Genomic DNA, 115,343 nt, shown 5'->3' with positions numbered 1-115,343 from the left:
CAATTCGTCGTTACCCAGATACAATCGTTCATAGATTAATTCGTGAATACATTATTAATGGTAAAGTCGACAATGAAACGCAAGCAAAATGGCGTGAAAAATTACCTGAGATTGCAGAGCACTCTTCTAATATGGAACGCCGTGCTGTTGAAGCAGAGCGTGAAACAGATGAGATGAAAAAAGCAGAGTATATGGTTGATAAGATCGGTGAAGAGTATGACGGTATGATTAGCTCTGTAACAAACTTCGGTTTATTCGTAGAGCTTCCAAATACAATTGAAGGTCTTGTACACGTTAGTTATTTAACGGATGATTACTACCGTTATGACGAGCAACATTTCGCTATGATCGGAGAACGTACAGGAAACGTATTCCGCATCGGTGATGAAATTACAATTCGCGTTATTAACGTAAACAAAGACGAGCGTGCAATCGACTTTGAAATCGTTGGCATGAAAGGTACGCCTCGTCGTAAGTTCAAAGATCGTCCAGTCGTTATCGAGCAGCCAAGAACAGGCAGAAAGAAACGCGGTGGACGTAGCGAGCGCAGTAATGAGCGCGGCGGTGAACGTGGCACAGGTAGAAAGTTTGACCGTGGTGGCAAAGGTAAAAGCACAGGAAGAGGATCCGCATCAGCAACAGCATCCACGTCTGCTAGTCAGCCAGGGAAAAAAGATGGTAATGGCAAGAAGAAAAAAGGATTCTTCGAAAACGTACCAGGATTCAAGAAGAAAAAGAAAAAGCGTAAGTAAGAAAAGGATGGCTTCGCTTTGATGAAAAGCGAGGCCGTTTTTCTTTTTGTTGGAATCTAGCTACAGTGGCTAGAATGTTCGGCGGCTTCACTTCTTCCCGAGAGGCAAAGAGCGCCTCAAGGTCAGAAGCTCCATCCGTCTCACATTCTGAACGAGCCACTTTCGCTTTTTATTAACATTTGTTACAATAGTAAAAATAGAGGAGGGACGTTATATGCCAAAGGGTACAGGTAAGGTTATTGCACAAAATAAAAAAGCATTTCATGATTATTTCATCGAAGAAACATACGAGGCAGGGCTTGTCCTTCAAGGAACGGAAATTAAGTCGATTCGCGCTGGTCGCGTGAACTTGAAAGATGCGTTTGCACGTATACATAACGGTGAAGTATGGGTTCATAATATGCACATTAATACATACGAACAAGGGAATCGTTTCAACCATGATCCACTTCGTACGAGAAAATTACTTCTTCATAAAAAAGAAATTGATAAGCTAGCGGGCGCTGCAAAAGAAACAGGTTACGCATTAGTTCCACTTAGAATCTATTTGAAAAATGGATTTGCAAAAATGGCACTTGGTTTAGCAAAAGGTAAGAAACAATATGATAAACGTCACGATTTAAAAGAGAAAGAAGCGAAACGTGAAATTGCACGCGTGTTCCGTGATCGCCAAAAGATGTAATACAGATATTTACATTTGTAAAACGGCGCGCGTATGATATAATAACTTATGTAAGGTTGTTGCACATTGAAAAACAGCTCTTAGTAGCTATCACGATATTTTCTTCGTATGCTCCATTTTTATCATGGGGACGTTACGGATTCGACAGGGATAGTTCGAGCTTAGGTTGCGAGTCGAGGGGATCGGCCTCGTTAAAACGTCAAAGCCTATAATTGGCAAACAAAACAATCTTTCTTTAGCTGCTTAATTGCACTAAAGGTTCCTCCCTCCATCGTCCATGTGGTAGGGTAAGGGACTCAAACTAAGTGGACTACGCCGGAGTTCGCCGTCTGAGGGCGAAGGAAGAGAACAATCAGACTAGCAACTTGGAAGCCTGTCGATAGGCCGAAGAGTTCGCGAAATGCTAATATATCGACTACACTCGTAGAAGCTTAAGTGCCGATATTTTTGGACGTGGGTTCGACTCCCACCGTCTCCACCAATACATATTTGGTGGTTTTTTTATTTTGTATGATATGAACCATAACTTTGCCAGGTTGGCGAGGTTATGGTTTTTTTGTTTGTGGTTTTATAGAATGCTGAAGTTGATGGGACGGTATCCTTGAAACAGAGAATAAAAAAATGGTTATTGATGATAAGTAGGGAGGTACTATAGCTGCTAGTAAACGCCCAACTGGTGAGTTTGTATTAAAATTTTAATTTATTACAATCTTCATATGTTTTGTGTTTTTAACCATACCTATTGTAAGATTATATAGAGTTCTCCTAATAAGCTGTTTTAATGGATTATTTAGGAATCTTAAATTTATAAATCTTAAATTGTTTTTTCGGGATAATTTTTTATCTAAATAAGTTATATTGAAGTAGAGGTGAACCATCGGTGAGGCAGGTGTTAGTAATTAAGAATGAAAGGTCTTTAGCGAAGAAAATCGTAAGCGGTCTAACGCAAGAAGGCTATTTCATTTTAAAACTTCACAATGAAAACGAAGGTTTAAATATAATATATGAACAAGATTGGGATATTATCGTATTGGATTGGGATTCATTAAGTATATCGGGACCGGAAATTTGCAGACAAATACGACTTGTTAAAACGACACCGATAATTATTGTGACCGACAATATTTCTAGCGAGGATTGCGTGGCAGGGCTACAAGCAGGTGCAGATGATTATATAAGAAAACCATTTGTGAAAGAAGAATTAGTAGCAAGGGTTCAAGCTATTTTAAGGAGAAGTGATTGTAACCAGCAAAATGAGACGAATTTTTTTCAGTTTAAAGATCTCTTTGTTGATGCATCTAGTAATATTGTGAAAAAAGGTGGCGAAAACCTCTCGCTTACTAAGCGCGAGTACGACTTACTTGTATTTTTAATCAAGAATAAAAACACAATATTAAGCCGTGAAATGCTTTTGAATCAAGTTTGGGGATATAACGTAGTAGTAAATCCAAATGTAGTAGATTTATATATTGGGTATGTAAGAAAAAAGTTAAAGTGCGAGAAGAAAGACAGATATATTCAAACGATACATGGTAGAGGTTATTCAATGATTGAATGATAAAATAAGGTAATAGAAAAAAGAGTAAAACNNGTTTTACTCTTTTTTCTATTGAATCTAATAATCAAATAGTTTCTTAGAAGTATTAAAAGACGTAAAAAAATGGATTATAAAAATATTAGCTATTAATGAGCGTGTTTTGTAGAGGAAATCATGATTAATCAACACGCCTGACTTCACATATTACTTTTGGTGCCTGATTTTATGAATTCACACCATTCACAAGATTTTCACAGAATTAATGACTATACTAATTAACAGGATGTTCAAATGAAAATGATTATCAATAGCGATTCAATTGAATAAAAATTAATTTCTAATTCAATCTATGGATGTCATCATTTTCGAAATAAATTACACTATAAGGAGTATACATATGAAAAAATCTATGCTTTTAAAATTAGTGAGTATTCTAGCAATTTTTACTTTAATGTTAGTAGCTTGCTCAAATCCAAGTAATGATACTAAAGAGTCAAAAGCTAATAAAGATAATGGTAGTGATAAGACAAAAACGGTTGAAATCACTGATGCTCATGGAACTGTTAAAGTCCCTGTAAACCCAAAGAATGTAGTTGCTTTGGATAACAGAACTTTTGAAACTTTATCTGATTGGGGAATTAAATTAGCGGCTGCTCCAAAGGATATCATGCCTGCAGATTCAGCATATAAAAAGGATGATTCAGTTCAAAACATTGGAAATCACCGTGAACCAAATCTTGAAATTATTGCAGCTGCAAATCCTGAACTTGTAATCGTTGGTCAAAGATTTGCTGGTCATTACGAAGAAATCAAAAAATTAGTACCAAATGCAGCTGTTATTGATCTTAATGTTGATGTATCTGAGAAGGCTACTAAGCCTGGCGAAAACTTAGTAAAAGGACTTAAAGATTCTACAGTTACTTTAGGGAAAATCTTTGATAAAGATAAAGAAGCTAAAAAATTAGTAGCTGATTTTGATAAATCTATTGAAAACGCAAAATCTGCTTATAACGGAAAAGATAAAGTTATGAGTGTTATCGTTACTGGTGGGAATATCGGTTTTGCTGCGCCGCACTCTGGTCGTGTTTGGGGACCAATGTATGAAATTTTCGGTTGGACTCCAGCATTAGAAGTTTCAAATTCTACTGCAGGTCATAAAGGTGACGACGTTTCTGTTGAAGCTATTGCACAAACAAATCCTGATTGGATTTTCGTATTAGATCGTGATGCTGCAACATCTGATGCAGCCACTTCAGCTCCAGCTAAGGATGTTATTTCTAAATCACCTGCTCTTCAAAACACAACTGCTGTTTCTAAAAACCAGGTTATTTATGCACCAGAAGATACTTACACAAATGAATCAATTCAAACTTATATAGAGTTATTTGGAAATATTTCAAAAACTTTAGCTAAGTAGTGTAAAGGAGTACGAAGCAGTGTCAAAAAATATAATTTCTAGGGTTGAGAATATTTCTCAACCCCAGTTTTATAATCACAATAAATTATGGACAAAACCTTTTATAATAGCGATTATAGTTGTTCTAATTTTAGGGATTATATCACTGTTTACTGGAGTTTATGATATACGTGGACAAGAGGACGGAATGGAGATGTTTTTCATCACTCGTGTTCCAAGAACAGTTGCATTAATGCTTACTGGAGCTGCAATGGCGATGGCAGGGCTCGTAATGCAACTCATTACACAGAATCGCTTTGTTGAACCTACTACAACAGGGACTATTGAATGGTCAGGCTTAGGCCTGCTTTTTGTGTATTTACTATTTCCTGCCCCAACTTTAGTTCAAAGAATGACTGGTGCAATCATTTTTTCTTTTATAGGAACTATGATTTTTTTTCTATTTTTAAGAAGAGTTAAGCTTCGTTCGTCTTTAATTGTCCCGATTATTGGATTGATGCTTGGAGCAGTTATTTCTGCAGTGTCTACTTTTTTGGGACTCCTTTTTCAAAAGACGCAAAGTATTGAAACTTGGTTCGTAGGTTCATTTGCGAACGTTCAGGTAGGAAGATATGAATATTTATGGCTGATTGTTATCATTACTTTTCTTATTTTTATGTATGCTAATAGATTGACTTTAGCTGGACTAGGAGAAGATGTCGCAACAAGCCTTGGAGTTAATTACAATAGAATTGTTCTTTTTGGGACTGCTCTTATATCTGTTGCAGTTGGAATTGTTGCAGCTGTTATTGGACACTTACCTTTCTTAGGATTAATTGTGCCAAATATCGTTTCAATGTTTAGAGGTGATGATCTTAGGAGTAATTTACCTTGGGTTTGTGTGATCGGAATGGGGTCAATAACTGCCTGTGACATCATTTCTCGAACAATTATACAGCCTTTTGAATTACCTGTTTCTTTAATACTTGCAACAGTGGGAGCAGTCGTGTTTATTACTATTTTATTGAGACAAAGAAAACCAAGGAGGCTACGATGATCAAATTAGAATATAGAAAAAAAGAAAATGTCGAAATCGATTCTAGCCTTCATAATGAAAGTAGATCAGCTAGCGCTTTTCGGTCTAAGAAGGAAGCAAGACGTTATTGGATTTTACTGATTACATTGATTGCTTTAGGTCTCCTTTCTTCATATGGACTTTTAGTTTATAACAATCCAGTTCCGATAGATTCACCTTCTTTTATCCCAGTCGTTAAGAGAAGGATAGTAGCTATTGTTGCAATGATTATCGCTGCAGTTTGCCATAGCTTGTCGACAGTTGCTTTCCAATCTATTACGAATAATAAAATTATTACTCCATCGCTTTTAGGTTTCGAATCACTTTATTCAGCAATTCAAACGAGTACAATATTCTTCTTTGGTGCTAGTGCATTAATAAATTTTAATGGAATTGGATCATTTTTATTCCAAGTTGTTGTTATGGTCTTCATGAGTTTGATACTTTATGGATGGTTACTTTCCGGTAAATACGGGAATTTACAACTTATGCTTTTAGTTGGAATTATTATTGGTACCGGGCTAAATTCAGTGTCAACTTTCATGAGAAAACTACTTGCGCCTTCAGAATTTGATATTTTACAAGCAAGATTATTTGGTTCTGTTAATCATGCAGATCCTGCATATTTTCCTATTGTAATTCCTATGATCATAATTGTAGCAGTATTAATTTTGGCTCATTCTAAGAATTTGAATGTTTTGTCACTAGGAAAAGATGTTGCTACTTCTTTTGGTGTTAAATATCAACCTAGTGTAATTTATACGCTTGTATTAGTAGCTATTTTGATGTCCATTTCAACAGCTCTAATTGGACCACTTACTTTCTACGGCTTTTTAGTAGCAACTTTGAGTTATCAGGCAGCGTCAACTTATGATCATAGATACATTTTTCCGATGGCTTTTGCTATAGGATTTTTAATAATGACGAGTGCATACTTTTTAATGTATCATGTATTCCATGCTCAAGGTGTAGTTTCAGTTATTATTGAATTATTTGGTGGAATCATATTCTTAACTATAGTTTTAAGGAAGAGGGCTTTATGATAAAAATTGATAATGTTAAAAAGTTCTATACTGATAAGGTGAAGATAGGACCTTTGGATATTGAAATACCAAAAGCAGGCTTTACTTCTTTAATTGGACCAAATGGCGCTGGAAAGTCTACGACACTTTTGATGATTGGAAGACTTTTAGATATGGATGAAGGTCAAATTCAGGTAGCAAATATGGATGTTTCTGAATCCAAATCAAAAGACTTAGCAAAAATTTTGACTATATTGCGACAAGAAAATCATTTTGTAACTAGGCTTACTGTTAGACAATTAGTTGGATTTGGGCGCTTTCCTTATTCAAAGGGAAGATTGACTAAAGAAGATGAGGTTATCATTTCTAAATATATCGATTTCTTAGATTTAACTAGTTTAGAGAATAGATATTTAGATGAGCTTTCTGGTGGTCAAAGACAAAGGGCATATGTAGCGATGGTATTGTGCCAAGAGACGGAATATGTACTTTTGGACGAACCTTTGAACAACCTTGATGTTGCTCGTTCTGTTCAAATGATGGAGCATTTGAGACGTGCAGCTAATGAATTTGGACGAACAATTTTGACTGTCATGCATGACATAAATTTTGCGGCTAAATACTCTGATAAAATTTGTGCTATGAAAGATGGACAAATTGCTGCTTTCGGAACAGTAGAAGAGGTTATGGACCCAACACTTTTGACAGATATTTTTGAAACAAAAATAGAGATTATTAATGGTCCTTATGGGCCAATCGCAGTTTATTAGTTATAAAATGTCTTGCGTAGATTATGCAAGACACTCTAGTTGAAGTTGCTGTCTATATTTTATAGGTAGCAGCTTTTTTTATGTGACTACTCATAAAATGCAAAAGAATGCTTCACCTGTTCAAGTATGTACCAAACGAAAAAATATCTCTGTATAACTTTTTAAAAGAATTCAGTTTGTTTTTGATATGTAATATTGCATATCAGAGTGTATTGATAAAAGTGTAAGGTGTCACTATAATGAGGGCATAAAGATAAACCACATTATCGTAGCAAGAAAAAGGAGGAAATAATATGGAAATCGCAATGGCAGTTTTAAAATTTGTAGGTGGCGTAATCCCGTTAATTCAAGAACTTTTAAAAGCATTTATGTAAGTTTATTAATTAGCTATCATTTATCAATCATTATCATATTTTACTAAAAAAAGAACGGGGTGATTTTTCTGAATATTAAGAAAAACACTAAAAGAAGAAAGTTCCTTGCATGTTTATTAGTTAGTTTATGCACTATTAATTATTCATCTATTTCCTTCGCAGAAACACAAGCAAGCAATGTAACTGATGTAACCAAAAATGCTAGTGGCATTGATACTGGTATAGCAAATCTTAAATATAATAATCAAGAGGTTTTAGCCGTAAATGGTGATAAAGTAGAGAGTTTTGTTCCGAAAGAAAGTATCAATTCAAATGGTAAATTTGTAGTAGTGGAACGCGAGAAAAAATCACTTACAACGTCACCGGTCGATATTTCAATTATTGATTCTGTAGTGAATCGCACGTATCCAGGAGCTGTACAACTTGCAAATAAAGCTTTTGCAGACAATCAACCGAGTTTATTAGTGGCTAAGAGAAAGCCTTTGAATATTAGTATAGACTTACCTGGCATGAGAAAAGAAAATACAATCACTGTTCAAAATCCGACATATGGTAATGTAGCTGGAGCAGTAGACGATTTAGTATCTACTTGGAATGAAAAGTATTCTACAACACATACGTTACCTGCAAGAATGCAGTATACAGAATCTATGGTTTATAGTAAATCACAAATCGCAAGTGCTCTTAATGTTAACGCTAAATATCTTGATAACAGTCTAAACATTGATTTTAATGCGGTTGCAAATGGAGAGAAGAAAGTGATGGTAGCGGCATATAAGCAAATATTTTATACGGTAAGTGCTGAACTACCTAACAATCCATCCGATCTTTTTGATAATAGTGTTACTTTTGACGAGTTAACTCGTAAAGGTGTAAGTAATTCGGCTCCACCTGTTATGGTTTCAAATGTAGCTTATGGTAGAACCGTTTATGTAAAATTAGAAACAACATCTAAGAGTAAAGATGTACAAGCTGCTTTTAAAGCCTTACTTAAGAATAACAGCGTCGAAACGAGTGGACAGTATAAAGATATTTTTGAAGAAAGTACCTTTACTGCTGTAGTATTAGGCGGAGATGCGAAAGAGCATAACAAGGTTGTTACTAAAGATTTCAATGAAATCCGAAATATCATTAAAGATAATGCTGAATTAAGTCTTAAAAATCCAGCATATCCAATTTCATATACAAGCACTTTCTTAAAAGATAATGCAACTGCTGCTGTTCATAACAATACAGATTATATTGAGACGACAACTACAGAATATTCAAGTGCTAAAATGACACTTGATCATTACGGTGCTTACGTTGCTCAATTTGATGTATCTTGGGATGAATTCACATTTGATCAAAATGGGAAAGAAGTACTAACACATAAAACATGGGATGGTAGCGGAAAAGACAAAACGGCTCATTACTCTACAGTTATCCCTCTTCCACCAAATTCAAAAAATATAAAAATCGTAGCTAGAGAATGTACTGGTCTTGCATGGGAATGGTGGAGAACAATTATTAATGAACAAAATGTTCCATTAACAAATGAAATAAAAGTTTCAATTGGAGGAACAACATTATACCCAACAGCTAGTATTAGTCATTAGTTATAAAAAAAGCGCCCTATAAGTAGGGCGCTTTTTACTCTTTCCAAAATTGTTCTAATAGAATGACAAGCATGGTACCCACAAGTAAGCCATTACTTAAAACATATTGTAAGGAAGAAGGAACTCCGCTAAATGCACTTTCTGGAAGAAACAATATTCCCAAACTGATTAATAATGAAATTCCTAATATAGTTAATCGGCGTTGATTTAATTCTTCACGTAAAATGGATTGAAATGAAATGCCTATTACTTGGACAAATGTAGCTAAAAGTGCAGCATTAGCAATAGGTCCTGGTAGCAAGGATATAAAGTTTACAATTGAGGGAATAAAAGAAATTCCTGCTAATATAAGACTTGCTATAAGGAACGACTTCACTTTTCTTTGTCCTGTTAGTTGGATAAATCCTGCTGATGCAGGTAATGGTACAATTCCAATTGTAGAGAACAACGACGAGATAATATGTGATATACCTCCGACCCATACACCACGGTTCAGTGTTTGCTTTTCATTTTCTTTAGATAATGGAGCCACTTGTTTTACAGCCGAAATAGCAGCGATTGTATTTGCAACTAAAAGAAATGTAAATAAAGTTGCAGTTAGAGTCATTCCAATATCGAATCTAGGTGTGCCCCAAGCAAATATCTCTGGTAACTTAACTAGCGTTGTATGCGAAGGGATATGAGATGATTTTCCTAATACTGCATACAAAAGCCAACCACATGAAATTCCAAGTAACACAGCGTAACTTTTCATCCATCCTTTCCCTTTAATTGATAAGAAAGTAATAAGGGCAAAAACAAAGAGAGCAATAGTAGCTGTTGTATAGTCAGGATGGGTTGCAGATCCTTGTAATCCTATCATTCCTTTTAGTAACACACCACTAAGCTGAAGAGATAATATTAAAAGAAAGGTTCCTGTAACCAAGGGTGTAAATAAGCGTAAGATTCGATGAACAAGCCCTGTTATACCAAGAAAGAAGAGTAATATACCTGCAATAATTAATCCGCCTTCTAAAAGTTGCAATACGTCTTTTGCACTTTGTCCCTGATGCATAGCGACTTGTCCCAATATGACAAATATACTTACCCATGAACCGGCTGGCCCGTCCGCAATGGGGTAACGATGCCCAAACCACGCTTGTAGAAACGAACTTACTCCCACGACTAAAAAAGTTCGCTGCATTAATGTTGAGACATCCTCTATTGGTAAATGGAATATGCCACCAATAATGATAGGTAACGCAATTGCATTTGCTAATAGAAACACAAACCATTGTAGAATACTAAAACTCGTATCAAAGTGTTTTTTATTCATATTATTCTCCTTTGCCGAAAAAGAATCTCATAGTAAAAATCCATCCTTTCTACACAGTTAGATTAAAAAGGATGGATTTATTAAATCTATAAAATTATTTTAATTATATAGATAGATTTTTAATTAATTACCATGTACGGAATGGTAAGAATTTCCCATTAAGTGTAATCACGATACGAGGATCGCCACCTTTTGGATCTTCTTGTGTATCCACACCTAGGTTGAAGTTAATCGCACTCATTACACCTTCGCCCGCTTTTTCTAAGATTAACTCTCTAATAGTTGGTGCATATTGTAACATCATTTCATATAAACGATATGCAATCGGGTCCGTAGGAGGCATTTCCATTACTTGGCCGCGAAGTGGAACTACTGTCAATGCTTGAACTACTTCTTCATCTAATTTTAATAGTTTACCAATTTTTTCTGCTTCTGGACGTGTCATTGTAGCTTGTCCTAATAACGCTGTTACAACCCAAGTCTCAGAGTGTTCACTTACTTTTGCAATTTCTTCCCAAGTTAACCCTTTTTCAATTTTTGCCGCTAAAATTTTTTGCGTAGCTTCTTGTCTATTCATATCTAATACTTGTTTTTTCATATCTCATAACTTCCCTTCATATACGTGATAATTATTATTTTGTTTTACTATTTAACGCTTTATATCCATCAACCACTACATCTAATTTACCTGTGTGAGGGTCAATAACTAAACCATGTACAGGAACATCTTTTGGGATAAGTGGATGATTTCTTACTAAATCAACATTAGCTTGCGTTGAGTCGCAAACATCATCGAATCCGAATAACCATTTTTCAAGGTCAATACCAGCATATTCAATCGCTGATAAAATTTCTGATGAAGCTACTCCGCGATCTAATATTTTTTGAAGTGTTCCTTTTGGATTCGTTTGGCTCGCGCCACATCTATGGTGTCCAATAAGGAAGATTTCATCTGCATTTAAATCGTATACTGATGCTACAACACTTTGCATAACACTATCGAAAGCAGAAGCAATTTTACCACCTGCATTTCTGATAACCTTTGCATCACCATCGTGTATATCTAATGCTTTTGGAAGTAGCTCAATTAAACGAGCATCCATGCAAGAAACAACAACCATACGTTTTTTAGGCATTTTTGTCGCTTCACGAGGAGCGTATTCCTTATTTTCTACAAAATGTTCATTGAACGATAGAATTTCTTGTAATAACATATTTGTAACCTCCTTTAAATCTAGATGTATTTTTTTGTTGTGTCCTCTGTGTTATAAGTAAATATAGCTGATAAATAATGTGATGTAAGAGGATAAACTAAGTATAGTGAATTGTATCGATAAGCAGAATAAGTTGGCGAAACACTTTCGGGCTTTCTACTTTCACGGTGAAAGGATTGGTTTATATCATTGATCAAACAGATTTTGAGATACTGAAATTATTAGGAGAAAACTCAAGAATACAATGGAAAGAACTTGGCCAAAAAATACATATGACGGGGCAAGCTGTAGGAAATCGAATTCGAAGATTAGAGGATTTAGGGATTATTGAACAGTATACAATTGCAATAAACCGAATCAAATTAGGACAAGTAGTGACTGCATTTGTTACTTTGTTCGTAACAACAGCTAATCACCAAGAGTTTATGAATTTCTTTCAAGGAGAAGAAGGGATTTCTGAAGTACACCGTATAAGTGGTGAGGGGTGTTATTTATTAAAAACACATTTTGCTTCCAACGAAGACTTAGATAACTTTCTAGGACGACTATTAAAATACGGGAACTATCGTGTTAACTTATCAATAGGAAAGTTGAAATAAGGTTTCTTTTCTTTGGAGGAGATAGTAACGTTATTTGCTAAACTTTATTTGTATAGAGATAATGAAGTCGTTTAATGTTTCTCTTAAATAGTCAGAGCCTTACTACAATTTATGTGTAGTAAGGCTTTTTAAAGTTGTTATATTCAACAATTAAGCTGAAGTGTTGAGGGGGGATATGAGACGATTTCTTTCAAGAGAATCATAAATGATTTTGTCTTAAGGAAGATCTTGCAACTCAGTACAGGATCTTTAATTAAACGTTTTTAAAAGCTAAATTGTGGTTTCATATCCCCTTTATAAGGTTCATGTTCAACGAATATAGTTATATCCTTACCAGCTTGGTCTTTACCAGTTCTTTTATACGTAAATTTATTCTTATTTAGTTCAGTAAGTTCAAGAGCAGCACCATATTTATTATTTCCAATTGAAACATGGGCTCTTATTTTATTTTCATGTACAACATCGAAGTAGCCATAATCACCGCGGCTTTGACCTGTTTCGCTATTGAAGAACTCATATTTATTAGATTTGTCATCAAATTTTGCTAGACTTATAAAATTCGAATTAAATTGTGTTACATCGTTACCAGCTTCGTCTAATACCTTTGTTCCGTGCCAAAGGGTACCGCCTAAAATTTTATCTCCATCAACATTTTTAACAATATCTCCTGTAGTCGTGTTCAGCTGCTTGTCCGGATCAGTGAAAGAAAGTTCTTTTTCTTTATATGGAACATGTTCAACGAAAACTTCTACATCTTTACCGTTAGCGTCTTTCCCCATTCGTTTATAAGTAAATACATTTTTATTTAGTTTTGTCATGTCAACGACAGCTTGATACTTCATTGATTCTGAAATTAATATTCTCTTCTTCCCATCATTTGTGACAAAGAAAGTTCCTTTATCGCCACGACTTGCACCTGTTTTAGCATCAAAAAATTCATATCTGCCTGACTTCGCATCATATTTTGCAAGACCAATGAAGTTTGCATTCTCTTTTGTTAAGTCATTCTTATCTTTGTCATACACTCGTGTACCTTGCCAATTTGTCTTGCTAAGAATATTAGCCATTTTTTGCCCTTTAGTTAATTTATTTTCCTTTTTTGTTTCTTTAGCAACTTGTTCTTGTTTTTGTTTACTATGATTTTCTTCAGCTTTAGTACCAGCACACCCTGTTAATGCTAATGTGAATCCGAGCAGTACGGATGATAATGCTTTTGTTTTTTTGTTCATGTTTTATCGTCTCCTTATTTTAGTACGGTTTGCGATTATAGTAGCAGTGCGTCATATATGAACTTAGTTGCTACGTTTCTTATGTTAATACCCGACTATAAACTGCCTCTAAATAAAACATTAAAAAAAGATAAACTAATTCCTAAAAAATGTTCATATTTATAAAAAATCGCTAGCTTGTTGTAGTGCCTACGAGTAATCCAACAAATACATTGTAATGAAGAAGGAAAGTCGCTAACAATAATGTAATTCCTAATGGAGCCAATCGATTGTATTGCAAAATTTTCGAGCTAAACTGTAGGGGAAATGAAGATTTTATAGAATTCGTTTCGTATAGGAAGGGGATGTCCATGTTTGATTCAACAGATTTTAAGATTATACAATTACTACAAGAAAACGCTAGAATGAACTGGAAGGAAATTGGGGAGATAGTACATTTGACTGGTCAGGCTGTCGGGAAACGAATTCATAAATTAGAAGAGGCAGGTGTCATTCAAAAATATACGATAAATATCAACAGGGCTAAGCTAGAAGGATCTATTATGACCTTTGTTACACTATTTTTGCATGCACCGCACTATTATAATCAAATTCAAAAATTTTTTGAAAAAACGGACGTAATTACTGAAATGTATCGTATAAGCGGCGATGGGTGCTATGTCATGACTCTTCACACATCTTCGCATCAGCAATTAGAAGAGACTCTTGCAGATGTTTTACATTATGGTGATTATCGTATAAATACTGTCATTAAGACAATGGAAAAAAAGAAAGAATAAGATACTTATCCTTTCTTTTTTTTTGAACTGTAATTTTTTATTTGCTCTTGTTTATAAAACAGTTTGCTGACATGACTGTTGCATAAATATCACCAAACTCTAATGCACTCATGAACGATTGATGAGCGTGTACTGCGGGGATTAGATTTCCTTGAAATTCTAAATCTTTTGTTGTACAAGCATCTTCAATTACAATACATTGAAATCCGAAGTCACTGGCAGCGCGTACTGTTGCATCAATACATACATGAGTCATCATACCGCAAATGACTAGTTGATCTATTTTCTCTGTCTTTAATGTTTCTAATAAATTTGTTCTTAAAAAACTGTTAGGGTGATGTTTTTGAATGACTCTTTCGTTAGCAATTGGTTGTACATCATCATAAATTTGAACACCTATTGTATCGGGTAAGAAGAAAGTAGCCCCTTCATTGTTCGCAATATGTTGTACGTGAATAACTGTTTTATGTTTTTCGCGAAATACTTTCAAAACTTCTTTCGCTTTTTGTGCGGCTTTTTCAGGTTGATGTAATTCCATATTGCCACCTTCAAAGTAATCATTTTGTATGTCGACTAATAGTAACGCTTCGTTCATAGTTAATCCCCCCACATATATTTGTACAGTACGTTGTTTGTACTGTACCGTTATTATATAAAGTGTAGGTATGCGGAAGTAATAGCGTTATGAAACGATTTTAACGTATATAGTTTCATTGTGAAAAAGGTGAAAGTTGGTATAGGCACAAATGGATTTTGTGGAATTCACGGCAAAGTTATAGGTAGAGTGGCGTTGTAGGGTTAAAACCATAACTTTGCTGGAGGATCGGGTTATGGTTTTTTTATGAGGAAATGCGATTTTAAGTTTTTGCTGAAGATGTTTTTCTAGGATATGCTGTGAGTGATTGAAGTGAGGTAGTGTCGGATATTGTCGACCGATCGATATATTAGAAAAATCGTTGATATATTGTGAGTTATGATAGATATATTGGAAAAATCGTTGATATATTGCTAGTTGTGATAGATATATTGAAAAAATCGTTGATATATTTGTAAAGGGGTGTTTGAGGTGATTGTGAAAGAAAGAAAAATACCGATTTATATAAGACAGTTAGAAGCGCTTCTTAGAAGGTTACCTGTATATCATCCGAAACGAAATATAATTGGAGAAAACTTGGCAAAACACATGGCGGGGTATAAAGGGGAGCAAGCGATTGATTATCCACTTAGTTTTATTTCTGAGAAAGAGTACAGTGTTTTACATGATGTTCGCTTATCTAATCATGATCAATACTTTCAAATTGATACTATTATCATTTCCACAAAGTTTCTTCTGTTTCTTGAGATAAAAAATATAGCAGGTACATTAATATTTGATACAAAGTTTAATCAACTTATCCGAATAACAGAAGGAAATTCAGAGGGATTTCCAGACCCTGTTTTACAAATAAAAAGGCAGGAAATACAACTTAAAAAATGGTTAAGCTTACATGGATTTTCTTCTAGTCTTCCAATCGAGTCCCTCGTTGTTATTAGCTCGCCTCGTACCATTATAAAATCTTCAGATGACAATCTTCTTCATACAATTATTCATAGTGCAAATCTACCTCATAAAATAAAGTGGTTTGAAAGTAAATATAAGAAAAAAGTTATAGATAATGTAGATAGGCTCATTCATCAAATAATAGCGGAGCATTCTCCACTTCAACAAAATATACTTGAGCAATATAAAATAGAAAAAGAGGAGTTGCTAAATGGAGTACAATGTGAGAAATGCTTAGTTATTCCAATGGTTAAAGTTAAGAAGGGGTGGCGTTGTACAAGTTGTAAAGATTTTTCAAAAGTGGCACATGAGGGTGCTATACGAGATTATGCATTGCTCATTAGTACGACATGTACGAACGGTAATTTGAAAGAGTTTCTCCATGTTTCGTCAGGTATGGTTGTAAACAGAATTCTCCACACACTAAATCTGGCCTATACTGGCAACAACAAAGGACGAATATATGATTTAACTTCTTTCCAATCGTAATTTTGCTATAATAAATAAGTACTTATACGAAGGGGAGTTTAAAGATAAAATGAAGTCGTTTAATATCGATCATGTTATAGCTAGTATTTTGCAATGGATATTAAATATAGCTTTAATTATATTATCCATTGTGTTATCGATTTTCTTAGTGAATGAGACGATCACGTTTGTGCAGTATATTTTTTCGTCAAAAGAGTATACGTCTTATAAATTGGTTGAAAGTATCATCGTCTATTTCTTATACTTCGAGTTCATTGCATTAATTATTAAGTATTTTAAATCGAATTATCATTTCCCGTTACGTTATTTTATTTATATCGGAATTACGGCTTTAATTCGGTTGATTATTGTGTCTCATGAGGAACCGATGGAGACGTTATTATACGCAGGAGCAATTCTTGTTTTAGTTATTGCTTTATACATATCGAATATGAGAGATTTGAGAAAAGAGTAGTAGTGCAGACGTAAGTTTGCACTACTTTTTTATGTGGAATTTTCCACCCTATGATTTTGGGGCTGTAATCAAATGAACAGTGTCAGGACATTCTAATTTATAAGTTACTTTGTTGCCTTCAATATCTTTCTTTATCTTTTGACATGTAGTATTCGAATATTGTATCTCTTGGTTTTCATTATGTTTCTCATTTGTTTTTGTGTAGTCGACATCATAATAGACGGAGGTAGATTCCTTTTCTTTTTTTACAGTTAAATCAATAATAATAGGCTCGTTCTTGTTATTAAATTTAGTAATTCTAACTGAATCGTCTTTATTTGAATTATAGTTTTTTACGAAAGTATCTAATTTCTCTATGTTATAAACTTCATCGTTTTTCTCAATAATATCACCACGTTTTTTGGAAGCCTCAAAAGTATATGTCTCGTTTTTATCGTTTTTTTGCTCATTATTAGTACAACCAATAAGAGTAAATAAGGCTAATGAAATTACAGATAACGCATATTTTCTATAGTGTATTCTCATAGATTCAGCTCCTTTTCTTAATTTTTAACGATGATATATTTATAATTTTATTTTATCTTAATGAGCTTTTTGGAAAGCAAAAAGACTGTTCTTTTTTCGTTAAGTTACTGTAAATACCTACATTCTTTATTAATTAGTTATAAATTTCGGCATAATATTTTTACATTAGTTTTTACATCTTGACCTTCAAGTTGCTTGAAAGTTTACAATGAAATTAGGGCGTTTGAAATCGAAAAAAATTGAGAAATTAAGTGAAGAGGTTTCTTTTACTTGGAGGTTATAGGAATGAATCAGGAATTGAAGTTACGTCCATTAGAACGAGAAGATTTAAAGTTTGTACACGAACTGAATAATAATGCCCATATTATGTCGTATTGGTTTGAAGAGCCGTATGAGGCATTTGTGGAGCTGCAAGACTTATACGATAAACATATACATGATCAAAGCGAACGCCGATTTATCGTTGAGAAAGACAATGAGATGGTTGGATTAGTTGAGTTAGTAGAAATCGATTATATTCATCGTAGAACAGAATTCCAAATTATTATTGATCCAAATTATCAAGGATATGGTTATGCAGCAGAGGCGACGCGTTTAGCGATGGATTATGCTTTCGCTGTATTAAATATGCATAAGATATATTTAGTTGTGGATAAGGAAAATGAAAAAGCAGTACATGTTTATAAAAAAGTTGGATTTATGGTAGAAGGTGAGCTTATCGATGAGTTTTTCGTTGATGGTAACTATCATAATGCGATAAGAATGTGTATGTTTCAGAAGCAATATTTTGAAAGCAAGTAGTTGAAAGATTCGGAAGTAATGTTGACGCTTCGTAAAACTGTATGCTAAAATCCCTTTTAAGTATTAAGGAAGGTGCAGAACATGCTTTATATAAAATTTGTAAAACTCATTAGAAAACTTTGCTCCGCACAAATGTATACGGTGAAGCGTTGTACGGAGCTTAATCAAGGGGCATAAATCCCTATATTCATCGACTGAATAACTTTTCTAAAAAAGTATAGTTTATCTATGCTTATTTGGTTATGGTTTTTCAGTTGATGTATAAAATAGATTAAGGGGCCATAGACAATGCTTTGTCTATGGCCCTTTGTGTATATTATTCCGATGAGTATTTACTGTAAATTGGAGTAGTATAGGAAAAACCACGAAGCAGAGGGCTAGTGTCGAATGACGCTATCTCTCTGCTTTTTTTAATTTCAGGAAAAGAGGAATAAAAATGAGTTTACTTAAAGTTGAAAGTTTATCACATAGTTTTATTGATAAAGTATTATACGAAAATGCTTCTTTTGATTTGCATAAAGGCGAGCATATGGGAATTGTTGGACAGAATGGTGCAGGGAAAAGCACATTAATGAAAATATTGGTGGGGGAAATTATTTCTGATAAGGGGAGCATTAAGTGGCAACCTAATATTCAAATTGGACATCTTGATCAATATGCAGAAATTGATGGGAGCTATACTATTTCACAATATGCAAAGCGAGCCTTTTATGATTTGTTTGAAATGGAAAAGAGAATGAATAAGTTATATGAAGAAAGTGCGATGACTGGAGATGAGAATCAACTATTGAAAGCAGCTGAAATACAAGAACAGCTTGAGGCTCGTGATTTTTATTCAGTAGACAGCGTAATAAATAAGGTGGCAGCCGGTTTAGGTATTGATGCGATTGGGATGGATCGTGTTATTGGTGAATTAAGCGGAGGGCAGCGTGCAAAGGTAATTTTAGCAAAGCTTTTATTAGAAGAGCCTACTATTTTATTACTAGATGAACCGACGAATTTTCTCGATAAGGAGCATGTGGAGTGGCTTGCTAATTATTTAATGAATTTTGAAGGAGCGTTTATTGTCGTATCACATGATTTTGATTTTCTGGAAAAGGTAACTTCTTGCATATGTGATGTAGAGTTCGGAACGGTTAAGAAGTATTACGGAAAATACTCAGATTTTGTAAGACAAAAGGAGCATTTGCGAAAAGATTATATTCGCCAATATTATGCACAGCGAAAGAAAATTGAAAAAACGGAAGAGTATATTCGTAGAAATATTGCTGGGGTGAATTCAAAAATAGCGCAAGGTCGTAGAAAACAATTGGAGCGTATGGAAAGAATTGCGCCACCAAGTTTTACTCATAAACCGTCTATTCATTTTCAGGAACTTCCCATTTCAGTTCAGACAGTTCTTGAAGTAAATAATCTTGAAGTGGGTTACGATTTTGCTCTCTTACCAAAATTGAATTTTTCAGTGATGGGTGGGCAAAAACTTGTTATTACAGGGTTCAATGGAGTAGGGAAATCTACTTTATTAAAAACAGTCGTTGGAAATATTGCTAGCATTTCTGGAGAGTTTCACTTTTCAGAGCAAATAAACATTGGATATTATGAGCAAGATTTAAATTGGAGCAATGATTCTTTAACGCCGCTTCAAATTATTTCAGAACAGTTTCCTAAACTGAATATGAAGGAAATACGCCATCATTTAGCTGCGTGTGGTGTGAAGGATACGCACGTTTCGCAAGAAATTCGTACGTTAAGTGGTGGTGAACAATCGAAGGTGAAACTGTACGGATTATTACTATCACCTTGTAACTTCTTAATTTTAGATGAGCCGACAAATCATTTAGATGCAGAAGCGAAGGAAGCTTTGCAAAAGGCGCTAATTCAGTTTAAGGGCAGCATTATACTCGTATCTCACGAAGCAAGTTTTTATCTTGATTGGGCAGATAGCATCTTTGATATAGAGACAGGATTAGTTAAGGGGGTGTGAAACATATGAGTGAAAACAATTGGAAAACGAAAATTATATTATTTTTGACCGCTCAAACTATTTCGTTGTTCGGTTCCTCTCTCGTGCAATACGCGATTATATGGTATATCACCCTTACAACATCATCAGGAGTGATGTTGACTATTTCAACTGTTTGCGGTTTTCTACCACAAATTGCGATATCTTTGTTTGCAGGTGTTTGGGTTGATCGTTATGACCGTAAAAAGATGATTATGTTATCGGACGGGATTATAGCGATTGCGACGTTAGTTTTAGCAAGTTTATTTTTAACAGGATATAAAAGTATTTGGTTACTTTTTATTGTGTTACTCATTCGTTCAGCTGGAACAGGAGTACAAACGCCAGCTGTGAATGCATTAATTCCGCAAATCGTTCCGAAAGAGTATCTGATGAAAGTAAATGGAATAAATAGCAGTATTACATCTTTAATTATGTTTCTTTCTCCAGCAGCAAGTGCGGCGATTCTTTCTATTGCCAGCATTGAAATAACATTTTTTATTGATGTTATTACAGCCATGTTTGGAATTAGTATTATGTTTGTTATTCAGGTCGAAGGACATGTGAATGTAGAGAGTAAGCAAAAATCTAATCTACAAGGAATTAAAGAAGGGTTCTCTTATTTAAAAGAAAATGTATTTATTAAAAGGCTAATCCTTTTATTGATTATCTTCATGATTTTAATAAGTCCAGCTGCTTTTTTAACGCCTTTAATGGTAACTCGTTCTTTCGGGGCCGAAATGTGGAGACTTACTGCGAGTGAGATGACCTTTAGTGCGGGTGCGGCAGCTGGTGGCGTATTGATTGCGGCGTGGGGTGGTTTTCGTAATCGTATGCATACAACAGCGCTAGCTTGTGCATTATATGGACTGCTTATGATTGGACTCGGAATAGCACCGATATTTACTATGTATTTAGTATTTAATTTTTTAATTGGTATAACAATGCCGTGCTTCAATACACCAGTTACTGTGTTATTGCAGGAGAAAGTAGAACCATCGATGCACGGGCGGATGTTTAGCCTTGTACAAATTGCGAATTCATGCGCGCTTCCTTTAGGAATAATAATATTTGGTCCATTGTCGGATATGTTTAGTGTAGAGATTTTATTAATTTATGCTGGGATATTCGTGCTATTTTGCGCAATGTATGTTGTATTAAGCAAGAGGTTTGAAGTGTAAATATTTATGATTTAGAAGGTTTGCGAAGTGATTTAAGATGCTTCGTAAACCTTTTTGTTATTAGTTTAGCCAATAATTATTTATTGTTAAACGATAAATAATTATTGACTGTTAATGTTTTTTTAGATAATATGATGTTAACGATCTAAGGAGAATTACATGAGTAGAGGAGAATGTGAAATGAAAAATAAATACGTAGTAGCTATTTCTTTAATGATTTTAGCGATTATTTCTTTAACTATACATGCTTCAAACAGTAAAATAGGAGCGGATGGATTCCTTAAAGAACCTTTCTTTTTCCTAGTACCGATAAGTTATGTATTGTTCCTTAGTGGTATTGGTGTATTACTATTTGGATTTATTACTTCAAAGCTGAAAAAGGGCAATAGATAGGAGCTACCAATAGGGACAAAACACTCACTATGAAATAGAAACATACCATATGGAAGAAAAAGAATAAGTGAGATGAATCATGATGAATCATTATTTTTATAATGGTAGACAAGTAGGAGCAGCTATTACGCTGGCTGGGGCACAAGGGACAATTCATGCTGTGAATCAGGCTATTCAAATGCAACAACAAGCATATTTTGCACAAATGATGCAAAGTCAGTATATGCCGTATTCACAACTTCCGATGCAAATTGTACATTACGATGTACATCCAGCTGGTTTATTTTCCATTCCATATGGCGGGACATACTTCTTATGAAAGAAAGCGACTGGTTAGAGTCGCTTTTTTTATATTCCGCCTAGCTTCATTCCAAGGAAGGCAAAGGCGATACCAATTATGTAAGTAGCACTTAAATATAAAAGGAAGATGTACAGTTTTTTACGATTGAGAAGCTGAACAGATTCTAATTTAAGCGTAGAAAATGTAGTGAATGCGCCCATAAATCCAGTACCTAATAATAGTTGCCAGCCTGTAGTGACTCCGTTGCCAATTATATATCCAAGTAAAAATGCCCCTGTTATATTAATAAGGAATGTAGCAATTGGAAATTGTGTTTTATTTCTTTTCTTAAACCAATTGCTAATTGCAAATCGTGTAATCGCGCCGAAAAATCCACCTGTTGCCACTAATAAAGCTTCTATCATAAGTGATCACCTTCCGTAAGATGTTTCTTAATTAAGAAATCACCTAGTGTATAGCCAAGACCAGACATAATGAGACCACCAAGTATGCTGCATGATACATATAAGAAAGCCGTATCCCATTCAGAATGATTGATTAGTTGCACAGTTTCTACACTAAATGTTGAAAACGTCGTAAAGGAACCGATGAATCCAGTCCCAATGCCTGTGATAATTTCTAATGGTAAGATGTTTCGCCGAGCGATATAGGTAGTTAGCCACGCTAATAGGAAGCAGCCGAGTAAGTTGATGAGCAATGTAGCTAGCGGAAATGAATGATTCCATGAAGTATGAATAGTAAGACCTAAATAATAGCGAGAAAGGGCTCCTAATATACCGGCTATGCCAACGATAATATAAATCAATTTCTTCACCTCTTTAAATAGCTTGCTCAAAAAAATGACTCCTACCAGTAGTTATACTGGTAGGAGTCATTAGCTAAGCAGCAGTTATGGCGAACTCCATCGCCTCTGATTATTACATATAGTGTACTAAATATACCGTCTAATTTCTAGTGAGGAGGTGGGTGTAACTTTTCTTTTTTTGATGTCTGAAGGTTTTTTAGTAATTAAAATGAGATCGATTACTTATCAACTAAATATAGTGATATACAGTTTTAATTATGATAAAATGTTTCTTATGTGTGTCGTTTTATTTTATTTGACTGAAAATAAAGAAAAATAAATTCGCGTGAAAAGGAGTCATTTATTTGAAGAAATTTTTAAAAATCGTATTTATATGTGTTTTAGTATTAGCGGGCATTGTAGGAGGATTTCTAGCGTATATGACACTTACTAAAGAACAGCCTGCTGATGTTATAAGCTTGAAGGTGGAGAATAATAAGGAGCGCGTATTAGCGACTGGAAATGAATTTAAAGTTACAACATTTAATATTGGATATGCTGGGTTAGATAAGGATCAAGATTTCTTTATGGATGGTGGAAAGGGATCTGGTTCAAGTAGTAAAGAGCAAACGGAAATTAATTTAAAGAATATGCTTTCGTTTTTACAAAATGAGAATAGTGATTTTGCGCTATTACAAGAAGTTGATATAAAGTCACTTCGTTCATTTGATGTAAATGGACATGAATTTTTGAAAAAAGGATTACCTGATTATGTTTCGTCATTTGGCAAGAACTACGATACGAAATGGGTTCCAGTGCCAATAACAAATCCAATGGGATATGCGGAGGCTGGATTAAGTACGTTTTCTAAATACACTGTTCAAGAAGCGAAGAGGTTCCAGCTGCCTGGAATGGAGCCTTGGCCAAAGCGTTTGTTTGATTTAGATCGAGCAATTGTGGAATATAAAATTCCTGTTAATAATGGGAAACATGTTAGACTCGTAAATCTACATTTGTCTGCTTATGATGAAGGCGGGAAAATTAGAAAACAGCAAGTAGAGTATTTAAAAGAATATATGAACAAGCATTATGAAAATGGTGATTACGTAATAATGGGCGGAGATTGGAATCAATTAGTTTCGAACGCTCAATTAAGTGATCCGAAGTTTGTGAAAGAGCGTCCTGAGTGGTTAGTAGAGTTACCGAAGGATTTTACGGACGGTGGCTTTAAGTGGGCTGTAGATCCGTCTGTTATGACTGTGAGAGATGATGTAAAGAAATATGTAGAAGGTGAAAATTTCGTCACTATTATTGATGGCTTTATCGTTTCACCGAATGTAGAGATTGTAAATGTACAAGGGAAAGATTTAAAGTTTGAAAATAGCGATCATAACCCAGTGAGTGCGGTATTTAAACTGAAGTAATTGATATGTATAAGTAGAAGGTGGGGCTTCATATGGAGTGGTTAAAGAGGACTTGTTTTTCTAACCTTGAGAAAGAATCACAGAAAAATCATTTATTACTGTTTATAACGATTTGTAGTTTCTGCCTTGGGATAATCGCGATTGGGTATTATGGATATATTTTTACAGAGAGAGCAATAGCGTTTTGGATTTGTGGTATTTCTGTCGTTGCATTTGGAACGCTTTTTACTTTTATAAAAAGTATGGAATCAGCGTATAAATATATCATGACATTTATGTTGCTTACCATGTCTTACATCATGGTACAAGCTTTTAATGAAAGCCCGGCTGTATTTCAAATGGTTTATTTTACATTAGCTGTTTCACTTATTTACTTAAGTGAGCGCCTCATTTTAATTCTTGGCGGGGTAGCTGTTGTAATCACATTTATTCTTTGTAGCTATTGGCCGAAGCAATTTTTTGCTTATACAGCCTCGTCTGAAGCTGCTAATTTTGCAAGTTTGTTAGCGATTGTAACAATTGCTATGTGGGGCGTCACGAAAATCGGTTCTAATCTGCTCCTTCGTTTAAGTGATGAGAAGCAAGAAGTAATGAGAAAAGCTCAGGAGCTAGAAGAGACGCAAAGGCTTATTGAAGAAACAGTTGTGAAACTAGATAGTAATTTCAATCATTTAAGGCAAAATATGAACACGTCGATGGAATCGATGAGTGAAATTAATTTTGCCTTTGAAGAGGTAGCAGTTGGTACGCAATCACAATCAGAGATGATGTACCGTTCGGTAGAGGTATTGAATGATATGGAGGGAAATATTGAACAAATCATCTCTCAAGTAAGAACTGCATCGGCTCGTGTGGATGAAAGTTTAGACATTTCAAAAGGTAGTGTACATACTTTAAGAAATTTTGAAGCTAACATGAGAAGTTTAAATGATGTTGTTTCACAGTCTGGAATTATATTTAGAGATTTAATGATGCAATCGAAACAAATTAATGAAATTGTAGATGTAATAACGAATATTTCAAGTCAGACGAGTTTGCTAGCTTTAAATGCAAATATTGAAGCTGCGAGGGCAGGTGAGCATGGAAAAGGTTTTGCTATTGTAGCGAGTGAAGTGTTAAAGCTTGCTGAAGAATCAAATCATTCTGCGGGAAGAATTCAAGGGATTTTGAAGGAGTTTAGTAATCAAGCAAGTAAGGTAGAAGTGCAGGTAGAGAAGTCAGAAAGAGTACAAGAAGAGTGTAACGAAATGTTAGCAAGCGTTTTAACAAACGTAACTGATTTAGGGAAGTTTATTGATGCGATTAATAAAGTAATGCGAGAGGTTGTTATTCATCAAGAAAGTTTCCAAGTTAAAACGACGAATATTGTAAAGGATGTTACGCATGCTTCTAACGTAATTCAGCAAACTTCTACAGCTACAGAAGAAGTGCTAGCGAGTGTGGAAGAAGAAAAACATCGAAATGATATATCGGTGAAGACGTTACATACTGTTAGCGAGCAAGTGAAGTTACTAGAAGATATTCTAGAAAAGTAATATTTCTTGAAAAGGGCACACCATGTGTGCTCTTTTTTCATTTAAATGAATACTTGATAGTAATTTAATTGCTTTTCTGCGCGTTTTCTGCCAAGCTTAAGGAGATAAAGTGAGACTAATACCTACTGATTATTAGTTGAACCTCGCAAATAGCGGGATAAAATACTTCAAAGAAAGAATTATATAGGTGACGAATATGATTGAAGTTAAGACTTCTGAACTTAGTGATGGAGAATTTAATAGAGGTGTATTTGCAACTCGTGATATTAAAAAGGGTGAGTTGATTCACTCAGCACCAGTTATCTCTTATCCGAATGAACAGCATGAACACATTGAAAAAACGTTACTTGCTGACTACGCATTTGAGTATGGGGTAAATCATACGGCATTCCTGTTAGGATACGGCATGTTATTTAATCATGCATATAATCCGAATGCAACGTATGAAATTGTCTTCGAGAATCATACTTTTAACTTCTTCGCGTATAAGGATATAAAAGCGGGAGAAGAAATTTTAATCAATTATAATGGTGAAGTGGATGACGATGAGCTATTATGGTTTGATAAGGAAAAAGAAGAGAACGAAAAATAATTTAATGAGTATAGAAAGAGCACATTCTGTGGAATGTGCTCTTTTTTCATTGATGTAAATAAAGTAAAAAGTACAAAAAAATACCACTTTCTTTTTGTATGGTATAGTAAGATACTGAGGGATAGTGTTTTGAAAAAGTCACATATTTTACAAATTGTTGTCTTTCTGATGACATGTCAAGTTTAGTAGTCCATTTGGGTTGCTTTATTATGCAATATATATTTTAATATGAGTGGCACCTCTTATAAATTAAGAGGTTTATAGGTGTCTCGAATTGATTTTGGATACACTGTATCCACCACTTTAGGTTCTTTCATGTACGTGGGGATATTATGGGCCCGTATAACGGGATAAAATGAATATAGAAATAGAGGAATCGTAAAATGAATATGCAAGAGGTTTATAAATATTTAAGTACGGTATTGCCTGAAGGACATGTTAAACAAGATGAAATGTTAAAGAATCATACGCATATTAAAGTTGGCGGAAAAGCAGATGTTTTCGTTGCGCCTACAAATTATGATGAAATTCAAGAAGTTATCAAATATGCGAACGAATATAATATTCCAGTTACGTTTTTAGGAAATGGATCGAATGTCATTATTAAAGATGGTGGAATTCGCGGGATTACAGTAAGTTTAATTCATATTACAGGTGTTACTGTAACAGGAACGACGATTGTAGCACAGTGTGGCGCAGCAATTATTGATGTATCACGCATTGCATTAGATCATAATTTAACGGGTCTTGAGTTTGCTTGTGGTATTCCAGGTTCAGTTGGCGGAGCATTATATATGAATGCTGGTGCATACGGCGGTGAAATTTCGTTTGTATTAACAGAAGCTGTCGTAATGACAGGTGATGGAGAGCTACGTACTTTGACGAAAGAAGCATTTGAATTTGGATATCGTAAGAGTGTATTTGCGAACAACCATTACATTATTCTTGAAGCGAGATTTGAACTTGAAGAAGGTGTACGTGAAGAAATTAAAGCAAAAATGGATGATTTAACGTTTAAGCGTGAGTCAAAACAGCCTCTAGAATACCCTTCTTGTGGTAGCGTATTTAAGCGCCCACCAAATAACTTTGCTGGTAAGTTGATTCAAGACTCAGGACTACAAGGTAAGCGAATTGGTGGAGTAGAAGTTTCTTTAAAACATGCTGGATTTATGGTGAATGTTGATAACGGAACAGCACAAGATTACATCGATTTAATTCACTTCGTACAAAAGACAGTTGAAGAGAAATTTGGCGTGAAGTTAGAGCGAGAAGTAAGGATTATTGGAGAAGATAAGGAATAACGAAATACGTATGAAGATATGAATTATTTTAAAATAATATTTGGGTATTGTTGACAATTTGTTTTCAATTCAATATAATGGCTAATAATTTAACAAATAACATACGTTGAAAGAGCCCAGTAGCAGTTTGTCACTGTTAACGAGAGAGCTAGGGGTTGCTGGAACCTAGCACAAACAAACTTGCGAATTACACTCTGGAGTATCTTAGGTAATGCTAAGCGGACTAGCAATCGATATTATTGCTAAGAGTGGTATGAGTAGCTATGCTATTTATGCAAACTGGGTGGTAACACGGTGAATAATCGTCCCTATGTCTATCGTAGACATAGGGGCTTTTTTGTTTTTAAAAAATAAAGGGGATGACAAAAGATGAATATTATTGATGAATTAGAATGGCGCGGCGCCGTTAATCAGCAGACTGACGAAGAAGGCTTACGTAAGCTAGTAGAAGAGAAAAAGATTTCACTATACTGCGGAGTTGATCCAACTGGTGATAGTATGCATATCGGACATTTGATTCCGTTTATGATGATGAAGAGATTCCAATTAGCTGGCCATCATCCTGTTATTTTAATTGGCGGGGCAACAGGAACAATTGGTGATCCGAGTGGACGACAATCAGAGCGTCAACTTCAAACGTTAGAAGTGGTTCAGCATAATGTAGATGCGTTAACAGCACAAATGAAAAAGCTATTTGATTTTGGTGGAAATAGCGAAGTGAAGATGGTAAATAACTATGATTGGACACATGAAATAAATATTATTGAGTTTTTACGTGATTACGGGAAAAACTTTAGCATCAATAGCATGTTAGCGAAGGATATTGTAGCAAGCCGCTTAGATACAGGTATTTCTTTCACAGAATTCACATATCAAATTTTGCAAGCGATGGATTTTCACCATTTATACACGAAAGAGGATGTTCAACTTCAAATTGGTGGTAGTGACCAATGGGGAAATATTACGAGTGGTTTAGATTTAATTCGTAAGTTAGAAGGCCATGAGGCTAAAGTATTCGGATTAACGATTCCGTTATTATTAAAATCGGACGGTACGAAGTTTGGTAAATCAGCAGGTGGTGCAGTTTGGCTTGATCCTGAAAAAACGACACCGTTTGAATTTTACCAGTTCTGGGTAAATACAGATGACCGTGACGTAATTAAATACTTGAAATACTTTACGTTCTTAAAGAAAGAGCGTATTGATGAATTAGCAGCGAAGGTAGAAGTCGAGCCTCATAAACGTGAAGCGCAAAAAGTGCTAGCGGAAGAAATGACGAAATTCGTTCATGGAGAAGAGGCGTTATTACAAGCTGAGAAAATTACAGCAGCGTTATTTAGCGGAGATATTAAATCGTTAACAGCTGATGAAATTGAACAAGGTTTTAAAGAAATGCCAACATTCCATTCTTCAAAAGAGACAAAAAATATTGTAGAGTGGCTAGTTGATTTAGGAATTGAACCATCCAGACGACAAGCACGCGAGGACATTAATAATGGTGCGATTTCTATGAATGGTGAGAAAGTAACAGATGTGGGTACGGATGTTACTGTAGAAAATTCATTTGATGGAAGATTTATTATTATTCGTAAAGGGAAGAAGAACTACAGCCTTGTGAAATTAGGAGAATAGTTTGTGTGAAAGGGGTGGGAGTAGGAAGAATACTTCCACCCCTTTCATATACACAATTTAGACATAAAATAATCAGTAAATTTAGATAATTAAAAGGGTTATATTATTCTTCTGCCGAATATATAAGTTAGAGAAAATTACGGATAAAGTGAAACTTTAATCAGTGGGGGGGTTGTTCCTCCCCACTGATTATTAGTTGAACCAATCGGGCTTTTACGGGCAGTTAATCTTCCGACTTCATCCCTGCATTCACTGGATTTTAAGGTGGAGGTTTTACTGCCCGTTAATGCGGGATAAAAATAGCCCGAACCATGCAGGGCATGATTCGGGCTTATATTCAGCTTAGTAAGCTAAGCTGAATAGACCTTTAATATGTGATAAGTAACGAACGTTACTTGCTTCTTTCATTAATGATGCTGGTAAGCCTTTAAGTGGAGTATTGCTTGCTCCAATTGTAGCAACCGCATCTTTACGTCCTAGACTAGCAAGTGTTCCAGAGTTTACAGGTGCGAACTCTTCGAATGCTTTGCCTTCTAGTGCTGCGTATAAGTTGTATCCAATTAACTCACCCATTTGCCAAGCGATTTGTGCAGTTGGTGGGTATGGACGACCGTCTGGAGAGAAGACAACAGCGCTGTCTCCAGCAACGAATACGTCTTTGTGAGAAGTAGATTGTAGGTATGCATCAACTGTTGCACGACCACGGTTAACTTCAAGACCTGATTCACCGATTAATGGGTTACCTTGTACGCCACCTGTCCAAACGAATGTGTTAGCAACAAGTTTTTGACCGTCTTTTAAGTCGATCTCATTGCCAGCAACGTTTGTTACAGGAAGACCTGTTAAGAATGTAACACCGCGTGCTTCTAGGCTAGTAGTTGCACGTTCGATTAAGTGGTCTGGTAATACTGGAAGGATTTTTGGACCTGCTTCAACAAGAAGAAGTTTAACTTCTTTTGGATTTACGCCGTGGCTTTTTGCAAGTTTAGGCATAATGTCAGCAAGCTCACCAACTAGCTCAACGCCAGTTAATCCGCCACCACCGATTACGATTGTAGCATCAGCTTCGTTTTTCGTTTTCGCGTATTCACGAATACGGTCTTCAACGTGTTTGTAGATTTTGTTTGCATCAGCAGCAGATTTTAATACCATGCTGTTTTCTTCTAGTCCTGGAATACCGAAGTAAGCAGTTTTACTTCCTAAAGCAACTACAAGTGCATCGTAAGATAAAGTAGTGCCGCCAGCTAGTTTGATTTCTTTGCTATCAACAGAGAATGACTCAACTGTTGCGATTTTAAGATCGATATCTTTGCCTTTGAAAAGCTTTGTAAGTGGCATTGCAATTGCTTGCTCAGCAACGTTACCAGCTGCAAGGCGGTGTAGTTCAGTGATGATTTGGTGTGTTGGGTATTGGTTAATCACTGTAACTTGTGCTTCTGATTTGCTGTAATATTTACGTACGTTTAAAGCGGCAAGAAGACCGCCATAACCAGCGCCTAAGATGACAATTTGTTTTGACATAGTATGATATCCCCCGTCTTTACTAATTGTTGTTATAAGTTAAATTATTTATTGTTACGTTCTGCACTAATTTGAAGATATGCGTTCACAAAGCGGAACATTTTTTGTGCTTGTGGATCTTTTAGTAATTTTAATAGACCGAATAGGCCGATAACTTCAGTACTTTCGTCAGCACGATCTTTCGCTTCGATTGCAGTTGCAGCCATGCTTTTCACTGTATCTTTTACAGGTTCTACAAGCTCTGTAATTGCACCAACAGTGTCGCTTTTTAATACTTCATCAGTAGCAACAGTTTGAGCGAAGTCATAAGACTTAGTTAAAATGTTAACAAGCTCAGTTAATTTTGGAAGCTGTTCTACTAGTGTTGTTAATGATTCTTGTACCTCAGGTTTTAACAACTGATCAAGTACATCAAGTTGTCCTTGGCTAGCAGAAATTTGTACAGTTTCTTGTTCTGGCTTTGTTTGAGTCATAGTTTCTGGCATCTCCAATTCTCCTTTACGATAGCAATACTCTTATTTTTTATAAGTAAGATAGTAAACGTTTACGAAACTTTATGCAAAGTTTCACAAAACACAATAAAATGCCTTTAAATATATGGCAGCAAACAAGCTGACATAGATCTAAAACCACATTTTCTTACCTATTGTTTATGAACTGTCCGATACATGGCTTGTCCGCATAATGGAAAAGCTCCGCTACCGGAAAGTGTATATAATATATATCCTATATTATATACTATATGCACCTATGTTAACATAAAAATGATTCCTAATTATTTGATATTGAGTGTATAACCTAGTGCTGACAAGGTATGAAAGCGTATAAAATATTTTGTTTTAGTTAGAAATGTACATATATATATAGAAAAAAAGGAAAAAACGAACAAATTCATGTTCGTTTTTTCCTTTTTCCTATTATTCACCTTCTGCAATTAGCATCGATGTATTACCTTCTTTTTCAAGATGACATTCGCCCCAAGTACAAAGAGAGTCAAGAATTGATTCTAAAGACCAACCGTAATCAGTAAGGGAGTATTCTACTTTTGGCGGGACTTGGTTGTAGACTTTTCTTTGAATGACCCCGTCGTCCTCTAATTCGCGTAATTGCTGAGTTAACATTTTTTGTGTAATACCAGGCATTAAACGTTTTAGTTCACTCGTTCTTTTTGTGCCTTTCGTTAGATGACAAAGGATAACAACCTTCCATTTTCCACCGATAACCTCTAAAGTCGCCTCTACAGGAATATTGTATTTTTTCATATGAAACCCTCCTTTTATGAGTAAAGTAAGCTTAATAATACAAATGTTACTTTTTAGTACCTATAGCACTTTAAAGTACGTACTTTTTATCATGTTAAATATGTTTCATAATAGCACATGTGAGAAGCAAGTGAGTAGTACGGTACCAAAAAGTGACTATGTTACTTTTTAGTGCCTATCGTACTTTAAAGTGCGTTCTTCAAAAAAGGAGTGAAACCATTCATAATAGCATTTGTAAGTATAAAATATATTTTTTAGAAGATAAAAGGGCCTTTTTATCATACTATTATGATTGGATTTCTTGCAATAAGGAGGAATTCAATTGAGTTCATATACAGTACCATCTTCAGAAGTTCAGACGAATCGAAGAAGTATGTTTGCTTTATTAGCACTAGCAATTAGTGCATTTGGGATTGGTACGACCGAGTTTATTAGTGTCGGTTTACTACCATCTATTTCGAAAGATTTAAATGTTTCGGTTACAACAGCTGGTTTAACCGTTTCTTTATATGCATTAGGAGTAGCGTTTGGTGCTCCAGTATTGACGTCATTAACAGCTAGTATGTCGCGAAAGACGTTGTTAATGTGGATTATGATTATTTTCATTATTGGCAATGGTATTGCGGCAGTAGCAACAAGTTTTACTGTGCTACTGATCGCGAGGGTTGTATCTGCGTTTGCGCATGGGGTTTTTATGTCAATTGGATCTACAATTGCGGCTGCGCTTGTACCTGAGAATAAACGTGCAAGTGCAATAGCATTTATGTTTACTGGTTTAACTGTTGCGACTATTACAGGTGTACCAATTGGAACATTTATCGGTCAACAATTTGGCTGGAGAGCATCGTTTATGATTATTGTGGCAATTGGAGTCGTTGCTTTAATCGCCAACAGTATGCTAATTCCTTCTAACTTAAAAAAGGGTACGTCTGTATCATTTCACGATCAATTTAAGTTGATTACGAACGGAAGACTATTACTTGTATTTATCATTACTGCATTAGGATACGGGGGAACATTCGTAACATTTACGTATTTATCTCCGTTATTACAAGAAGTAACAGGATTTAAAGCAAGTACCGTTACAATTATTTTGTTAGTATACGGAATTGCAATTGCGATTGGGAATATGGTCGGCGGAAAATTATCAAATTATAATCCGATTCGAGCGTTATTTTACATGTTCTTTATTCAAGCGATTGTATTATTTGTTTTAACATTTACAGCGCCATTTAAAGTTGCTGGATTCATTACAATTATTTTTATGGGACTATTTGCGTTTATGAATGTCCCAGGGCTACAAGTGTATGTCGTTATCTTGGCTGAGAGGTTTGTACCTAGCGCTGTTGATGTAGCATCAGCGATTAACATTGCAGCATTTAACGCAGGAATTGCTCTTGGTGCTTACTTGGGCGGTATTGTAACGAACTCGTTAGGATTAATTCATACGGCTTGGGTAGGCGGAATTATGGTAGTAGGTGCTGTGATTTTAACAGCGTGGAGCATGACATTAGAAAAAAGAGATCAAGTAAAATAAAAGGAGAGAAAATAAAATGAAAAACTTACAAAGTAAAACAGTATTAAATAATGGTGTAGAAATGCCTTGGTTCGGTTTAGGTGTATTTAAAGTAGAAGAAGGACCAGAACTTGTAGAAGCTGTAAAATCAGCGATTAAAGCAGGATACCGTAGCATCGATACAGCTGCAATTTACGGAAATGAAAAAGCTGTAGGTGAAGGAATCCGTGCCGGTATTGAAGCGACTGGTATTTCAAGAGAAGAATTATTTATCACTTCAAAAGTATGGAACGCAGATCAAGGATACGAAGAAACAATTGCTGCATACGAAGAGAGCTTAAAGAAATTAGAACTAGATTATTTAGACCTATATCTTGTTCACTGGCCTGTAGAAGGAAAATATAAAGATACGTGGAGAGCGCTAGAAACACTTTATAAAGAAGATCACGTACGTGCAATTGGCGTAAGTAACTTCCAAATTCACCACTTACAAGATGTAATGAAAGATGCAGAAATTAAGCCAATGATTAACCAAGTAGAATACCACCCTCGTTTAACACAAAAAGAATTACAAGCTTTCTGTAAAGAACAAGGTATTCAAATGGAAGCATGGTCACCACTTATGCAAGGTCAATTATTAGATAACGAAACATTACAAGCAATTGCTGAGAAACACGGTAAAACAACAGCACAAGTGATTTTACGTTGGGATCTTCAAAACGGAATAATCACAATTCCAAAATCAACGAAAGAACACCGCATTATTGCAAACGCGGATGTATTTAACTTTGAATTAACAAAAGAAGACATGGAAACAATCGATGCGTTAAACGAAAATCACCGCGTTGGTCCAGATCCTGATAACTTCGATTTCTAAGATTAAAGTAAGAAAGAAAAAAGAGTGCTTTTATGCACTCTTTTTTTGTGCATAAAAATATTTTCTAATTAAATACTACTTAGTATTAAGTTTGTTATTAAGGGGCTGTAAATATGAATATAAAGCAATCGTTCAAACTTTTAGCTATGTTTTTAAGTGTCTTATTTGTATTATTCCCACTTCAAAAAGCATTCGCAGAGGTTATGGACCATACAAAGTATGAAATGGATTGGAGTTATAGTAGGTCAAAGAAGAAACCAATCCGAACAGAACTTATTAAAACAGCAGATGGAAAAATTGCATTTTGCTTAAATGTAGACTTAAAATCTCCGAGCGGTCAAGACTTACCAGAAATGGGTAAAGTAGATATTAACGTGTACCGTGTACTGTTGAATGGATATCCACAAAAGAGCCCACAAGAATTAGGGGTATCTGATTGGAGAGAGGCGCATTACGCAACGCAACTGGCAGTGTGGAATGCGTTAAAACAAATTGATGTTAATGATTTAGATTTCCGCAATAAAAATGTAGAGAAAGTAACGAAAGACATCGTTGCAAAAGCAAACGCTAGTGAAGAGTTACAAGAAATTACGATGAGTGTAACTCCTACAGAAGAACAAGAAGCAGTATTAAAAAATGATTTCTTTGAAACAGGTTTATATACAGTAGAAACAAATGCAAAAAGCGGAACGTATAAAGTGCAAGCAACAGGTGCACCAGCGGGTGTGAAGTTTGCAAATGAAAAAGGCGAAACAAAAACAGAATTTAATGTAGGAGAGAAGTTCCGCATTTTAATTCCGAAACAAACACCAGCTGGTGGATTTAGCTTTAAAGTATCAGGAAATTTAACGAAATTACAAGGGATTGCGCATAAAGGTACACCGACTATTCAAAATGCAGTAGTATTACTTGAGCGTAGTGAAGAGAAAACGAGCCCTGAGTTAGCGGTAAGTTGGAAAAAGGCTGAGGCTCCAAATAAACCAAATAAGCCATATACTCCAAATGAACCGCATAAACCGAATCAATATAAAAGGTAAATAAAAGCATTGGCCTATGCCAATGCTTTTTGTATGCGAGGATTAAAGTTATATTAAGAAAATAATAAAATAGATAAAATAGTGTTTTTACAGAGTAAATTATATTTTAAAATAATATAAATATAACAAAATCCTAACGTTACGATTAATAGATTAAATTCACAAAATTGTAATATTATTCTTGGGGGGAGGCTATTAAATACAGGTAAAAGCGTGTAAAATTCAGTTGGAAAAACTACCTATAGATGGTCATATATGAAGAAAATGTAAGGTTTTATTTTTAGATGTATAGATGACGAGACTAAAATATATCTTTTACTATTTTCCTTTTATGTAAGAAGAGAACTCATCACAAGTAGAGCGAAGTGAGGAGGGCGTAATACATAAAAAAATTTACAATATAAGAAAGCGAATACATTTAGAGAAATGCGGTAGTAATTGATATAGGTGCGAGAGGTGTTAGTCTATTCAATAAATGTTTTTATAAAAATAATAGGATTTCTTATTAAATGAATATATAGGATGGTTTGTCTAAAAAAAGGACAGGGGACACAGATTATGTCAAAGCAGAAAAAGAGTAGGGTATTAGTAGCTGGTATTTGTATATCTACATTATTATCACCAGTAGCTTTCGAAGCATCGAAAGGATATGCGGCGCCTTTGGAAGAGAATAAGGGCGGGCAGTTGGAAGAGAGTAAAGAGAATCGTTTGGAGCAGAGAACGTTTCATTTGCCTGGAAAAGGTAGTGTTGAAGAAGAGCAAAAACGCTTAAAAGTACGTTATGTACTTTCAACAAATGAACCAACTGGAATTTATGCTGGTCCAAATGAAGAAATTAAAATTGAAATAAAAGGAACGCAATCTATTAAAGCGTTCATAGGAACGAAGTCATATGATGAAAAAGGGTTTGAAGAATTTGAGTTAAAACCTGGTGAAAATAATATTTCATCTTCAAGAGGTGGAATACTATATTTTTATAACATGAATAATGATGGCGAAGTAACAGCTTCAGTTATTCATGGAGGAAGTCATTTTCCATTATTTGTATTAGGGAAACACACAAAAAAAGATTGGGATGCAATGTTAAAAAAGTATAAAAATCCTTATGCAGTTGAATTGAAGGGTGAGAGAAGTTTAATTACTGCAAGTCCTGAAGCAGTGGCAAACTATATGGGAGAGACGGATCCAGTAGAATTAATGAGGCTACATGATAAGATTATTCGCTTTGAAAATTCTGTAGCAGGATTATCTGAAGATGGTATAGGGGTGTCAAAAGCTCCAAACCACTATATCCAATTTGTTGAAAAGAGAAAACCAGATAAAGATGATTGGATGTTTGCTACTCATTATCATACAGGGTATGTTCCAGAGACTATGGATAGGGTTTTAAATATAAAGAGATTACAAGGAGATGGCTGGGGACCGTGGCATGAAGTAGGGCATTTACATCAGCAAGCTCCTTGGTTTTGGTCAGGTGTAGGAGAAGTAACAGTAAATATATATTCATTATCGGTTCAAAGAATGTTAGGCAATAAATCAAGTCTAGAAGAAGATGGTCATTATAAAAAAGCTTTTGCTTACTTAGATAATCCTGATGCTCAAAAAAAGATGGAAGAATTCGAGAAACTAGTAATGTTTTGGCAACTTGATTTAGCTTATGGAGAGCATTTTTACCCTAATTTACATCAAATGTATCGCTTATTACCAGAATCTGAAATGCCTGCTTCAGATGAAGATAAAAAGCAAATGTTTATTTATATGGCATCGAAAGCGGCTAAACAAAACTTAGTGCCGTTTTTTGAGAAATGGGGATTAGGTCCAAATGATGAGGTTAGAGGGAAAATCGAAAATTTAAATTTACCTAAATTAGAAAAAGAAATATGGAAAGCAACAGATAGTAGTATTATTCGTGAAAAACAAGTGAAACCATACGGCGGGCTTCCTTATGGTGAAGCGTCTACTGTGGTACAAGATCTCATCGTTGGTGCGAATTTTAATGAAAATCTAGCAAATAGTCTTGTTCAAAATTTAGGTGAAAATGTAAAAGTAACAGGTAGAATTATGTGGCCGTATTTAGAGGTTGGAAAAAGAGCGGTATTAGTAGAAATTGAGGATGAGAAAGGACAGAGAAATTTCATTTCTGTTCCAGTTAACAGTCTTTATGGAGATACTATGGTATTTAAAGGTTACGGTGATGAGGTAAATTCTGTTATAACGCTCCTTCATGATGAAAAGAAAATCAACGTTTCTTTCGTTGGTAATGAGTTTCATGAGCGCTTTAAAAATGAAAAGTATGTAGGGATTACCTTATATGATAAGGATGGAAATGAAAAGAAAAATATTTCTATAGAAGGGCAAGAAAATTCTAAAAAGGTTGCTTTGCAACTTGAAGGTGTTGAACTTCAATATGGCGATATTATGAAAGTATATCATGCAGAACCAAGTCGTTTCGATTGGTATCAAAGTAATAAACTTGTAGATCAAGGTGGAGCTAAGAATAAAAAAGAAAAGTTCTTTAAGATTACTCCACAAGGATATGAACTAATAGACGGTATACAGGAAGTAGAAGCAGTACCGCAAAAAGTATTAATCGGGGCAGACGCTGAAAAATTAGAAGCGAAAAACTTTGTTCAAGTAAAAGGTGGAGAAGTAATTGGTTTTGTAGAAAAACCAAATACGACAAAGATTGGTGAACAAAAAGTAAAAGTAGAAACGAAAGATCGTTTCGGAAATAAGAAAGTGACGGAAGTGCCAGTAGAAGTAACTTATGGAGATAGTTTACTTGTATATGGGTTAAGCTATGATGGTGACGATATGAAATCAATTATAACGTTGCATCATGATACGAAAAAAATGAGTGCGACAGATACGGATAATTTGATTCATGATTACTTTGGAGATGAGAAGTATTTTGAATTCACCTTGTACAATAAAGAGGGAAAAGAGAAGAAAAATATAGAGGTAAAAGGCTTGGAGAATACAGAAGCTTTTGCCAAGGAAGTAAATGGATTAGCATTTGAATATGGAGATGTGGTGAAAGTATATCATGCAGAATCTTCACGCTTACATTGGTATCAAAAAGGTTTATATGTGGGAGAAGGAAAAAATAAAGAAATAAAAGAATTATTCTTCAAAATTACTGAAAATGGATTTGAGAGATTAGAAGCTCTGCAAGAAGTAACAGCAGTACCACAAAAAGTAGTTATTGGAACTAACGTTGAAAAATTAGAAGCAAAAGATTTTGTGCAAGTCAAAGACGGAGAAGTAGTTGGATTTGTAGAAAAACCGAATACGACAAAGATTGGTGAACAAAAAGTAAAAGTAGAAACGAAAGACCGTTTTGGAAATAAGAAAGTAACGGAAGTTTCATTAGAAGTGGTTTATGGAGATAGCATTGCATATGCAGGAAATGGCGATGATATTGCTTCAATTGTAACTTTAAAGCACGAAGAGAAGAGATTCCATGCAACTGATATGGATAGCGAAATTCATGAGTATTTTAATAAAGAGCTATACATGGGGATCGCGTTATACGATGGAGAAGGAAAAGAGAAAAAACATGTAACAGCAGAGGGACAAGAAACATCAGAGAACTTTGCGAAGCAAGTGAATGGTATACAGTTCGAGTATGGAGATGTAGTGAAAGTATTCCACGCAGAACCGGATCGTTTGAAATGGTATCAAAATAATACACTTACTGGTCAAGGTGAGAAAAAAGGAACAAAAGAACTATTCTTCAAAGTGACAGAAAAAGGTTTTGAGAGAATGGACATGTTGCAAGAAGTCACAGCGAAACCTCAACAAGTAGTAATCGGAACAGATGTTGAAAAATTAGAAGCGAAAAATTTTGTTCAGGTGAAAGACGGAGAAGTAGTAGGATTTGTAGAAAAACCAACTACAGCAAAAGTTGGAAAACAAACAGTAAAAGTAGAAACGAAAGATCGCTTTGGTAATAAGCAAATAACAGAAGTGCCAGTAGAAGTGATTTACGGAGATAGCATTATGTTCTTCGGTACATGGCACGACGAAACGAATATTAAATCGATTGTTACATTAAATCATGAAGAAAAGAAATTCAGTACAACAGATTCAGAAGGTCCAATGCATACTTCATTTGCAGATGAGAAGTATATGGGAATGACTGTGTATGATAAGGATGGAAAAGAGAAGAAAGATTTATCAGTAAAAGCATCGGAGAATACGAAAGTATTTGCAGAACAATTTAATGGAATGACTTTTGAATACGGTGATGTAATAAAGGTATATCAAAGAGAGTTTGATAGATTTAAAGTGTATAAAAAGAATGAACTAATGAATGCGCAGTATGGTGTTCATGAAGTGCTCTTTAAAGTGACAGAGCAAGGTTTTGAGAGAATGGAAGCACAACAAGAAGTAACAGCTATACCGCAAAAAGTAGTAATCGCAACAAACGCTGATAAATTAGATGCAAAAAACTTTGTTCAAGTGAAAGATAGAGAAGTAATTGGATTTGTAGAAAAACCAAATACAACAAAAATCGGTAAACAAACAGTAAAAGTAGAAACGAAAGACCGTTTTGGAAATAAGAAAGTAACGGAAGTACCAGTAGAAGTAACATATGGAGATAGTCTTGTATACCAAGGGCTGGGTGATGATATTCGTTCTATTGTAACGTTAAATCATGATGATAAGAAACTACATGTAACGTCTACAAATGAACAAATTCATAGTTACTTTAACAATGAATTATATATGGGAATTACCCTATATGATCAAAATGGAACGGAGAAAAAACATGTAACAGCAGAAGGACAAGAAACTTCAAAGAATTTTGCTGAGCAAGTAAATGGTATGATGTTCGAGTATGGTGATGTAGTAAAAGTGTATCATGCAGAATCTGATCGTTTAAGTTGGTATAAAACTGGTGAGTTAATTGGAAAAGGGGATGCGAAAAAATTTAAAGAGATTTCCTTCAAGATTACTCAAAATGGCTTAGAGCAAGTACGATAATAAGAAAAAGCTCGTAAAACATTATGTTTTACGAGCTTTTTTATTATTCAGCTTCAGAAACAACTGTGAAGCGTTCGTTTACATGTTTTGGATTTTCGATTTCATCAAGTGCTGCAACTGCGAAGTCCTCGTAACTTACGTAGCTATCACCTTTTGAGTTAACAAGAAGATTGTCTTTGCCAGCTTTGTAAGAACCAGTGCGTTTTCCTAATGCGAATAGTGCAGAAGGGCTGATGAATGTCCAAGTGATATCATTTGTTTGTTGCAAGATTTCTAAGTTTTTACCTTGGTTTTGAGCTGTTGCAAGGTATTCGCCTGGGAAACCTGGTGTATCAAATACACGTGTTGTTTTTTCTTCGTCTACAAATAAGCTTCCTGCTCCGCCAACTACAAGTAATTTTGTATTTGGTGCACCTTTCACAGCTTCAATAAGTACGTTTCCTGCATCTACGTGAAGGTGTTCTTGCCCTGCTGGAGCACCAAATGCATTTACAACTACGTCGAATGCTTGTAGGTCGTTAGATGTAAGAGAAAATACGTCTTTTTCTAAAACTTTTACGTTTTCTTCTGTAATTTTTGCAGCGTTTCTTACGATTGCAGTTACTTCATGTCCACGATCTAATGCTTCTTTTAAAATACGACTTCCTGCTTTACCAGTTGCTCCGATAATTCCGATTTTCATAATAAATCCCTCCAAAGTGTTTTGTTAAATTGTATATCTGAAAGTGAATGAATGTATTGTAATTAGGTTTGTTACAACATGTTGTAATCATTATAGTTACAGGTAGGTGTTTTTGTCAATGGGGTAGTTTGTAGATTTATTTTTTGTTTTAGTATGCACAGTTAGAGGGAGGAGAGTCATAAAGATATTGTTACTTCGCGCTTGGCTAATATTTGGAAATTGCAAATTGTCGAAAAATGTTGATTTTTGAATGTTTTTTAAATATAATTCGTTTTATGGAGAAAAGGAGGGGTTAATTGTATGAATATTTTGGAACAATTCGTTTCATCAACGAATACGATTCTTTGGTCATATATTCTTATTGCAATGTTAATTGGTTTAGGGCTTTATTTTTCTATTAAATTGAAATTCGTACAGCTTACTCATTTAGGAGAAATGATTCGTTTAATGAGTGATGGACTAACTGGCAAGACACGTAAAAAGGGCAGTGTATCATCGTTCCAAGCATTTTGTATGAGTTCTGCAGCTCGTATTGGTATCGGGAACTTAGCTGGTGTAGCGTTAGCTATTTCTATGGGAGGACCTGGAGCTGTATTTTGGATGTGGGTTATTGCGATTATCGGTGCTTCTTCAAGTTTCGTAGAAAGTACGCTTGCGCAAATTTATAAAATAAAAGATGGCAGTGGCTTCCGTGGTGGTCCTGCTTATTATATGGAAAAAGGTTTAAATAAACGTTGGATGGGGATTTGGTTCTCTATTCTGATTACAATTAGTTACGGTTTAATTTTCAACTCAGTACAAGCAAATACAGTAACATTAGCATTTGAAAATGCATTTGGCTTAGAGCGTTATATTGTTGGTATTGTATTAGCTGCATTAGTTGCGGTTATTATTTTTGGTGGTGTAAAAAGTATTGCACGTATGTCGGAAATGATTGTTCCGCCAATGGCGCTTATTTATATTGCCGTAGCTATTTTTGTTGTCATTAAAAACTTCTATTTAATACCAGATGTGTTTACGGAAATCTTTAAAGGTGCATTTGGTTTAGATTCAGCTGTAGGTGGCGGTATCGGTGCTGCGATGAAATATGGTATTCAGCGCGGATTATTTGCGAACGAAGCAGGTATGGGTAGTGCGCCGAATGCGGCAGCAACAGCTGATGTAACGCATCCAGCGAAACAAGGTTTTATTCAAACGATTGGAGTATTAGTAGATACATTCTTAGTATGTACATCAACAGCATTTATCGTACTATGTTCTGGTGCATATAAAGCAACGAATTTAGAAGGTATTGAATTAACACAAAATGCATTAAGTTCACAAATTGGCCCATGGGCGAGCAGTTTCTTAGCGATTATTATTTTCTTATTTGCATTTAGTTCACTTCTAGGAAACTACTATTATGGTGAAACAAATATTGAATTCATTAAGCAAAGCAAAACGTGGTTAACAATTTATCGTATTGCGGTAGTTGGAATGGTATTATTCGGTTCTGTTGCGACGCTTCAAGTTGTATGGAATATGGCGGACTTATTTATGGGGCTAATGGTAATCACGAACTTAATTGCGATTACACTTCTCGGCCGATTTGCGTATGCTGCATTGGCAGACTATGTAAGGCAAAAGAAACAAGGAAAAGATCCAGTCTTCAGTGCAGATTCTATTCCTGGTTTAACGAATACAGAGTGTTGGGATAAGTCAGCGGTAACAGATAAAGAAAAAGCAGTGTAAATGAAAAGGCGAGCATCGAGGTGAATTCGATGCTCGCCTTTTTTGTTGTAGGAAATGATGAAAAGGGTGAGAGGTAATTATTAATATAATTTTTTTGTTTATTTCTCTCTCGTTATTTGTGGGGAACGTGCTGTATTAAAAGTATGACTGGTCGAAGAGGATAAGTGATTGAGTATTGGATAAATGTATGTAATGGCTATATTTTTATGTAAAAAAACACGTATGTTAATTTTATTAACATATTCATGTTATAAAACCTTACATAAAGTTCTTGATTACTTAAAGTTTTTAGAATATAATTTTCTTATTGTTAGGAAGAGGGGGCAATGCAAATATGGATTTTTTAGCTAGGGTAATTGGGGATGTAAATAATATCCTTTGGTCATATGTCATTATTGCGATGTTAATTGGGTTAGGGCTCTATTTTTCATTTCGTGTGAAATTTGTCCAAGTTCGTTACTTCGGTGAAATGATTCGTTTGCTTGGGGATGGAGCAAGCTCGAAAACGAGAAAAGCGCAAAAAGAGAAGAGCGGCGTATCATCATTTCAAGCGTTTTGTATGAGTACAGCTTCTCGTGTAGGTACTGGTAACTTAGCTGGTGTAGCTATTGCAATCTCAGCAGGTGGTCCAGGAGCAGTATTTTGGATGTGGTTAATCGCGGTAATTGGGGGTGCTTCTGCATTTGTAGAGAGCACATTAGCGCAAATTTATAAAGTAAAAGATGGGAATGCATTCCGTGGGGGCCCAGCGTATTATATGGAAAAGGGTTTAAAGAAACGCTGGTTAGGTGTTGTGTTCTCTGTTCTAATAACAGTAAGTTTCGGATTGATTTTTAACGCTGTACAGTCTAATACTGTAGCGGCTGCCTTTGATGGGGCGTTCAAAACAGATAGTAGATTAGTAGGTCTTGTTATGGCTGGTTTACTTGCAGTTATTATTTTCGGCGGAGTAAAACGAATTGCTCGCGCGGTTGAAATGATTGTTCCAGTAATGGCAATTATTTATGTAGCAGTGGCATTATTCGTTGTTGTAACAAACATTACGGCAATTCCATATGTATTTAAAGAAATTTTCTTACATGCTTTCGGAATTAAAGAAGTAGTAGGTGGAGGATTAGGAGCTGCGATTTTATTAGGGGTAAAACGTGGATTATTCTCAAATGAAGCAGGTATGGGTAGTGCGCCGAACGCAGCAGCGACTGCAAACGTAACGCACCCAGTTAAACAAGGTTTCATTCAAACTTTAGGGGTATTTACAGATACATTATTAATTTGTAGTTGTACAGCATTTATTATTCTTTTATCAGATGTGCATAATGCAGCTGATTTAAATGGAATTCAATTAACGCAGCAGGCGTTAAGTCAACATATCGGTCCATGGGCTTCTATATTTGTAGCAGTTGCAATCTTCTTGTTTGCATTCAGTTCATTAGTAGGTAACTACTACTATGGTGAAACGAATATTGAGTTCTTAAATGGAAGTAAAGTGCTATTAAATGCATACCGCATTGCTGTACTTGGTATGGTTATGCTAGGGTCCGTGGCGACAATTCAAATCGTTTGGGATTTAGCAGATTTATTTATGGGAATTATGGCTGTTATTAACTTAGTAGCAATTGTATTCCTTTCTAAGTACGCTTTCGCAGCGTTATCAGATTATATTAAGCAAAAGAAACAAGGGAAAGATCCAGTCTTTTATGCGGAGTCTATTCCAGGTTTGAACAATACAGAGTGTTGGGATAAGCCAGAGGTAGCTGATAAAGAAAAAGCAGTATAATGAGGTGAGCATCAAGTGAAACTTGATGCTCATTTTTTGTTGGTTCAGCTATTTGTGTGAAGTGAAACTCCCGTTCATTAAAGTTTCGCTTTATAATGAAAAAGACGAACATTCATGAATGTTTCATAATAAAACGTATTTTTTTAAGAAAAATGCGGATATGAATTATGATTTATGTTAGAATGGAAAATGCCTTTGAAATAAGAGGTTTTATGATCTTTCCTATCCGATTGAAGGTTTTGGAGGAGAAATGGAAAGTTCGGATTATTTCTTGTTTCGAATGGTCAGACGTTCAACGTTAATGAAGAGTTAAATGGAGGATTTTATTAATGAAGTTTGTTATGTTCCTTGTAGGATTACTCGTTGTATTTGTACTCGGTTTTCTTATAAGTGCCGATCGAAAGAAGATTAAGTATAAACCAATCGCAATTATGCTTATTATTCAGCTAGTATTATCTTATTTCTTATTAAATACGCAAGTTGGTTATATTTTAGTAAAAGGAATTTCAGATGGATTTGGCGCACTTCTTGGATATGCGGAAGCTGGAATCGTTTTCGTATTTGGTGGTCTTGTTAATAAAGGAGAGGTTTCATTCTTCTTAACAGCGCTATTACCAATCGTATTCTTTGCGGTTTTAATCGGAATTCTGCAACACTTTAAAATTTTACCAATATTTATTCGTGCTATTGGTACGTTGTTAAGTAAAGTAAATGGTCTAGGAAAACTAGAATCATATAACGCAGTAGCAGCTGCCATTGTTGGACAAGCAGAAGTATTTATTACAGTAAAAGATCAATTAAGTAAAATCCCAAAACATCGTTTATATACATTATGTGCATCTTCTATGTCGACAGTATCGATGTCAATTGTTGGTTCTTATATGAAAATGATTGAACCAAAATATGTAGTAACAGCACTTGTATTAAATTTATTTAGTGGTTTCATTATCATTCATATTATTAACCCGTACGATATTACAGAAGAAGAAGATACACTGAAATTAGAAAATAAGAAGAAACAATCATTCTTTGAAATGCTAAGCGAATATATTATGCTTGGTTTCACAATCGCGATCACAGTAGCGGCAATGTTACTTGGTTTCGTAGCATTAATTACAGCAATCAATAGCTTGTTTGATTCAATGTTCGGTATTACATTCCAAGCTATTTTAGGATATATTTTCTCACCATTAGCATTCGTAATGGGCATCCCGCAAGCAGAAATGGTAACAGCGGGACAAATTATGGCAACAAAATTAGTATCAAACGAGTTTGTTGCGATGCTTGATCTTGGAAAAGTAGCTGGTGATTTATCGGCTCGTACAGTTGGTATTCTTTCTGTATTCCTTGTATCATTTGCGAACTTCTCATCTATCGGAATTATCGCAGGTGCAACGAAAGGTATCGATGAAAATCAATCAAATGTTGTATCATCATTCGGCCTACGCCTTGTGTACGGTGCGACATTAGTAAGTATTTTATCAGCGATTATCGTTGGTGTTATGTTATAAAGTGAAACTTTAATTAGTGGGGGGAGCTTTATCCCCCGCTGATTATCAGCCCTCACCAATCGGGCTTTTATGGGCAGTTAATCACCCATCTAACTTCTTTGTTTTCGCTGAATGTTGAGATGGGGGTCTTACTGCCCGTTAAAGCGGGGTAAAAAAAGGATGGCTCTAGCTCATAGCTAGGGCTATTTTTTTATGGTAAATTTGCATGAAAAAACCAATTAATTAGGAATATATTAACATATAAAAATCTTTTAAAATTTATATTGCATTTCACCTAGATAACGCTTACAATTTGATTTGTAGGTGGTATCAATTTCAGACTTTCAAGTATGGTAGGAGAGAAGAAGCTACCTTTTATAAATTGCAATTTATGTAAACGCTTACTGATTTTAGATGACAGTTGAATAGTTTTTAGGGGTTTTAAATCTTTTTAACAACAATGGTCAGACGTCATTCGTTATACGTTATACGACCAATAACTCGTGGGAGAAGTGGGGGATTCACATATGAAAATAGTAATGTTTCTAGTCGGTTTACTTGTAGTGTTTGTACTAGGTTTCCTTATCAGTTCAGATCGTAAGAAAATTAAATATAAACCAATTGCACTTATGCTTGTCATTCAATTGGTACTTGCGTATTTCTTACTAAATACAAAGGTCGGATTTGTATTAGTAAAAGGGATCGCAGATGGATTTGGTTCTATTTTAAAATTTGCGGAAGCTGGGGTTAACTTCGTATTTGGTGGTCTAGCAAACGATGGACAAGCACCATTCTTCTTAACAGTATTATTACCGATTATTTTCTTAGCAGTATTAATCGGGATCCTGCAACATATTAAAGTTTTACCGATTATCATTCGTGCAGTCGGTTTCCTATTAAGTAAAGTTAACGGTTTAGGAAAACTAGAATCATATAATGCGGTAGCGGCTGCAATCGTTGGTCAAGGGGAAGTATTCATTACAGTAAAAGATCAACTAAGCAAATTACCGAAAAATCGTTTATACACACTTTGTGCATCTTCAATGTCTACAGTATCGATGTCAATCGTCGGTTCTTATATGAAAATGATTGATCCAAAATATGTAGTAACAGCACTTGTATTAAACTTATTCAGTGGATTCATTATCGTTCATATCATTAATCCATATGAAGTAAAAGAAGAAGACGATATTTTAGAATTACAAGAAGACAAGAAACAAACATTCTTTGAAATGTTAGGCGAATATATTATGCTTGGTTTCTCTATCGCTGTAACAGTAGCGGCGATGTTAATCGGTTTCGTAGCATTAATTACAGCAATTAACGGTGTATTCGATTCAATTTTCGGAATCACATTCCAAAGCATTTTAGGATACATTTTCTCACCATTAGCATTCGTAATGGGTATTCCAACATCAGAGATGCTACAAGCAGGACAAATTATGGCAACAAAATTAGTGACGAACGAATTCGTTGCAATGCTTGACCTTGGAAAAGTAGCTGGCGATTTATCAGCTCGTACAGTAGGTATTTTATCTATCTTCCTTGTATCATTTGCGAACTTCTCATCTATCGGAATTATCGCAGGTGCAACGAAGAGTATCGATGGCAAACAAGCAAACGTTGTATCATCATTCGGTTTAAAACTTGTATACGGTGCAACGTTAGTAAGTATATTATCAGCGATTATCGTTGGGGTTATGCTTTAATAAATTAAGAAAAGCAATGAGCGTAAGCTCATTGCTTTTTTGTTTAACTTGCTTTATCCAAATCTCTTTTAAAACGTGGTTTCTCTAAATAAGTTCCCAGTCTCCACACATATTCCACTGGACCCATCCGGTATTTCTGGAGCCAATAGGTGCTAACGAATAATTGAATCGTATAAATTCCGATGGTTAAAAGAATACCGAAGAAATAACCGATTTTACCGTATAGGCCAAATCCATATGCGTAAAAAATAGTTGTTGCAATAATAGATTGTGCTAAGTAATTACTAACGGACATTTTTCCCATGTTCGCCATGTATGTTAGTAGACGAGATGCTTTTTTGTAATGGAATAATAAAATAATCGTACTTCCGTAAAAGAAGGTCATAGTTACTGGTGTAAGGCCATCTTGTAACATAATTAAAATCGGATGCTTTACGAACATAGCTAAGATTTTAATTGTAAAAGAGAAGAGACCGGTGGCAAACCATATTTTTTTGACAGCAGGTATATGTTTATTGACCTCAAATAGCCAGCCTTTTTTCCCTACATACATTCCGAATAGGAACAGTGGAGACATAAAAATTATTGCGAAAACTGATATGAAAAATAATCCGAATGCACCGTCAATTCCCATGTAATCAAAAGGATTTTCAGTCAATCTAAAGTTGACGTGATCCATATAGCCTCCGGTTTGATGGACTTTATGTTCTTTTTCAGTATAAGGTGCGAAATCATTTATATTTGTAGATGGATCAGTTTGATAGGACATAAGTGTAATAAGTGCGAGTAGAATAATCGCCCAAATGAGCAAAGTTTTCGGTTTTCGATTGATGAACATCATTAAGAAAATCCCGATAACTCCGTATGCAAATAAAATATCTCCCTCCCAAACAAAAGTGCCGTGAATGTAGCCAAGTAGTAAAAGAATGATAATACGTCTTATGTATGTAGGGAAGAATTTTTTTCCTTTTGCGATAATACTTTTTTGTAACAAAATAATGCTAAGCCCAAATAGAAAAGAAAATAGGGATATAAAATTGTGTGTGCCGAAAAATTGAATAAACCAATTAGCGCCTTTATCAAGATTGCCGAATAGATAAGTGGGTTTTTCACTGGTGAAGAACCCAAATTGAATTAATGTCATATTGACTAGTAAAATGCCAAACAAAGCGAAACCACGAATTGCATCGACAGCTTCTACACGTTGATTCATTTTTTCTCTCCTCGTATATTGTTTTTATATTGAAAATAATACCATTTTATAGCTGGCGCTATGTCAAATATGAGGAAATTTAAGGTGATTTTAAGATAGAGAGCAAATAAAAAATCACCTTAATACATGTATTAAGGTGATTGAAATATTATTGAGCTGGAGGTGTAAATGTACGTTTCTCTAATTCAGCATCTAGCATAAATAGTGCGTTTGAATCACTTGTAATACGTTTTAGTTTTTGGATGATGCTATCAAATGAAGCTTCTTCTTCTACTTGCTCATCGACGAACCATTTTAAAAATGTAATTGTTGCGTGTTCACGCTCATCCCAAGCGATATCAGATAAGTTATAAATACGCTTCGTTACTTCACGCTCGTGCTCAAGTGCCACTTCAAAAGCGTTCAATACAGATTCATATTCGTTATTTGGATTATCAAATCCAGTAATAATAGCACGCTCACCACGGTCATTAATGTAGTTGTAAAGCTTCATTGCGTGGAAACGTTCTTCTTCAGCTTGTACAAGGAAAAAGTTAGCGAATCCATCATAGCTCTCAGCTGTACAGTAAGCAGCCATTGCCATATAGGCGTGGGCAGAGTAAAATTCAAAGTTCATTTGATCGTTTAATGCGTCGTGCAATTTTTTAGATAACATAAAATCCCCCTTAGTATTGTGACAAGAACATTATACCATAATTGATAATATTCTCATTTGGATACTTCGAACCTTTTCGAAAGCTTTGTGACGTGTGCCTCCATAATGTCTTGTAAATCTAAATCATATTTTTGTGAAAGAATAATAAGATTAGATAGTACATCACCAAGTTCTTCTTTTAACTCTTGTTTTAGTTCTTCTTCTGTTTTCACTTTTTCGTCAGGACGATCACGGCCAATTTCGATTGCACGAACAACGCGTGAAACTTCTCCAACTTCCTCTGTTAAGAAATTTAAGCGAATAAAGGAATTATACTGTGACCAGCTTCGTTTTTCGTAAAATTCCTCCACCCATCTTTGAAATGCGACGATATCCATTTCTTCCTCATCCCTTCAATATGTTGTACAATATTCATTGTATCATAACAATATATAGTTTCGGGGTGTAGGAATGAGAAAGATTTGTGTGTTTGCAGGTTCTAATTTAGGGGAGAGACCAGAATTTAAAGAGCAGGCAATAGCGTTAGGAAAAATGTTTGTTGAGAACGATTATGAGCTTGTATACGGTGGTTCTTGCGTTGGATTAATGGGAGAAGTGGCAAACGAAGTTCTTCGCTTAGGCGGACGTGTAACAGGTGTTATGCCACGCGGTCTATTCCGAGGAGAAATTGTTCATACAGGGCTAACAGAATTAATTGAAGTAGAGACGATGCATGAACGTAAAGCGAAAATGGCAGAGCTTGCGGATGCTTTTATTGCATTACCAGGCGGATACGGAACGTTTGAAGAGCTATTTGAAGTAGTATGTTGGTCACAAATTGGTATACATAATAAGCCGGTTGGTTTATTGAACATAAAAGGCTTTTACGGACCAATTTTACAAATGGTTGAACGTTCAGCTGAAGAAGGATTTATGAATCCATCAAATAAAGAATTGATCGTTTCAGCTGAGACGGCAGATAAACTAATTCATGCAATCCAAAATTATGAGCGTCCTGTTTTGGGAACGAAGTGGAAGCAACTATCATAGCAAATACGGAAACACATGTCGTTTTAATTTAAGATGGCATGTGTTTTTAATTTGGTTAAATATGTTAATGTTTAGATGTAATGTTTTGGGGAAAGGAGAAATAGATGGAGGAGTTCGTATATTTACGTCCGGTTTTTAAAAGTATTTTAGCAGCATCTATTCTTGTTATGCTAATTGTTTTGAGACAGAAGAAAGAGTTGATTAATGAATTTTCGCTTTGGTTTATCTCGGTATTGTGTATCGGTGTTTCCGCGATAACGTTGTTTATGTCCGGATTTATCGTTGATGAGTATAATCTAGGTGGAGATCCACAATCGTTTTGTATGTTTATTGCGATTGGTTGTATTAGTGGTCTGAATTTCATTATTTATTACAGAAGGCAATAAAAGAGGCATTCCATATTACTTTGGAATGCCTTTATCATTTTGATTGCTTTGTTTTTTATACAGGTACCAGCCACCCCAGCCGCCACCAATTGCTACGACAACGAGGAAAGCATAGTCCTTAACCTCGACACGTATATTGAAAATATTAGCTATAAGTAAGAGAATCCCAACTGTTATTAACGCAAAAAACGCTCTAATTAAGTAGTCTTTCAACTGAACCACTCCCGTCATTTAAGTAGTAAATGATGAATTTGGAAAAGCCTTTTGGATCTATGATACTAAAGGGTGTTTCCTATATTTTAACATAAAAAGGATTGTAATATAGTGATAAAAGTGGGGGCGAGTTGTGTGTTAATATTGTCGTGATTTGTCGGTAAATTGATATCCCTTGTCGAATCGTTGATATATTGAGGGTAATGATCGATATAATGAAAAAATCGTTGATATATTAAGGGTAATGATCGATATATTTGAAAAATCGTTGATATAATTTCGTGTACCGTTAAGTGCAACCACTACATAAAAAAAGCGACTCTGAACGAGCCGCTTCTGCTTTAATTTTATTATCCAGCGCCGGTAGCTAGAATGTTTGGTGTCTTCGCTTTTTCCTGCGAGGCAAAGAGCGCCTCGCAGGAAAAAGTTCCATCCCCCTCACATTCTGAGAGAGCTACTTCCGCTTTTAACGATATCCAGCTCCAGCGGCTAGAATCTCCGGTCATTTCGCTCTCTCGCTCGAAGCAAAAAGCGCTTCAAGGTCGAGAGCTCCAATGTCCTGCGATTCTGAGCGAGCCGCTTCTGCTTTTAATGATATCCAGCTCCAGCGGCTAGAACAGTCGGTTGTTTCACTCCTTCATTTGAGGAAAAAAGCGCCTCGTAATCAGGAGTTCCAACACCCTCCTGTTCTGAACGAGCCGCTTCTGCTTTTAATGATATCCAGCTCCGGTGACTAGAACAGTCGGTCATTTCGCGCCTTCCTGTGAGGCAAAAAGCGCCTCTTCGTCAGGAGCTCCAATGCCCTCTTGTTCTGAGCAAGTCACCTCCGCTTTAAAATCTATTATTGATTCAAGAACGCGCGTAGCATCCAAGCGTGTTTTTCTAGTTCTGTGTAGATGCCTAGTAGTAGGTCAGATGTCATTTCGTCGTCAGAATCTTGAGCGATTTCCATGCCTTTTTTCAGTTCGACTAGCATCATTTCGTAGTCTTTCATAATTGCTTCGACCATCCCTTCTGCAGTTTCTCCGTATGCTGCTTCTTGAATAGAAGATAGTTCTAAGTATTCTTTCATTGTTGCTACTGGTTTGCCGCCAATTGCTAAAATGCGTTCTGCAATTTCATCGATGTGAGTAGCTGATTCTGTGTAAAGTTCTTCGAATTTCTCGTGTAATGTGAAGAATTGAGGCCCTTTTACGTACCAATGGAAGTTGTGAAGTTTTGTGAATAAAACGCTCCAGTCTGCTACTTGTTTGTTTAATACCTCGATTACTTGTTTGTTCATTATGATCAATCTCCTTTTGAGTTGTTATGTTATATCAATTACTAATTTATAATTATTATAATCTAGTAATTGATATAAAACAACCCTTTTGCTGAAATTAATTTGAACAAATTATGAACTGTTGTAAATAAAAATCCCTATTACGGTGAGGTAATAGGGATTTTGTTTGATATATAGCTCTTGTTCTAAATGAGCCGCTTCTGCTTTTATATAATATCCAGCTCCGGTGACTAGAACAGTCGGTCATTTCGCGCCTTCCTGTGAGGCAAAAAGCGCCTCTTCGTCAGGAGCTCCAATGCCCTCCTGTTCTGAGCAAGTCACCTCCGCTTTAAGATTTATCCAGCTCCAGCGGCTAGAATCTCCGGTCATTTCGCTCTCTCGCTCGAAGCAAAAAGCGCTTCAAGGTCGAGAGCTTGAAGTGTCCTGCGATTCTGAACGAGCCGAATCCGCTTTTAATCATTACACAGCCTTCTGTTTTTCTTCTACATCCTGTCCATCCCAGCACTCTGTATTCTGTAAACCAGGGATAGAGCTTGCAACGAAAACTGGATCTTTTCCTTGTTTCTTTTGCTTCAAATAGTCTACTAATGCAGCGTAAGCAAATTTGCTAAGGAATGAGATGGCAATTAAGTTTGTGAATACCATTAGTCCCATGAATAAATCAGCTAAACTCCAAACTGTTTTAAGAGCAGCGATTGATCCGAAGAATACCATTCCGACAACTGCAACACGATAAATCATTAACCATGTTTTGCTTTCTTTAATGAATGCAATATTTGTTTCACCATAATAGTAGTTTCCTAGTAGAGAACTGAAAGCGAATAGGAAAATAATAATCGCTAAGAAAGTGCTTGCCCACGGTCCGATTTGTGAACTTAAAGCGTTTTGTGTTAATTCGATACCTTCTAAATTTGATCCTTTGTAAAGTCCAGAACATAATACGATAAATGCTGTTGATGTACATACTAAGAATGTATCTACGAAAACACCTAATGCTTGAACAAGTCCTTGTTTTACAGGGTGAGATACATCTGATGTTGCTGCTGCGTTAGGAGAGCTACCCATACCTGCTTCTGTCGCGAATAAACCGCGCTGAATTCCGAACTTGATTGCTGCTCCAATACCACCAGCGATGGCTTGGTCTAAACCGAATGCACCGTTAAAGATTTCCATGAAAATGCTTGGTAACATATTGAAGTTGTTAATAACGACAAAAATAGCCACGCCGATATAAACGATTGCCATTGGCGGAACAATCATTTCTGTAATACGTGAAATGCTCTTAATACCACCAAAAATAATGACTGCAACTAATAAGGCTAATAGAGCTCCTACGATTGTTCGCTCTAGTCCAAAAGCATTTTCAAACGCTATTGTTACTGTATTCGCTTGTACTGAATTGAAAATTAATCCGTACGCAACTGTAATAAGAAGTGAGAACCAAACACCCATCCAGCGTTTGTTTAATCCTTTTTCCATGTAATATGCCGGCCCACCACGGAACCTGCTACCATCTTTTACTTTATAAATTTGAGCGAGCGTACATTCTACGAAACTAGTAGCTGCTCCGATAATTGCGATAAACCACATCCAAAATATTGCGCCAGGTCCACCCATTGAAATTGCTAGTGCTACACCGGCTAAGTTCCCGATACCGATACGTGCTGCTGCACTTAAGCAAAATGCTTGGAATGGAGAGATGCTATCTTTCTTTTTTTCTTTTCGATTAAACCCTTTACTAATTAAGCTGACCATCTCACTGAAATGAGTAATTTGGACAAATTTTAATTTAAAAGAGAAGTAAAGACCGAAGCCGATTAGCATTGCAATAAGAATATATGACCATAAAATATTATTCGTTACCTCAAGGAATCTGCTAAAGATATCAACCATATAATACACTTCCTTTTTTTCGTAATAAGAAAATTATATGCAAAAAATATACGAGAATCAATTTTTCTAAAAAATTATGTTACTTAAATCAATTTTGTGTTATGATTATGTTACATCGTAATATTTTTAGAATTATTTACATTTTAAAAAACTAAATTTAAAGCGAGAAAGTGGGGATAATTTGAAAGAAGATTCTTTATTGAAAGTAAGCCTTGAGAGTTTGAAAATGAGAAGTAATATATTTTTTATCATTACATCTTTAAGTATCTTTTTAGGGGCAACTTATTATTACAATAAAAGATTTCCAAATCACAAATATCCTGAGTGGTTAGAATTTCTAAAGTTGATTGGATGAATAAAAGACAGAAAAACAGAAAATTAAAATAAATAAGTTATGGAGGAGCTAAAAATGAATATTAGAGAAAGTGAACTTCCGGGTATTGGTTATAAGTTTCAAATCGTTACGAAAGGTAACGAAAAGATGGTAATTGTCATTCATGATGATGGGCGTAGAGAAATGTATCATTTTGATTCAGACCATGAAGAAAGCATCTCAAGTATTTCACTACGTGACTCAGAGGCAAGGCAAATCGCAGCAATATTAGGTGGAATGGTATATAAGCCTAGGGCGTTAGAAAATGTTGAGATGGTTTTTGAAGGTTTAGCGATTGAGTGGTTCAAAGTGGAGAATACAGCTCCAGCAATCGGAAAAACAATTGGCGATCTTGAAATAAGAAAAACATATAGCGTAACGATAATCGCAGTTATGAAGAAGAACATGAAGAAGCTATTTAATCCAGGACCAGAAACAGTAATTGAAGAAGGAGATATGCTTGTAGTTTCAGGTGAGAGAGAAGAAATTAAAAAAATCATTAATGAATTACTTTCAAATAGGGGGGACTGACTAGATGGATACGTTAATTTTTGAAGTTGGTACAGCTTTAGTTTTAGTGGCAATTGCAGCGGTAATTGCTGGAAAATTTAAATTCTCAGTAATTCCTTTTCTAATTGTTCTCGGAATGTTAGTAGGACCGCATGCACCGACAATAGGTGTTATCGATCTCAAATTTATTGAAAGTGCAAGTGTAATTTCCTTCCTTGGACGGATTGGGGTTCTATTCCTTCTATTCTATCTAGGATTAGAATTTTCAATGAAAAAACTAATTAAATCTGGACGCTCTATTGCGATTGGCGGAACGATTTATATTTTAATTAACTTTTCACTTGGTTTGTTATACGGATTTATAATGGGATTCCCATTACTAGAAATCTTAATTATTGCGGGTATTATTACGATTTCTTCTAGCGCTATCGTTGCTAAAGTGTTAGTGGACTTAAGAAGAACTGGTAATAATGAAACCGAATTAATTTTAGGAATTATTATGTTTGAAGATATATTCCTTGCTGTATATTTATCAGTTGTTTCTGGTTTAGTACTAGGGGATCACGCTTCCTTCTTAGGCGCCCTTACTTCAATTGGAATTGCTTTAGGATATATGCTTCTATTCTTTATAGTAGCTAGAAAGGCTACGCCGTTATTAAATAAATTGCTCAATATTAGCTCAGATGAAATCTTTATTATTGTAGTATTTGCTTCGTTATTCTTCATTGCTGGTTTTTCAGAAACAATTCACGTTGCAGAAGCGATTGGGGCACTTCTTCTAGGATTAGTTTTCTCTGAGACAGAGCATAGTGATCGAATTGAACATCTTGTTGTTCCATTCAGAGACTTTTTCGGAGCTATTTTCTTCTTCAGCTTCGGGTTAAGTATTGATCCGTTCTCATTAGGCGGAGCGATATGGTTAACGTTAGGTGCTGTCCTTCTTACAATAATCGGCAACTTTGTAGCAGGAATGATTGCAGGAAGACAAGCAGGGTTATCTCATAAAGCATCAACAAATATCGGATTAACAATCGTTTCACGAGGAGAGTTCTCCATCATTATGGCTAATATCGGTATCGCCGGTGGTTTAATGTCAGTACTGAAACCCTTCTCAGCACTATACGTGCTTATACTATCCATTTTAGGCCCACTTCTGACAAAAGAGTCGAAGAATGTATATAAATTCTTAAATAAAATCTTTAAGTGGGATACGAAGACTAACTAAATTTTAAAAAATAAAGTACAAGATATTTCCTGCTTGTACTTTTATTTTTGTAATGAAAACAGTAAAGAGAGGTAAATGATGTTAGGAGAGTTGATTCATTCGGTTTTAGTTTTTTTAGAAGGACTTGGTTATTGGGGAATTATGCTTGGATTAATGCTAGAGGTTATTCCAAGTGAAATCGTATTGTCTTATGCAGGTTATTTAGTATCAACAGGAAGCATTACATTTTGGGGCGCTGTCGCGTTTGGTACAATTGGTGGTGTAATTGCACAACTATTCATTTATTGGATCGGTCGATACGGAGGAAGACCTGTTCTTGAGCGATATGGAAAATATATTTTAATTCAGAAGAAACATATTGATTATGCTGAAGATTGGTTTAATCGTTACGGAACTGGCGTTATCTTTACCGCACGTTTTATTCCGGTTGTGCGTCATGCTATTTCGATACCGGCGGGTATTGCGAAAATGTCACATGCTAAGTTTATTACGCTAACTACATTAGCTGTTATTCCGTGGTCAATTGTGTTTGTATATTTAGGGTTTAAATTAGGAACAGAGTGGGAAAGCATTAATAAAGTTGCGGGGCCATATGTGAAATACTTTGCACTTGCTGCTATTGTTTGTGCAATTGGTTATTTTGTATTAAAAAAAGTGATGAAAAAAAAAGTGATTACGGAAAAGGAATCTATGTCGACATAGGTTCTTTTTTTATTGGCATTTTTTCAAGGATGAAAGAATACGTTTAATATTTACCATATTGTGGCATACATATAGAAAAAGGGTGCTTGGAAAGGGGAATAAAGAGAAATGGAACTCCAGTTTCAAAATGTATATCAACAGGTAGAGAATTGGTATGTGTTGGATTCGGAGCTTCATTGGGATGTCAAAAAGCTGAGAGAGGATTTATTTTCTCTTATTGAAGCATGTAAAACGCCCGTTATTTTTTGTGATACGTGTGATGCAAACGATGTGCTTCTATCATTAGGGGAAGAGGAAGAAGAATTCCTATTCCCAGTAGGTGGTTTTTATCATAAAGAAAAACAATTAATTTTTGTTTGTATGTGGGAAGAGTATGAGCAGGTGCTCAAAACACTACTGCATGAGTTTCGTCATGCGATGCAGCATAAGAGAGAAGTATTGTATGTTGGAAGTGAAGTGTACGAAGATAGATGGATTGAAAAAGATGCGAGGAAGTTCGCGGAGAGGAAATTGGATGAATATAAGAATAGAAAGTTAATGTAAAGCATAGTGGAGAAATAGCGCTGTGCTTTCTGTATACTTATTAAAAATAAGTATTTGACTTTTATAAAGTTTAGTTCTAAACTAATGATATGAAACGAGCGAGGTGATGAAATGAAAACAGAAGATAGACTCGGATTACTATTATGGTTTCGTTTATCACGCTTTTATAATAAGAGTATTCGTGAGACGAATCAGCATTTGAAAGAATGGAATGTATCTGCCGCTCAGTTTGATGTACTAGCTCAAGTTGGAGGGCATAATCGTCTAACGCAGCAAGAGCTTGGAAATAAGCTATTTGTTACGAAGGGAAATATCACGCAGCTTTTAAATAAAATGGAGCAGCTAGAGTGGATTCGTCGTGAACAAGAAGGTACTACAAAATATATTTCGTTAACAGAAAAGGGAAAAGTTTTATATGAAGAAATCGTCCCGCCTCAAGAAACATTCCAAGCGGAGCAGTTTCAAAAATTAAATGTAGAAGAACAACATCAATTATTACAATTACTAAAAAAATTACAGTGAGAAAAAATTTAAAAATAAATCTCGAATTCGATATAGTATGAGGTGAAGGATATGTTTAGAAAAGTTGATCATAAAAATATGGGCAGAGCAAATCATGGTTGGTTAAATACACATTTTCATTTTTCTTTTGCCAATTACTATAATCCAAATAACATGAACTTCGGAGCGTTACGTGTTATTAATGATGATCTAGTAGCTGCACAAACTGGTTTTGATATGCATCCGCATCGTGATATGGAAATCATTTCGTACGTTGTAGATGGTGCTTTAACACATGAGGATAGCATGGGGAACCGCGGAACAATTGAGCGAGGACATGTTCAATATATGAGTGCTGGCACAGGTGTATTTCATAGCGAGCATAATTTAGGAAATGAAACACTACGTTTATTACAAATTTGGATTTTACCAGATCGTGCGGATCATAAACCAAACTATGGTGAGTTTAAATTTGATTGGAGCGAGCGTGAAAACGAATGGTTCCATATGGTATCTCCAGTAGAAGGAGAGGCACCAATTCAAATTCACCAAGATGCAAATTTATATTCTTTATCGTTAGATGCCGGAAAAGAAATTCATTTTCCTGTGCGAGAAGGCCGTCAATTGTATCTTGTTCAAATTGAAGGAAGCAGTGTAATAAATGGTGAAACGTTTGTTATGCGTGATGCAGCAGAATCTGTAGAAGAAGATACTCACATTCAAGCGAAAGAGCAATCACACTATTTAGCAATTGAATTGAAAAAACAATAAAAGGCTTATAGAAAAGAGGACATCTGATAGGATGTCCTCTTTTTTGATTGGAATTATCTGAAAAATGTTTCTCAAATTTTCGGTAGAGGTATCGGCTGTAAAAATCAGAATTTTATAAAAGTGTCAAAAATCTTTATGGGAATGGGGAATGTTATAGTGAAAAAGCAAGTCATTTCATCAGCATTAGCGTTAACTGTTATCGCCGGGGGATTTGGAGCGTTTGGGGCAACGACAACGAAAGCGGAAGAACAAAAAATTCAATATCATCAAGAATTTAAAACACCTGCATACATAGGTGAAGAATGGAAAGCACCGGAAGGACTAGATAAAAAAGAGACGGTCTTTCAATACTTAGAGAGTAAGAAAGATATGTTTAAATTAGCAGGAAATATTGAAAAGCATTTTAATATCGTTGGAGAAGAAAAAGACGCTGAATCTGACACGACACATGTGAAGCTAGTTGAGAAACATAATAACATTCCTGTGTACGGTTCTGATCAAACTGTTACACTTGATAAAGAGAATAATGTAAAAGCATTCTTCGGACAAGTTATTCCGAATTTAGATGATAAAAATATCCCTGCATCTGCAAGCATTAGTGCGGAACAAGCAGAAACAATTGCAAAGGCAGATATTGAGAAAGAAATTGGTAAAGTAAAGAATTATGACGGTGTGAAAAAAGATTTATTTGTATATGAAAAGGACGGTAATTACTACCTTGCATACTTAGTTAAGGCATCGATTTCAAAACCAGCTCCAGGGTATTGGCATTATTTTGTTGATGCAACAAATGGAAATGTTATTGAGAAATATAATGCTGTAGATCACGTTACAGGGTTTGGCTACGGAGTATTAGGTGCTAGACAATCATTTGAAATTGCCCAAGATGAAAAAACGGGAGTATTCAACTTATTTGACGGTAAACGAGGACAAGGTATTCACACATTTGATGCAGAAAATATGGATGAAAACTTGTTTAATTTATTCTCACAATGGCTTGGATATACAGGCGAAGAAGTTGAAAGTAAATCTAAGTTCTTCGAAGATAAAGCTGCAGTTGATGCGCATGTAAATGCAGGAAAAGTATATGATTACTACAAAAAAACATTTAATCGTAACTCTTTCGATGATAAAGGTGCGAAGCTTATTTCAACTGTTCACGTAGGAGAGAGCTGGAATAACGCAGCTTGGAACGGTGTGCAAATGATGTATGGTGATGGCGATGGAAAAACATTCATTCCATTATCTGCTGGACTTGATGTTATCGGTCACGAATTAACGCATGCTGTAACTGAACATACAGCAAACCTTGTTTATAAAAATGAGTCAGGGGCGTTAAATGAATCGTTATCCGATATTATGGGTGTTATGGTTGAGAAGAAGAGCTGGGATTTAGGTGCTGACATTTATACACCTGGAAAACCAGGCGATGCACTTCGTTCACTAAAAGATCCAGCGTCTATTCCAAACCCATTAAAACCAGGTGAAGGTTACCCAGATCACTATAGTAAACGTTATACTGGAACAGCTGATAATGGTGGCGTTCATATTAACAGTAGTATTAATAATAAAGCTGCTTATTTAGTATCTGAAGGCGGAGATCATTACGACGTGAAAGTAGCTGGAGTGGGCCGTGAAGCGACAGAAAAAATTTACTACCGCGCTCTTACGAAATATTTAACTGCAAACTCTGACTTCAAAATGATGCGTCAAGCTGCTCTTCAATCAGCCGAAGATTTATACGGTAAAGATTCTAAAGCTGTACAAGCTGTAACGAAAGCTTATGATGCAGTAGGCGTAAAATAATAAGAGAAAAGACCTGACATCCTAGTCAGGTCTTTTCTTTATCCCGCTATCCGCAAATGATGAAATTTCCACTTTATTTAGTCGCGAATACCTAATGCGATTTTCACCATACGTGACATACGTTCTTTCGACCACGGTGGATTCCAAACGACATTTACTTCTATTTCATTGACTTCAGGTACGTTTGTTGATAATACTTTTTTAACGTCTGATACGATTTGCCCAGCCATTGGACAACCGATAGAAGTCATAGTCATCGTAATGACAGCATTATTATTTTCATCTGCTGTAACATCATACACTAATCCAAGATTAACGATATCAACACCTAGTTCAGGGTCAATAACAGCTTCTAAATTATCCAATAATTTATTTTCAAATGCTTCTTGTGACATAAGCAGCCCCTCCTATATTTTAATGATATCGATTCTCATTATAACGGAAATGAGCATAATGTGCAGGAAATGAGCTCAAAAAAAATATCCCTCTTTGAAAGAGGGATATTTTTTGAAAATCTATTCTGTTTTAAAATGAGATACGAGTTGATCTAACTCTTCAACTGTTTGTTTCATTTTTCCAGCAGTTACTGTCATTTCATTCATAACGATAACTTTCTGTTCAGCAGATTGTGCCGTTGCGGCGGTTTCGCTGGATACTTCAGTCGAGATAGAAGCGATGTTATTAAGTGAAGCATTCATTTCTTCAGCACTTGCAGCCATCTCTTCAGCAGTTGCTGATATGTCTTGCATTTGAGTAGATACTTTATTTACTTGTTCTACAATTGTTGTGAAAGAAGTACCAGCTTCACGAATAACATGAATGCCTTCAAATGCTTCAGAACGGCCTTGAGACATCATAGAGCTAGCAGTTTCTGTATCATTTTGAATTTGATGTAGTAATTGATTAATGTCTGTTGCAGCTGTTTTAGATTGTTCAGCAAGCTTTCGAACTTCGTCAGCTACGACAGCAAATCCTTTTCCTTGCTCGCCAGCACGAGCTGCCTCAATAGAAGCATTTAAAGCAAGTAAGTTTGTTTGCTCAGCGATATTAGAAATAGATTGTACAGCGGTATCGATATATTTCGTATGAGTGATTAGACGTTCAACCACTTCTGACGTAGCATTTACAGCTTCGTGTATCGTTGTCATTTGTGAAACAGATTTTTGGATAACGGTACTTCCATCGCTAGCATGTTCAGATGTGGCAACAGCAAGTTCCGCTACAGATGAAGCAGATTCAGCAATACGCTGAACACTTACTGCCATATCGTCCATTGCAGTTGAACTTTCTTCCATACTAGAAGTTTGTGATTGAATACTTGCATTTAAGTTAGACATCGAGCTTTGGACTCTTACTGTCGCCTCACGTGATGTATTCGTTTTTTCTAGCATATTTTCAGAAGCAGTTTGTACTTCCACTGATGTTTTTTGAACACGATTAATGATATGTTGTAGGTTTTCTAACATTTTATTAAATGATGCTGCGATAGCACCGATTTCATCGTTGCTATTTACTTGTAGACGTGCCGTTAAGTCACCTTCTTGAGAAGCTAACTCTTTTAGTTTCGTGTCAATTTGTTGAATTGGTTTCACAAGTTTACCAGAGAACCACCATGCAAGAATAATTGCAGCAACAATACAAATAACAAGTGATAAGAAAATAACATATTCGATTAAGAGTGCAGATTGGTCAATTTTTTCAATAGATTGTTCACGTAATGTAGCTTGTTCATTACTATAATTTGTGAAGTCACCAATTACTTTATAGACAGTTCCGTTTTCTGAAGAAGCTACTTGTAAAGCTTCTTCCCATTTTTGTTCTTTTGCAAGAGTGAATACTTTTTCTTCAACGAACTTTCTCCAAGTAGACCCTAATTCCATTGTGCTTTTTACGGACGAAGAAAGATTTGGATTAGAAAGAAGTTTATCTTTTGAATCCTCAAGACGTTTACTCATCTCATTAAACTTGTCTAATTCGACTTGATCATGTTGTAGTAAATAACCTCTTAAAGCAGAGAGCTGTACTTGATAAGCATCTCCACGTTCTTTCAATTCTGTTGCCAGTGGAGAAATTTCTTTTTGTAATGTTTCAGCTTTACGAGATTGGTCAATAGCAAAAAATAAAATAAATGCTAAGGCGATACCAAATAAAGCGCAAATCGTTCCCATCATGAACATAAGTTTTTTTCTGATACTTACAAAATTCATATGATAAAAAGCCTCCTTTGTGAAATCTTAGTATTAGAATTAATTAATGTAAAAAATGAAAGAAAGCTTTACTCCAGTTGGAATAAAGCTTTCTTATTTCCTTTAGGAATTATAGCAGACGGAATGAGAGATAGAAAGATATATTTTAAAGTGAAAAAAGAGAGACTGTAAAACTTTCTTTCCTATACCTTTGAGCTTTTGTCATTTTCACTTTAAGCGTTTGTTTTGAAATGAGAAACGAGAATTTCAAGTTCTTGTACGATTGTTTTCATTTCAGATGATTTGTTAGCCACGATACTCATTTTGTTTACTTGATCACCAGCTGAATGTGCTGTTTGTGATGTTTCTGCAGCAACTTCGTTTGAAATAGAAGCGATATTATTTAAAGCTGCGTTCATTTCTTCAGAGCTTGCAGCCATCTCTTCAGCAGTTGCAGACATTTCTTGCATTTGCGTAGAGACTTTGTTAATGTGGTTAACAATTTCTGAGAATGAAGATCCAGCGGTACGAATAACCGTAATTCCTTCAGAAGCCTCTGCTTGACCTTGTGTCATCATGTCATTTGCTATTTTTGTATCGGCTTGAATTTGATGCAGTAAATGGTTAATGTCAGTTGCGGCTAGTTGAGATTGTTCAGCAAGTTTTCTAACTTCATCAGCAACAACAGCGAATCCTTTGCCGTGTTCACCAGCACGAGCTGCTTCAATAGAAGCATTTAAAGCGAGTAAATTTGTTTGCTCGGCGATATTAGAAATAGATTGAAGTGCAGTATCGATATGATTTGTATGTGTAATGAGTCGCTCAACTACTTGTGATGTAGCGTTAACAGCTTCGTTAATTGTATGCATTTGTGTAATAGATTTCTCAATGACTTTATTCCCATCATCTGCTTTTTCTGAGGTTGTGACAGCTAAACTAGTAACAGAAGAGGCGGCCTCAGCAATACGCTGAACACTCGTTGCCATGTCATCCATTGAGGTTGAACTTTCTTCAATGCTAGAAACTTGTGAACGAATATTGTGTTCAAGAGCATTCATAGTTTCTTGTGTCCTTGCGGTATTTTCCATAGAAGCGGTTGTTTCGATAAATACATTTTCGGAAGCTTCTTTTACACTTGTTGATGTTTGTTGAACTTGTTTTATTATATGCTGTAAGTTAGTGAGCATTTGATTAAAGGAATTTGCAATGTCACCAATTTCATCTTTACTCGTTACGTGTAATCTAGCCGTTAAATCTCCATCTTGAGAAGCTAATTCTTTCAACTTCTCATCAATTTGTCGAATTGGTTTAACGAGTTTACCAGAGAACCACCATGCTAATAAAATAGACGTTAATGTACATGTAATGAGTGAGAAGAAAATAATATATTGAATAAGTGATGAAGAAGACTCGACGTCAGCAATTAATGCGTCACGTTTCTCATTTTCTTCATTTGTATATTTATTAAAACGACCTAACAGATCATTTACATAATCTGTTTGTGCTAAAGCAATTTTAGATGCTTCGTCCCATTTTCCTTCATGCGCAAGAGGTAGTACCTCATTATCTATGACGCTACGCCATTTTCCTCCCATTAAAATGGCTTCTTTCATTCCTTCTGGGAGCTTCTTGTCACTTGTTACTTTCTCTCTAGTATCAGCTAATTTTTTCCCTTCTCGGTTGAACTTATCTAATCCTTTTTGATCATGTGATAGCAAATATTCTTGTAAACCAGCAACTTGTGCCTGGAACCAATCGCCACGTTCTTTTAAAATCGTCGCTCTTTTCGATACATCATTTTTTAACGTTTCGATTTCACTTGCTTGATTCATGGCGAATGAAAGAATAACAATAAGAGCAATGCTAAATAAAGAAGAAATGCTTAAGAGTGTGAACAGTAGTTTTTTTCGAATACTAACATATTTCATCGTTACCCCTACCCTCATTTAAACTGTTTATTATGATTTATAGATATTTGAAGCGAAATTAATAAAAACATTATTATGAAGTTATTAATCTGTTCAATGAAAATTATAGCAGATAATGGAAGGAGTCAGATTGGTATTAGAAAAAGTTCTTAAAATGTATACATTTGTATATCATAAAATCCATAAATAAATATTAGAAATGCTATTGAAATTTGAAATAACATCATGTATACTTCTAATTAGTTGATAACGATTATCAGTATCAACTAAAACATTACTCTTCGTTATGTTGGTCATACCCCTTTTTGACGACGTAAGTCAGAGACGAAATGTTGAAATATCTTGTGTCCTATTCTACAGAATTATGGTAATCTCCAACCTCAACTTATATGCGCGAGCATGCAAAAAGGATCCTATCCGTGAAGGGATCCTTTTTTGCATGCTCGCGCAATTATTGTATATAGACCGGGTATTTGTTCTTCAATTCCTTCTGGGGCAGTAGAAGGGAAGACCCACTTTTGATGAGGTCCCTGTTCTTCAATTAGTTTTTCAATCTTAAAATGTTCTTCGGCGAGTGTTGTAATAATTTCTCCTAATGTCCAGCGACGGATGGTTGTTTTCGGTAACGATTCTTTCTGCGCTTCTGTAAGAAGAATGCTATAAGCAACATCATCTTCAATCAATTCTTCATCGAAATAATTTCCATTGGCCCGAAACGATGGGTGGTCTACTCCTAATAGCTTTGTGTATATTGGATGGTAATCGCGGAGGATAAGTATTCCATCTGGCTTTAGTAGTTGAGAGATTTTGGTGAAAAGTGGTTTTAAATCTAGAAAGTAATGAAGTACACCAAGCTCCAGTAATACGATATCAAATGATTTGGAGAGATTTACATCTAGTACATCAGAAACGATGTAATGAATAGAAACGCCTGCGGCATCAGCAAGTTCATTTGCATATTTTGCATTACTTGCTGAAATATCAACAACTGTTACGTCAGAGCCTAAAAGGGCGAGAGCAACGGCCTTATTCCCTTTTGATCCTAGTAAATTAATAATACGTTTTCCTTTCGGAGATTGTATGTAAGGTAAATAGTGATCTACCTCGCGCATAGGGTCTTCCATGATTTTTTTCGCATAATCCTCCGGTGCCCCATGGCGATTCGTCCAAGCTTCATAAGCAGCTGTATTCCAGCTTTTTTCATTAATAGTGCTTAGTTGTTTTTGGTTCAATGTTATCACTCCTTTTGTGAACGTATAGTTATTCGGCAGGGGGATGGGATTTCCTTTTCTTTCTGAATAAAAGTTTGATTTTTCTGTGATTAAGTCGTACAATACTTTTTATACGTAAAAGCGTTGAAAAGGAAAAGTAGGATGAACACATTCTTTCCAGAGAGCTTCGGTAGCTGAGAAGAAGCAAGAATATTCATTTGAACAATGGCCTTTGAGCTTCGTCCTGAACTTATCAAATGATAATAGTAGGCGGCGACGAGAGTTGGTACTCGTTATCAAAACCACAGTATAAGAGCATATAGCTCCGTACTTGTTAAGGCTAATTATGTGAGTAATTGGCGAAATAAGGTGGTACCGCGACTGTTTATACAGCCCCGCCCTTATCTTTTTTAAGATAAGGGCGGGGCTTTTTTATATTTAAAAGGAGGAATGTAAGATGAGTATTTTTATTGGAGGCGCTTGGCCGTATGCAAATGGCTCGTTACATCTTGGTCATATTGCGAGTTTGTTACCTGGAGATATTTTAGCACGTTATTACCGGGCAAAAGGTGAGAATGTGTTGTATGTTTCGGGCAGTGATTGTAATGGAACACCGATTGCAATTAGAGCAAAACAAGAAGGTGTGACAGCAAAAGAAATTGCTAATAAGTACCATGAAGAATTCCAGCGATGTTTTCGTGATCTCGGTTTTACGTATGATTGCTATACACGTACCGATAGCGAGCATCATCATGAAACTGTTCAAAAAGTTTTTTTACGTTTATTGGAAGAAGGCTATATTTATAAAAAAACAGTGGAACAAGCGTACTGTAAAACGTGTACGCAGTTTTTACCGGATCGTTATGTAGAAGGAATATGTCCACATTGCCATGAAGCAGCAAGAGGCGATCAATGCGATGCGTGTTCAGCTATTTTAGATCCACTCGATTTGTTAGAAAAGACATGCAAGTTATGTGGTAGTACACCATCTGTAGAGGAAACAGAGCATTTTTATTTTGCATTGCATACATTTCAGCAGCAAATTAAAAAAGTTGTAGAAATCGCAAAAGAAAAAGGAACATGGCGTGATAATGCAATTCAATTAACGGAAAGATATGTAAAGGAAGGGTTACAAGATAGGGCTGTATCAAGAGATTTACCAATCGGGGTACCAATTCCAGTGAAAGGGTATGAAGATAAGAAAATTTACGTATGGATAGAAGCAGTGGCAGGATATTATTCAGCGAGTAAATATTGGGCTGAAGAAACAGGAAAAGATGATCATGAGTTTTGGAATAGCGATGCGCAAACATATTATGTACACGGCAAGGATAATATTCCATTTCACTCCATCATTTGGCCAGCGGTTTTACTTGGAATAGGAGAGGAAGCAATCCCGCGTCATATCGTTTCGAATGAGTATTTAACAGTTGAAAAAAGAAAGTTATCTACGAGTAAAAACTGGGCAGTATGGGTGCCTGACATATTAGAACGTTACAATCCAGATTCTATTCGTTACTTTTTAACAGTAAATGCACCAGAAAATCGTGATACTGATTTTTCATGGCGTGAATTCATTTACAGTCATAATAGTGAACTGTTAGGTGCATACGGGAACTTCGTGAACCGGACATTAAAGTTTATTGAAAAATATTATGATGGCATTGTGCCGCAGGGAACTATCAATGTAGAACTGAAGGATAAAGTAGAAGGATTATATAAAAATGTAGGAGAGGCGATTGAGCAAACTACATTTAAGGTGGCGCTAGAAACAATATTCGATGCCGTACGTTTTGCAAATAAATACTTTGATGAGAGGCAGCCTTGGAAAGAAAGAGAAGATAATCCAGTTTCATGTGAAGAAACGATTTATAATTGTATTTATCTTATTGCTAATTTTGCAAATCTCCTTGAACCATTTTTACCATTTTCAAGTGAAAGAGTTCGAAGCACATTGTCGATTGTGAACCGAAATTGGGAACCGCAAAATACGTTGCCGAATAGAATTGATAGCGTGCAGCCATTATTTGAGCGAATCGATGTAAAACAAATTGAGCATGAGATAGAGAAGCTGTATGGAGCGGCAAAATGAGATAGAGAAAAAGACCTTTCAAGTAAATGAAAGGTCTTTTGTTATGCAGTATGATTCTCTTTCTTATCTTTCAAAAAGAAAAGTACAGCAAGGATTACAAGAATAATAGCTGCAATATCATACGTTATTTTAAATGTAGTATTAAAGTTTAAGTACTCTACGAAAGGAGTTTTCACTGCTCCTGCATATATACAAACGGGAATGAGAAGTAAATCGTAAAATTTCTTTTCTTTCATATATCTTATTAGGAAGAAGATACACATAATAGCAAAAAATACGATGCTTAAAATAGTCATTTATACCTCCCGATAAATTTACTTATTTTAATTGCAGTTATATTTTTATCCCGCATTAACGGGCAGTAAGACTCCACCTCAAAATTCAGCGAAAGCGAAGCAGTTAGGTGGGGATCAACTGCCCGTAAAAGCCCGATTGGTGAGGGCTGATAATCAGTGGGGGATGAACAAAACCCCCACTAATTAAAGTTTTACTTTATATAAATTCTGTATTTTTTTCAAGCGCTATGCACGCGATTATGTTTCCTTTCTTTCCTAGCCGTAAGCAGCTGGGGAGTGAAAATTCCAAGCAATATAAAAATAATTCCAATCCACTGCATGAAGGTTACGACTTCATGTACAAGTGTAATAGAAGCGATAATAGCAGTTGGTAATTCAGCTGCACCTAATATCGTGCTAAGTCCTGTTCCAACTTTTGGTACACCGATTGAAAAACAAATGACAGGTACAACAACGCCGAATAATCCGAGGAAGAAAGCATATTTCCATAGACCAGCTTGCAGGGCACCATCTGTTAAAAAGGTCGGCGGGAAGAATAGGCATACGATAAGAGTTGCACTTGTTGTCATAAGAAAGCTTTTCGTATAAGGGGGAACATCTGTAGCAACGCGTCCGCTTGCAAAAACATAGAATGAAAAAGAGACAGCAGCTAATAGTCCAAAGATAATCCCTTTCGTAGAAAAACTTTGTCCGAGGCCTTCAAATATACCACCTGCAAACAATGTACCAGCAAATAAAATAAGGATAGATATGATCTTATCGCGGCTTGGAAATGTTCGATTTGCAATTGCTTCGATAATGACACCAATCCAAGTGAACTGAAAGAGTAGGACGACAGCGATAGATGCGGGTAGCTCTTCTACAGAAATAGCGTAGAAAATTCCAGTCATACTCATTGTTGTTCCGACGGTTAGTAATGAAAAGAATTGTTTTTTTGTTACTTTATGACGTGAAAAGAAAAGAACGAGTAGAAATAGTCCAATCCATCCGAAGACATATTGTCCCCCTAATAGTTGATGTGCTGAAAATCCACTTAGGAATCCGAGTTTGAAAATAGTTGAAAGTATGCCGTAGCTGCAAGCACCGAATAAAACGAGCAATGAATATTTAAACTTATCCATAAAAAATCCTCCTTTTAAGTAATAAAAAACGCCCGCTATCCAAATAAGGATAACGGGCGAACGAAACAGAGTAAGACACTCTACAAAATTCCGCCACTCACACATAAAGTATGAGTTTGGGGTATGTAATTATAGTGAATGCTACATTGCTTTTGGGAATACAATGGAGCATTTTACACCTTGAGCTGTGTTTTGTATTCCGTAAGGAAATTGATGTTTATCTAATATTTGTTTCACGATATATAATCCAAGACCGCTACCTTGTACTAAACCGTGTTTATCAGGGTTTGCACGATAGAAAGGCTCAAATAAATGAGCAAGTTTATCTTCATCAATTTGTGAACCTGTATTTAATACTTCTAATGCGTAACCGTTTGGTTTTTCATAAAGCTTTATATATACGTGCTGGTGGTCAATTGTATAATGAATTGCATTTGAAATAATGTTAAAAATAGCAGTTTGAATAAATTTAGGATCAGCTAAAATTTGTACGTCGTGTTTAATATTAGATTGTACATTTAATTGTTTTACAGATACAAAGTAATCTACTTTCTTCATAACATCCTCAATAATATTAGATAAAGAAATGACTTCTAAATTCGGTTTAAATTGAGGGTTTTGTATTTTGGATAATTCCGACATTTTTTCCGTTAATATGTTAATATCTTGCATCATTTCATAGGAACGTTTTAAATATTTATCTCTATCTTTATAAGCTCCAATTCCGTGAATCATGCCATCTAGTTGTCCCATAACGGCTGCGATTGGTGTTTTTAATTCATGGGATACCATAGACATAAATTCTTTACGAGATTGCTCTAATTGTTGTTCCTTTTTGAGCTCATTTCTTAAATCTTGATTGCTTGCATGTAAATTCTTCACAATATTTGGTACTTGTGAAGCGGCTACTTGCAAATTAAAATCTGTTTGATCTGTATTTTTGTTAAGTAGTTTTTTATCTGAGAAATCAAGATTCATAATATCTTTTAAAGCATCGCTCATATATTGAAAAGGTTTGGCAATTAGTTTTGTATAAATTAAAGATCCGAGTAGTGATAATGCAAGCATTGTCGCGCCAATATGTGGAGCTAATTGCTGCAACGCATCTGCTAACTTTGGATTATCATTTATATCATTTATTTTACTTGCTGCATTTTGTGTATGTAAGGCATCATTATTAGCGGCTTTCTTTTCTGCTTCTGTAAGCGGATTAGAAGTGCTATTTTTCCCCGAAAGGTTTTGTGTATGTTCTTTTGCTTTTGCAGTTTGGCTAGGCTGCAAAAGGTGATTGATAGCTGTAGAAAGAGATTTATAATCTATAATAGAAGATTGGAAATTGGAAATACTTCCCTCTGACACAGCTTTATTTTGATTCGTTTTACTTTGATTGTTTTGCCTATCTAAATCCGCCTGTTCTGTAGTCGGCGTTCCATTTTCTTTCGCAAAATGTTCTTTATCGTAGTTTGAAGCTAGAAAGTAAATAATTTGATAAAGACAAAGTGATAAAAGAATACAAAATAATAAGGTTTTGATGAAAATATTTTTGGTGATGTTGTCTTTGCTACGATTCGATTTTGTAGCCAATGCCTTTCACCGTTTTAATATAAGTAATTCCTAATTTTTTTCTTAAGTTTTTAATATGTGTATCTATAACTCTTACATCACCATAATGTTCATAGCCCCATACCTTATTCAACAAATCACTTCTTGATAATACTTTTCCTCGATTTTGCAGTAAAGTATAAATAATTTCAAATTCTTTTGTTGTCAATTCAATTTGATTACCATGAACATAAGCTGCATATGCTGTAGAGTTTAACATCAATTCATGGAATTGTAGTATAGTTGCAGCTTCTGCTTCCTTCGTTGCTGCCCTTCTTAATACAGCCTCTACACGCTTAATAAATACAGTGTAATGGAACGGTTTCGTAATATAGTCATCAATACCTAACTCAAATCCTTTAATTTCACTTTCTTCATTATGTAAGCCTGTTAACATAATGATTGGTACATCAGATTGTCCTCGCATAATTTTACAAATACTATAGCCATCTATATCTGGTAACATTACATCGAGGAGGACAAGATCGTATGAATTTTTTTGGAAAAGAAGAATACCTTCTGTTCCAGCACCAACTACATCAACAGTAAAGTTTTGTGCCATTAGAAATTCACGAATTAGTTCTTGTATATCTGGGTTGTCTTCAATCACCAGTATATGCGTCATAGTAACACCTCCTAAATAACGCTTTTTACTGCAATATTCGAATTCATCATTTTTCGAGTGACTCAGATTGTTTATACATATAATAAGCCCCCGCTATAAAATAATCATGAAGGTAGCAAGGGGAATAGTTTAGTGTTACTGAATAGTTCAGAATTACAGTAGTTCTATTATAGTATGTATTATAAAATTTATAAAACATTATAACTGTATAATTTTAATATCTACGTTTATCAATGTTTAAATATCAGCTAATCAAATCTATTCCTATTATATATGTAAATACAGTTGTTTTGCTACTGTAAATGAATAAATAAAATAAGCCAAGACATAAAATTCTTGGCTACACATAAATCTTGTTTTTAGGCTATTTTACAGTGACAGTAGCTTGCTGCTGAACGCGCTCAAATAACCAGTGTATATCATTGTTATACATACGAATACAACCAAGTGTTGTTGCTTTGCCGATTGCTTGATTATTGTTAGTTCCGTGAATTGCATAAGTTGTTCCGTAAGTTCCTGCCATATTTAATCCGAGCCAACGGTCACCAAGTGGATTACGTGGATCGCCGCCTTTAATTTTGCCTGTATAATAAGGGCGGTTTTTAATTTTATTTACGATTTGAAAAGTTCCTTTAGGTGTAGGTGTTGCTGCTTTTCCAGTAGCGACAGTAAAACTTTTTATAAATTTTCCATCCTGATAATAATCCATTTTATTTAACTGAGTGTTTACGATTAATTGATCTTTCGTTGTAGCGGCCTCTGCGCTAGCGAATGGAAGAGTTAAAAATCCTAATGATAATAGTGCGCTTAATAATAATTTTTTCATTGTTATTCTCCTTTTACTATCGTAATAGTCTTACATACAATGAAGTTGTAATCCTCGTAAAGCTTTATTTACATTTTCATCTAATGTTTCAAAGAATGCAGTGATTTTGCTGTTGTGTTTGTTGTTTTTATCAATAAGTAATCTTTCATTTAATAAAAGCTCACCACGTAGTCCAAAACTTTGAACTTGAATATTTAGCTCATCTTCATTTTCAGAAATGATTGGTAAGAAATAATGAAAAGCTTTTGTTGGAATGATGTAGCTTTTGCCAATCATGCTTTCTTGATTTGAATTAATCCATTTTTTCGTGACAATTTTAATATTCTTTTTTGAAACGATAAAAGATAGTGTTGTAGATTTTGTTAAACTTACGTCAAATTCACTTGTTTCACACATGTGTAAATTAAAAACGGTTTCATTTTGATGAGATTCAACATTTGTATTAATAAAATCGTGCATTTTATATGCTTCCATTTCGTATTCACCCTTTTTTCAATTTCGAAAACGACTTATATTTATTCAAATTAATGCTTAGTCATATATTGGTTAAATTTTTCAACAAATTCCGATATAATCTTACAATACGTATATGAAGCTAATATGAAGTTAGGATGAGTTTGTGGTGGTTTTTTATTGAGAACAAAATTAGAGGGGTTTTTAAGTGTTAAAAAATGGATAAAATTTGCATGATATTAATGCGTCTTTTTGTTATTTTGACTTAAAAAATGATTTTTACTAATTAATAAAGAACAGAAATCATTAGTGTGACCCTTACAAAAATGTAATAAAAATGTAAGCTATTGTGATAGTTATTTCGACAATTTTTTTATACAATAATAGTAAGAAGTTGTACGTGATTGAAAGGAGAGATGACATGGAATGGATTCATGAATTATTTCAGCAATACGGGTACTATGTTGTACTTGTCGGCTTGCTGTTAGAATATATTGCACTTCCGTTTCCGGGAGAGCCCACATTAGCATATGCGGGATTTTTAGCGCAGAAGGGTGATTTAAGTTTACCGATTTTAATCATTCTATCCTTTATTGGGACAAGTGTAGGAATGACGATTCAATACTTTTTAGGAAATAAATTAGGTATGCCTTTCATTCAAAAGTATGGAAAATACGTATTTTTAACACAAAGAAAAATTGATTTAACGAGAATGTGGTTTGATAAGTATGGGTACTTCCTGATTTTTATTGGTTTCTTTATTCCTGGTGTACGTCATTTCACAGGATACTTTGCAGGAATTATTAATTTACCATTCCGTCGTTTTGCCATTACAATTTATTCAGGCGCTCTATTTTGGGTATCATTCTTCTTAATCGGTGGTTACTGGTTAGGTGGAAACTTACATGATATCTTTGGAGCGTTAGAAGGTCATATCGGTAAAATCATTTTTGGAGTGATTGTGATTGTAGCGGTTACGTTAAGTATTCGTTTCCGTAAGCAGTTAAAACGAGTATTACTACAAAACGCAAGCTAATATGAAATCCATTCTATGTCAGAATTTAGGAGAGCAGTGCAAAAGCACTGCCTTTTTTATTTTATCCCGCTATTTGCCGGGCGGTAAGACCCACACCTCAAAATTCAGCGGAAGCAAAGAAGTTAGGTGGGGGCCCTGTTGCCCGTAAAAGCCCGATTGGTGAGGGTTGATTAAAATTTTACTTTATATTCCAATCTATTTTTAACTTTCCTTTTAGCTGATTTCCACTAACTATAATGTAATAAGTTCCTGTCTTAATTGCCGCGAAATGATATGTATTAGGGCCAGCTGGAGCTAAGTAATTTTCTTCCTCTTGAAATTCACTAGCCATTTTTACGTCTCCCATGTAGCCATTCGAATTTTCAGCTCGTGATTCAATGGTGAATTCTAATATGTCACCTCGTTTTAGTTCAATTGGGACTTTATGTTCACCACTAAAATGTTGAAAAGATGCTTCGAAAGAGTTATCTGTTTTTGTTTCGACCCATTGTTCTTTTGATGTTCCAAACCTTTCTAAATCTACTAATTTGATTGTAATAAATATAATAAACATAATGCTTGGTACGAAATATTGTACCCACTTAAATTTTGTTGCTATGACTGTAAATAAAAAGAAAGAAAGAGAACATACTGCTCCAATTGATCCGAGTAACAAGAACTGTATTAGACTAGCTTCTTTAAATATTAGGAAGGGAAGAAAAAATAAATAGCCGCAAAAAATATAAAGTAATATTGTCTTCATTCTTGTATGTGTTTTTAATTTCAATTTATCGATGCAAATAGAACAAAAAATTGCATATGCAGCAAGAATAGGAACGAAGGGAACAAATAGTAGTTCTCGTAATCCAGCTAAGAAACTATATAATGTTTGTTGACTAGTTGTTAAGAGAAGCGTGCTAATAAGTGATAATAACAAGAAAGTCGCTGTAAGCTTAGTAAGAATATAGGAAAAAGTAGATATTTTATTCATATGTCACTTCCTTTGTTTAATATTTCACATTCATTATATAGGTTATTTCCATCATAATACATATTTATTTTTGTCAATTATTAACGTCAAAATGACAATTATAATTGACAAAAATAAGGATATTATTTACAATTTTAATTAAATAAATGAAAAAGAGGGAAGACATGAAGCTTCAAAATCGAGTGAGGGAATTGCGAGCAAAGCATCGTTTATCACAAGGGGATTTAGGGAAAGCGATTGGATCATCACGGCAAACGATTAGTTTAATTGAGCGCGGGGATTATGCACCATCTATTGTATTGTCGTTAAAAATCGCACAAATTTTCAATGTATCGGTGGAGGAAATATTCACGTTAGTGGAGGGGGAAGAGGATGATGAAGAGTAAACGAAAAAAACAATTTGATTCTGTGGGGAAAATAGCATTAAGTATGATGGGTGGCTTTTTAACGTCTTATATAGCTTTAAATTTACTCTCGGATGAACCGAGAAAATTATCATCCAATACATTTATAGGCATATGTACTATTTTTGGAATCTTAATGATGTACTACACTTGGAAGAATACGCGTATGTTAGCGGAGGCACGCGATGAAGAAGAGAGCGTACAAGGCAGAAAATTAGGCATTATAAGTATATATTTACGTGTAGGTGATATAGTGACGCAGGCATGGTTTGTATATGCAGTTATTACATGTAGACGTGCACTGTTGCAGGATACTAATGTTTCATTTGCGGTGTGGAATTTAGTAGCTTCTATTGTTTGTTTAACTACTGTAGTGATTATTGGGCTCATAACAAAAAATCGTTATAATAAGCTATACCCTGAACAAGGTGTAACGTATATGGAATCTATGAAAATGTGGACGAAAAACGCAGATGAAGGATTAAAGCACATTGTGCATGAGGCTGGATATAAAGCGTATGAATTTACGAATACAATATTGGCATATGTATGGTGGGCTGCCGTTATATATACAGCTGCTAGTGATATCGATTTTGTGTTAATTGGTTTAATCTCATTTATTTGGATATTGCATCTCGGGAAGTTCATGTACGAAATGCAGAGAAAAATGATTTATTAAGGGGAGAAAAAGGTGGATATTTTAAGAAGGCCAGCTGGCTCAATGACAGTGGCGCTAATTCTGTCCATTTTATACGGAGTAATCCGAACTGGGAAATTAGAAGTAATTTTGAACCTATGGGCAATAGTTGGAATTTCATTGTTAGTGTTAGCCATTCATGAGCTAGGACATGTAGTATTTGGTGTAATAGGTGGTTTAACATTTAAATTTATGACAGTAGGACCCATTACTATTCAAAAAGAAAAGGGAAAATTACGCATTCGAGAAAATAAATTATGGGCGTACTTTGGAGGTGTTGCAACATTAGTACCACCTTCTATAGAGACACCGAATCTTTCGAAAAAGTGGGCGTGGCTCACTTTAGGTGGACCGATTACGAGTTTACTATTTGGTATTACTTCCGGTTACATATACATGGTGAGTTATTATCAATATCTTTTATATTTTTCCTTTTTCCATTTTGCAATCTTTGCGGTTACAATTGTGCCGATAAAAGGAATGCTTATGAGTGATGGGATGCAATTTCTTATTTTAATTAAAGATGATGAAAGAGCTAGAAATCACTTATATGAGATTCAAATATCGAGTGAGTTATTTAGTTATAAAAGACCGAAAGATTGGGATGAAAGATTAGTAGAACTTAGTGAGGAGAAAATAAAAGAGAATAAAGGGATAAGGGAGATAATGAGTAGACTTATGCTCGTCTTTTTTGCTCGTGCAGATCAAGAGGGAATGGAAAGAGCGATACCGTATATAGAACGAATTGTTCAATTACCTGTAACGAAAGAAAATAAGTTTTTCGTTAGTAGTTTTCATAGTTGGTACCTTTTATATAAAGCCCTTTATCAGATGGATAGTCTTTCTTTGCAAGAAGCAAAGGAACATGCAAAGGCTATTACAAAAATGGACCTAAGTGGATATTACCGTACACAAGGGATTATTAAATATGTAGAGGGCAATATGGAAGCGTCCCGTACTTATATGAAGAAAGCCGATCAAGAATTAAAGAGCGCCGAGAAGAGTGAGATGGGATATTTACAATTAGAAAGAGAATGGTTTAAGCAGCTGAAAGAGAGGGTATCTTACGATGGGTGAGGTATCCTCTTTTTTATATGTCATCTTATGCCGTTCCATAAACAGCCTAGGGCGAGTAAAATGAGATAAGAAGAGCAAAGCTTGGAGGAAGTAAATATGGAAATTTTATCAATTATTTTGATAGTCTTGCTCATTTATGTTGTTTTTAAAGTAGCATATGTAGCATTAAAGATACTCGCGATCCTATTGATTATCTTTTTAATCGTAGAGTTCGGCAGTAAGTTGCTTGGGGGATAGGGTATGTTGTACGTTTTGGATGTCTAAGGTTGTCGTTAAATCGATATCTTGTGCCGAATCGTTGATATAATGAAAAAATCGTTGATATAAGTGGAGAAACGATCGATATATTTGAAAAATCGTTGATATATTTAAGTGAATACGAAGTGGGGTATGTGGAAAAGAAGTTGCCGTTGGGTAGCTTCTTTTTATTGTAGTGCCGGTGTATGCAAACCAACATAAAAAAGCTGGAAGAATTCCTTCCAGCTTAAGAGTTACTTTCAATTTGGCGACCGCTATCTTCTTCATTGTCTTGTAATAGGTTGAATACGTCTGCTAAGCAGAATGCAATGAACCAAGTCCATAGACCGTGGAAGAAAGCTGAGCTTAATTGAAGTGGTAATGTATAGTTTGTCATTGAGTAGGAAATACATCCACCAACGATTCCAATCATTGTTAATAACATTGTTTTCTGAGCATTTTCTTCTGGATTGAAGAGGAAGTAAATGTATCCGCCTAAAATTGAAGCGCTTACAAGTGTTTCGATTCCATTAAAAATGATATTCTCTCCAAGCTGTGTGTTTGTCCAGAAACAAATCGTACCGCCGATAATAGCAAACAGGACAGCTATTGTATATCGTATATATTGATTCATATGTTCATCTCCCTATGTAATAAGATGATTTGGAAGTCAAAAAGGTAGGTATAGTATATTGAAGTGAGTTTTAATTGTACGTATCTTTTTATAAAAAGATCATTGAAGAGTAACTAAGATGATCGGTTGTTTAAACCGTTACGTGTATGGTGTCTGAAATATACCCGACTGCTCGTTTCTTTTTGCTTGTAAAATAAGAGAAACTTCCAAGTCTATATACTCTTTTTTTGTGAGTCTGCTTTCATTATAACACATTTAGGGACATAATAATAGAATTATCTGATTTTGTAATAAGTGTAAAAAATAAAAAGCGTAAGGAAATACCATTAACAATGCAGTTTAGTGGAAGAAGGATTTTAATTTATTATGATGAAATATGTAATCAAGGTGAGATCTAAGAAGGAGGCTTAAATACAATAAAAAATGTTTTGTAGCATGAATGTAAGGGAGGGGAGCTAACTTGGAGATCACAACAGAAAGATTAATAATTAGACCTTTTAAGAGTACTGATTTACAGGATGTATTTGCTATTTATAATAATGATGATACATGTAAGTTCCTATTACATAATAAGTGGACTCATGAAGACATGCAGAAAAGATTTAATAAGAAGCTAGCAAACAATGCACTTACTGAAGAATCAATATTAAGTTTGGCAGTTATATACAAGACTAAAGTAGTTGGTGATTTATCCGTATGGTACACAAATATGAAGGATACTGTTGAGATTGGTTATAGTTTTTCAAATGAAGTAGTTGGAAGAGGTTTGGCAACAGAAGCAGTAAGTAGTTTGGTATTTAAATTATTTAATGAATGTAATGTACATCGTATACAAGCTAATCTTGATGCACGTAATACAGCTTCAAAAAAATTGTGTGAACGAATAGGTATGAGAAAGGAAGCCCATTTCATACAAGATTTTTGGAATAAAAATGAATGGACAGATAGTTTTGTATATGGAATGCTATCCTCCGATTTGTAGTAATAAACTTCGTGATTTTATTATGCTAAAGGGTGCGTTAGTTGAATAACAAAGGGCATAACATAGTATATATGACTAATATGTTATGCCCTTTAATGTATTAACCTTTTTTATATACGTTTGAAACGGCCGACAATTTCAACTGTTTCAGTAATGTTCATAAATGCTTTGTTATCCACTTGACGGATAATACGTTTCATTTCGCCTAACTCATAGCGAGTCACGACAGTGTAAATCATTTTTTTCTTATGGTTTGTATAGCCGCCGACAGCGTCTACCATTGTCACCCCGCGTATGCCGTGATGTAGTAGTGCGCTTTTTATTTCCTCGCCTTTTTCTGTAATAGTCATTATCGTTAATTTAATATGTTTCGTATGCACAGCATCGATAACTTTGCTGACTACAAATCGACTAATTAACGTATAAAGTGTAATATCCCATCCGAAAATAAAACCTGCTGCGACAAGTAAGATTAAGTTGAATACAAATATGATTGCTCCAATTGAAACATCTCGATATTTTGCTACAATCAATCCAACAACATCAAAACCACCTGTTGAAGAAGCAAATCGGAATATAATTCCTGAAGCTGCTCCGCAGATAACACCACCGAATACAGAAGAAAGTAAAATATCGTCTGAAACTTGGTGTACCGGGATAATATTCATCGCTAAAGATGACACAGCTACAAAGTACGCTGTTAAAAAGGTTGTCTTCTTGCCTAAGTAAAAGTGACTTAAAATAAGAAGAGGAATGTTTAGTAAAAAGATAAGTGCACCGATATTGTAGTGCATTAAATAACCGATAATCATCCCTACACCAGCGAATCCACCGCTAATCATATTATGCGGGATAAAAAACATATTCATAGAAATTGCATACAAAATAGAAGCTATAAAAATAACAACCAACTGTATCATAAATTCTAAATGAAATGTTTTAGCTGCTGGGAAGGATAAAAAGGCGGTGTCGGGAACGTAATCGGCGTCTCCTAGTTGACCCATAGTATGTTTCATCTCCATATTCATTTTTGATTACAAGAAGAGAATAAAGGTTTTTTCAAAAACTGGCAATAGTTTTATTATAATGCAAAAATTTTATAAATTTCTAATAAATCAAGCCTATTCATTGATGTGCGTGAATATACTAAAGAAAGCGAATACAACGTTTCTTAATTATTGTTTTCTTGAGAAAATATGCAAAATACTTTTTTTGAAAATAAAAGGAAATAGAGAATGTTTGCCTAATGTGCTAAAATGACCTTATTAAGGATGTGAAGCGATGGAATTTTTATTGCAGGATGCAATTTTATATATATCGTTTGTAACGACGGCACTTTGTTTATTAGAAGTTTTCTTCCTTGCTAATGTTTCTCGCTTTGTGCGTCAACAAGCATCAAGCGGTAGACAAAGAGCTTTTGCGTTAGTTGATACATGTGAAGATAGTGCGGGAAATGTACCGCTATTTTCTATTTTTTATAAATATGGAATGATTCGTTCTGTACGTAGACAAGAATCAAGTGAAGAGAATGATGAGGTCGGTCCGTATACACCAATGTTTCGCTAAATAATTACGAAACATTGGAGGAATGAACATGTTAAAATCATACCGAGCTGTGCTCGTTAGTTTATCATTATTACTTGTTTTTGTTTTATCGGGCTGCAGTAATGCAGCCCCAATTGATGCACATAGTACTGGGATTTGGGATCATTATTTCGTATATCCAATCTCGTTTATGATTCAATTTGTTGCTCATCATATACCTGGAGCTAGCTTTGGGATTGCAATCATTATTATGACGCTCGTTATTCGTTCAGCGATGATTCCATTAGCTGTTTCACAATATCGTAGCCAAGCGAAAATGAAGAAAATGCAACCTGAATTGCAGAAGCTAAAGAAAAAGTACGGTGATGTAGGCAAAGATCTTGAAAAACAAAAGCAGTATCAAAAAGAAATGTCAGAGCTAATGAAATCAGGCGGTTGGAATCCACTTGCTGGTTGCTGGCCAATTTTTATACAAATGCCGATTTTCTCTGCTTTGTATTATGCGATTAGCAGAACGGAAGAGATTCGCACATCTTCTTTTTTATGGGTGAACTTAGGACATGCAGATCCATATCATATATTACCGATTATTGCAGCGTTAACGACATTTATTCAGATGAAAGTTTTCCAATCTAATATTACACCTGGAGAACAAGTACAGATGCTAAAGATACAGCAAATTATGATGCCGGCAATGATTCTATTTATGGGGTTTGCGGCGCCATCAGGACTTGTATTGTACTGGATAACAGGTAACTTATTTACAATGACACAAACAATCGTATTAAGAAAAATAATGGAACGTGAAGAGTTACAATTACAAAAAGCATAGAGAAACACCGCTCATTATGAGCGGTGTTTTTTATTCGAAACGTTAAGGGAATTTTAAGAAACCAACATTACTATTGGCATTGTATACGAAAGTGTACATGCTTTAGAAATATGAAGGAGGAAATTTCCTATGAAGAAGAAAACAGTTGGGTATTTAGCGATTGCAGGTGCTTTATCATTCGGAATCATTGGAGGAGTCGGTATTCCGGCATTCGCGGCAACGAATACTCCAGCAGCTGAACAGTCTACAAAAACGGCGAAAAAGGATTTGGATGACGCTACAAAACAAAAAGTAAAAACAATTATGGACGATACAAAGAAACAGTTAGAGAAACTAGGTGTAAAGCTTCCGGAGAAAGAGAAGCGTAAAGACATGTTTGCAGGATTAGATGATCAGGCGAAAGCNNCAAAAGAGGAATTAACAAAGTTAGGCGTGAAAATGCCGGAGAAAGGTAAGCATGGAGACATGTTTGCTAACTTAGATGAACAGGCGAAAGAGAAAGCGAAGTCGATTTTAGAGCAAAAGAAATCTGGAAAATTAACGCATGAGCAAGCAAAAGAAGAATTAACAAAATTAGGTGTGAAACTTCCAGAAAAAGAGAAGCGTGAAGACATCTTTGCGGGATTAGATGAAGCAACAAAAACAAAAGCAAAAGCGATTTTAGACAATGAAAAGAAACAATTAGAGGAATTAAATGTGGATCTTCCGCATCACAAGTTTTTTATGAAAAAAGAAGATAAATAATTGATTTATGTATCTTTCGTGGGGCAACCGGAAGGTACATGCGAGGACCGATTTCTACTTATAGAAATCGGTCTCTTTTAATGATTCAATAAGATTCTTTTCATTGTTAGTATGTATCCGAAGACGCAGTAGAAGATTGCAAAACCGATAAACACTTCCGTATATTGATATTTACCCAATACGTAGAAGGAAACAGCTGGTATAATAGCTACCGCTAAAATGCTATAACCAGGATACTTGTTTCGATACATGATAGCGAATAGAACAGAGAGAAACGTAGCGATGATACAAAAGACAGCAATCATTATTGGTACACCTCCTAAATGAATTATACCATTTTTAGGGAATTAGAGAAGTTTTGTATCTTCTGTTATAATATAAGAAGAGAAATATTTCCTATGTTATATAAAAAAATATATTGATTTTTTCTAACAATTCAATATAATGAACAATAACTACAAAATTCGACATCAAGAAGTGATGATGAGGACACGATTAATTTTTTACGATTCCCAGAGAGGGAAGCCTTTGGCTGTGAGCTTCCTAATACGGAAAAATAGATTACCACCTCTGAACTGCAGCAGTGAACGAACATCTAGTAATTGCTTGCCGGCAAAAACCGTTATTTAGACTTGAGAAATTGGTGAAGTGTGTTACTTTGCGAATTGAAACAAGGGTGGAACCACGAATACAACACTCGTCCCTTTTTTAGGGAGGAGTGTTTTTTTATTTCATTTTTGCATCACACTAGAATTGGAAGGAGGATACGCAGCATGCATCATGATGAGAAGAACAAAATTGGTTTAACAGTAGCACTTTCTATCGTAGTAGGAACGATTATCGGGTCTGGTGTATTTATGAAACCAGGAAGCGTATTAGATTACTCAGGGAGTTCTAATATGGCCATTCTTGCTTGGGTAATTGGTGGTCTGTTGACGTTAGCGAGTGGTTTAACAGTAGCCGAAATTGGAGCGCAAATCCCGAAAAATGGTGGGTTGTATACGTATTTAGAGGAGATTTACGGAAGTTTTTGGGGATATTTATCAGGCTGGATGCAAACAATTGTTTATGGACCAGCTATTATCGGAACATTAGGTTTATACTTTAGTTCTTTAATGATTAATTTTTTCTATTTAGATAAAGTGTGGAATTTACCAATCGCAATCGGAACAGTTGTGTTCCTTGGCTTTGTAAATAGTATGGGAACAAAATACGGAGGTATCGTTCAAACAATCACGACAATTGGGAAAATGATTCCGATTGTATTAATTGTCGTGTTAGGTTTTTGGAAAGGAAACAGTGATATTTTTAACGTAGTAGTGCCGATATCAGAAAATCAAAGTATCGGTATGGCAATTTTAGCAACGTTATTTGCTTATGACGGCTGGATTTTACTTGCTTCGATTGGTGGAGAAATGAAGAATCCAACAAAGTTATTACCGAAAGCAATGACAGTTGGGATTTTAATTGTAACAGCTGCATACGTATTAATTAACTTGGCGTTATTAAATGTATTACCAGCAGCGAAAATTGTAGACCTTGGAGAAAATGCAACAGCGACAGCTGCGGGCATGTTACTTGGAGAATATGGTGGGAAAATTATTAGTATCGGTATTATCGTTTCTATTTTCGGTTGTTTAAATGGAAAGATTTTAACATTCCCACGTATTCCAATGTCTATGGCGGAACGTGGACAACTTCCATTTTCTAAGTTTATTGCAAAGGAAAGTCCAAGATTTAAAACACCAGCAAATGCGATTACTGTTGAAATCATTTTAGGGATTATTTTAATGATTATTAGTGATCCGAATAAGCTATCTGAGATTTCCGTATTTATTATTTATATTTTCTATGTAATGACGTTTATTGGTGTCTTCATTTTAAGGAAACGTAATAAGAATAAAGAGCGTGCATATAGTGTACCGTTATTCCCAATCGTACCAATCGTTGCGATTTTAGGTTCGTTCTTTGTAATCGGTAGTGCGATTATTAATGATCCGGTAAGTTGTTTCTTATCAATTGGAATTGTCTTTACGGGACTTCCGGTGTATTGGTACTTGAATAAGAAGAAAGAAACAGAATGATGGAAGGGTAGGCGTATAATACGCCTACCTTTTTTACTGTAAAAAAATTGTACTTGCGTCAACTTTCTATTTTGGTTACTATAGTCGTAGTAACCAAAATAGAAAGCGTGGGGAAAGACTTGAATTTTCGTGTTTATATTTTAGCTATCGCGGCTTTCGTAGTCGGAACGGTTGAGCTAATTATAGGAGGAACGCTCGATTTAGTTGCCAATGATTTAGGAGTATCTATTAGCGCAGCTGGTCAGCTTATAACAATATTTTCGGTAGTATTTGCTTTGTCAGGTCCAGTTTTATTAGCTTTGACAGGGAAATTTGAAAGAAAAACATTGTATGTTGGAGCATTATCGATTTTCTTAATCGGAAATATTATTTCGGCATTTAGTGTGAATTACGGAATGCTAATGTTCTCAAGGGTTATTTGTGCGGCGAGTGGTTCATTAATTATTGCACTATCGGTAACACTTGCTTCTAGTGTAGTAGAACCGCATTTTCGTGCGCGTGCAATTGGAATCATTTTTATGGGAATTAGTGGATCACTTGTACTTGGAGTACCGCTCGGTCTTGTACTCGGAAATGCATACGGATGGCGTGCGCCATTTGTATTGATTTCAGTATTAACAGTTATGGCAATTGCTTGTATTTCATTGTTCTTAACGAAAGTACCACCGACATCGGTATTATCAATAAAAGAACAACTTGCTACTTTAAAAGATAAAAAAATTGTAAGTGCACAGTTAACATCATTTTTGTTTTTAACGGGGCATTTAACATTGTATGCATATTTAACACCGTTTTTAAAAGATGTTATGCATGTTGAAGCAAATTGGATTAGTGTGTTTTACTTCATTTTCGGAATCGCAGCAGTAATCGGCGGTGGATTCGGTGGATGGCTTGCTGATAAATGGGGATCGAAGAAAAGTATTATCTCGATTATTATCGTATTTGCATGTGCAATCTTCATGTTGCCATTAATGACATTCTCATTCCCACTCTTCATCATTATGATGGGACTTTGGAGTATGCTGAGCTGGGCGATTTCACCAGCACAGCAAAATTATTTAATTGACATTGCACCGGAATCAGCTGGTATCCAGCAAGGTTTAAATAACTCTGCGCTTCATTTAGGAATTGCACTCGGTTCAACAGTAGGCGGAGTTGTTATTGAAAAATCATCTGTTATATATAACGCTTGGGTAGGCGGTGGCTTTATTATATTAGCACTGCTTTGCGCGATTTTCTCGATTACGAGAGGACGCTCTACTCAGTTTGCGAAAGAAGAATCTATCGTTTGATAGGTTCTTTTTTTATTTGTAAAAAATTGCAGGTTTTAGTAGAGAAATGGAGAAAGGGTGTATAGCGAGGTGAGGTATATGTATACGAATTTTTCAATTATTGGTCTTCTAATTTCAATGCTCCCTTTGTTTCTTATTATTCTTGCACTTAGATGGGTTCGTTTCATCTATAAAAATTCAGAGAAACAGGTAGAGCAAAATGAGAAAATCATTGAGCTGTTGATGGAGATAAAGGAACAAAACGAAAAGGAGTCTAAGTGAAAAACTAGACTCCTGTTTATTATTTAATTAGTATCTTAACTTCATCAACAAACTCTTAATTTCCTCATCTTCCATAAAGAGATCATGGTGTTTTTGAGTAATCTTTGCAAGTGCAACGTCGTGATAGAAAAATTCTGTAAAGAACTTTACGAAAGGTTGTGACATTGTTTTCATCGCTTGCCATGACTCTTGTTCTAAGCCAGCAAATAAAATTTCACGATCGTCAACGATGAGTAGCAAGTAGCGCTCTAATGCATTAGGCTCTTCAGCTGGGATTAGAAAATGCATGTTTTCTAAGTCTGTTTCTACTTCTCCAACAATAAGGGATTCAATTTGAACACCTTGTTTTGCTTTTTGTTCTAGTAAAGGAAGATATTCTAAAAGAGTATCATTCCAAGCTGAAATACGGATTGATTCTTTTGCACTTTCAATGAGTTCTTTACTTTGAACTCGAATAGAAGATTGCATCTTTAAGCTCCAAACACGGTCATCTGTAAATGATTTTTTTGATATATTTGTTTCCAGTTCCTTAATATTTGATTGAAATTCTGTCGTTAATTTTTCAATTGCTAGCTTTAGTGGTAATGCTGTATACAATTTTTTCTTTTCTGAAACAGAATCCATTACCATTCCTTTATCGATTAGGCGTGCTAGTACTTCATATATTTTTGCTTTTGGAACACCTGAATGCTTCACAATTGTTGTAGCATCTAATGGTTCATTGCTTGATACGACAACTTCATAAGCTTGGCTTTCATATTGTGAGAAACCGAATTTTTGTAACATAGTTCCCTCCGAACGAATGAGATTATATTTTAAGGATAATGAACTATTTGTTTTTGCACAAGTGGTAGTCCGTTTTCTAATTGTATTAAGGTGAGAATTAATTTCAATTTTTTAATTTTATCTATTATACTTAATATAATGATTAATAATATTTCAATTTAATGCGAAGGGGATGCTGGGGGGAAGATGTTAAGAAGTTTACGTTTAAAAATTGCGGTAGTGTTTTCAGTACTTATTTCTATGATGTTCGTAATATTGGGTACAGCTGTGTATCAATTACAGAAAGAAAAGGAAGTGCGTTCCTTAGACGAGTATTCTCAAAATGCGATGGATCTTGTGACAGAGCAACTTACGACATTTGTTCAAAGAACGGATGAAGATATGGGGTATTACGCGAACAGTGAGATGATTCGTAATATGCTTCAAGGTGGGGTTACTCCAGAAGAGGAAGCGTTTTTAACGAAAGAGTTTGCGGAGTATAAAAAGAATCATCCTGGTATTTTAGATTTATATATTGGTACGAAAGATAAAAAAACATTAAGTGCCAATCTTGCTGAAGGTGGGCAAGTGCCAGAAGGATATGATCCAACGACAAGACCATGGTATAAAGATTCAGAGGCTGATGTAAAAAAGGTCCATTGGGGACAACCTTCTTATGAAATTGCAACAGGAAAGTTAAGTGTAGGTGTTTCTAAAGCAATTACAGCTCAAGATGGATCTGTATTAGGCGTTGTTGCGATGGATGTATCGCTTGGGACGATTCAGAAGTTGCTTCACAATATTCAATATAATAATGACGGAGAAATGTTTATTATAAATGATAAAAATATGGCTCTTGTTTATCCAGAAAAGATAGGGAAAGATGTTTCTAAAGAGCCACTTATAAAGAGCTTAAATAAAGAGGTAACAAAATATGCGGTCACTACAATAAAAGGTGAAGATGTAGTTGTTTATAGTCAATCATTTGATACGATGAAATGGACGATAGGAATCTTTTATCCGAAAGAAACGATCGATGGGCTATTAAATAGTACGAGAAATACAGTCATTATGATGGCGTGTATTAGTTTATTAGTTGGAATCGTAGCTTCCTACTTGTTCTCAAGAAGATTAGCAAGACCACTGCAATTATTAAAGAATCACGTTCAAAAAGTAGCAGAAGGGGATTTAACGCTGCGAATGAAGGTGACAAGTAAAGATGAAGTTGGAGAGTTGACGAAGCACTTTAATGATATGGTTGAACAAATGAATGAAATGGTAAGTAAAATTAAAAACAGCGTATCAACAGTGCAACAATCAACGAATAGTTTACATTATTTAACGAACGAAACAGTAGCGGCTAGTAGAGAAGTTTCCGGAGCAATGGATGATGTGAGCGGGGGAGCTTCTACTCTTGCGAATAGTGTGGATGAAGTTTCAGCTCAGCTCGAGAATATGGCAGAGTCAGTGGAACAAATGAATAGCTCCGTTGGTGAAATAAAAGGAGTGACTGGCAAAGCGGAAGAGGCATCTAAGCAAGGATTAAATACAATGAGGAACTTAGTCCGTACGAGGGGACAATCATCTTCGATTGTTGTTCATACAGAAGAAGCATCGGATAAGTTAGAACAAAGAGTTGGATCGATTCAAAATGTTGTTGAGCTTATAAAAGGTATTTCGGATCAAACAAATTTACTTGCTTTAAATGCCTCGATTGAAGCTGCCCGTGCAGGTGAGCAAGGTAAGGGATTTGCGGTTGTTGCTGAAGAGGTTCGGAAATTAGCGGAACAATCAAAAGAGGCAACAGGAGAAATCACAACGATGATTGGTGATGTGCAATTAGAAGTAAAAAGGGTTGTAGAAGTTGTAAGTAAATTGAAAGACATTGCAGATGTGCAAAATAAAGTGACGACAGAGGCAGAAATGGAGTTCCGCACAATTATGTCAGTTGTAAATACGATTAGTACTTCAGTTGAAAAAATTGTAGAAGAGGTACATAACATAGGTTACGAGCAAGGAGAAATTACAGCGGTAATGCATACAATTGCTGGTACGAGTCAAGAAAGTGCAGCTGTTTCTGAAGAGGTACATGCTGCAACGGAATCACAGGTTAATCATCTAGAAAAGGTAGCCCACACGATGGAAAGTTTGACAGAGCATATGAAAGATTTAGAAAGATTAGTTGAGCAGTTTAAAGTGGAAGAGTAACATATTAGTAAAATGATGAGGATTTCGGTAAAATAGACAATGGATATATAAGAAGCGATTATAGGAGGAAGACTACTATGGCAATTGTTGACGTATCGATTATTCCGGTAGGAACAGGTAATCCAAGTGTTAGTGAATATGTAGCAGAAGTACAAAAGGTGCTAGAGAAAAATGCGGATCGCGTGAAGTATCAATTAACACCGATGAATACAATTATTGAAGGAGATCTTCCTGTCATTCTAGAAGTAATTCAACAAATGCATGAAGTTCCATATACGAAAGGTGCACAGCGTGTTGCAACAACGATTCGTATTGATGATCGTCGTGATAAAGTAAGCACAATGGAGAAAAAATTAAACTCTGTCCGATCAAAATTATAAGAAAAAGCAGCGATCTTCGCTGCTTTTTTCATATAGGAGGTAAATAAAATGAGTGAAAAGTTTAACGAGCAGTTTGACGGTTTACTAGAGAAATACACTGAGCTGTTACTTGGCGAGAGTAATGAAGAGCGAAAAGAACAGGTAAAGAAGTGGGCACTTTATTCTTACATAGCGAAGACGATGCCAGCTTTAGTGAAGCATTGGAATGAAACTTATCCAGATGCGAAAGAAGAGATGGTGCAGTTAATTACGGATATTAAAAGGCTGAATGAAGAGAAGCGAAATGAGAATTAAAAAACTTAGGTGATGCTACTTTAAGTTTTTCTTATTAATATCCTTATATAATTTACATGGAATATTAAGGGTTTTATAGGCATGTCGAATATTTTCGGTATGCCTATTTTTGCCCTAGTAAACCCGTTTTTTCTAAATGTCGAAAAATATTCCCTTCATATTTGCATGCGAGAATATAGGTTTTTAAATGTTTTTATAGTATTTTATAAATTATCTAAATAATTATTTGTATCCAATAATTTTAAACAGTGATATAATTTTGAAGAGGGGTAAAAAACAGATAAATTACAGTCATAGGGGTGAATTACATGGAACAATTAATGCGAAATTCGTTTCTTTTCTTATCTAAAAATAAAGCGCTAACAAAACTGGCTAAAAAGTACGGTTTACGCTTTGGTGCAGGTCGCTTCGTCGCAGGGGAGACGATTGAATTAGCGACAGCTGCCATTCAGGCATTAAATAAGCAAGGTCTTTGTGTAACAATCGATTATTTAGGTGAATTCGTTGATAATGAAGCGGAAGCAAATGAAATGGCTAACCAATCGATTGAAGCGATCCGTGCAATTGGAAGAGAAGGTCTTGATTCGCAGCTTTCTTTAAAGATGACTTCTATGGGATTAGATATCTCTGATGAAATCGTAATGAACAATATGCGCCGTATTTTAGAAGCTGCAAAAGAAAATGGTGTGTTCGTTACCATTGATATGGAAGACTATACACGCTGTGGTAAAACAATTGATATCTTTAAACAATTAAAATCTGAATACGATAATATTGGTACTGTTATTCAAGCTTACCTATATCGTACAGAAAAAGATATTGAAGATTTAAATGCTTATAATCCTAATTTACGTCTTGTAAAAGGTGCTTATAAAGAACCTGAAGAAGTGGCGTTCCCGGATAAGAAAGATGTAGATGACAATTATAAAAAAATTATTAAAATGCACTTATTAAATGGAAATTATACTGCAATTGCTTCACATGATGAAGCGATTATTGAATATACAAAAAAACTTGCTGAAGAACACAACATTCCAAGGGATCAATTTGAATTCCAAATGTTATATGGTATTCGTAATGAGCGTCAACTTGAGCTAGTAAAAGAAGGTTACAAAATGCGTGTTTACGTACCTTATGGAAACGACTGGTATGGCTACTTCATGCGTCGTCTAGCAGAGCGTCCAGCAAACGTTGCGTTCGTATTAAAAGGTATGGTTAAAAAATAACCAAGGAGAAAATACTCCTTGGTTATTTTAATTGCTGAAATGCATAATGTGCCATTTTCTTCGTATCAGGATATAGTTGCGCGCGAGTAGAAGATAATACGACGTTAATGACGCGTTTACCGTCTTTTTCATCGACTGTTACGACTGTATATTTGCCAAGTGCTGATAGACCACTTTTACTTCCAATCGCATATGGATCGTCATATAGTTCTTCTCGTCCATAGTTTGCGATGTTTGGAGAGCGTTCTGAAGTATGTAGAGTTGTACGTGTTGAATTCATATATTCTAAAACAACTGGATACTTTAATGCTTCTTTCGTAATAATAGCAATGTCATATGGTGATACTTTATTCCCAATTGCATCAGCACCACTTGCATTCTTGAAAGTCGCATGCTTTGTACCAAGTTCCTTCGCTCTAGCATTCATCATCTTCACAAATTCATTTTTTGATCCTGCGATATGTTCTGCAATTGATTCAGCTATTGGATCTGCACTAATGATAAGCATAAGTTTTAATGCCTCATCACGCTTTAATTTTTCCCCAGCACGAAGTTTAATTTTCTTACTTTGACTTTCTGTTTTAATTGCGTTTTCTGTAACTGTAATTTCTTCATCTTCTTTTACATTCTCTAGTAAAAGAAGGGTTGTCATCATTTTGGCTATACTAGCCGGATAAGAACGTTCGTCTTCGCGTTTCCCATACAAAATTTCACCTGTGTCTGCATCGATTGTAACGCCATATTGCCCAGTAATCTTAGGTTGATCAGCTCTTACAGCTTGTTGCCTCTGTGCATAAGAGAAGAAAATCATCCCTGTAAATAGTGTAGCAATCATTACAATCATAACTATTGTTCGTTTCATCATCGTTCCCTCTTTTGTTTTCCATATGTACAAATAAATTGGGCAGAAAAAGCAGCCATTAATCATTATGCCACGTTCTCTGCCCAAAAATATAGCGTTATTTTTCGCCCATATTATGCTTCTTATATTGTTGATTATTACCTTGGCGTCCTTTTTCAACACCGTGATTATGCGGACCTGCATTTCCAGTTACACTAGCTGCACTAATTCCAGCCTTAGAAGGGTTCTTCTTAAGTTTTGCCATATATATTCCTCCAGTTTCGTCAGATTATAAAAAGGAAAAGTGCATTTAAACAAAGAAAATACACATGTATAGCATAGCCAAATGAAAGAAAAATATTTATTTCAGAAAATTTTATCAATAAATATATTGCGAAAATTTAAACAGTATCATATATTTATTAGTAGAGGCTCACTCATTGATTGCGACTTATGTCGAAAAATTGAATGAGCATTCATTCAAGAATAGGGGGAGAATTGGATGTTCCAAATTAAAAAGGCTGCTGTTCTAGGTTCAGGCGTAATGGGTTCAGGGATTGCGGCACACTTAGCTAATATTGGTATTCCGACATTATTGCTTGATATTGTACCACCTGCGCTAACAAAAGAAGAGGAAGCGAAGGGACTTACATTAGAACATAAAAGTGTGAGAAATCGTTTTAGTAATACGGCTGTGCAAAAATTATTAAAGCAAAAACCAGCTCCTCTGACAGTGAAAGGAAATTTAGCACTGATTGAAGCAGGTAACTTAGAAGATGATCTTGAGCGTCTAGCTGATGTAGATTGGATTATTGAAGTAGTAGTTGAAAACTTAGATATTAAAAAGAAATTATTTGAAAAAGTAGACGCTGTTCGTAAACCGGGTTCTATTGTAAGCTCGAATACGTCAGGCATCTCAGTTGAAAAAATGGCAGAAGGTCGTTCAGACGACTTCCAGAAACACTTCTTAGGCACACACTTTTTTAACCCACCACGATATTTAAAACTTCTAGAGGTAATACCGACGAAAGAAACAGATCCACAAGTATTAAGCTTCATGAAACTATTTGGCGAAGACGTTCTTGGAAAAGGCGTTGTTATCGCAAAAGACACACCAAACTTTATTGGAAACCGCATCGGTACGTACGGTTTATTAGTAACTCTTCAAGAGATGATAAAACGCGGCTATAGCATTGGGGAAGTTGATTCTGTAACAGGCCCACTTATTGGTCGTCCGAAGAGCGCGACGTTCCGTACATTAGATGTTGTCGGTTTAGATACATTCGTACACGTTGCAAATAACGTATATGAAAACGTACAAGAAGAAGAGCGTGATGTATTTAAAGTACCAGCTTTCATGCATGACATGCTTGAGAAAAAATGGCTTGGAAGTAAAACGGGTCAAGGCTTCTTCTTAAAACAAGGAAAAGAAATTTTAGAATTAAATCCTGAAACGATGGAATACGAAGCGCGTAAAAAATTAAAAGCTGCATCCGTAGAGTTAAGTAAACAAGAAAAAGGATTAGCGAATAAATTGAAAGCGCTTGTATACGCGAAAGACCGTGCAGGAGAGTTGTTATGGAACATCATTACACCAACTCTTTTATACTCTGCAAAACTTCATAAAGAGATTGCTGACGATATCGTTGCAATTGACCAAGCGATGAAGTGGGGCTTCGGCTGGGAGCAAGGGCCATTTGAAGTGTGGGATGCAATTGGTGTTGAAAAATCTGTTCAAAAGATGGAAGAAAACGGCGTAGTTGTTCCTACTTGGGTGAAAGAAATGTTAGAGAAAGGTTTCACTACTTTCTATAAACATGATAACGGCGATAGCTACTATTACGATAATGGCGAATATAAGCGAATCGAGCGTAATAAAAAAGCAATTTCTCTTAAGCAATTAAAAGCGAAAAATGGTGTATTAAAGAAAAATAGCGGAGCGAGCTTAATTGATTTAGGCGACGGCATCCTTTGCTTAGAGTTCCATTCGAAGAGCAATGCAATCGGTATGGATATTACGCAAATGATTAACTACGCTGTTGATGAAGTAGAAAAGAATTATAAAGGTCTTGTTATCGGTAACCAATCGAAGAACTTCTGCGTTGGTGCGAACCTAGCAATGATCTTAATGGAAGCACAAGACGACAATTACTTTGAAATTGAGTTGGTTGTGAAAAACTTCCAAGATGCAATGACGAAAATTAAGTACTCTTCTAAGCCAGTTGTAGCAGCACCATACGGTATGACGCTTGGCGGAGGTACAGAAGTTTGCTTACCAGCAGCTAGCATTCAAGCTTCTAGTGAAACGTATATGGGCTTAGTAGAAGTTGGTGTTGGCTTAATCCCTGGCGGAGGCGGTAATAAAGAGCTATACATTAAACACTTAAATAAAATGCCAAACGGTGTAGAGTTTGATCTGCAAAAAGTTGCGAATAAAGTGTTCGAATCTGTAGCGATGGCGAAAGTTTCTACATCAGCACAAGAAGCTGTATCGAACAACTTCTTAGGCGATAAAGACGGTATTAGTGTGAATGGTGATCACTTACTATATGATGCGAAACAAAAAGCACTTGCTTTATATGAAGCTGGCTATAAAGCGCCGATTCGTAAAAAGATACCAGTTGTTGGTGAAACAGGATATGCAACTCTTGTACTTGGTGCAGAAGCAATGCATTTATCAGGTTACATTTCTGAACATGATCTTCACATTGCGAAGAAACTTGCATATGTCATCGCGGGCGGAAAAGTGCCGTACGGAACAGAAGTTGATGAGCAGTATTTATTAGATGTAGAACGTGAAGCATTTATTAGCTTAGTAAGTGAGATGAAATCACAAGCAAGAATGCAGCACATGCTTGTAAAAGGAAAGCCATTACGTAACTAATAACGAGGGGAGATATCGTTCATGAGAGAAGCTGTCATTGTTGCGGGAGCAAGAACACCAATTGGAAAAGCAAAGAGGGGTTCATTAAAAACAGTTCGTCCTGACGATCTAGGGGCATTAGTAGTAAAGGAAACGTTAAAGCGTGCGAATTATGAAGGACCAATCGATGATTTAATTTTCGGTTGTGCGATGCCAGAAGCAGAGCAAGGTTTAAATATGGCTCGTAATATCGGCGGATTAGCAGGACTTTCTTACGATGTTCCAGCTATTACGATTAACCGCTACTGTTCTTCAGGTTTACAAAGTATCGCTTACGGAGCAGAGCGTATTATGCTTGGTCACTCTGAAGCTGTATTATCAGGCGGGGCAGAATCAATGAGTTTAGTTCCAATGATGGGACACGTTGTTCGTCCGAATAGTCGCCTTGTAGAAGCAGCTCCAGAATATTATATGGGTATGGGACATACAGCAGAGCAAGTTGCTGTGAAATATGGAATTTCTCGTGAAGAGCAAGATGCATTTGCAGTAAGAAGTCATCAACGCGCTGCGAAAGCATTAGCGGCAGGTAACTTCGCTGATGAAACAGTATCTGTAGATGTGACGTTACGTACTGTTGGATCAAACAATAAACTGCAAGAAGAAACAATCATTTTTGCACAAGACGAAGGTGTGAGAGCAGAAACGTCGCTAGACATTTTAGGTAAATTACGTCCAGCATTTAACGTTCGCGGTTCTGTAACAGCTGGTAACTCTTCACAAATGAGTGACGGTGCAGCATCTGTACTATTAATGGATCGTGAAAAAGCAGTGAGCGATGGCATGAAGCCGCTTGCGAAATTCCGTTCATTTGCAGTAGCTGGCGTACCACCAGAAGTAATGGGAATCGGCCCAATCGCTGCAATTCCAAAAGCATTAAAACTAGCTGGCTTAGAGCTATCTGATATTGGCTTATTCGAACTAAATGAAGCATTCGCTTCTCAATCAATTCAAGTTATTCGTGAACTTGGTTTAGATGAAGAAAAAGTAAACGTAAACGGTGGTGCAATCGCACTTGGACATCCACTTGGCTGTACAGGAGCAAAACTAACACTATCTCTTATTCACGAAATGAAACGCCGCAACGAACAATTCGGTATCGTAACAATGTGTATCGGCGGCGGAATGGGAGCAGCGGGAGTATTTGAATTACTTTAAAAAGTGCAGGTGGCTCGTTTAGAACAGGAGGGGGATGGAGCTTCAGACGTAGAGGCGCTCTTTACCTCGTAGGAAGAAGCGAAGCCACCGAACATTCTAGCCACTGGAACTGGATTATAAAAAAAGTGCAGGTGGCTCGCTCAGAACAGGAGGGCGTTGGAAGCCCTGACGAAGAGGCGCTTTTTGCCTCACAGGAAGGGGTGAAACGACCGACTGTTCTAGCCACTGGAACTGGATTATAAAAAAAGTGCAAGCGGTTCGCTCAGAACGAGACGACGCTAAAGCAAAGAATGGAAGCAACCAAGGTTTATAAAAAATAAAATTGAGAGCCAGCTTCTTTCAAAAAGAGAGAAGCGGCTCATGAAAATATGAAGGAGGAAATTTTCATGGAAAAAACAGTAGGAAATGCGGTTAAAGGCGGTAGCTTTTTAGTTGATGAGATTACGATTGATCAAGTGTTTACGCCAGAAGATTTTTCATCTGAGCATAAAATGATTGCAAAAACGACAGAGGACTTTATCGTAAATGAAGTTCTTCCAGAGCTTGAATATTTAGAACAACATGAGTTTGATCGTTCTGTTCGTCTTTTAAAAGAAGCTGGGGAGCTTGGTTTATTAGGCGCTGACGTACCAGAAGAGTACGGCGGGATTGGTCTTGATAAAGTAAGCTCAGCGTTAATCGCAGAGAAATTCTCTCGCGCTGGCGGCTTTGCAATTACTCACGGTGCTCACGTAGGTATCGGATCGTTACCAATCGTATTATTCGGTAACGAAGAGCAAAAGAAAAAGTATTTACCATTACTTGCAACTGGTGAGAAATTAGCTGCATACGCATTAACAGAGCCAGGTTCAGGATCTGACGCATTAGGTGCAAAAACAACTGCACGTTTAAATGCAGAAGGTACACATTATGTATTAAATGGTGAAAAACAATGGATTACAAACTCTGCATTCGCTGACGTATTTATCGTGTATGCAAAAATTGATGGAGAGCACTTCTCAGCATTTATCGTAGAGAAAGAATATGCTGGCGTATCTACAAGCCCAGAAGAAAAGAAAATGGGTATTAAATGTTCTTCAACTCGTACGTTAATTTTAGAAGATGCATTAGTACCGAAAGAAAACTTACTTGGTGAAATCGGTAAAGGTCATATTATCGCTTTCAACATTTTAAATATCGGCCGTTATAAATTAGGTGTTGGTACAGTTGGATCTGCGAAACGTGCAGTAGAAATTTCAGCACAATATGCAAACCAACGTCAACAGTTCAAGCAACCAATCGCTCGCTTCCCATTAATTCAAGAGAAACTTGCGAATATGGCAGCAAAAACATATGCAGCTGAAAGCTCTGTATATCGTACAGTAGGTTTATTCGAAAGCCGCATGAGCACATTATCTGAAGAAGAAGTAAAAGACGGTAAAGCAGTAGCAGCTTCTATCGCTGAATATGCAATCGAGTGCTCTTTAAATAAAGTATTCGGTTCTGAAGTACTAGATTATACAGTAGATGAAGGTGTTCAAATTCACGGTGGTTACGGATTTATGGCAGAGTACGAGATTGAAAGAATGTACCGCGATTCTCGTATTAACCGTATTTTCGAAGGAACGAATGAAATTAACCGCCTAATCGTACCAGGTACGTTCTTACGTAAAGCGATGAAAGGTGAATTACCACTTCTTCAAAAAGCACAAAAATTACAAGAAGAGTTAATGATGATGATGCCAGAAGAAGTAGGCGATGAGCCATTAGCACTTCAAAAGTATTTAGTAACTAATGCGAAGAAAATTGGTTTAATGGTAGCTGGATTAGCGGCTCAAAAATACGGTAAAGCATTAGATAAAGAGCAAGAAATTCTTGTGAATATCGCTGACATCGTAAGTAACCTATATGCAATGGAATCAGCTGTTCTTCGTACAGAAAAAGCAATTAAAACAACTGGTCTTGAAAAGAATAAACAAAAAGTGTTATACACTGAAGTATTCTGCCAAGAAGCATTCAACGAAATCGAAGCAGATGCGAAAGAAACACTTATCGCAGTTGAAAACGGCGACATGCTGCGCATGATGTTATCATCATTACGTAAATTAACTCGCCACACACCACTTAACGTAATTCCGAAGAAACGTGAAATTGCTGCGAAAATTTTAGAAGATGAGCGTTATACAGTTTAATAGATGAAAGAGAACCAGTAGCCGATTGGCTACTGGTTTTTTATTGCTGAATTCTTGAATAAAGCTGTTTTACATATGTATGTGTAAACAGCTCTTTTTTATGGAGGTAAAGAAGATGAAGGTAATAAGTGTAGGAACAGTTCATCAAATCGCATTTTTACCGCGTCTATTTCCAATTAACTGTTACTTCGTTGAAGAAGAGACAGGATTAACTTTAATTGATGCGGCTTTACCGTTTTGTGCAAAGAAGATTTTACAATCAGCTCGGAAAATAGGAAAACCGATTACGAATATCGTTATTACACATGCGCATGATGACCATGTAGGAGCGCTTGATGTTATAAAACAAGTGCTGCCGGATGTTCCGGTCTATATTTCAAAAAGAGATGCATGTTTACTTGAAGGAGATAAGGTACTGCAAGAGGGAGAACGAAATACATCAATAAAAGTGGGAGTGTCAAAACAGATAAATACGATTCCAGATATTCTTCTTCAAGAGGGAGATAAAGTTGGTTCTCTTGTAGCGATTGGAGCTCCAGGTCATACACCGGGATCAATGGCGTTTTTAGACACAAGAAATGATGCACTCATTGTTGGAGATGCATTTCAAACGAGAGGAGGATTAGCGGTAGCAGGACAGTTGAAGTGGCTTTTCCCGTTTCCTATGTTTGGTACGTGGGATGCAGAAGTTTCATTAGCAAGCGCGCAGAAATTGCTGGAGTATAAGCCGTCTTTATTGGCGACAGGACATGGGAAAATGATTGAAAATCCGTTAATACAAATGCAACGGGCGATTGAAGAAGCGGAAAGGAATTTAAGTAGAAAGAGCCTCTAATCGTTTAGAGGCTCTTTTTAGTTAAATGATTATTTAGCAGACTTTTTAATGAATACGATTTGAAAAAAACAGAATACTAAAGAAGAATGAAAGAAGAAAGGTAGGAGTATTCCATGCAAAATTTAACAGAGCTTGAAGTAGAAAACTTACGTCATTTAATTGGTGGACACGCAACAATTATTAACAAGTTGGAGCAGTATGCACAGACGTGTACAGATCCACAACTGAAACAAATGCTACAAAAAGATGCGCAAGATGCAAGAAATACGAAACAGCAATTAATGACTTTCCTAGGATAGGAGGAAGTAAAAGATGAATGAAAAAGATATGGTAAATGATTATTTAGCAGGATTAAATGCAAGTTTAACAAGTTATGCAAATTATATTGCTCAGTCTGATAATGAACAGTTACATCAAACGTTAATCCAAATTCGTAATCAAGATGAAATGCGTCAACGTAATATGTATGAGTACGCAAAGCAAAAGAGTTATTATAAACCAGCAGCACCTGCGAATCCGATGATTGTGCAGCAATTGAAAAGTCAGTTAAGTGCAGAATAATAGGATGAAAAAACGAGCGAAAATGAATTCGCTCGTTTTATTTTTTGTATGTCAATAAATACATAATAAATATTTTTCCAGTTGTAACAAATATGACGAAAATAGAATATAACAATTCACAAAAAGGACAAAAACTTTGTTCAATATTTCACAAAGTATCCATGGTTTCTATCGTGGGAACCTCTATAATTAAGAATGTAAAGAACAAAAGAAATAGATTATATGATCAATTAGGAGAGATTGCTATGAAAAGACATACAAGAAAAATTGCAATTATCGGTACTGGATTAGTTGGATCAAGTTGTGCGTATTCTATTGTGAATCAAGGCATTTGCGAAGAGCTATTATTAATTGATATAAATCATGAACGTGCAGTTGGGGAAGCGATGGATTTATCACATTGCATTAACTTTACAAATACAAGAACAAAAGTATATGCAGGAAGCTATGAAGACTGCAAAGATATGGACATCGTTATTATTACTGCAGGGCCAGCACCAAAACCTGGACAAAGTCGCTTAGATACTTTAGGAGCAAGTGCAAAGATTATGGAAAGTGTTGTTGGCGGGGTAATGGAAAGTGGATTTGATGGTATTTTCTTACTCGCATCGAACCCAGTTGATATTATTACATATGAAGTGTGGAAATTATCTGGATTACCTAGAAATCGTGTGATCGGTACAGGTACATCATTAGATTCTTCTCGCTTAAGAACAATTTTATCTGAAATGTTACATGTAGATCCTCGTAGTATTCATGGGTATTCATTAGGAGAACATGGTGATTCTCAAATGGTTGCTTGGTCTCACGTAACTGTTGGTGGAAAGCCAATTCTGCAAATTTTAGAAGAACAAAAAGAACGATTTGGTGAAATAGATTTAGATGAAATTGTTGAGAAGACTGCGAAAGCTGGATGGGAAATTTATAAGCGAAAAGGAACTACTTATTACGGAATCGGAAATTCTCTAGCATATATTGCGAGTTCAATCTTTAATGATGATCACCGTGTCATTGCTGTATCAGCCATTTTAGATGGTGAGTATGGTGAATATGATATTTGTACAGGAGTACCAGCTATTATTACTAGAGACGGTATAAGAGAAGTTGTAGAACTCAATTTAACAGAGGATGAAGAATCTCGATTCGCAAAATCAAACGATATTTTACGTGATTATATGAAAACAATTGGTTACTAACTTATAGAAGAAGGTGAAACAAATGAAGGAATATATAATGTCTCGTGTATTTAAAGCATCTGCTGGAATCGCACAAGGTATTTTCGTATCCCTCGGAATTGGTTTACTGATCGAAAATATAGGAAGAATTGTTGATATACCATTACTTATTACAATCGGAGTTGTTGCAAAATCACTTATGGCACCAGCAATTGGTGCCGGAATTGCTTTTATGCTCGGTGCAAATGGCCTTGTAATCTTCTCGGCTATGGTGGCTGGAGCAATTGGTGCCGGATCCATTTCAATTACTGAAGCAGGTCTAATTATTAAAACAGGTGAGCCAATCGGTGCTTTATTAACAGCAACTTTAGCTGTATATATTGGTAAACGTTTAAGCGGAAAAACTGCGTTAGATATGATGCTCGTTCCATTTGCGGCAATATTAGGTTCTGGTTTAGTAGGTATTTGGTTATCTCATAATATTACTCCTGTTTTAAATGCAGTTGGAGCGTTCATTAAAGATAGCTCAGCTGGTAGCCCGTTTATCGCTTCTATCGTCATTGCAGTAGTTTGGGGACTATTACTTATCTCTCCAGCTTCATCAGCTGCGTTAGCGATTGCACTTAGTTTAGACGGTGTTGCAGGTGGTGCAGCTCTTGCCGGATGCGTTGCTCAGTTTATCGGATTCTCTGTCATCTCAGCGAAAGAAAACAATTTAGGTGGCATATTAGCTCAAGCTCTTTGTACTCCGAAAGTACAGTTGCCAAATATCACTAAAAATCCAATGATTCTCGTCCCAACTGTCGTCGCCAGTGCTATAGTCGGTCCGGTATCCGCATTAATTTTCCAACTGGAAGCAGGAAAAGAAATTGCAGGTCTTGGATTAAGTTCTCTTATCGCACCAATTAATTTAATTTCCAGCGAAGGATGGGAAGTTGTCCCGGCGATGGTAATTACTTATATCGTCATTCCAGTAGCTGTTTCTTATATACTTTACATTGCTCTTAAAAAAGCAGGTCGTATTCATTCTGGTGATATGACTGTACCGCAATCTTAAATTGAAAATCTCCTTAATAATAGATAAAAGCAGACTGAGAAGCCACAGTCTGCTTTTTTGTCATGTTACATTCTATGATTTTGTTTTACTGGAACTCTTATTGGTTCTTTGGCCAATAAGAGTTGAACGCCGAAGTATAGTATGCTTGCGAGTGTCATTCCAGAAACGGCATCTACAAAGGCATGTTGCTTCGTAAATAGCGTTGATAAAATAATAAGTGTACCGAAGAAAGTAAGGATGTAATATTCAAAAGCATGTTGCTCTCTACGCTTAAAGGCAGCTAACATAATTACAAATGTAGTAAGAACGTGAATGCTAGGGAAACAGTTTACCGGTTGATCGATACTATAAATATAGCGAACTAGTTCAGAAAATACATCTGTTCCAACGACAGTCGGACGCGGTACAGTTGTTTGCCAAAAATAATAAATAGAAAAACAAGCAAGCTTTCCAAAAATAACACTACTTAAAGTGACATAATATTGCTTTCGGTCAGCGAAGCAGTAATAAATAAGTGCGCCGTATAAGTATGGAAACCAAAGTAAATAAGGAATAATAAATGCTTTTACAAATGGAATCCAATCATCTACTACAGTTGTAACGTCTACTGCGTGAACAGTCGATTTATTTAATACGTCGTAAAGGGGACTTACGAGTACGAGTAGAAGTATATAACTTAACGGAAGAAAAGATGAAAGTTTAAATTTCTTCATGTTGATCTCCTATGTTTAGTAATGTAAGTAAATTCAATTGATTATAATATAGAAACGTGAATTGGGCTATCGATTTTACTTACATTTTCTTGAATTAACCTTACGTTTTTGTCACTTGACTAAAAAGAAGGGTGAGGGTGCTAAATGAAGCGTTTATCATATTTTTTAGTTTTTATATTGTTATGCCTAGTAGGTGCTGGGTGTGCAAAGAATAACGAAGGAGAAAAATTAGAATATAACGGAAGAGCACTCGTAATTGGAGTTGTTGGAGAAAAGCCGAAAGATACGTTTAGGAATGTAAAGTTTGAGGAAATGAAGTTAGAGGCACTGGAAAAGAAATCTAAGGAAGTGGATGGTTTTCTAATAATGAAAGATCACTTTCAAGAAGCCTCAACAGAGCAGTATAAAAATGTATTTTCATCGCTAAAGAAACCAGTATTTTTTATCGGTTTACAAGATAAATTATATTCAATTTTTATTACAAAAGGGATAGAGTATAACAGTGCACGAAAAGATGTAAATGCGATGTATACGCAAGGTTTTGCGAATATCGGAAGTGGTGAAGGGCAACAATGGGCAATTGGTTTATCAAATGGTGGAAACACAGAAGAAAGTATTCATAATATGTATATCGTAGTATTTCAAACAATTGCAGATTATTTGAATAGATGATGAAGGAGCCTGCAAAAGAGGCTTCTTATTTTTTTAAATAAACGTTTGTTTAAGCTGTATGTTCGGTAGGAAGAAACCGATGTAACTTAAGGGTTAAGAAAGAAAAATGGAGAATTAATCAAACGTTTGTTTAAGCTGTATGTTCGGTAGAAAGAAACTCATGTAGTTCAAAGGTTAACGAAGAAAAATGGAGAATTAATCAAACGCTTGTTTAAGATATATGTTTGGTGCAGAATCTAAAAAATTTATATATTTATTTTTTTCTTAACAAATGGCGGAAAAATAAGAAAAATTCGCAGGATTATTAAAAATTATCACGAAATAAGTAAAAGTTTAGCGAATAATGGTTTGAAATAATAAAACGTTTTCTATATGATAAAGGTAAAGGTTAGTAAAAAAGTAGGTGAATTTATGACAGTAACATTTTATTCATATCCAAAGTGTGGCACATGTCAAAAGGCAAAGAAATGGTTTGAGGCAAACGATGTAGCATATGAGATGATTCATATTGTTGAAAATCCACCATCAAAAGAAGATTTACGTAATTTACATGAAAAAAGTGAATTACCATTAAAAAAATTCTTTAATACAAGTGGAATGCGTTACCGTGAACTTGGTCTGAAAGATAAGTTGAAAGATGCAAGCGAAGACGAAATGTATGAGCTTTTAGCATCTGATGGCATGTTGATTAAACGTCCAATTGTAACAGATGGAACGAATGTAACACTTGGTTTTAACGAAGAGCAGTTTGAAAGTGTGTGGAAAAAGTACCAATAAGGTATTTTTACATAATTAATACATTCACTGGAGGTACAGTCATGAGCATTCCAAATAATTTACGTTACTCTGAAGAACACGAATGGGTAAAAACTGAAGGTAATGAAGTTGTTATCGGTATCACTCACTTTGCACAAGGTGAGCTAGGCGATATCGTATTCGTTGAACTTCCTGAAGTAGGTGCAACAATCGAAGCTGACGAGCCATTCGGAAGCGTAGAATCTGTTAAAACAGTTTCTGAGTTATACGCACCTGTAAGCGGTAAAGTTGTAGCAGTAAACGAAGAATTAAGTGACCAACCAGAACTTGTTAACGAATCTCCATACGAGGGTGCATGGATGGTTAAAGTTGAACTTTCTGATGCAAGCCAAGTTGAGAAGTTATTAACTGCAGAAAAATATGCAGAAATGACAAACCAAGACTAATTATAGTCGACTAAAGGACAGCCTTTGTGCTGTCCTTTTTTATTTTATGTAAAATAATGAATGTAGAATCATATACTAATTATCGTGTAGGAGAACGTTTTTTGAAAAAAATTTTCGTTTAATCTTTATGCAGGTTTAGCCGTTTTTGTTTTTCGTTGTCTAGCTCCAGCGACTAGATTGTTCGGTGGCTTCGCTTCTTCCTACAAGGCAAAAAGCGCCTCTACGTCAGAAGCTCCATCCCCCTCACAATCTAAACGAGCCGCTTCCGCTTTTCATTGTCCATCTCCAGCGGCTAGCCCTTCATGTCTAAGAACCTTCCGCACGAGAAGACAAAAAGCGTCTTCTGTACGGAAGAACCTTAGCCAACAGGGCTAAACAGTCGGTTTCGCTTTTCTTTTGCAAAAATAAACAGGAAACAACATGAAAATAACGAATATACTATATACTAAGTTCAAGGTTATATAGTATATGGTGATCGGGTGATGACATATGATTTATGTAGAAAAAGTCATTATTGTAGAAGGTACATCAGATAGAAGAAAGATTGAATCTATTATTCGTGAACCGGTGGAAATTGTTTGTACAAATGGTACAATTGGTTTATCGAAAATGGATGAGCTCGTTGATCAGTTTTTTGATAAGGAAGTGTATGTGCTAGTAGATGCTGATGATGCTGGAGAAAAGTTAAGGAAACAATTTCGAAAAGAATTTCCGCAAGCCGAGCATATCTATATTGATCGCTCGTACCGAGAAGTGGCAACTGCGCCATCTACACACTTAGCAAATGTATTATGGGGAGCCGACATTGACGTTTATACAGAATATTTACGGTAAGGAATGATAGAAGTGATTGATTGGACAGGAGCCGAAGCTACATCCCTAATAGAGAACGAAGAAAAAACAGTGTTATATGTATATACTCCAATGTGTGGAACATGCCAATTAGCAAAAAAGATGTTAACAGTCGTTGAGATGACAATTGAAGAGTTGAAAATTGGGATGTTAGATTTAAATTATGCTCCACATTTAGCAAAAGAGTATGGGATTGAAAGTGTACCTTGTTTACTTGTTTTTGAAAATGGGACACTGATGAAGAAGATATACGCATTTCATTCGGTTGAATATTTATATACGGAATTAAAGTAGGCGGCAAAATTTTTGCCGCCTCGACATATTTCTTGGGAAATATGTCGAGATGCAGGATGGATACAGTATTTGTCGAGCGAAAATAACAGGATTGCTCTTTAGTGAGAGGGAATGGTATGTAATAGAAAGTGATATGAAGGATGTGATTTAGGGTGAGATTATATTCTTTGCTTCAATCATTTGTAAATTACGCTAATGGTCAATATCATTTAGAGCCGCTTTTAAGACGAGAGGAAAAAACTGTTAATTTCCGTTTGGGAGATGAAAGTTGTTCGTTACAAATTTCAAGAGATTATATAGAGCTGGTACATGAGGAAAGAGGAACGGAACAAATCATTTGCTTAGACGAAAAGGATATAGAACAATTGGTTAATGGAAATGTACGATTGCAAATGTTAATGAACGATGGACGTGTACAATATTCGGGAACGTATCGAACGATGCTATTAGTCGAATCGATGTTTCATATATGTAAACCGATGTCAGTAGGTGCTTAAAATTCTGAAGGTTCATTTTTTGCGAAAATTTCTGTTGACATGGTGTTTGGATATTGATACAATTCAATTCATAAAATATAGACAATTTCATAAATTACAAATCAGACGAAAATTGAATCTGATTTCTCTTATCAAGAGAGGTGGAGGGACTGTGCCCTGTGAAGCCCGGCAACCGTCAACTTATGTTGAAATGGTGCCAATTCCTGCAAAGCAAATGCTTTGAGAGATGAGAGAGAGGGATAATGTTGTTATATACGCACATAAACCTTTCTGCTTCTCTAAAGCAGAAAGGTTTTTTTATTGTTTGAATGTGGAGGACATTCAAACAATAAAAGTAGTGATAACGGTGGACTACACGCATTAAACATAAAAAATTGCGGAGTCGACCTAAACAAAAAAAGGGGTGATACATCATGATTCTATTAGAGAATGTAAAGAAAATATATAAAGCAAAAAGCGGTGATGTCACTGCTGTAGATAACGCCAATTTAAAAATAGAAAAAGGCGAAATATTTGGTGTTATCGGATATAGCGGCGCTGGGAAAAGTTCTTTAATCAGATTGTTTAATCAGTTAGAAAAACCGACTTCTGGCCAAATTACAATTGCGAATCGTGTTATATCAACAATTACAGGAAGTGAACTTCGTAAGGCAAGGCAAGAAATCGGAATGATTTTTCAACACTTCAACTTACTTTGGTCACGAACTGTACGTGAAAATATTGAGTTTCCACTTGAAATTGCAGGTGTTGATAAAACGAAGAGAAGAAAACGTGTTGATGAATTAATTCATCTTGTCGGATTAGAAGGAAGAGGAGACGCGTACCCATCTCAGCTGAGCGGGGGACAAAAACAACGCGTTGGGATTGCAAGAGCATTAGCTAACAACCCACAAGTACTTTTATGTGATGAAGCAACGTCGGCTCTTGATCCAGAAACGACAGATCAAATTTTGGATTTACTATTAGACATTAATAAGCGCCTTGGTTTAACAATTGTACTCATTACACATGAGATGCACGTAATTCGAAAGATTTGTAATCGAGTGGCGGTAATGGAGAGAGGAAAGATTGTAGAAACGGGTCCAGTACTTGATGTATTCCGTAATCCGAAGCAAGATATTACGAAACGATTTGTACAGCAGTTAACAGATTCTGAAGATACAAATGAAACGATTGAAAGTTTAATTGAAAAATATCCAGATGGAAAAGTAATTCGTTTGCAGTTTATTGGTGAGGCTGTAGAAAGACCAGTGCTTCAACGATTGATGCAACGCAGTGATATAGAAGTTAGCATTTTGCAAGGAAATATCGCACAAACGAATAACGGTTCTTACGGTAGTTTAGTTGTTCATTTAAATGGTGAGGAAACAGCGATCCAGCAAGCAATAGAAGGAATTCATCAAGATCAAGTAGAGCTGGAGGTGATTGCACATGGATAAGTTACTCGCAAATGTTGATTGGAATCAAATGTTAGAAGCAACGGGTGAAACGTTATATATGACGGCAATCGCAGCTCTTGCGACATTTGTTTTAGGACTAATTTTAGGATTGTTACTCTTCATGACAGCGAAAGATAATTTATGGGAAAACAAATCAATTAATACGGTGATTGGAGCATTCGTAAATATATTCCGTTCTATACCGTTCATCATTTTAATTATTTTATTAATCCCATTCACAAAGATTCTTCTTGGAACAATTCTTGGAGCAAGTGCAGCGCTGCCGGCTTTAATTATTGGAGCGGCACCATTCTACGCGAGAATGGTTGAAATCGCACTTCGCGAAATTGATAAAGGTGTAATTGAAGCTTCAAAAGCAATGGGAGCAAAAACAAGCACAATTATTTTGAAAGTGTTAATTCCAGAATCGTTACCAGCATTAGTATCTGGTATTACGGTTACGACAATTGCTTTAGTAGGATATACAGCAATGGCGGGAGTTGTTGGTGCTGGTGGCCTTGGAACACTTGCTTACTTAGAAGGATTCCAAAGAGGAAATAACGATGTAACAATCGTTGCGACAATTTGTGTATTACTAGTTGTATTTTTAATTCAGTGGATTGGTGATAGTTTAACGACTCGAATAGATAAACGATAATAAAAAACGGGAGGATGTTTCAAATGAAAAAATTATTACTTACGGCACTTATTTCAACTTCAATTTTTGGCTTAGCTGCTTGTGGCGGGAAAGATAAAGATGAAAAGAAGCTTGTTGTTGGTGCTTCTAACGTACCGCACGCTGAAATTTTAGAAAAGGCAAAACCGTTACTTGAGAAAAAAGGAATTGAATTAGAAGTGAAAAAATTCCAAGATTACGTGTTGCCAAATAAATCGTTAGCGGATAAGGATTTAGATGCAAACTACTTCCAGCACATTCCGTATTTAGAAAAAGAAATTAAAGATAAAAAGTATGACTTTGAAGTAGCAGGGAAAATTCATTTAGAGCCAATTGGTGTATATTCTCAAAAATATAAGAGCTTAAAAGAACTTCCGGACGGAGCGACAATTATTATGAGTAATTCTGTTGCTGACCATGGACGTGGTTTAGCAATTTTACAAAAAGAAGGTATTTTAAAAGTTAAAGATGGGGTAGATCCAGTTAAAGCAACTCCAAAAGATATTGCAGATAATCCGAAAAATCTAAAATTCAAAACGGATATCGAGCCTGGTTTATTGCCACAAGTGTATAACAATAAAGAAGGCGACGCTGTTTTAATTAACTCTAACTATGCAATTGATGCAAAGTTAAATCCGGAAAAAGATGCAATTGCAATTGAAGGAAATGATTCACCGTACGCAAACATAGTAGCTGTTCGTAAAGGCGATAAAGATAAGAAAGAGATTAAAGCTCTTGTAGAAGTATTACATTCTAAAGAAATTGAAGACTTCATTAATAAAGAATATAAAGGGGCAGTTGTTCCTGTAAAAGAATAATTGCTGAAAAGGGCTGGTGTATGCCAGCCTTTTTTATAACTACATAACTATAGGGGAGAAGGGGACATCATATGAGAAAGATTCTATTGTCAGTTGTTACAGCGCTGTCTGTATTTACATTAGCTGCTTGCGGAGGGAAAGAAGAGAATAAGCTTGTTGTTGGAGCTTCTAACGTGCCGCACGCTGTTATTTTAGAGAAAGCACAGCCAATCTTAGAGAAAAAAGGCATTAAGTTAGAGATTAAAAAGTTCCAGGATTATGTACTGCCAAATAAAGCGTTAGCGGATAAGGAAATTGATGCGAACTACTTCCAACACATTCCTTACTTAGATAAAGAAATTCAAGAAAAGGGATATAAAATTGTAAACGCAGGAAAAATCCATTTAGAGCCAATGGGGATTTATTCTAAGAAATATAAAAGTTTAAAAGAATTGCCAGATGGCGGAACAGTTATTATGAGTAATAACGTAGCGGAGCGTGGCCGTATGCTCGCATTGTTACAAAAAGGCGGCGTTATTAAATTAAAAGACGGTGTAGATGTTGTTAAAGCGACAGTAAAAGATGTTGTAGAAAATCCGAAAAACTTAAAGTTTAAAACAGATGTAGAGCCTGGATTGTCACCAAAGCTGTATGAAAATAATGAGGGAGATGCTTTATTTATTAATTCGAACTATGCAATTGATGCAAAATTAAATCCAACGAAGGATGCAATTGCGATTGAAGGATCAGACTCTCCGTATGCAAACATCATTGCAGTTCGTAAAGGTGACGAGAAGAAAAAAGAAATTAAAGAATTAGTAGAAGTATTGCATTCAAAAGAAATTCAAGACTTTATTAATAAAGAATATAAAGGTGCTGTACTTCCGATAAGTGAATAATTATAAGGAAAGGACTGGGAATTTACCGGTCCTTTTTTCTTTATATAAATAAGAAGAAAGGTGTATCATATAAAGGTGAAAAGGAAATACTTATATACATTTGTGAAAAAACGGTTACTTTTTTTCGTCGTTTGCGATATCATTTTATTTGATATAAAATTAGAATGAGAATAAAATGAGAATATGAACGTTTTAGGAATTTTTAAAATGTATATATAGGATTAATGGAGGTATTGAGATGGCTGGTTCTACATTAACGGTTAAAGACTTACACGTATCAATTGACGGCAAAGAAATTTTAAAGGGTGTAAACCTTGAAGTAAAAGGTGGAGAAATCCACGCAATTATGGGACCTAACGGAACAGGTAAATCAACTTTATCTTCTGCAATTATGGGTCACCCAAAGTATGAAGTAACAGAAGGTAGCATCATCATCGACGGTGAAGATGTATTAGAAATGGAAGTAGACGAGCGCGCACAAGCGGGTCTATTCCTAGCAATGCAATATCCAAGTGAAATTAGCGGAGTAACAAACGCTGACTTCTTACGTTCTGCAATTAACGCACGTCGTGAAGAAGGCGATGAAATTTCTCTTATGAAATTTATCCGTACATTAGATAAAAACATGGAATTCCTAGAAATGGATCCAGAAATGGCACAACGTTACTTAAACGAAGGTTTCTCTGGTGGAGAGAAAAAACGTAACGAAATTCTTCAATTAATGATGATTGAGCCAAAAATCGCAATCTTAGACGAAATCGACTCAGGTCTTGATATCGATGCATTAAAAGTTGTATCTAAAGGTATTAACCAAATGCGCGGCGAAGAGTTCGGTTGCCTAATGATTACGCATTACCAACGTTTATTAAACTACATCACTCCAGACTTCGTTCACGTTATGATGAACGGTCGTATTGTTAAATCTGGTGGCCCTGAGCTTGCACAACGTCTAGAAGCTGAAGGTTACGACTGGATTAAAAAAGAATTAGGTATTGAAGACGAAACAGCAGAGCAAGAAGCGTAAGAGAGGAGCATAAACATGACAATCGGTACATTACCTTTCGATCAAGAAACAATCCGTCAGCGCGCAAGCGAAGTAAACGAAGCTGCTTGGTTGACTGAGTTCCGCTTACAAGCTCTTGCACAAGCAACAGAACTTCCAATGCCAACGCCTGATAAAACGAAAATTGAAAAATGGGACTTTATCGGAAAAGGCGACGCTGCTAAGCAAGAGCCTGTAAGTTCTTTAACAGAGCTTCCAGAAGCAGTGAAAAACTTAATCGATGAAAATAACAGTGTATTAGTACAACGTACTGGTACAACTGCGTTCGTTTCTTTAGCAGACGAAGCAAAAGAAAAAGGTGTTATTTTTACAGACATCGTAACAGCTGCAACAGAGCATGCTGAACTATTACAAAAGTATTTAATGAAAGACGGCGTGAAGGTAGACGAGCATCGTTTAACTGCACTTCATGCTGCATTAATCAACGGCGGTGCATTCGTATATGTTCCGAAAAACGTTGTTCTTGAAACTCCACTTCAAGCTGTATTCTTAGTAGACGGCGAAGAAGCTAACGTATATAACCATGTATTATTCGTAGCTGATGCGAACAGTACTGCAACTTATGTAGAAAACTATGTTGCAAATGAAAATGCTAAAGGTATTGCAAATATCGTAGCAGAAGTAATCGTGGAACAAGGCGCACAAGTTAAATTTGGTGCGGTTGATCTATTAGCAAAAGACGTAACAACTTACGTTAACCGCCGCGGTGTTGTTGGACGCGACGGCCGCATTGATTGGGCTCTAGGCCTTATGAATGACGGAAATACAATTTCCGAGAACGTTACAAACTTAATGGGCGACGGTTCATATGCTGATACGAAAACAGTAACAATTGGCCGTGGTAACCAAACGCAAAACTTTACAACTAAAGTTGTTCACTTCGGTAAACACTCTGAAGGTTGGATTTTAAAACACGGTGTACAAAAAGATAGTGCAACATCTATCTTTAACGGAATTGGTAAGATTGAACACGGTGCATCTAAATCAAACGCACAACAATCTTCTCGCGTTCTTATGTTAGATGAGAAAGCTCGTGGGGATGCAAACCCAATTCTTTTAATCGACGAAGATGATGTAATGGCAGGTCACGCAGCTTCAGTAGGCCGCGTAGATCCGTACCAATTATACTACTTGATGAGCCGTGGTATTCCAAAACGCGAAGCAGAACGTTTAGTCATCCATGGATTCTTAGCACCTGTAGTAAATGAGCTTCCAATTGAAGGAGTAAAAGCACAGCTTGTTGAGGTAATTGAAAGGAAAGTTCGCTAATGAATATTCATGAAATACGCAAACAGTTTCCAATTCTTGATCAAAAAGTGAACGGCAAACAACTTGTATATTTCGATAGTGCAGCAACTTCTCAAAAACCAATTCAAGTCATTGAAACGTTAGAACGTTACTATAAAGAATATAATTCTAACGTGCATCGCGGTGTTCATACGCTCGGTACGAAAGCTACCGACGCGTATGAAGGTGCACGCGAGAAAGTTCGCAAGTTTATTAACGCGAAATCAATGGAAGAGATTATTTTCACGCGCGGAACGACAACTGCATTAAATACAGTAGCGGCTAGCTATGGTCTTGAAAATGTAAAAGAAGGCGATGAAATCGTTATTTCTTACATGGAGCACCATAGTAATATCATTCCGTGGCAACAAGTTGCGAAGAAAACTGGTGCAACTTTAAAATACCTTCCGCTTCAACCAGACGGTACAATTTCTTTAGAAGATGTTCGTCAAACAGTTACACCAAATACAAAAATCGTTTCTATTATGCAAGTTTCAAACGTGCTTGGAACGATTAACCCTGTAAAAGAAATCGGAGCGATCGCACACGAAAATGGCGCAATTATGGTCGTTGACGGTGCACAAAGTACACCTCACATGAAAGTAGATGTACAAGATTTAAACTGTGATTTCTACGCATTATCTGCTCATAAGATGTGCGGACCTACAGGCATCGGCGTATTATATGGTAAAAAAGAATTGCTGAACAATATGGAGCCAATTGAATTTGGCGGTGAAATGATTGATTTCGTAGATTTACAAGAATCTACTTGGAAAGAGCTTCCGTGGAAGTTTGAAGCAGGTACACCGATTATCGGTAATGCAATCGGACTTGGTGCGGCAATTGATTTCCTAGAAGAAATCGGTCTTGATAATATTGAAAAGCATGAACATGAATTAGCGCAATACGCTTTAGAAAGACTATCAGAAGTAGATGGCGTTACAATTTATGGTCCAAAGCATCGCGCTGGTCTTGTTACATTTAATATTGAAGACGTACATCCTCACGATGTAGCGACTGTATTAGATGTAGAAGGCATTGCAGTTCGCGCAGGACATCACTGTGCACAACCGCTTATGAAGTGGCTAAAAGCTTCTTCAACAGCACGTGCGAGCTTCTATTTATATAATACAAAAGAAGAAATTGATACATTTGTTGAATCGCTAATCAAGACAAAGGAGTATTTCACAAATGTCATTTAATAATTTAGATACGTTATATCGTCAAGTTATTATGGATCATTATAAGAATCCTCGTAACAATGGCGTGTTAGAAGATAGTGTTACTGTTAACTTGAACAATCCAACTTGCGGCGATCGTATTCAACTTACGATGAAAGTAGAAGAAGGTATTGTGCAAGAGGCGAAGTTTGAAGGCGAAGGATGTTCAATCTCAATGTCTTCAGCTTCAATGATGACACAAGCAGTAAAAGGTAAGAAAATTGAAGAAGCACTTCAGCTTTCGAAAATTTTCTCTGACATGATGCTAGGAAAAGAGTACGATGACAGCATCGATTTAGGAGATATTGAAGCATTACAAGGCGTATGCAAGTTCCCTGCACGTATTAAATGTGCAACATTAGCGTGGAAAGCGTTAGAAAAGGGCTTAAACGAAGATAAGTAATGTTAAAGGTTCCTAAAAATGAGGTTATCTAAGGAGGGACACACCAACATGGCGAAGCAACTGCCAGATATGGGCGATTACAAATATGGTTTCAAAGACAAAGACGTTTCGATTTTCCGTGCTGGACGCGGTTTAACAAAAGAGATCGTTGAAGAGATTTCACGTATGAAAGAAGAACCACAGTGGATGTTAGACTTCCGTTTAAAATCACTGGATAAGTTCTATGAAATGCCAATGCCACAATGGGGCGGCGACTTAAATGACTTAGATTTCGATGAAATTACGTACTACGTAAAACCATCTGAGAAATCTGAGAAGTCTTGGGATGAAGTACCTGATGAAATTAAAGCAACATTTGATAAATTAGGTATTCCAGAAGCTGAGCAAAAATATTTAGCTGGTGTATCTGCACAGTACGAATCTGAAGTTGTATACCACAACATGAAAGAAGACCTAGAAGCTCTAGGAATCGTCTTCAAAGATACAGATAGCGCATTAAAAGAGAACGAAGATATTTTCCGTGAGCATTTCGGAAAAGTAATCCCACCAACAGACAACAAATTCTCTGCATTAAACTCTGCAGTTTGGTCTGGTGGATCATTCATCTACGTTCCAAAAGGTATTAAAGTTGATACACCACTTCAAGCGTATTTCCGTATTAACTCTGAAAATATGGGACAATTCGAGCGTACGCTTATCATCGTAGACGAAGGTGCACACGTACACTACGTAGAAGGTTGTACAGCACCTGTTTACACTACTAACTCACTTCACAGTGCGGTAGTAGAAATCATCATTAAAAAAGATGCGTATTGCCGTTATACAACAATCCAAAACTGGGCGAACAACGTATACAACCTAGTTACAAAACGTGCGGTTTGTGAAGAAAACGCGACGATGGAATGGATTGATGGTAACATCGGATCTAAATTAACGATGAAATACCCAGCAGTTATCTTAAAAGGCGAAGGCGCTCGTGGTTTAACATTATCAATCGCGATTGCTGGTAAAGGCCAACACCAAGATGCTGGTGCGAAAATGATTCACTTAGCACCAAACACGTCTTCAACAATCGTTTCTAAATCGATTGCGAAGCATGGTGGTAAAGTAACTTACCGTGGTATCGTACACTTCGGACCAAAAGCGAAAAACTCTCGCTCTAACATCGAGTGTGACACGTTAATCATGGATAACCAATCTACATCTGATACAATTCCTTACAACGAAATCAAAAACGATTACGTTTCACTTGAGCACGAAGCGAAAGTATCGAAAGTATCAGAAGAACAATTATTCTACCTAATGAGCCGCGGTATTTCTGAGCAAGAAGCTACAGAAATGATCGTAATGGGCTTCATCGAGCCATTCACTCGCGAACTTCCAATGGAATACGCAGTTGAAATGAACCGCCTAATCAAGTTTGAGATGGAAGGTTCTATTGGTTAAATAGAAATGCGGAGCCGACTGTTCAGACCCGTTGGCTAAGGTTCTTTCGCACAGAAGATGCTTTTTATCTTCTGGTGCGGAAGGTTCTTAGACATGAGGGTTTAGGAGGCAAAGCTGGACAATATTTAAAGTGGAAGCGGCTCGTTCAGAATGTGAGGGGGAAGAAGT

116 protein-coding genes, 1 other RNA gene, 2 riboswitches and 3 other annotated features (1 of these 122 running past the window's edge) are annotated in these 115,343 nt (G+C 35.8%); of the genes, 80 read left to right on the top strand and 37 right to left on the bottom strand.

Features of this window, described 5'->3' with window-relative positions; genetic code table 11:
* The 9 genes from rnr to alo all read left to right on the top strand — a co-directional run.
* Positions 1–752, top strand: partial view of a ribonuclease R gene (gene rnr / locus CN409_RS25600; RefSeq protein ID WP_000391343.1) — the 3' end only. 1,687 nt of this gene lie to the left of the window's left edge; only the last 752 of its 2,439 coding nucleotides appear in the window; its start codon lies beyond the left edge, outside the window; the stop codon is at positions 750–752.
* A 214-nt stretch (positions 753–966) separates the two neighbouring features.
* Entirely contained in the window at positions 967–1,434 is a 468-nt protein-coding gene (gene smpB, locus CN409_RS25595; RefSeq protein WP_001123917.1) for an SsrA-binding protein, read from the top strand.
* 126 nt (positions 1,435–1,560) lie between these two features.
* Positions 1,561–1,915, top strand: a transfer-messenger RNA (tmRNA) gene (gene ssrA / locus CN409_RS25590).
* A gap of 399 nt (positions 1,916–2,314) precedes the next feature.
* Entirely contained in the window at positions 2,315–2,992 is a 678-nt protein-coding gene (locus CN409_RS25585; protein WP_001250260.1) for a response regulator transcription factor, read from the top strand.
* Between the two features lie 376 nt (positions 2,993–3,368).
* A complete protein-coding gene (locus tag CN409_RS25580) occupies positions 3,369–4,388 on the top strand; it encodes a siderophore ABC transporter substrate-binding protein (protein ID WP_000749440.1) in 1,020 nt (339 codons plus the stop codon).
* Positions 4,389–4,407: 19 nt separating this feature from the next.
* Positions 4,408–5,424: an ABC transporter permease gene (locus CN409_RS25575; RefSeq protein WP_000041823.1), complete on the top strand. Its 1,017-nt coding sequence runs from the start codon at positions 4,408–4,410 to the stop codon at positions 5,422–5,424.
* Positions 5,421–6,485, top strand: coding sequence for an iron chelate uptake ABC transporter family permease subunit (locus CN409_RS25570; protein WP_097981410.1), 1,065 nt, complete (start codon positions 5,421–5,423; stop codon positions 6,483–6,485). The genes CN409_RS25575 and CN409_RS25570 overlap by 4 nt, the downstream gene beginning before the upstream one ends.
* The gene (locus CN409_RS25565) at positions 6,482–7,234 is read left to right on the top strand and encodes an iron ABC transporter ATP-binding protein (protein WP_000590056.1); all 753 of its coding nucleotides are present in this window, start codon (positions 6,482–6,484) and stop codon (positions 7,232–7,234) included. Before CN409_RS25570 ends, CN409_RS25565 begins: the two co-directional genes overlap by 4 nt.
* A gap of 433 nt (positions 7,235–7,667) precedes the next feature.
* The gene (alo, locus tag CN409_RS25555) at positions 7,668–9,206 is read left to right on the top strand and encodes an anthrolysin O/cereolysin O family cholesterol-dependent cytolysin Alo (protein ID WP_086398395.1); all 1,539 of its coding nucleotides are present in this window, start codon (positions 7,668–7,670) and stop codon (positions 9,204–9,206) included.
* A gap of 34 nt (positions 9,207–9,240) precedes the next feature.
* On the opposite strand, the gene CN409_RS25550 is transcribed toward alo, so the two are convergent.
* The 3 genes from CN409_RS25550 to CN409_RS25540 form a co-directional block, all read right to left on the bottom strand.
* The gene (locus CN409_RS25550; RefSeq protein WP_097981408.1) at positions 9,241–10,521 is read right to left on the bottom strand and encodes a purine/pyrimidine permease; all 1,281 of its coding nucleotides are present in this window, start codon (positions 10,519–10,521) and stop codon (positions 9,241–9,243) included.
* 127 nt (positions 10,522–10,648) lie between these two features.
* Positions 10,649–11,098: a cyanase gene (gene cynS, locus CN409_RS25545; protein ID WP_097981417.1), complete on the bottom strand. Its 450-nt coding sequence runs from the start codon at positions 11,096–11,098 to the stop codon at positions 10,649–10,651.
* Positions 11,099–11,153: 55 nt separating this feature from the next.
* Complete coding sequence (locus tag CN409_RS25540) at positions 11,154–11,735, bottom strand: beta-class carbonic anhydrase (protein WP_000926482.1); 582 nt, start codon at positions 11,733–11,735, stop codon at positions 11,154–11,156.
* Between the two features lie 167 nt (positions 11,736–11,902).
* Here CN409_RS25540 and CN409_RS25535 point away from each other — a divergent pair, with 167 nt between their 5' ends.
* The gene (locus CN409_RS25535) at positions 11,903–12,334 is read left to right on the top strand and encodes an Lrp/AsnC family transcriptional regulator (protein ID WP_002008929.1); all 432 of its coding nucleotides are present in this window, start codon (positions 11,903–11,905) and stop codon (positions 12,332–12,334) included.
* A gap of 263 nt (positions 12,335–12,597) precedes the next feature.
* Here CN409_RS25535 and CN409_RS25530 read toward each other — a convergent pair whose 3' ends face one another.
* The gene (locus tag CN409_RS25530; protein WP_042596471.1) at positions 12,598–13,563 is read right to left on the bottom strand and encodes a DUF4822 domain-containing protein; all 966 of its coding nucleotides are present in this window, start codon (positions 13,561–13,563) and stop codon (positions 12,598–12,600) included.
* 350 nt (positions 13,564–13,913) lie between these two features.
* On the opposite strand from CN409_RS25530, the gene CN409_RS25525 reads away from it, so the two are divergent.
* Positions 13,914–14,342 (top strand): Lrp/AsnC family transcriptional regulator, encoded by a 429-nt coding sequence (locus tag CN409_RS25525; protein WP_240518662.1) that lies wholly within the window; start codon positions 13,914–13,916, stop codon positions 14,340–14,342.
* Positions 14,343–14,379: 37 nt separating this feature from the next.
* On the opposite strand, the gene CN409_RS25520 is transcribed toward CN409_RS25525, so the two are convergent.
* Positions 14,380–14,937 (bottom strand): cysteine hydrolase family protein, encoded by a 558-nt coding sequence (locus CN409_RS25520; RefSeq protein ID WP_097981407.1) that lies wholly within the window; start codon positions 14,935–14,937, stop codon positions 14,380–14,382.
* A 477-nt stretch (positions 14,938–15,414) separates the two neighbouring features.
* Here CN409_RS25520 and CN409_RS25515 point away from each other — a divergent pair, with 477 nt between their 5' ends.
* A complete protein-coding gene (locus CN409_RS25515; protein WP_016078158.1) occupies positions 15,415–16,371 on the top strand; it encodes a nuclease-related domain-containing protein in 957 nt (318 codons plus the stop codon).
* A 49-nt stretch (positions 16,372–16,420) separates the two neighbouring features.
* Complete coding sequence (gene psiE, locus CN409_RS25510) at positions 16,421–16,825, top strand: phosphate-starvation-inducible protein PsiE (RefSeq protein ID WP_000834707.1); 405 nt, start codon at positions 16,421–16,423, stop codon at positions 16,823–16,825.
* 48 nt (positions 16,826–16,873) lie between these two features.
* Here psiE and CN409_RS25505 read toward each other — a convergent pair whose 3' ends face one another.
* Entirely contained in the window at positions 16,874–17,350 is a 477-nt protein-coding gene (locus CN409_RS25505) for a DUF4362 domain-containing protein (protein ID WP_074791029.1), read from the bottom strand.
* A gap of 285 nt (positions 17,351–17,635) precedes the next feature.
* On the opposite strand from CN409_RS25505, the gene speG reads away from it, so the two are divergent.
* The 5 genes from speG to CN409_RS25480 all read left to right on the top strand — a co-directional run bounded on the left by speG (position 17,636) and on the right by CN409_RS25480 (position 22,046).
* The gene (gene speG, locus CN409_RS25500; RefSeq protein WP_061666149.1) at positions 17,636–18,151 is read left to right on the top strand and encodes a spermidine N1-acetyltransferase; all 516 of its coding nucleotides are present in this window, start codon (positions 17,636–17,638) and stop codon (positions 18,149–18,151) included.
* 436 nt (positions 18,152–18,587) lie between these two features.
* Positions 18,588–20,135, top strand: a complete 1,548-nt coding sequence (locus CN409_RS25495) for an ABC-F family ATP-binding cassette domain-containing protein (protein ID WP_097981405.1) — start codon at positions 18,588–18,590, stop codon at positions 20,133–20,135.
* Between the two features lie 5 nt (positions 20,136–20,140).
* Positions 20,141–21,334: an MFS transporter gene (locus CN409_RS25490; protein ID WP_141527741.1), complete on the top strand. Its 1,194-nt coding sequence runs from the start codon at positions 20,141–20,143 to the stop codon at positions 21,332–21,334.
* Between the two features lie 159 nt (positions 21,335–21,493).
* The gene (locus tag CN409_RS25485; protein ID WP_097981402.1) at positions 21,494–21,727 is read left to right on the top strand and encodes a DUF3955 domain-containing protein; all 234 of its coding nucleotides are present in this window, start codon (positions 21,494–21,496) and stop codon (positions 21,725–21,727) included.
* A gap of 79 nt (positions 21,728–21,806) precedes the next feature.
* Complete coding sequence (locus CN409_RS25480) at positions 21,807–22,046, top strand: DUF3947 family protein (protein ID WP_000980956.1); 240 nt, start codon at positions 21,807–21,809, stop codon at positions 22,044–22,046.
* 29 nt (positions 22,047–22,075) lie between these two features.
* Here CN409_RS25480 and crcB (CN409_RS25475) read toward each other — a convergent pair whose 3' ends face one another.
* Positions 22,076–22,432, bottom strand: a complete 357-nt coding sequence (crcB, locus tag CN409_RS25475; RefSeq protein ID WP_000568584.1) for a fluoride efflux transporter CrcB — start codon at positions 22,430–22,432, stop codon at positions 22,076–22,078.
* Positions 22,429–22,833, bottom strand: a complete 405-nt coding sequence (gene crcB / locus CN409_RS25470) for a fluoride efflux transporter CrcB (RefSeq protein WP_000639338.1) — start codon at positions 22,831–22,833, stop codon at positions 22,429–22,431. The genes crcB (CN409_RS25475) and crcB (CN409_RS25470) overlap by 4 nt, the downstream gene beginning before the upstream one ends.
* Before the next feature lie 53 nt (positions 22,834–22,886).
* Positions 22,887–22,946: riboswitch (Fluoride riboswitch) on the bottom strand.
* A 231-nt stretch (positions 22,947–23,177) separates the two neighbouring features.
* On the opposite strand from crcB (CN409_RS25470), the gene CN409_RS25465 reads away from it, so the two are divergent.
* The 5 genes from CN409_RS25465 (at position 23,178) to tyrS (ending at position 29,296) form a co-directional block, all read left to right on the top strand.
* The gene (locus CN409_RS25465; protein ID WP_000714043.1) at positions 23,178–24,236 is read left to right on the top strand and encodes an endonuclease/exonuclease/phosphatase family protein; all 1,059 of its coding nucleotides are present in this window, start codon (positions 23,178–23,180) and stop codon (positions 24,234–24,236) included.
* A 32-nt stretch (positions 24,237–24,268) separates the two neighbouring features.
* Positions 24,269–25,771, top strand: coding sequence for a DUF4077 domain-containing protein (locus CN409_RS25460; RefSeq protein ID WP_000455073.1), 1,503 nt, complete (start codon positions 24,269–24,271; stop codon positions 25,769–25,771).
* A 196-nt stretch (positions 25,772–25,967) separates the two neighbouring features.
* Positions 25,968–26,363 (top strand): SET domain-containing protein, encoded by a 396-nt coding sequence (locus tag CN409_RS25455; RefSeq protein WP_000573651.1) that lies wholly within the window; start codon positions 25,968–25,970, stop codon positions 26,361–26,363.
* A 383-nt stretch (positions 26,364–26,746) separates the two neighbouring features.
* Positions 26,747–27,664: a UDP-N-acetylmuramate dehydrogenase gene (murB, locus tag CN409_RS25450; protein ID WP_001057103.1), complete on the top strand. Its 918-nt coding sequence runs from the start codon at positions 26,747–26,749 to the stop codon at positions 27,662–27,664.
* Positions 27,665–27,761: 97 nt separating this feature from the next.
* Positions 27,762–27,977: a binding site (T-box leader), on the top strand.
* A 56-nt stretch (positions 27,978–28,033) separates the two neighbouring features.
* Positions 28,034–29,296 (top strand): tyrosine--tRNA ligase, encoded by a 1,263-nt coding sequence (gene tyrS / locus CN409_RS25445; protein ID WP_001021089.1) that lies wholly within the window; start codon positions 28,034–28,036, stop codon positions 29,294–29,296.
* A gap of 342 nt (positions 29,297–29,638) precedes the next feature.
* Here the strand turns inward: tyrS and CN409_RS25435 are convergent, their stop codons facing one another.
* The 3 genes from CN409_RS25435 to CN409_RS25425 all read right to left on the bottom strand — a co-directional run bounded on the left by CN409_RS25435 (position 29,639) and on the right by CN409_RS25425 (position 32,079).
* The gene (locus CN409_RS25435) at positions 29,639–30,817 is read right to left on the bottom strand and encodes an NAD(P)/FAD-dependent oxidoreductase (protein WP_000043197.1); all 1,179 of its coding nucleotides are present in this window, start codon (positions 30,815–30,817) and stop codon (positions 29,639–29,641) included.
* Positions 30,818–30,861: 44 nt separating this feature from the next.
* Positions 30,862–31,302 (bottom strand): DUF1641 domain-containing protein, encoded by a 441-nt coding sequence (locus tag CN409_RS25430; RefSeq protein ID WP_001115310.1) that lies wholly within the window; start codon positions 31,300–31,302, stop codon positions 30,862–30,864.
* Positions 31,303–31,734: 432 nt separating this feature from the next.
* Positions 31,735–32,079 (bottom strand): winged helix-turn-helix transcriptional regulator, encoded by a 345-nt coding sequence (locus tag CN409_RS25425; RefSeq protein WP_000760473.1) that lies wholly within the window; start codon positions 32,077–32,079, stop codon positions 31,735–31,737.
* A 373-nt stretch (positions 32,080–32,452) separates the two neighbouring features.
* On the opposite strand from CN409_RS25425, the gene CN409_RS25420 reads away from it, so the two are divergent.
* The 4 genes from CN409_RS25420 (at position 32,453) to CN409_RS25400 (ending at position 40,498) form a co-directional block, all read left to right on the top strand.
* Positions 32,453–33,616, top strand: a complete 1,164-nt coding sequence (locus CN409_RS25420; protein WP_170955808.1) for an MFS transporter — start codon at positions 32,453–32,455, stop codon at positions 33,614–33,616.
* Between the two features lie 16 nt (positions 33,617–33,632).
* Complete coding sequence (locus CN409_RS25415; RefSeq protein ID WP_000793556.1) at positions 33,633–34,472, top strand: aldo/keto reductase; 840 nt, start codon at positions 33,633–33,635, stop codon at positions 34,470–34,472.
* A gap of 113 nt (positions 34,473–34,585) precedes the next feature.
* A complete protein-coding gene (locus tag CN409_RS25410; protein ID WP_001022528.1) occupies positions 34,586–35,509 on the top strand; it encodes a thioester domain-containing protein in 924 nt (307 codons plus the stop codon).
* Positions 35,510–36,067: 558 nt separating this feature from the next.
* Positions 36,068–40,498 (top strand): putative mucin/carbohydrate-binding domain-containing protein, encoded by a 4,431-nt coding sequence (locus CN409_RS25400; protein WP_097981399.1) that lies wholly within the window; start codon positions 36,068–36,070, stop codon positions 40,496–40,498.
* 43 nt (positions 40,499–40,541) lie between these two features.
* Here the strand turns inward: CN409_RS25400 and CN409_RS25395 are convergent, their stop codons facing one another.
* Positions 40,542–41,180 (bottom strand): NAD(P)-dependent oxidoreductase, encoded by a 639-nt coding sequence (locus CN409_RS25395; protein ID WP_000689910.1) that lies wholly within the window; start codon positions 41,178–41,180, stop codon positions 40,542–40,544.
* Between the two features lie 300 nt (positions 41,181–41,480).
* Here CN409_RS25395 and CN409_RS25390 point away from each other — a divergent pair, with 300 nt between their 5' ends.
* From CN409_RS25390 to CN409_RS25375, 4 genes are all read left to right on the top strand, one after another.
* A complete protein-coding gene (locus CN409_RS25390) occupies positions 41,481–42,911 on the top strand; it encodes an alanine/glycine:cation symporter family protein (protein WP_001022952.1) in 1,431 nt (476 codons plus the stop codon).
* A gap of 334 nt (positions 42,912–43,245) precedes the next feature.
* Complete coding sequence (locus CN409_RS25385; protein ID WP_000346410.1) at positions 43,246–44,688, top strand: alanine/glycine:cation symporter family protein; 1,443 nt, start codon at positions 43,246–43,248, stop codon at positions 44,686–44,688.
* Positions 44,689–45,017: 329 nt separating this feature from the next.
* Complete coding sequence (locus CN409_RS25380) at positions 45,018–46,199, top strand: NupC/NupG family nucleoside CNT transporter (protein WP_000673845.1); 1,182 nt, start codon at positions 45,018–45,020, stop codon at positions 46,197–46,199.
* Between the two features lie 506 nt (positions 46,200–46,705).
* Positions 46,706–47,887, top strand: a complete 1,182-nt coding sequence (locus tag CN409_RS25375; protein ID WP_000706853.1) for a NupC/NupG family nucleoside CNT transporter — start codon at positions 46,706–46,708, stop codon at positions 47,885–47,887.
* A 43-nt stretch (positions 47,888–47,930) separates the two neighbouring features.
* Here CN409_RS25375 and CN409_RS25370 read toward each other — a convergent pair whose 3' ends face one another.
* From CN409_RS25370 to CN409_RS25355, 3 genes are all read right to left on the bottom strand, one after another.
* Positions 47,931–49,100: a DUF418 domain-containing protein gene (locus CN409_RS25370; protein WP_097981397.1), complete on the bottom strand. Its 1,170-nt coding sequence runs from the start codon at positions 49,098–49,100 to the stop codon at positions 47,931–47,933.
* 148 nt (positions 49,101–49,248) lie between these two features.
* Positions 49,249–49,755 (bottom strand): ferritin, encoded by a 507-nt coding sequence (locus tag CN409_RS25360; RefSeq protein WP_000949393.1) that lies wholly within the window; start codon positions 49,753–49,755, stop codon positions 49,249–49,251.
* A gap of 53 nt (positions 49,756–49,808) precedes the next feature.
* Positions 49,809–50,132: a MazG nucleotide pyrophosphohydrolase domain-containing protein gene (locus tag CN409_RS25355; RefSeq protein WP_000355764.1), complete on the bottom strand. Its 324-nt coding sequence runs from the start codon at positions 50,130–50,132 to the stop codon at positions 49,809–49,811.
* Between the two features lie 73 nt (positions 50,133–50,205).
* Here CN409_RS25355 and CN409_RS25350 point away from each other — a divergent pair, with 73 nt between their 5' ends.
* The gene (locus CN409_RS25350) at positions 50,206–50,784 is read left to right on the top strand and encodes an LOG family protein (RefSeq protein ID WP_033669073.1); all 579 of its coding nucleotides are present in this window, start codon (positions 50,206–50,208) and stop codon (positions 50,782–50,784) included.
* 104 nt (positions 50,785–50,888) lie between these two features.
* The gene (locus tag CN409_RS25345) at positions 50,889–51,170 is read left to right on the top strand and encodes a hypothetical protein (protein ID WP_000390910.1); all 282 of its coding nucleotides are present in this window, start codon (positions 50,889–50,891) and stop codon (positions 51,168–51,170) included.
* A 15-nt stretch (positions 51,171–51,185) separates the two neighbouring features.
* On the opposite strand, the gene CN409_RS25340 is transcribed toward CN409_RS25345, so the two are convergent.
* The 4 genes from CN409_RS25340 to CN409_RS25325 form a co-directional block, all read right to left on the bottom strand.
* Entirely contained in the window at positions 51,186–51,383 is a 198-nt protein-coding gene (locus CN409_RS25340; RefSeq protein ID WP_000656312.1) for a hypothetical protein, read from the bottom strand.
* Positions 51,384–51,971: 588 nt separating this feature from the next.
* Positions 51,972–52,133: a hypothetical protein gene (locus CN409_RS32005; RefSeq protein ID WP_016078146.1), complete on the bottom strand. Its 162-nt coding sequence runs from the start codon at positions 52,131–52,133 to the stop codon at positions 51,972–51,974.
* A 91-nt stretch (positions 52,134–52,224) separates the two neighbouring features.
* Complete coding sequence (locus CN409_RS25330; RefSeq protein WP_001041895.1) at positions 52,225–52,665, bottom strand: Dps family protein; 441 nt, start codon at positions 52,663–52,665, stop codon at positions 52,225–52,227.
* A gap of 459 nt (positions 52,666–53,124) precedes the next feature.
* Positions 53,125–54,558 (bottom strand): alanine/glycine:cation symporter family protein, encoded by a 1,434-nt coding sequence (locus CN409_RS25325; protein ID WP_000227587.1) that lies wholly within the window; start codon positions 54,556–54,558, stop codon positions 53,125–53,127.
* A 409-nt stretch (positions 54,559–54,967) separates the two neighbouring features.
* Between CN409_RS25325 and CN409_RS25315 the strand changes: the two genes are divergently transcribed.
* From CN409_RS25315 to nprB, 7 genes are all read left to right on the top strand, one after another.
* The gene (locus tag CN409_RS25315) at positions 54,968–55,462 is read left to right on the top strand and encodes a cation:proton antiporter regulatory subunit (RefSeq protein ID WP_001026075.1); all 495 of its coding nucleotides are present in this window, start codon (positions 54,968–54,970) and stop codon (positions 55,460–55,462) included.
* A gap of 4 nt (positions 55,463–55,466) precedes the next feature.
* Positions 55,467–56,666, top strand: a complete 1,200-nt coding sequence (locus tag CN409_RS25310; RefSeq protein ID WP_000380223.1) for a cation:proton antiporter — start codon at positions 55,467–55,469, stop codon at positions 56,664–56,666.
* A 78-nt stretch (positions 56,667–56,744) separates the two neighbouring features.
* Positions 56,745–57,368 (top strand): undecaprenyl phosphate transporter UptA, encoded by a 624-nt coding sequence (gene uptA / locus CN409_RS25305; RefSeq protein WP_057096654.1) that lies wholly within the window; start codon positions 56,745–56,747, stop codon positions 57,366–57,368.
* A 108-nt stretch (positions 57,369–57,476) separates the two neighbouring features.
* A complete protein-coding gene (locus CN409_RS25300) occupies positions 57,477–57,911 on the top strand; it encodes a DUF3920 family protein (protein WP_000422791.1) in 435 nt (144 codons plus the stop codon).
* A 111-nt stretch (positions 57,912–58,022) separates the two neighbouring features.
* Positions 58,023–58,433, top strand: coding sequence for a MarR family winged helix-turn-helix transcriptional regulator (locus CN409_RS25295; RefSeq protein WP_000845462.1), 411 nt, complete (start codon positions 58,023–58,025; stop codon positions 58,431–58,433).
* 51 nt (positions 58,434–58,484) lie between these two features.
* Entirely contained in the window at positions 58,485–59,183 is a 699-nt protein-coding gene (locus CN409_RS25290) for a pirin family protein (protein ID WP_000488932.1), read from the top strand.
* Positions 59,184–59,339: 156 nt separating this feature from the next.
* Positions 59,340–60,989, top strand: a complete 1,650-nt coding sequence (nprB, locus tag CN409_RS25285) for a neutral protease NprB (protein WP_000745125.1) — start codon at positions 59,340–59,342, stop codon at positions 60,987–60,989.
* Between the two features lie 77 nt (positions 60,990–61,066).
* On the opposite strand, the gene CN409_RS25280 is transcribed toward nprB, so the two are convergent.
* From CN409_RS25280 to CN409_RS25265, 4 genes are all read right to left on the bottom strand, one after another.
* Positions 61,067–61,384 (bottom strand): metal-sulfur cluster assembly factor, encoded by a 318-nt coding sequence (locus tag CN409_RS25280; protein WP_098217947.1) that lies wholly within the window; start codon positions 61,382–61,384, stop codon positions 61,067–61,069.
* A 120-nt stretch (positions 61,385–61,504) separates the two neighbouring features.
* Positions 61,505–63,196 carry a methyl-accepting chemotaxis protein gene (locus CN409_RS25275; protein ID WP_001012201.1) on the bottom strand — a complete coding sequence of 564 codons (1,692 nt, stop codon included), beginning with the start codon at positions 63,194–63,196 and terminating at the stop codon, positions 61,505–61,507.
* Positions 63,197–63,408: 212 nt separating this feature from the next.
* On the bottom strand, positions 63,409–65,103 hold the full coding sequence (locus CN409_RS25270; protein ID WP_000878434.1) for a methyl-accepting chemotaxis protein: 1,695 nt from the start codon (positions 65,101–65,103) through the stop codon (positions 63,409–63,411).
* Positions 65,104–65,516: 413 nt separating this feature from the next.
* The gene (locus CN409_RS25265) at positions 65,517–66,335 is read right to left on the bottom strand and encodes a class I SAM-dependent methyltransferase (RefSeq protein WP_001072257.1); all 819 of its coding nucleotides are present in this window, start codon (positions 66,333–66,335) and stop codon (positions 65,517–65,519) included.
* A 114-nt stretch (positions 66,336–66,449) separates the two neighbouring features.
* Positions 66,450–66,720 (top strand) — a binding site (T-box leader).
* Positions 66,721–66,771: 51 nt separating this feature from the next.
* Here CN409_RS25265 and metG point away from each other — a divergent pair.
* Positions 66,772–68,406, top strand: a complete 1,635-nt coding sequence (gene metG, locus CN409_RS25260; protein WP_000021588.1) for a methionine--tRNA ligase — start codon at positions 66,772–66,774, stop codon at positions 68,404–68,406.
* Between the two features lie 41 nt (positions 68,407–68,447).
* Here metG and CN409_RS25255 read toward each other — a convergent pair whose 3' ends face one another.
* The 6 genes from CN409_RS25255 to CN409_RS25230 all read right to left on the bottom strand — a co-directional run bounded on the left by CN409_RS25255 (position 68,448) and on the right by CN409_RS25230 (position 73,350).
* A complete protein-coding gene (locus tag CN409_RS25255) occupies positions 68,448–68,702 on the bottom strand; it encodes a hypothetical protein (RefSeq protein ID WP_000154129.1) in 255 nt (84 codons plus the stop codon).
* A gap of 218 nt (positions 68,703–68,920) precedes the next feature.
* The gene (locus CN409_RS25250) at positions 68,921–69,823 is read right to left on the bottom strand and encodes an EamA family transporter (protein WP_000357151.1); all 903 of its coding nucleotides are present in this window, start codon (positions 69,821–69,823) and stop codon (positions 68,921–68,923) included.
* 141 nt (positions 69,824–69,964) lie between these two features.
* Positions 69,965–71,407: a sensor histidine kinase gene (locus CN409_RS25245; protein ID WP_000201951.1), complete on the bottom strand. Its 1,443-nt coding sequence runs from the start codon at positions 71,405–71,407 to the stop codon at positions 69,965–69,967.
* Entirely contained in the window at positions 71,385–72,050 is a 666-nt protein-coding gene (locus tag CN409_RS25240) for a response regulator transcription factor (RefSeq protein ID WP_000148834.1), read from the bottom strand. Before CN409_RS25240 ends, CN409_RS25245 begins: the two co-directional genes overlap by 23 nt.
* A gap of 364 nt (positions 72,051–72,414) precedes the next feature.
* Positions 72,415–72,876: a L,D-transpeptidase gene (locus tag CN409_RS25235; RefSeq protein WP_000735061.1), complete on the bottom strand. Its 462-nt coding sequence runs from the start codon at positions 72,874–72,876 to the stop codon at positions 72,415–72,417.
* A 30-nt stretch (positions 72,877–72,906) separates the two neighbouring features.
* A complete protein-coding gene (locus tag CN409_RS25230) occupies positions 72,907–73,350 on the bottom strand; it encodes a DUF3978 domain-containing protein (protein WP_000388763.1) in 444 nt (147 codons plus the stop codon).
* A 400-nt stretch (positions 73,351–73,750) separates the two neighbouring features.
* On the opposite strand from CN409_RS25230, the gene CN409_RS25225 reads away from it, so the two are divergent.
* The gene (locus CN409_RS25225) at positions 73,751–74,365 is read left to right on the top strand and encodes a DedA family protein (RefSeq protein ID WP_000454763.1); all 615 of its coding nucleotides are present in this window, start codon (positions 73,751–73,753) and stop codon (positions 74,363–74,365) included.
* Positions 74,366–74,543: 178 nt separating this feature from the next.
* On the opposite strand, the gene CN409_RS25220 is transcribed toward CN409_RS25225, so the two are convergent.
* On the bottom strand, positions 74,544–75,335 hold the full coding sequence (locus CN409_RS25220; protein ID WP_016078143.1) for a hypothetical protein: 792 nt from the start codon (positions 75,333–75,335) through the stop codon (positions 74,544–74,546).
* 164 nt (positions 75,336–75,499) lie between these two features.
* Between CN409_RS25220 and CN409_RS25215 the strand changes: the two genes are divergently transcribed.
* The 4 genes from CN409_RS25215 to CN409_RS25200 all read left to right on the top strand — a co-directional run bounded on the left by CN409_RS25215 (position 75,500) and on the right by CN409_RS25200 (position 77,750).
* Positions 75,500–75,721 carry a helix-turn-helix transcriptional regulator gene (locus CN409_RS25215; protein ID WP_000776170.1) on the top strand — a complete coding sequence of 74 codons (222 nt, stop codon included), beginning with the start codon at positions 75,500–75,502 and terminating at the stop codon, positions 75,719–75,721.
* The gene (locus tag CN409_RS25210; RefSeq protein ID WP_000837717.1) at positions 75,711–76,418 is read left to right on the top strand and encodes a DUF3169 family protein; all 708 of its coding nucleotides are present in this window, start codon (positions 75,711–75,713) and stop codon (positions 76,416–76,418) included. Before CN409_RS25215 ends, CN409_RS25210 begins: the two co-directional genes overlap by 11 nt.
* 42 nt (positions 76,419–76,460) lie before the next feature.
* Positions 76,461–77,513 carry a zinc metalloprotease gene (locus CN409_RS25205; protein ID WP_002083694.1) on the top strand — a complete coding sequence of 351 codons (1,053 nt, stop codon included), beginning with the start codon at positions 76,461–76,463 and terminating at the stop codon, positions 77,511–77,513.
* 96 nt (positions 77,514–77,609) lie between these two features.
* Positions 77,610–77,750, top strand: coding sequence for a DUF3985 family protein (locus CN409_RS25200; protein ID WP_000404758.1), 141 nt, complete (start codon positions 77,610–77,612; stop codon positions 77,748–77,750).
* 247 nt (positions 77,751–77,997) lie between these two features.
* Here CN409_RS25200 and CN409_RS25190 read toward each other — a convergent pair whose 3' ends face one another.
* A complete protein-coding gene (locus tag CN409_RS25190; protein WP_001077773.1) occupies positions 77,998–78,384 on the bottom strand; it encodes a DUF3938 domain-containing protein in 387 nt (128 codons plus the stop codon).
* Between the two features lie 460 nt (positions 78,385–78,844).
* Between CN409_RS25190 and CN409_RS25185 the strand changes: the two genes are divergently transcribed.
* The gene (locus CN409_RS25185; protein WP_000406909.1) at positions 78,845–79,366 is read left to right on the top strand and encodes a GNAT family N-acetyltransferase; all 522 of its coding nucleotides are present in this window, start codon (positions 78,845–78,847) and stop codon (positions 79,364–79,366) included.
* 110 nt (positions 79,367–79,476) lie between these two features.
* Here CN409_RS25185 and CN409_RS25180 read toward each other — a convergent pair whose 3' ends face one another.
* Positions 79,477–80,370 carry a YitT family protein gene (locus CN409_RS25180; RefSeq protein ID WP_000530044.1) on the bottom strand — a complete coding sequence of 298 codons (894 nt, stop codon included), beginning with the start codon at positions 80,368–80,370 and terminating at the stop codon, positions 79,477–79,479.
* A 277-nt stretch (positions 80,371–80,647) separates the two neighbouring features.
* On the opposite strand from CN409_RS25180, the gene CN409_RS25175 reads away from it, so the two are divergent.
* The 3 genes from CN409_RS25175 to CN409_RS25165 all read left to right on the top strand — a co-directional run bounded on the left by CN409_RS25175 (position 80,648) and on the right by CN409_RS25165 (position 82,487).
* Positions 80,648–80,932: a hypothetical protein gene (locus tag CN409_RS25175; protein WP_000394930.1), complete on the top strand. Its 285-nt coding sequence runs from the start codon at positions 80,648–80,650 to the stop codon at positions 80,930–80,932.
* A gap of 28 nt (positions 80,933–80,960) precedes the next feature.
* Positions 80,961–81,743 carry a membrane protein insertase YidC gene (gene yidC / locus CN409_RS25170; RefSeq protein ID WP_000920528.1) on the top strand — a complete coding sequence of 261 codons (783 nt, stop codon included), beginning with the start codon at positions 80,961–80,963 and terminating at the stop codon, positions 81,741–81,743.
* A 129-nt stretch (positions 81,744–81,872) separates the two neighbouring features.
* Entirely contained in the window at positions 81,873–82,487 is a 615-nt protein-coding gene (locus tag CN409_RS25165) for a hypothetical protein (RefSeq protein WP_097891037.1), read from the top strand.
* Positions 82,488–82,564: 77 nt separating this feature from the next.
* Here the strand turns inward: CN409_RS25165 and CN409_RS25160 are convergent, their stop codons facing one another.
* Positions 82,565–82,792 (bottom strand): hypothetical protein, encoded by a 228-nt coding sequence (locus tag CN409_RS25160; RefSeq protein WP_000562245.1) that lies wholly within the window; start codon positions 82,790–82,792, stop codon positions 82,565–82,567.
* A gap of 166 nt (positions 82,793–82,958) precedes the next feature.
* Positions 82,959–83,195, top strand: a binding site (T-box leader).
* Between the two features lie 65 nt (positions 83,196–83,260).
* On the opposite strand from CN409_RS25160, the gene CN409_RS25155 reads away from it, so the two are divergent.
* The 3 genes from CN409_RS25155 to CN409_RS25145 all read left to right on the top strand — a co-directional run bounded on the left by CN409_RS25155 (position 83,261) and on the right by CN409_RS25145 (position 86,124).
* The gene (locus tag CN409_RS25155; protein WP_000546308.1) at positions 83,261–84,571 is read left to right on the top strand and encodes an APC family permease; all 1,311 of its coding nucleotides are present in this window, start codon (positions 83,261–83,263) and stop codon (positions 84,569–84,571) included.
* Positions 84,572–84,678: 107 nt separating this feature from the next.
* Positions 84,679–85,863: an MFS transporter gene (locus CN409_RS25150; protein WP_003280661.1), complete on the top strand. Its 1,185-nt coding sequence runs from the start codon at positions 84,679–84,681 to the stop codon at positions 85,861–85,863.
* 78 nt (positions 85,864–85,941) lie between these two features.
* On the top strand, positions 85,942–86,124 hold the full coding sequence (locus CN409_RS25145) for a hypothetical protein (RefSeq protein ID WP_000288473.1): 183 nt from the start codon (positions 85,942–85,944) through the stop codon (positions 86,122–86,124).
* A 27-nt stretch (positions 86,125–86,151) separates the two neighbouring features.
* On the opposite strand, the gene CN409_RS25140 is transcribed toward CN409_RS25145, so the two are convergent.
* Positions 86,152–86,910: a TrmB family transcriptional regulator gene (locus tag CN409_RS25140; protein ID WP_097981394.1), complete on the bottom strand. Its 759-nt coding sequence runs from the start codon at positions 86,908–86,910 to the stop codon at positions 86,152–86,154.
* 186 nt (positions 86,911–87,096) lie between these two features.
* On the opposite strand from CN409_RS25140, the gene CN409_RS25135 reads away from it, so the two are divergent.
* From CN409_RS25135 to CN409_RS25120, 4 genes are all read left to right on the top strand, one after another.
* A complete protein-coding gene (locus tag CN409_RS25135) occupies positions 87,097–89,097 on the top strand; it encodes a methyl-accepting chemotaxis protein (RefSeq protein WP_000946369.1) in 2,001 nt (666 codons plus the stop codon).
* 77 nt (positions 89,098–89,174) lie between these two features.
* Positions 89,175–89,477, top strand: coding sequence for an MTH1187 family thiamine-binding protein (locus tag CN409_RS25130; RefSeq protein WP_001018860.1), 303 nt, complete (start codon positions 89,175–89,177; stop codon positions 89,475–89,477).
* A gap of 48 nt (positions 89,478–89,525) precedes the next feature.
* Positions 89,526–89,771, top strand: coding sequence for a YusU family protein (locus tag CN409_RS25125; RefSeq protein ID WP_001290589.1), 246 nt, complete (start codon positions 89,526–89,528; stop codon positions 89,769–89,771).
* Between the two features lie 308 nt (positions 89,772–90,079).
* Complete coding sequence (locus CN409_RS25120) at positions 90,080–90,997, top strand: proline dehydrogenase family protein (protein ID WP_000436780.1); 918 nt, start codon at positions 90,080–90,082, stop codon at positions 90,995–90,997.
* A 22-nt stretch (positions 90,998–91,019) separates the two neighbouring features.
* Here CN409_RS25120 and CN409_RS25115 read toward each other — a convergent pair whose 3' ends face one another.
* Positions 91,020–91,859 carry a D-alanyl-D-alanine carboxypeptidase family protein gene (locus tag CN409_RS25115; protein WP_000831456.1) on the bottom strand — a complete coding sequence of 280 codons (840 nt, stop codon included), beginning with the start codon at positions 91,857–91,859 and terminating at the stop codon, positions 91,020–91,022.
* 97 nt (positions 91,860–91,956) lie between these two features.
* Positions 91,957–92,103, bottom strand: coding sequence for a YuzL family protein (locus CN409_RS25110; RefSeq protein WP_001096344.1), 147 nt, complete (start codon positions 92,101–92,103; stop codon positions 91,957–91,959).
* A 237-nt stretch (positions 92,104–92,340) separates the two neighbouring features.
* On the opposite strand from CN409_RS25110, the gene CN409_RS25105 reads away from it, so the two are divergent.
* From CN409_RS25105 to CN409_RS25065, 8 genes are all read left to right on the top strand, one after another.
* On the top strand, positions 92,341–94,722 hold the full coding sequence (locus CN409_RS25105) for a 3-hydroxyacyl-CoA dehydrogenase/enoyl-CoA hydratase family protein (protein ID WP_000486371.1): 2,382 nt from the start codon (positions 92,341–92,343) through the stop codon (positions 94,720–94,722).
* Between the two features lie 21 nt (positions 94,723–94,743).
* On the top strand, positions 94,744–95,916 hold the full coding sequence (locus tag CN409_RS25100) for an acetyl-CoA C-acetyltransferase (protein WP_001206339.1): 1,173 nt from the start codon (positions 94,744–94,746) through the stop codon (positions 95,914–95,916).
* A gap of 386 nt (positions 95,917–96,302) precedes the next feature.
* Entirely contained in the window at positions 96,303–98,087 is a 1,785-nt protein-coding gene (locus CN409_RS25095) for an acyl-CoA dehydrogenase family protein (RefSeq protein WP_000416287.1), read from the top strand.
* A 115-nt stretch (positions 98,088–98,202) separates the two neighbouring features.
* Positions 98,203–98,922, top strand: a complete 720-nt coding sequence (locus CN409_RS25090; RefSeq protein WP_000864826.1) for an MBL fold metallo-hydrolase — start codon at positions 98,203–98,205, stop codon at positions 98,920–98,922.
* A gap of 113 nt (positions 98,923–99,035) precedes the next feature.
* Entirely contained in the window at positions 99,036–99,221 is a 186-nt protein-coding gene (locus CN409_RS25085) for a hypothetical protein (RefSeq protein ID WP_001180555.1), read from the top strand.
* Positions 99,222–99,234: 13 nt separating this feature from the next.
* The gene (locus CN409_RS25080) at positions 99,235–99,483 is read left to right on the top strand and encodes a spore coat protein (RefSeq protein WP_001002987.1); all 249 of its coding nucleotides are present in this window, start codon (positions 99,235–99,237) and stop codon (positions 99,481–99,483) included.
* A gap of 245 nt (positions 99,484–99,728) precedes the next feature.
* Positions 99,729–100,679 carry an L-lactate dehydrogenase gene (locus tag CN409_RS25070; RefSeq protein WP_000820650.1) on the top strand — a complete coding sequence of 317 codons (951 nt, stop codon included), beginning with the start codon at positions 99,729–99,731 and terminating at the stop codon, positions 100,677–100,679.
* A gap of 22 nt (positions 100,680–100,701) precedes the next feature.
* Positions 100,702–101,715: a PTS sugar transporter subunit IIC gene (locus CN409_RS25065; RefSeq protein ID WP_000666170.1), complete on the top strand. Its 1,014-nt coding sequence runs from the start codon at positions 100,702–100,704 to the stop codon at positions 101,713–101,715.
* A 65-nt stretch (positions 101,716–101,780) separates the two neighbouring features.
* On the opposite strand, the gene CN409_RS25060 is transcribed toward CN409_RS25065, so the two are convergent.
* Positions 101,781–102,428 carry a phosphatase PAP2 family protein gene (locus CN409_RS25060; RefSeq protein WP_000713772.1) on the bottom strand — a complete coding sequence of 216 codons (648 nt, stop codon included), beginning with the start codon at positions 102,426–102,428 and terminating at the stop codon, positions 101,781–101,783.
* 144 nt (positions 102,429–102,572) lie between these two features.
* Between CN409_RS25060 and CN409_RS25055 the strand changes: the two genes are divergently transcribed.
* The 15 genes from CN409_RS25055 (at position 102,573) to sufB (ending at position 115,175) form a co-directional block, all read left to right on the top strand.
* Positions 102,573–103,100, top strand: a complete 528-nt coding sequence (locus CN409_RS25055; RefSeq protein WP_016078140.1) for a lipoprotein — start codon at positions 102,573–102,575, stop codon at positions 103,098–103,100.
* A 411-nt stretch (positions 103,101–103,511) separates the two neighbouring features.
* Positions 103,512–103,877: an arsenate reductase family protein gene (locus tag CN409_RS25050; RefSeq protein WP_000218968.1), complete on the top strand. Its 366-nt coding sequence runs from the start codon at positions 103,512–103,514 to the stop codon at positions 103,875–103,877.
* A gap of 41 nt (positions 103,878–103,918) precedes the next feature.
* Positions 103,919–104,302 (top strand): glycine cleavage system protein GcvH, encoded by a 384-nt coding sequence (gcvH, locus tag CN409_RS25045; protein ID WP_000026896.1) that lies wholly within the window; start codon positions 103,919–103,921, stop codon positions 104,300–104,302.
* A gap of 489 nt (positions 104,303–104,791) precedes the next feature.
* Positions 104,792–105,136, top strand: a complete 345-nt coding sequence (locus tag CN409_RS25035) for a toprim domain-containing protein (RefSeq protein ID WP_000640870.1) — start codon at positions 104,792–104,794, stop codon at positions 105,134–105,136.
* A 3-nt stretch (positions 105,137–105,139) separates the two neighbouring features.
* Positions 105,140–105,448 (top strand): thioredoxin family protein, encoded by a 309-nt coding sequence (locus CN409_RS25030; RefSeq protein WP_003280640.1) that lies wholly within the window; start codon positions 105,140–105,142, stop codon positions 105,446–105,448.
* A 152-nt stretch (positions 105,449–105,600) separates the two neighbouring features.
* Complete coding sequence (locus CN409_RS25025) at positions 105,601–105,945, top strand: hypothetical protein (protein WP_001242143.1); 345 nt, start codon at positions 105,601–105,603, stop codon at positions 105,943–105,945.
* A 125-nt stretch (positions 105,946–106,070) separates the two neighbouring features.
* A riboswitch (SAM riboswitch) is annotated at positions 106,071–106,178 on the top strand.
* Positions 106,179–106,358: 180 nt separating this feature from the next.
* Positions 106,359–107,384, top strand: coding sequence for a methionine ABC transporter ATP-binding protein (locus tag CN409_RS25020; protein ID WP_000601782.1), 1,026 nt, complete (start codon positions 106,359–106,361; stop codon positions 107,382–107,384).
* Complete coding sequence (locus tag CN409_RS25015) at positions 107,377–108,042, top strand: methionine ABC transporter permease (RefSeq protein ID WP_000359401.1); 666 nt, start codon at positions 107,377–107,379, stop codon at positions 108,040–108,042. The genes CN409_RS25020 and CN409_RS25015 overlap by 8 nt, the downstream gene beginning before the upstream one ends.
* Before the next feature lie 23 nt (positions 108,043–108,065).
* A complete protein-coding gene (metQ, locus tag CN409_RS25010) occupies positions 108,066–108,878 on the top strand; it encodes a methionine ABC transporter substrate-binding lipoprotein MetQ (protein WP_000735090.1) in 813 nt (270 codons plus the stop codon).
* A 71-nt stretch (positions 108,879–108,949) separates the two neighbouring features.
* Positions 108,950–109,756, top strand: a complete 807-nt coding sequence (metQ, locus tag CN409_RS25005) for a methionine ABC transporter substrate-binding lipoprotein MetQ (RefSeq protein ID WP_001226751.1) — start codon at positions 108,950–108,952, stop codon at positions 109,754–109,756.
* A 238-nt stretch (positions 109,757–109,994) separates the two neighbouring features.
* Positions 109,995–110,780 carry a Fe-S cluster assembly ATPase SufC gene (sufC, locus tag CN409_RS25000; protein ID WP_000929162.1) on the top strand — a complete coding sequence of 262 codons (786 nt, stop codon included), beginning with the start codon at positions 109,995–109,997 and terminating at the stop codon, positions 110,778–110,780.
* Between the two features lie 15 nt (positions 110,781–110,795).
* Entirely contained in the window at positions 110,796–112,088 is a 1,293-nt protein-coding gene (sufD, locus tag CN409_RS24995; RefSeq protein ID WP_000152177.1) for a Fe-S cluster assembly protein SufD, read from the top strand.
* A complete protein-coding gene (gene sufS / locus CN409_RS24990; RefSeq protein ID WP_001020767.1) occupies positions 112,088–113,308 on the top strand; it encodes a cysteine desulfurase SufS in 1,221 nt (406 codons plus the stop codon). Before sufD ends, sufS begins: the two co-directional genes overlap by 1 nt.
* Entirely contained in the window at positions 113,298–113,729 is a 432-nt protein-coding gene (gene sufU, locus CN409_RS24985) for a Fe-S cluster assembly sulfur transfer protein SufU (protein ID WP_000009525.1), read from the top strand. Before sufS ends, sufU begins: the two co-directional genes overlap by 11 nt.
* A 48-nt stretch (positions 113,730–113,777) precedes the next feature.
* The gene (gene sufB / locus CN409_RS24980) at positions 113,778–115,175 is read left to right on the top strand and encodes a Fe-S cluster assembly protein SufB (protein WP_097981391.1); all 1,398 of its coding nucleotides are present in this window, start codon (positions 113,778–113,780) and stop codon (positions 115,173–115,175) included.
* Positions 115,176–115,343: the final 168 nt, after the last annotated feature.

The sequence above is a fragment of the Bacillus sp. AFS012607 genome (assembly GCF_002558005.1).
GTDB lineage: Bacteria > Bacillota > Bacilli > Bacillales > Bacillaceae_G > Bacillus_A > Bacillus_A thuringiensis_S.
This window is presented reverse-complemented; position numbering and strand designations above follow the sequence as displayed.

Coding starts and splice junctions, on each gene's coding strand:
- smpB (WP_001123917.1), top strand. CDS start 967: ATGCCAAAGGGTACAGGTAAGGTTATTGCACAAAATAAAAAAGCATTT.
- CN409_RS25580 (WP_000749440.1), top strand. CDS start 3,369: ATGAAAAAATCTATGCTTTTAAAATTAGTGAGTATTCTAGCAATTTTT.
- CN409_RS25570 (WP_097981410.1), top strand. CDS start 5,421: ATGATCAAATTAGAATATAGAAAAAAAGAAAATGTCGAAATCGATTCT.
- CN409_RS25565 (WP_000590056.1), top strand. CDS start 6,482: ATGATAAAAATTGATAATGTTAAAAAGTTCTATACTGATAAGGTGAAG.
- CN409_RS25550 (WP_097981408.1), bottom strand. CDS start 10,521: ATGAATAAAAAACACTTTGATACGAGTTTTAGTATTCTACAATGGTTT.
- cynS (WP_097981417.1), bottom strand. CDS start 11,098: ATGAATAGACAAGAAGCTACGCAAAAAATTTTAGCGGCAAAAATTGAA.
- CN409_RS25540 (WP_000926482.1), bottom strand. CDS start 11,735: ATGTTATTACAAGAAATTCTATCGTTCAATGAACATTTTGTAGAAAAT.
- CN409_RS25530 (WP_042596471.1), bottom strand. CDS start 13,563: ATGAACAAAAAAACAAAAGCATTATCATCCGTACTGCTCGGATTCACA.
- CN409_RS25525 (WP_240518662.1), top strand. CDS start 13,914: ATGTTTGATTCAACAGATTTTAAGATTATACAATTACTACAAGAAAAC.
- CN409_RS25520 (WP_097981407.1), bottom strand. CDS start 14,937: ATGAACGAAGCGTTACTATTAGTCGACATACAAAATGATTACTTTGAA.
- psiE (WP_000834707.1), top strand. CDS start 16,421: ATGAAGTCGTTTAATATCGATCATGTTATAGCTAGTATTTTGCAATGG.
- CN409_RS25505 (WP_074791029.1), bottom strand. CDS start 17,350: ATGAGAATACACTATAGAAAATATGCGTTATCTGTAATTTCATTAGCC.
- speG (WP_061666149.1), top strand. CDS start 17,636: ATGAATCAGGAATTGAAGTTACGTCCATTAGAACGAGAAGATTTAAAG.
- CN409_RS25495 (WP_097981405.1), top strand. CDS start 18,588: ATGAGTTTACTTAAAGTTGAAAGTTTATCACATAGTTTTATTGATAAA.
- CN409_RS25490 (WP_141527741.1), top strand. CDS start 20,141: ATGAGTGAAAACAATTGGAAAACGAAAATTATATTATTTTTGACCGCT.
- CN409_RS25485 (WP_097981402.1), top strand. CDS start 21,494: ATGAGTAGAGGAGAATGTGAAATGAAAAATAAATACGTAGTAGCTATT.
- CN409_RS25480 (WP_000980956.1), top strand. CDS start 21,807: ATGATGAATCATTATTTTTATAATGGTAGACAAGTAGGAGCAGCTATT.
- crcB (WP_000568584.1), bottom strand. CDS start 22,432: ATGATAGAAGCTTTATTAGTGGCAACAGGTGGATTTTTCGGCGCGATT.
- CN409_RS25460 (WP_000455073.1), top strand. CDS start 24,269: ATGGAGTGGTTAAAGAGGACTTGTTTTTCTAACCTTGAGAAAGAATCA.
- CN409_RS25455 (WP_000573651.1), top strand. CDS start 25,968: ATGATTGAAGTTAAGACTTCTGAACTTAGTGATGGAGAATTTAATAGA.
- murB (WP_001057103.1), top strand. CDS start 26,747: ATGAATATGCAAGAGGTTTATAAATATTTAAGTACGGTATTGCCTGAA.
- tyrS (WP_001021089.1), top strand. CDS start 28,034: ATGAATATTATTGATGAATTAGAATGGCGCGGCGCCGTTAATCAGCAG.
- CN409_RS25435 (WP_000043197.1), bottom strand. CDS start 30,817: ATGTCAAAACAAATTGTCATCTTAGGCGCTGGTTATGGCGGTCTTCTT.
- CN409_RS25430 (WP_001115310.1), bottom strand. CDS start 31,302: ATGCCAGAAACTATGACTCAAACAAAGCCAGAACAAGAAACTGTACAA.
- CN409_RS25425 (WP_000760473.1), bottom strand. CDS start 32,079: ATGAAAAAATACAATATTCCTGTAGAGGCGACTTTAGAGGTTATCGGT.
- CN409_RS25420 (WP_170955808.1), top strand. CDS start 32,453: ATGTTTGCTTTATTAGCACTAGCAATTAGTGCATTTGGGATTGGTACG.
- CN409_RS25415 (WP_000793556.1), top strand. CDS start 33,633: ATGAAAAACTTACAAAGTAAAACAGTATTAAATAATGGTGTAGAAATG.
- CN409_RS25410 (WP_001022528.1), top strand. CDS start 34,586: ATGAATATAAAGCAATCGTTCAAACTTTTAGCTATGTTTTTAAGTGTC.
- CN409_RS25400 (WP_097981399.1), top strand. CDS start 36,068: ATGTCAAAGCAGAAAAAGAGTAGGGTATTAGTAGCTGGTATTTGTATA.
- CN409_RS25395 (WP_000689910.1), bottom strand. CDS start 41,180: ATGAAAATCGGAATTATCGGAGCAACTGGTAAAGCAGGAAGTCGTATT.
- CN409_RS25390 (WP_001022952.1), top strand. CDS start 41,481: ATGAATATTTTGGAACAATTCGTTTCATCAACGAATACGATTCTTTGG.
- CN409_RS25385 (WP_000346410.1), top strand. CDS start 43,246: ATGGATTTTTTAGCTAGGGTAATTGGGGATGTAAATAATATCCTTTGG.
- CN409_RS25380 (WP_000673845.1), top strand. CDS start 45,018: ATGAAGTTTGTTATGTTCCTTGTAGGATTACTCGTTGTATTTGTACTC.
- CN409_RS25375 (WP_000706853.1), top strand. CDS start 46,706: ATGAAAATAGTAATGTTTCTAGTCGGTTTACTTGTAGTGTTTGTACTA.
- CN409_RS25370 (WP_097981397.1), bottom strand. CDS start 49,100: ATGAATCAACGTGTAGAAGCTGTCGATGCAATTCGTGGTTTCGCTTTG.
- CN409_RS25360 (WP_000949393.1), bottom strand. CDS start 49,755: ATGTTATCTAAAAAATTGCACGACGCATTAAACGATCAAATGAACTTT.
- CN409_RS25355 (WP_000355764.1), bottom strand. CDS start 50,132: ATGGATATCGTCGCATTTCAAAGATGGGTGGAGGAATTTTACGAAAAA.
- CN409_RS25350 (WP_033669073.1), top strand. CDS start 50,206: ATGAGAAAGATTTGTGTGTTTGCAGGTTCTAATTTAGGGGAGAGACCA.
- CN409_RS25345 (WP_000390910.1), top strand. CDS start 50,889: ATGGAGGAGTTCGTATATTTACGTCCGGTTTTTAAAAGTATTTTAGCA.
- CN409_RS32005 (WP_016078146.1), bottom strand. CDS start 52,133: ATGACCGACTGTTCTAGTCACCGGAGCTGGATATCATTAAAAGCAGAA.
- CN409_RS25330 (WP_001041895.1), bottom strand. CDS start 52,665: ATGAACAAACAAGTAATCGAGGTATTAAACAAACAAGTAGCAGACTGG.
- CN409_RS25325 (WP_000227587.1), bottom strand. CDS start 54,558: ATGGTTGATATCTTTAGCAGATTCCTTGAGGTAACGAATAATATTTTA.
- CN409_RS25315 (WP_001026075.1), top strand. CDS start 54,968: ATGAATATTAGAGAAAGTGAACTTCCGGGTATTGGTTATAAGTTTCAA.
- CN409_RS25310 (WP_000380223.1), top strand. CDS start 55,467: ATGGATACGTTAATTTTTGAAGTTGGTACAGCTTTAGTTTTAGTGGCA.
- uptA (WP_057096654.1), top strand. CDS start 56,745: ATGTTAGGAGAGTTGATTCATTCGGTTTTAGTTTTTTTAGAAGGACTT.
- CN409_RS25300 (WP_000422791.1), top strand. CDS start 57,477: ATGGAACTCCAGTTTCAAAATGTATATCAACAGGTAGAGAATTGGTAT.
- CN409_RS25295 (WP_000845462.1), top strand. CDS start 58,023: ATGAAAACAGAAGATAGACTCGGATTACTATTATGGTTTCGTTTATCA.
- CN409_RS25290 (WP_000488932.1), top strand. CDS start 58,485: ATGTTTAGAAAAGTTGATCATAAAAATATGGGCAGAGCAAATCATGGT.
- CN409_RS25280 (WP_098217947.1), bottom strand. CDS start 61,384: ATGTCACAAGAAGCATTTGAAAATAAATTATTGGATAATTTAGAAGCT.
- CN409_RS25275 (WP_001012201.1), bottom strand. CDS start 63,196: ATGAATTTTGTAAGTATCAGAAAAAAACTTATGTTCATGATGGGAACG.
- CN409_RS25270 (WP_000878434.1), bottom strand. CDS start 65,103: ATGAAATATGTTAGTATTCGAAAAAAACTACTGTTCACACTCTTAAGC.
- metG (WP_000021588.1), top strand. CDS start 66,772: ATGAGTATTTTTATTGGAGGCGCTTGGCCGTATGCAAATGGCTCGTTA.
- CN409_RS25255 (WP_000154129.1), bottom strand. CDS start 68,702: ATGACTATTTTAAGCATCGTATTTTTTGCTATTATGTGTATCTTCTTC.
- CN409_RS25250 (WP_000357151.1), bottom strand. CDS start 69,823: ATGGATAAGTTTAAATATTCATTGCTCGTTTTATTCGGTGCTTGCAGC.
- CN409_RS25240 (WP_000148834.1), bottom strand. CDS start 72,050: ATGACGCATATACTGGTGATTGAAGACAACCCAGATATACAAGAACTA.
- CN409_RS25235 (WP_000735061.1), bottom strand. CDS start 72,876: ATGAAAAAATTATTATTAAGCGCACTATTATCATTAGGATTTTTAACT.
- CN409_RS25230 (WP_000388763.1), bottom strand. CDS start 73,350: ATGGAAGCATATAAAATGCACGATTTTATTAATACAAATGTTGAATCT.
- CN409_RS25225 (WP_000454763.1), top strand. CDS start 73,751: ATGGAATGGATTCATGAATTATTTCAGCAATACGGGTACTATGTTGTA.
- CN409_RS25220 (WP_016078143.1), bottom strand. CDS start 75,335: ATGAATAAAATATCTACTTTTTCCTATATTCTTACTAAGCTTACAGCG.
- CN409_RS25215 (WP_000776170.1), top strand. CDS start 75,500: ATGAAGCTTCAAAATCGAGTGAGGGAATTGCGAGCAAAGCATCGTTTA.
- CN409_RS25210 (WP_000837717.1), top strand. CDS start 75,711: ATGAAGAGTAAACGAAAAAAACAATTTGATTCTGTGGGGAAAATAGCA.
- CN409_RS25205 (WP_002083694.1), top strand. CDS start 76,461: ATGACAGTGGCGCTAATTCTGTCCATTTTATACGGAGTAATCCGAACT.
- CN409_RS25200 (WP_000404758.1), top strand. CDS start 77,610: ATGGAAATTTTATCAATTATTTTGATAGTCTTGCTCATTTATGTTGTT.
- CN409_RS25190 (WP_001077773.1), bottom strand. CDS start 78,384: ATGAATCAATATATACGATATACAATAGCTGTCCTGTTTGCTATTATC.
- CN409_RS25180 (WP_000530044.1), bottom strand. CDS start 80,370: ATGGGTCAACTAGGAGACGCCGATTACGTTCCCGACACCGCCTTTTTA.
- CN409_RS25175 (WP_000394930.1), top strand. CDS start 80,648: ATGGAATTTTTATTGCAGGATGCAATTTTATATATATCGTTTGTAACG.
- yidC (WP_000920528.1), top strand. CDS start 80,961: ATGTTAAAATCATACCGAGCTGTGCTCGTTAGTTTATCATTATTACTT.
- CN409_RS25160 (WP_000562245.1), bottom strand. CDS start 82,792: ATGATTGCTGTCTTTTGTATCATCGCTACGTTTCTCTCTGTTCTATTC.
- CN409_RS25155 (WP_000546308.1), top strand. CDS start 83,261: ATGCATCATGATGAGAAGAACAAAATTGGTTTAACAGTAGCACTTTCT.
- CN409_RS25145 (WP_000288473.1), top strand. CDS start 85,942: ATGTATACGAATTTTTCAATTATTGGTCTTCTAATTTCAATGCTCCCT.
- CN409_RS25140 (WP_097981394.1), bottom strand. CDS start 86,910: ATGTTACAAAAATTCGGTTTCTCACAATATGAAAGCCAAGCTTATGAA.
- CN409_RS25135 (WP_000946369.1), top strand. CDS start 87,097: ATGTTAAGAAGTTTACGTTTAAAAATTGCGGTAGTGTTTTCAGTACTT.
- CN409_RS25130 (WP_001018860.1), top strand. CDS start 89,175: ATGGCAATTGTTGACGTATCGATTATTCCGGTAGGAACAGGTAATCCA.
- CN409_RS25125 (WP_001290589.1), top strand. CDS start 89,526: ATGAGTGAAAAGTTTAACGAGCAGTTTGACGGTTTACTAGAGAAATAC.
- CN409_RS25120 (WP_000436780.1), top strand. CDS start 90,080: ATGGAACAATTAATGCGAAATTCGTTTCTTTTCTTATCTAAAAATAAA.
- CN409_RS25115 (WP_000831456.1), bottom strand. CDS start 91,859: ATGAAACGAACAATAGTTATGATTGTAATGATTGCTACACTATTTACA.
- CN409_RS25110 (WP_001096344.1), bottom strand. CDS start 92,103: ATGGCAAAACTTAAGAAGAACCCTTCTAAGGCTGGAATTAGTGCAGCT.
- CN409_RS25105 (WP_000486371.1), top strand. CDS start 92,341: ATGTTCCAAATTAAAAAGGCTGCTGTTCTAGGTTCAGGCGTAATGGGT.
- CN409_RS25100 (WP_001206339.1), top strand. CDS start 94,744: ATGAGAGAAGCTGTCATTGTTGCGGGAGCAAGAACACCAATTGGAAAA.
- CN409_RS25095 (WP_000416287.1), top strand. CDS start 96,303: ATGGAAAAAACAGTAGGAAATGCGGTTAAAGGCGGTAGCTTTTTAGTT.
- CN409_RS25090 (WP_000864826.1), top strand. CDS start 98,203: ATGAAGGTAATAAGTGTAGGAACAGTTCATCAAATCGCATTTTTACCG.
- CN409_RS25085 (WP_001180555.1), top strand. CDS start 99,036: ATGCAAAATTTAACAGAGCTTGAAGTAGAAAACTTACGTCATTTAATT.
- CN409_RS25080 (WP_001002987.1), top strand. CDS start 99,235: ATGAATGAAAAAGATATGGTAAATGATTATTTAGCAGGATTAAATGCA.
- CN409_RS25070 (WP_000820650.1), top strand. CDS start 99,729: ATGAAAAGACATACAAGAAAAATTGCAATTATCGGTACTGGATTAGTT.
- CN409_RS25065 (WP_000666170.1), top strand. CDS start 100,702: ATGAAGGAATATATAATGTCTCGTGTATTTAAAGCATCTGCTGGAATC.
- CN409_RS25060 (WP_000713772.1), bottom strand. CDS start 102,428: ATGAAGAAATTTAAACTTTCATCTTTTCTTCCGTTAAGTTATATACTT.
- CN409_RS25055 (WP_016078140.1), top strand. CDS start 102,573: ATGAAGCGTTTATCATATTTTTTAGTTTTTATATTGTTATGCCTAGTA.
- CN409_RS25050 (WP_000218968.1), top strand. CDS start 103,512: ATGACAGTAACATTTTATTCATATCCAAAGTGTGGCACATGTCAAAAG.
- gcvH (WP_000026896.1), top strand. CDS start 103,919: ATGAGCATTCCAAATAATTTACGTTACTCTGAAGAACACGAATGGGTA.
- CN409_RS25035 (WP_000640870.1), top strand. CDS start 104,792: ATGATTTATGTAGAAAAAGTCATTATTGTAGAAGGTACATCAGATAGA.
- CN409_RS25030 (WP_003280640.1), top strand. CDS start 105,140: ATGATAGAAGTGATTGATTGGACAGGAGCCGAAGCTACATCCCTAATA.
- CN409_RS25020 (WP_000601782.1), top strand. CDS start 106,359: ATGATTCTATTAGAGAATGTAAAGAAAATATATAAAGCAAAAAGCGGT.
- CN409_RS25015 (WP_000359401.1), top strand. CDS start 107,377: ATGGATAAGTTACTCGCAAATGTTGATTGGAATCAAATGTTAGAAGCA.
- metQ (WP_000735090.1), top strand. CDS start 108,066: ATGAAAAAATTATTACTTACGGCACTTATTTCAACTTCAATTTTTGGC.
- metQ (WP_001226751.1), top strand. CDS start 108,950: ATGAGAAAGATTCTATTGTCAGTTGTTACAGCGCTGTCTGTATTTACA.
- sufC (WP_000929162.1), top strand. CDS start 109,995: ATGGCTGGTTCTACATTAACGGTTAAAGACTTACACGTATCAATTGAC.
- sufD (WP_000152177.1), top strand. CDS start 110,796: ATGACAATCGGTACATTACCTTTCGATCAAGAAACAATCCGTCAGCGC.
- sufS (WP_001020767.1), top strand. CDS start 112,088: ATGAATATTCATGAAATACGCAAACAGTTTCCAATTCTTGATCAAAAA.
- sufU (WP_000009525.1), top strand. CDS start 113,298: ATGTCATTTAATAATTTAGATACGTTATATCGTCAAGTTATTATGGAT.
- sufB (WP_097981391.1), top strand. CDS start 113,778: ATGGCGAAGCAACTGCCAGATATGGGCGATTACAAATATGGTTTCAAA.